Genomic DNA, 115,343 nt, shown 5'->3' with positions numbered 1-115,343 from the left:
CTTGCTGGACTTCCGCACACTAAGCAGACCGCATGGAGCTTTGTGACACTTTCAGCCAATGCCATGATTTCAGGCACCTTACCGAAAGGCTCTCCTCTGAAATCCTGATCAAGCCCTGCTACGATCACTCGTTTCCCGCTGTTGGCAAGGTGTTGGATAACTTCGACAATCCCATTATCAAAAAATTGCACTTCATCTATTGATACGACTTCTGTGTCATACGAAACAAGATTCGAAATATCCTCGGATTTCTTCACGGGTACTGCAATGACAGAGGTACCGTTATGGGAAACGACCTCGTCTTTGCTATAACGGTCATCAAGCAAAGGCTTGAAGACTTGTACTTTCTGCTTACCGAACTTGGCACGTCGAACGCGTCGAATCAACTCCTCTGATTTTCCCGAAAACATGCTGCCGCAGATCAGCTCGACCCAACCATCCTTTTTCATTACGTACATGCCCGTCTCTCCCTTCGTCACTTCAATCTTTTATAAGAAAATGACGCTTTGTGACTTTCTCTTATGTATTCTTTTCTAATGATAACAAATCATAAGCGTGATGGACGAAATAATTTTCGGCTTTATACAAGAAAAGCGCAAGAACCATGATCACCCTCAATGCCGGAATCCGTTGAAAAGATTTTCGACACCGCAGAAAAGCTGAAATAATCAAGGGATGCGGTGCTGAAGCTAGCATATTCCATCACAGCGAATCGGCTATTTTTAATGTAAAAAACAGGCAGAAGGGCGATCCCCTGCCTGTTTTAAAGACCTTATTTAAGGTTGTATTTTTTCTTAAAGCGATCAACACGTCCACCTGCGTCAGCAAACTTCTGACGTCCTGTGTAGAACGGATGACATTCAGAACAAATTTCTACGCGAATATCTTCTTTAACAGAACCTGTTTCAAATTCATTTCCACAAGCGCAAGAAACTTTCGCTTTTTTGTAACCTGGATGGATTGCTTGTTTCATCCTATTCATCTCCTTCTGCCCTGAACCCTTGGGGAACAGAGTTATTTGCACACATGAGGTAGTATATCAATTTTTCATACAGATTTCAACAATCTATTTAACCGTCATTTTCTTGCCTTGTCCGGATCTTTCCTTCTCGAACATTCGGAAAAACTCTTCGTTCGTCTTTGTCTTTTTGATGCGTCTCATGAAATGGTCAACAAAGTCATAGGAGTCGTCCATCGTTTTGCGGATCGCCCAGAGATGCTCAAGATGCTCTTTTGCGATAAGCATTTCTTCCTTACGTGTACCAGAGCGGCGGATATCGATCGCAGGGAAAATTCGACGTTCTGCAAGCTTACGGTCAAGATGAAGTTCCATGTTACCGGTCCCTTTGAATTCCTCATAAATGACATCGTCCATACGAGAACCGGTTTCAATAAGGGCAGTCGCCAAAATCGTCAAGCTTCCACCATCTTCAATGTTACGTGCTGCACCGAAGAAACGCTTCGGCTTATGGAATGCAGCCGGGTCGATACCACCAGACAGCGTTCTTCCACTTGGAGGGATGACCAGATTATACGCACGTGCCAACCGTGTAATGCTGTCCATTAAAATGACGACATCCTTCTTATGTTCGACAAGTCGCATCGCTCGCTCAAGAACGAGTTCAGCTACCTTGATATGGTTTTCTGGCACTTCATCGAAAGTGGAGCTGACAACGTCACCTTGAACTGATCGCTCAATGTCTGTCACTTCCTCTGGACGTTCGTCAATCAACAGGACGATCAGCTCGGTATCAGGGTGATTCGACGTAACGCTATGAGCAATCTCTTTTAAAAGTGTCGTTTTACCTGCTTTAGGAGGAGCAACGATCAATCCACGCTGTCCAAACCCGACTGGAGAGATCATATCCATGATCCGTGTTGATACGTTTTGCGCGGATGTTTCAAGTGTCATCTTGTCTTCTGGGTATAACGGCGTGAGCGCAGGAAAGTGTACACGTTCCTTTGCTGTATCTGGATCTTCACCATTTACTGCGGCTACATGCAGAAGCCCATAGTAACGTTCATTCTCTTTCGGAGGACGGACCTTACCTGAAACCTTATCTCCATTTCTTAAATCGAATCGACGGATTTGAGACGCTGAAATATAGATATCTTCTGAACTTGGAGAGTAATTGATCGGCCGTAAAAACCCGAAGCCTTCTGTCGGGATGATTTCCAATATCCCTTCCATGAACGAGAGATCTTCTTTTTCAGCTTGCGCTTTAAGAATCGCAAAAATCAATTCCCTTTTCGTTAACTTGCTGTAGTATGAAATTTTCAGCTCTTTGGCTTTTTCATACAAATCCTTGAGTTTCATATTTTCTAATTGTGCTAAATTTAAGGACATAGTACACCACTCTTTACGTTATTTAAAATGTATATATTAATTCAGAATAGACCATTGAAGATGTTTTTATATCGTTGTCGATATTTACGAAATGAAGGCTGAGCCTCGGTTACGCCTATACGGGAAATCAACATTAACCTTCAACAACACCAAAGATAAAAAAGTTATGTTTTGGAACGCTAGGGCTTGGAAGGAAAAGAAACGTTTTACAGAAGTGTGTTTGTAAAGAAGTAAGTTGATGAAGCAAAAATCAATAGATACATATATTCTACCCAAAAATGATGGTAATAATCAAGAAAATCACAATGCTGCTCAAATCAAACAGCATTGTGAAATGAAAATGTCATGGTTTGATTACTAAATTCGGCTTCTTTTTCAAGCTATGTTTTCCATCAATAAAACGGACTGTGCCAGACTTCGCTCTCATAACGACAGATTGCGTCGTACCAACTGTTCCTTTGAACCGGACACCCTTAAGCAATTCGCCGTCCGTTACTCCAGTGGCAGCAAAGATGGCATCATCGCCCTTTACGATATCTTCCATTCGGAGAACACGGTGGATGTCTTCAATCCCCATCTTTTTGCAACGGGCTAGTTCTTCATCCGTCTGCGGAAGCAGCTTTCCTTGAAGCTCCCCTCCCAGGCATTTTAGGGCAACCGCTGCAATGACACCTTCTGGCGCGCCACCGCTGCCGAGCAGGATATCAACCCCTGTATCGTCAAAAGCAGTATTGATCGCTGCTGCAACATCCCCATCCTGGATGAGCTTGATCCGGGCACCGGAATCACGGACTTCTTGAATCAGCTTCTGATGGCGTTTACGATTCAGAATGACTGCGACAATATCCTCTATGTCTTTATTTTTTGCACGGGCAACCGCCTTAAGATTATCTGTCACGGAAGCATCGATATCGACCATACCGACTGCTTCTGGACCGACAGCGATTTTGTCCATATACATATCCGGGGCATGCAGCAGGTTCCCGTGGTCGGCAATCGCAAGAACCGCAAGTGCATTCCAGGTTCCGTTCGCTACAATATTCGTTCCTTCCAGGGGGTCAACTGCAACATCGACACGTGGGCCGGAACCAATACCCAGCTTTTCACCGATATAAAGCATAGGTGCTTCGTCCATTTCTCCTTCTCCAATGACAACTGTACCTTTCATTGGAATCGTATCGAACACATTACGCATTGCCGAAGTGGCAGCATCATCAGCTTCTTCCTTCCGGCCTCTCCCCATCCAACGGGCAGATGCTAGAGCAGCTGCTTCTGTCACACGGACAAGTTCCATGGATAAACTTCTCTCCATACCTTTCTCCCCCTATAAAAAAGCTATTTGAAAGTGACTGTTATACATTGTTACGACATTCCCTTTCCGTGGGTTGTAGAAAAGCGGAAGCGGCCCGCCTAGTCACGTAGGTCACTGGAAAACTGACGAGGAGGCTCGAACCAAACAAAGTTCGGTTCTGCGTGGGCTCACACATAAGATATAAATCAATGTGTCGACCGCCGCAGGAAGTTTGAAGTGATCCAAGTGACTGGTCGCTGAGCTGGACATCACTTCTCTGCATCCAAACTATGGGGTCTCGCCTGGCTCGCTTTTCCCGCAGGAGTGTCGTGAAATTTAAAACCAATTTACATATCGGAAAAACCAAGTAACGACCACTGCCTAAAACGTCATGCCCTGAACAATGGCAGTACTAGCACGTCTGTGCGTCGTACATCTGACGATTATCATTCGTTGAGACTTAAGAGTGGTTGACCTCATCCAACTCTTCAATATCAAAATTCTCTCGCCATACTTTTGCCCCTAAACCTTTCAGCTTCACAACAAGGTTTTCATAACCTCGATCAACATGTTCAAGGTTAGAGATTTCTGTGATACCTTTTGCCATTAGTCCTGCAACAATGAGCGATGCCCCTGCCCGCAGATCGGATGCTTTGACTTTTGCCCCTTCTAGCAGGGTTGGACCGTTGATGATCGCTGACCGGCCTTCGACTTTTACATGAGCGCCCATCCGTCTCAGCTCATCAATATGTTTAAAACGAGAGCTATATATCGTATCAGTTACAATACTTGTTCCTTCCGTACTCGTTAATAAAGCAGTGAACGGCTGCTGTAGATCAGTAGCAAACCCCGGGTAGACAAGCGTCTTGATATCTACACTGTTCAGACCGCGGCCTCGCCGGACAAAAACGGAGTCATCTGATAGTTCGATATGGACACCCATTTCGCGTAGCTTCGCAATCAATGACTCAAGGTGAAGTGGAATGACATTGTCAATCGTGACTCCATTCCCCATTGCAGCTGCCATGATAATATAAGTACCTGCTTCGATCCTGTCGGGAATGATCGAATGACGACAGCCATGCAATGATTCAACACCATCGATCCTGATTACATCTGTACCGGCACCTTTGATTTTTGCACCCATACTTGAAAGAAGTGTCGCCACATCGATGATTTCCGGTTCTTTTGCGGCATTCTCGATGATGGTTCTGCCTTTCGCCCGGACCGCTGCCAGCATGATGTTGATCGTCGCTCCTACACTTACGACGTCAAGGTAGATACGAGCACCGACTAATTCATCCGCACGCAAATAAATCGCACCCTGTTCGTTTGTCACTTTCGCGCCGAGTGCTTGAAATCCTTTAATATGCTGATCAATTGGCCGAGGACCTAAGTTGCAACCGCCCGGAAGTCCGATGACCGCTTTTTTGAAACGTCCAAGCATGGCACCCATCAAATAATAGGATGCTCTCAGCTTTTTCACTTTCCCATTCGGAAGTGGCATGGATATCATATTTTCTGGATGTACGGTCAGGGTATTGTTCTCCAGGTGCACTTCCCCACCGATGTCTTCTAGTAAGTCACGTAAGATGCCTACGTCCGAGATGCCTGGGAGATGGTCGATCGTTACAGTCGAATCAGCTAAAATGGCCGCAGGAATCAACGCGACTGCGCTATTCTTCGCACCGCTGATCTGAACTGTACCTTCTAAGGGATGGCCTCCCTCGATCATTAATTTCTCCATTGCTTTCTCCCTTCTTCGCCTTCTGCAAAATAAAAAAGTCAAAACTGTTACCTTTAGTGTCAGCAAAAAATCTATTTTTATCCAAAATTTACCTCTACGGATTAATGTTTGAATTTTGAAAAATCAGTCTTTATTCTGACCAGCGTTCCAATCTGCTAAAAACTTCTCTATGCCTTGATCCGTCAATGGATGGTTCATCAATTGGGACAATACCTTCGGAGGGAGTGTGGATATGTGAGCTCCTCTAAGTGCAGCTTCCGTAACATGAATCGGGTTACGGATGGAAGCTGCGATGATTTCAGCCTTGATCTTATGCACATTGAAAATTTCGGCGATTTCCGAAATCAACGACAATCCGTCCTGTCCAATATCGTCCAATCTACCTAAAAACGGAGATACATACGTAGCACCTGCACGAGCAGCAAGCAGTGCCTGATTCGCTGAGAAAATCAGTGTCACGTTTGTTTTGATTCCCAGTTCAGTAAACGTTTTAACCGCTTTCAAGCCTTCTTTCGTCATAGGGACTTTAACAGTGATGTTAGGAGCGATTGCTGCTAGCTCTTTCCCTTCTTCAACCATTTTATCGTAAGTCAGACCGATCACTTCAGCACTGACAGATTCTGAGACAACGACAGAGGTGATTTCCCTCAAACGATCGTGAAAATCAACACCTTCTTTAGCGACCAGAGATGGGTTCGTCGTCACCCCACCTAATATCCCAAGCTCATAGGCTTCGCGTATTTCGTCAATATTCGCTGTATCAATAAAGAATTTCATAGGATGTATCACTCCTTATATTTATAAAACTTTCGTCAAACCTTTTTAAAATTAGTGGGTTTTTATTTCTAGTGAGGGAATGTCCAAACATGTTTTAAGAGGTTGACTCATGATGCCAGACCTCCACCAAACCGGCCGGTGATGATTCAGCTTCCTCCATTTTAACATCAAATTAGGTATAGATGTTATTTTTGAAGGATTCAAATCATTTCCTAGTCCGCGAGTTGGAGGCCCTGGCATTTGGTTATGTGAGCCAACCCCTTAGTCATCTGCCTATCTTCAATTCATTTATGCTTTGTTTGAAGAACCGAATTCACGCATTTTGCCTTTGACTGTCTCTTTGATTGCATCGCGTGCTGGTCCTAAATATTTACGAGGATCATATAATTCTGGCTTTTCTGCTAATACTTCCCGTACTGCTTTTGAAGCTGAGAGCTGGCTTTCGGTATTCACGTTGATTTTTGCGTGTCCGAAAGAAATTGCCTTCTTGACGTCAGCTGTCGGAATTCCTGTTCCACCGTGAAGGACAAGTGGTACACCTGTCAGTTCGCTGATTTCCTTCATACGGTCGAATCCAAGGTTCGGCTCCCCTTTATAAGGACCATGGACAGATCCTAATGCTGGAGCAAAACAATCCACCCCAGTTTCACGGATGAGCTGGTCACATTCGGCTGGAATCGCGTATGCTGCTTCTGCATCATCAACGATCAAGTCATCTTCTTGTCCCCCGATACGCCCTAGTTCGGCTTCAACAGAAACGCCTACCGCATGAGCAACTTCCACCACTTTTTTCGTAAGGGCAATGTTATCTTCAAGTGGATGATGAGATCCATCGATCATGACAGAGGTGAATCCTGCATGGATCGCTTCAACACACTTCTCGAAGCTCGAACCGTGGTCCAAATGAATCGCTACAGGAACGGTTACATTGTATTCTTCCATTAGGGATTCAACCAGGTTGACGACCGTCTTGAATCCACCCATGTAACGGGCAGCACCTTCTGAAACCCCACAAATCAGAGGAGACTTTTCCTCTTCTGCAGCCTGTAGAATCGCTTGCGTAAACTCCAGGTTGTTCAGGTTGTATTGTCCTACTGCATATCCTTCCGCTTTCGCTTTTTCAAGCATTTCCTTCATTGAAACTAAAGGCATAAACGATTTCCTCCTTGTGGGTATTGGTCACCCATATATTCAATATAAGTATTGGTACAAAAAACAGACAGCTCCGCTTTTTGAATATCCCTGAAGAGAGCCGGATTCGCTCCGGATAATTTTCAGCTTGATCAAAACAACTATAGCATATCAATTTTAGGCAAAATCCGCAATTGATAATACAAAACAGGGTTGCCCGAAGGTCCATCTCCTACCTGCAGAACAATAAACATTTCCCGTAGAGGCGTAATGTATAGAATGCTGTGCTGGAGGTTCTGATCCTATTTAAGGACAACCCTTATCATTTGAAATGTGAGAACGTCTATGAGCGTATTGGTAAATGTTTCTTTACAACGTCGCGAATTTCATCGATATCAAAAGGTTTAGCAAAATGAGTAATAGCACCTAAATCCATAGCTTCATGAATCATATCAAGCTCCCCGTAAGCTGTCATAATAATAACGCCTACACTTTGGTCCACTTTCTTGACACGACGTAAGATTTCCAATCCATCCATACCAGGGATCTTCATATCAAGGATCAACAGATCAGGTCTTTCATTTTCTACAATCGAAAGTGCTTGAACGCCATTTGCTGCTTGATAAGTTTGATATCCTTCTTTTTTGAAAATTTCATTTAATAGGATCCGGATTCCGTACTGGTCATCCACAATAAGTATTTTGCCTTTCATACCTAATCACACCCTAGTTTCCATGTTGTTGTTATTGCCCCTCATTCATATCTATTAAACATATTTCGATTAATATTTTCAAATTCCTCCTCCGTCGCCAAAATACCCCAAAATCAATATCAAGATTTTATTATTCGTCCTAAAGTTCGATATACTGAAATCAGACTAATTTCCTGAGGTGAATAAAATGTTGAAAATTTTCACGACACAGCTGTTCGGCGTGTTCAAGAAGATTCAAGACCATGAAGATGAAAAGATCGAGGATTGTTCCCGGCTGCTTGCACAAACGATCACAGGGAATGGAACTATTCATATAATAGGATTTGGTGAACTAGAGGGGATTGCTTCTGTGATTGTAAATGGTCATGAAAGCCTTCCTGCATGCACACCTTACGCCGGAAAGGAGATGGAAGCAGGCGACTGTATCCTTGTTTTTGCTGGTAAAACAAACGACGAACAATTTGAAAAGCTGGTTCATCACACAGTAACCGAAAACGTACCAATCGTCAGTGTGGCTGGAGTGGAAAAAGAGGCAGCACTACTCTTGAATGAAAATTTTCATATCGACACTAAATTATTGAACGGTCTGGTCCCTGGAGATGATGGTGGACGTTACGGCTTCCCCGTTTTCATTACGGCTTTATATGTCTATTATGCTCTGTACTTCAATACAAAGGAAATGCTTGAAGAATACGAGATATAATTTTAATAAGATTAAATTTTTTGATTTTTTTTAATATGTTGGAAGGATTTATGTAAAAAGATGGAGAATTATATGTTAAAGCATGACAAAAGTCACGCTTAACAGCCTTCTCCTACCTACAGCCTAATTTTGCTCCCTTCCCTTTTCATAGTCCCCACCCCTAATCCCCAACTATGAAAAAGACAAAATTGACCCGTTTTGATACTTCACCCCTAAGGCTGTAGATCGGGCCACATACATAATCGTGGATAGCAAGGACCAATCAGGTTGCGTTCATTTCGGAAACCAGCGACGAAATGATCGTGGCCTGTTTTGGTTTTCTGAGAAACCTAGGTAAACCTGAATTAACACGCTGGGACAGAGGGCATACACTCCGAAACCTTCAGATTGTCGCGCTAAACAAGGACCTTTAGAAAAGCGGAATCGCCCTGACCAGCCACGAAGGTCACTGGAAATCCGACGAGGAGGCTCGGACCAAACAAAGTATCGGTTAGCTACATCGCTGAAAAGTTATACTTCTTAACGTACAAAAAAAACTGACCAAAGTGGTTTAACTAAGGTCAGCTCTTGACTCTTACTTTTATTTTTTCAAATTCGTTGCTGCATTGATGAATTCTTTGAATAATGGCTGTGGATTTGTCGGTCTTGAAATGAATTCCGGGTGGAACTGTGAAGCTACGAACCACGGGTGATCCTTCAGCTCAATGATTTCGACAAGGCGTCCATCCGGGCTTGTCCCTGAAAATAAGAACCCTGACTTCTCCATCTCCTCGCGGTACTCATTGTTAAATTCGAAACGATGTCGGTGTCGCTCATAAACGACCTCTTGATCATAAGCCGCATATGCATTTGTGCCTTTTCTAAGCTTACACGGGTAAAGGCCAAGGCGTAATGTACCTCCAAGATCCTCCACATCTTTCTGCTCTGGAAGCAGATCAATGACCGGATGTGTCGATGCCGGATTGATTTCAGCTGAATGAGCATCTTCATATCCTAATACGTTTCGCGCAAATTCTACAGAAGCAAGTTGCATCCCAAGACAGATCCCTAACATAGGAACCTTGTTTTCACGCGCATAGCGGATTGCTGAAATTTTACCTTCGATTCCCCGGTCTCCAAACCCTCCAGGAACAAGGATCCCATCAACATCCTCTAATACATCATTGACATTTTCATCTGTCACTTGTTCAGAATTGACCCATTTGATGTCAATGTCTGTGTCAAACTTATACCCTGCATGCCGGAGGGATTCAACTACTGATATATATGCATCTGGTAAAGCGACATATTTGCCGACGATTGCGATCCTTGTCTTGTTTTTCAAGTTCGTCACACGATTGACAAGCTCTTTCCAGTCGGTCATGTCTGCTTCTTTACAGTTCAGCTTCAAATGTTCACATGTGATCTGGTCTAGTTTTTGCGCTTGAAGGGCGAGTGGCACTTCATATAATGTATCTGCATCCATTGCCTCAATGACTGACGCAGGGTTGATATCACAGAACAACGCAATCTTATCCTTCATCTCCTGCGGAAGCGGCATCTCGTTCCGTACGACGATGACGTTAGGCTGGATTCCGAGACTGCGTAATTCTTTTACGCTATGTTGAGTCGGTTTCGTCTTCATTTCTCCGGCTGCTTTTATATAAGGAACCAGTGTACAGTGGATATACATCACATTTTCCACACCGATGTCGCTCTTAATTTGGCGGATTGCCTCTAGATAAGGAAGACTCTCGATGTCACCGACCGTACCGCCGATTTCTGTAATGACCACATCAGCGTTCGTTTCACGTCCAGCACGGAATACACGCTCTTTGATTTCGTTCGTGATGTGGGGAATGACTTGGACCGTTCCACCTAAGTAATCTCCGCGACGTTCCTTTTTCAAGACAGTCGAGTATATTTTTCCTGTTGTAACGTTGCTGTACTTGTTCAAATTGATATCGATGAAACGTTCATAGTGTCCTAAATCCAAGTCCGTTTCGGCGCCATCATCTGTAACAAATACTTCTCCATGTTGATATGGACTCATTGTTCCAGGGTCGACGTTGATATATGGATCGAACTTTTGAATGGTTACTTTCACTCCGCGGTTCTTCAGAAGACGTCCGAGCGATGCTGCGGTGATTCCTTTTCCTAAAGACGAGACTACTCCACCAGTTACAAAGATATATTTTTTTGTCACGTTGGTTCCCCCTTTTGAGATCAGTATGTTGATATGTCTTTTCCACTTGCTGTTGAAACGGTATTGATTACAAGGAGTGCTTTATCTGACAACTCTGTTAGATAGTATTCTCACCCAAGTAAAACTTAAAAGCTTATGTTGTGGAGTCAGTGATTTCAACGAAAGGCAATATTCTTCCCATTGTTGATCTGTGACCGCGGGCTAAGGAAAAAGCAGAAACGACCCACAGAGTGGTAAAAATAAAAAAAACAAAAGCGACACCTGCCCTGTAATGGGGGGCGCTTTTGTTTCGTAGTTATAAATTATTCAATTTCGTCATTATTTAAGACTATAAGTAAAGCCCAAAAATGATTCTATCTACTTTCTACCGAATTGTCAAGATGAATTATTTTTCTTCCTTGTCTTCCTTATCTGCGAAGCCTTCATCTTCGTCATCTTCGTCATCATCAGAAAGTTCTTCATCATCGAAATCGACGAATTCATCCTCTTCATCATCCGCACTTTCTTCATCATCAAAGTCGTCGTCAAGATCACTGAATTCTTCATCTAAATCCTCTTCGAACCCTTCGAAATCTTCCTCGTCATCGTCCAATTTTGCTTTCGCTTTTTTACGCTTCTTCGGTTTGATTGTTGTAGCCAGCTCTTCGTCACTGCTTTCAACCGGGTACCATACCTTCAGCCCCCATTGGTTATCACCAACACAAACGAAACGACCATCAATATTGATGTCCGTGTAGAATTGAGCAACTCGTTGTTTTTTCTCTTCAGTGCTCAAATCTCGCATTTTTGAAACCTGCTCCACCAATTCTGTGAAAGGAGTCGGTTTCTTGTTATCTTTTAAAATATGATAGGCGATTTCAAGCAGCGAAATTTCTTTCAGTTCTTCCTTAGAATACGTATCCAGCATCTACAGGCACGTCCTTTCTTTCGTTAATCAGTCGGTTAGACTAATCTATAAACAAGGCTAGCTTTCGGGTTGGCTGCCGATTGCCAAAATCTGCTCACCAATATCAAACAGCTGACCTAAGTCACAACTAACGTAATCATACCATCCATTATAAACAAATTATCTAAAGATATGCTATAGCTCTGCACATTTTTTTCAAATTAATCTTATGTTGATTTTTACGAGCTTCTTCCTTTCCGCGGGCGGAAGCGATCTGCTTAGTCACGTAGGTCACTGCGAGGTCTCGCCTGGTTCGCTGTTCCTGCAGGTGTGCTTCAAATTTCAGTTGAAAATCAACAAAACAGGTTTGCCATGATTTTCGTGCAGGCCAAATTTCATACTTCTTTCAACATAAAGGTAACTTGGCTCAGTTAGGCCTTGGCGAAGGCTGAGCCTTTAGTTCGTAGACTTTTCTGCTACTCCGGTTAGCTGCATCGCCGAAAAATAATACTTTCTTAACGTATCAAAAAAAACCACCTCGAAAAAGATTCATTCGAGATGGTTCCTTACTGAATACTTTTTCGTAAGTCACTTACATATTTCGTCGGTATTTTCCACCAACTTCGTAAAGTGCCCTTGTAATCTGCCCAAGACTTGCATAACGCACAGTTGTCATAAGCTCTGCAAACAGGTTGCCGCCTGATAGTGCAGACTGCTTCAAACGTTGCAACGCCTCAGTCGTCTTATCCTCATGCTTCTCCTGGAAGGCGCGTAAGTTAGCGATTTGTTGCTCTTTCTCTTCTTTCGTCGCCCGTGCCAATTGAATATTGAATTCTTCTTCTGAAGGAGGATTCGGGTTCAAGTAAGTGTTCACCCCGATGATCGGCAATGAACCGTCGTGCTTCTTCATCTCATAATACATGGATTCTTCCTGGATCTTACCACGCTGGTACTGTGTCTCCATTGCACCGAGTACGCCTCCACGTGAATTGATTCGCTCGAATTCCTGGAGAACCGCTTCTTCGACAAGGTCTGTCAACTCTTCAATGATGAATGAACCTTGGAGGGAGTTTTCATTTTTCGCAAGACCGAGTTCCTTCGTGATGATCATTTGGATCGCCATCGCTCTTCGGACAGATTCCTCTGTGGGCGTCGTTATTGCTTCATCATAAGAATTGGTATGGAGCGAATTACAGTTATCATAAATCGCCATCAAAGCCTGCAATGTAGTACGGATATCGTTGAAGTCGATTTCCTGTGCATGCAAGGAACGACCCGAAGTCTGGATATGATACTTCAGCTTCTGGCTGCGCTCATTCCCTTTATATTTGTTTTTCATGACCGTAGCCCAAATCCTTCTCGCGACACGGCCGATTACTGTGTATTCCGGATCAAGGCCGTTACTGAAGAAGAAGGACAGGTTCGGAGCGAACGTATCGATATCCATCCCCCTGCTCAAATAGTATTCCACATAAGTGAATCCATTTGCGAGTGTAAGAGCAAGCTGGGTGATCGGATTCGCTCCTGCTTCAGCGATATGGTAGCCGGAGATCGAAACGGAATAATAGTTACGGACTTTGTTGTAGATGAAATACTCCTGGATGTCCCCCATCAGACGGAGAGCAAATTCCGTCGAGAAAATACAGGTATTCTGTCCCTGGTCTTCCTTCAGAATGTCCGCCTGAACCGTTCCCCGTACGACCGACAACGTCTTCACTTTGATTTCTTCCGCTTCTCCCCCTGTCGGCTTCCTTCCGTTTTCTTGTTCAAAACGAGCAAGCTGCTGATCGATGGCCGTATTCATGTACATCGCGAGGATGATCGGTGCCGGTCCATTGATTGTCATCGAAACGGATGTCGAAGGTGCAGTAAGGTCAAAGCCCGCATAAAGCTTTTTCATGTCCTCAAGCGTACAAATACTGACGCCGCTTTCCCCGACTTTCCCATAGATGTCCGGCCGGTAATCTGGATCCTCACCGTACAAAGTGACTGAGTCGAATGCGGTACTTAGACGCTTCGCTTCCTCATCCTTGGAAAGATAGTGGAATCTGCGGTTCGTCCGTTCTGGTGTCCCTTCCCCGGCAAATTGGCGCTTCGGATCTTCCCCTTTCCGCTTGAAAGGAAATACGCCGGCTGTGAAAGGGTAACGTCCTGGCACGTTTTCCAGCAATGACCAGCGTACGATTTCGCCCCAGTCTTTATACTTCGGAAGCGCGACCTTAGGGATATCAAGACCAGAAAGGCTTCGTGTCTTCAGCTCGGTCACGATTTCCTTATCACGGATCTTCGTAACGAATTCGTCCTTGCTGTAATGTTCCTTTAATGTATCCCACCCATCCAAAATTTCCTTGGCTTCATGATGGAGTTTCTTTTCGTAGTCTTTTTTTACGTCTGTCAACGTACGGATCGTCACTTCACCGTCTGCATTCGTTTCCTCTACTGCTTCGAGCGCCCCTTCGATCTGAAACATTTTTCGAGCCGCTTCAGACTGCTCTTTCACATACTCATGATAGCCACGGACGGTTTGCACGATCTCATTGAGATAACCGACACGGTCCGGCGGGATGATCATGTTCTGTTTTTCGACCTTCCCTTTTGTATCAAAAGAAGTCTCCCATCCGAGGTTGAACTTCTCATTCAATACGTTCACAAGAGCGATGAACAGGATGTTCGTCCCGAGGTCATTGAATTGGCTTGCGATCGTACCGAAAACAGGCATATCGTCAAGATTTTTATTGAACAGCATCCGACTGCGCTGGTACTGTTTTTTCACATCGCGCAATGCGTCGTCAGAACCTTTACGATCGAATTTATTGATCGCAATCAAGTCCGCATAGTCGATCATATCGATTTTTTCAAGCTGCGAAGGCGCACCAAATTCACTCGTCATCACATACATCGAGACGTCAGAGATTTCCACGATTTCAGCATTCCCCTGTCCGATTCCGCTCGTCTCGACAATGATCAGGTCATATCCGGCAGCTTTTACTACCGAAAGCGCATCAGTGATTGCTTCGGATAATTCCGTTTTCGAACCGCGTGTTGCGAGACTGCGCATATAGACGCGTGGTGAATGGATTGCGTTCATTCGGATCCGGTCTCCGAGAAGAGCGCCGCCAGTTTTTTGTTTCGTCGGGTCCACAGAGAGGATCGCGACCGTTTTATCATCGAATTCATTCAAGTAGCGGCGGACGAGCTCATCCGTCAGTGAACTTTTACCTGCGCCACCTGTTCCTGTGATTCCGAGGACCGGAACTTTGTGTGCCATTTCCTTCATTTGGGTGATCGCTTTTTCTGCCGTAGCAGCCATTTCTTTTTGTGTTTTACCGAAGTTTTCAGCAACTGTGATCAACCGCGCCACCGCTCTTGGATCCCTGGTCGGGAGGTGTTCCATTTCATCGGTCAGGTCAGTGAATGTTGGGAAATCACATTCCCTCACCATCTGGTTGATCATGCCTTGCAAACCGAGTGAGCGTCCATCTTCAGGTGAGAAGATTCTGGCGACGCCGTAATCATGAAGTTCTTTGATTTCCTTCGGGATGATGACCCCTCCACCTCCTCCGTAAACGCGGATATGAGAAGCCCCCTTTTCTTTCAAAAGATCGATCATGTATTTGAAATATTCGACGTGCCCGCCTTGATAAGAGGACATGGCTATGCCTTGGACATCTTCTTGGATGGCAGCTTGCACGACTTCATCAACAGAACGGTTATGTCCTAAATGAATGACTTCAGCTCCGCTGGCCTGGATGATACGTCGCATGATATTGATCGAAGCATCATGGCCATCGAAAAGACTTGCGGCTGTAACAAAACGAACATGGTTCTTCGGTTTGTATACTTCTGTTTCCAATTGGGCTTGCTCCTTTCTATGGTTGTTTTTTCATTAATCAGCCTTTAATGGGACGTGTTTAGATTTATCAACGAATTTTTACGATTTATCGACGAGTCTTGATGGTTTATCAACGAAAACACAAAGTTTTTCGACGAAACGACAACGTTTGCCATTTATCTAACCTCTCAACCCGTCTTCTCTAAACGCTACTCGTCTTACGGTTCATCTCGATCCCATTCAATAAAAGTTCAATCTGGAATTGTGTATACGTTTCCAAACTGTGGCTCTTTTGGAGGGCCCAGCGCCTGAACGTCCACATCTGTCCCTGTATCAGTATGTTATGGGCGAGCAGGTTCACTTCTTCTTCAGATAAAAACAAGTTTCCAGCATCCACCGAGCGCTGGATCAGCCTTTCAAAAATCGCTGTCATCTCAAGTTCTTTTCTCAAAACGTACGGAAGCGCCTCATCGGATAAGGACTTCGCTTCCTGGTACATGACGAGCACCTCATCCTGCATTTCATCCATTACTTTAAAATACGCAACAATCGCTTCCTTGAGCCTGTTTATCCCAGGTTGATCCATGACGATCTCACTTTGCAACCGCGAGCGGACTTCGTCATAAATTGAATCACAGACAAGATATAGGACATCTTCTTTTGACCGGATATACTCGTAAAGGGTTCCGATGCTGAATCCTGCCGCTTTTGCGATTTCCCTTGTTGTCGTCCGGTGGAATCCTTTGTCTTTAAAAAGGCCTACGGCAGCTTTAACCATTTCCTCACGACGTTTTTGTATGAGTTTCTCATCCTTGACTAGTGAAGGTACTTTCTTTTTCCCCAACGTTATCCCTCTCTCATATTATTTCTGCTAAATTTACACATGGCGGGTCATCTAGCGTTCTTTTTATTAAAAATCAAGCTCCGACAATATGTTGGAAGCAACAGTGTAAGGATCGATTTCCCTACGTTCGATTTGTCCTCTCCAATCTCCATCCTGTTGCCGTCGTTCGATCATCTTCATCAATTCATAGTGCACGACCTCAATTACCTCATCTTGTAAAATTCGGGTCTTTTTCCGATCGCCCTCCCCGGTATCTTTAAGGTACTGCAGGTGTTTACGGGCAAAGCCCCAAACATCTTCAATCCCCTTTTTCTGTGTGGAGATCGTCTGTGCGATAGGCGGACGGTAGTCAGCATCATGCTTGACAAGGTCGAGCATCCCTTCGATTTCGGTCATCAATTTCGAAACCCCCGGCAGATCAGCTTTATTGATGATGAAGAGGTCCGCAATCTCCATGATCCCAGCCTTGAACACCTGCACGACGTCTCCGCTGCCAGGGTTCAGGACGACCGCTGTCGTATCAGCCACTTTCATAATATCGAGCTCTGATTGGCCGACACCGACCGTCTCTACGAGAATGACGTCAAAGCCATACGCATCCATCATCCGTACAGTCTCTTTCGTTGTCCGGGCCAGACCCCCTAAACTGCCACGTGTCCCCATGCTGCGGATAAATACACCGGGGTCGGTAAAATGTTCAGCCATCCGTACCCGGTCACCGAGCAATGCTCCTCCACTGAAAGGACTTGTCGGATCGACAGCGACAATCCCGACAGTCAATCCATTCGAGCGCAGGTATTGGATGAAACGATTGACGAGCGAGCTTTTCCCTGCACCTGGAGAACCGGTGATCCCGATGATGTGTGCGCCTTTACCCTCGGCATGCAGGTCTTTTAAAATACTGAGTTTATCCGGATGATCGTTTTCAAGGAAGCTGATCCCCCTCGCGAGCGCCCTCACGTCTTTTTCAATTATCTTTTTTGCGAGGTCATGCATGGTTGGTCCTCCTTGTCCATCACTGCTATCAATCTGGTAAAAGCATTCTCGAAATGACAAGACGTTGGATTTCGTTCGTTCCTTCATAGATTTGAGTGATTTTCGCATCGCGCATGTAACGCTCGACAGGGTAGTCCTTCGTATAGCCATATCCGCCATACACCTGAACTGCTTCTGTCGTCACTTCCATCGCAGTATCTCCTGCAAACAGCTTCGACATGGCCGATTCTTTACCGTATGGAAGTCCTTCGCTTTCTCTCCAGGCCGCTTGATAGGTTAAAAGTCTTGCAGCTTCAACCTTCGTCGCCATGTCTGCTAGTTTAAAACCGATCCCTTGCTGTAATCCGATCGGCTTCCCGAACTGCTGGCGTTCCTTTGCATAGCTTGTAGCAGCATCCAATGCACCCTGAGCGATCCCGACCGCTTGGGCTGCAATTCCATTACGGCCGCCGTCCAATGTCTGCATCGCGATTTTGAACCCTTCTCCTTCTTCACCTAGGCGGTTTTCGACGGGTACACGGCAGTCTTCGAAAATGATTTCCAGCGTCGGGGACGAACGGATACCGAGTTTCTTTTCCTTTTTCCCGAATGAAAATCCATCCGTTCCTTTTTCAACAATGAAGGCAGAAATCCCTTTATGCTTTTTCTCAGCATCCGTGACTGCGAAAACGACATAGATTTCAGCGTCTCCACCGTTTGTGATGAAAATCTTCGAACCGTTCAAGACGTACTCATCTCCATCAAGGCGAGCTGTCGTTTTCATTTTAGCCGCATCAGACCCGGAGCCTGGTTCAGTCAATCCATATGCGCCAAGCTTCTTTCCTTCAGCCATCGGTCGGAGGAATTTCTGCTTTTGCTCTTCAGTACCGAATTTGTATACCGGCCAGCCAGCAAGTGATGTATGTGCGGACAATGTTACCCCTGTAGACGCACAGACGCGTGATAGTTCTTCTACCGCGATGACGTAGCTCAGATAATCCGAACCGATTCCGCCATACTCTTCCGGCCATGGGATTCCCGTAAGGCCGAGCTCAGCCATCTGATCAAAATGTGAACGGTCGAAGCGCTCTTCCTCATCGCGTTCTGCAGCTGTCGGTTCCACTTCATTCTTCGCAAAATCGCGGACCATTTTCCTAAGCATTTCATGTTCTTCTGAAAGTTGAAATTGCATGATTCCCTCTCCCTTTTCCAATTGACTTTCTGGATCAATCTGTTTACTTTCTTAAGTTATTTGTTCACTTCCCAGGAGAATCTGTTCACTTCCCGGGAGAATCTGTTCACTTCCCGGGAGAATCTGTTCACTTCCCGGGAGAATCTGTTCACTTCCCAGATAATCTGTTCACTTCTCGGAATATTCTGTTCACTTCCCGGAATATTCTGTTCACTTCCCGGAATTATTCTGTTCACTGTATTTCAGTAACGATTTACTGCCTAAACACGTCACGGTGCCTGCGGTTACCCGGCGCAAAATTGCTACGAAGACGAGCAAGCCCGAAATCTTGTGACAATGGCAGTAGTAGCGTCGGTAATTCGCAGTAAATGATTCGCTCACCTAGTTGTTCATCAGATGTTTGCTGATCACCAACCGTTGTATCTCACTCGTGCCTTCATAGATTTCGCATACTTTCGCATCCCGGAACAGCCGCTCGACAGGGTATTCTTTCGTATATCCGTACCCACCGTGGACCTGGACTGCTTCGATTGCTGCTTTCGTCGCAATAGTCGATGCGAAGAGCTTGGCCATGGAAGCATCCTTTCCACAAGACTTCCCGAGCGATTTCAGGTTCGCAGCTTTAAAGGTCAAAAGCTTCGCCCCTTCGACCTGAGTTGCCATATCAGCAAGCTTGAATCCGACGCCTTGCTGCATGCCGATCGGCTTTCCGAATTGCTGGCGTTCTTTTGCGTAAGCTGTAGAGTATTCAAGTGCAGCTTCTGCAATTCCCAATGCTTGCGCGGCAATCCCGATACGTCCCACATCCAGATTGGCCATCGCGATTTTAAAGCCCATGCCTTCCTCCCCAAGCCGGTTTTCCGCAGGTACGCGGCAATCTTCAAAAATGAGCTGACTTGTGTTCGAGCCGTTCAGCCCCATTTTCTTCTCTTTTTTTCCGACTTCCAAACCAGATGTATCTTTTTCAACGATGAATGCAGTGATACCGCGGCTACCTTCTCCGGGGTCAGTGGAAGCGAAAACGATATAGACATCCGCTTCACCTGCGTTTGTAATGAAGACCTTCGATCCATTCAAAATATAGTGGTCGCCGTCCCTGACTGCACGCGTCTTCAATCCTCCCGCATCGGACCCAGCGCTCGGTTCCGTCAATCCGAATGCACCGAGATACTCTCCGCCCGCCAGCTTCGGCACATACTTTTTCTTTTGTTCCTCGGTTCCAAAATAGTAGATCGGATTCGTCGCGACAGAAGTGTGCACCGATAAAATGACCCCGACTGTAGCACTCACTCTTGAGAGCTCATTGATTGCGATGATATAGGATGTGAAATCCATACCTGCTCCGCCGTATTCTTCAGGAATCGGTATGCCCATCAAGCCAAGTCCACCCATTTTATCAATGACCGTTCTTGGAAATTCATCCTTCTCATCCATCTCTTCTACGATCGGGCGGATTTCTGCTTCAGCAAAATCACGTACCATCTTCCGCATCATTTCTTGTTCTTCCGTAAAACGAAGATTCATCGTCCTCCTCCTCTCTGGTCTTGACGGCTAATTATACTCAAAAAATCCTTTTCCGGTTTTCTTTCCTAGCCAGCCTGCTTTCACATATTTACGCAGCAATGGACATGGGCGATATTTATCGTCTCCGAATCCTTCATGAAGCGTTTCCATAATATAAAGACACGTATCCAAACCGATGAAGTCAGCAAGGGTTAACGGTCCCATCGGGTGGTTCATGCCAAGCTTCATCACTTCATCAACCGCTTCCGGCTCAGCAACCCCTTCAAACACGGTGTAGATCGCTTCGTTGATCATCGGCATCAGTACGCGGTTCGATACGAATCCAGGGAAGTCTTTTACTTCGACGGGTACTTTGTCGAGTGCTTTTGTCGTTTGTTCAATCGCTTCATATGTTTCATCCGTCGTCGCAAGACCACGGATGATTTCGACAAGCTTCATGACAGGTACTGGATTCATGAAATGCATGCCGATCACTTTTCCTGCGCGGTTGGTTGCTGCTGCGATTTCTGTAATAGGTAAAGATGATGTATTGGTCGCTAAAATTGCATGATTAGGAGTGATTTCATCTAGATGTGAAAAGAGTTTGCTTTTGATATCGATATTTTCCACGACCGCTTCAACGACAAGGTCGACATCTGAAGCATTGTTCAAATCAGTGGAGGGTGTCAATCGGGTTAAAACTGCATCCGCTTCTTCCCTTGTCATCCGCTCTTTTTCGACTTGGCGGTTCATATTCTTCGTTATATAACCCATTCCTTTTTCAACGATTTCTGCTTTAAGATCATGTAAAATGACGTTGAATTCCGCTTGAGCGAAAACCTGGGCGATTCCTGACCCCATCTGGCCTGCTCCGACTACCATTACATTTTTGATTTTCATACGGATCCTCCTCGTTTTATTACTTTTCTACTTCAACCATCACCGCATCACCTTGACCGCCACCGCTACAGATTGCTGCGATACCGATTCCGCCGCCTCGGCGTTTCAATTCGTGGATCAATGTGATGATGATTCTTGCACCGCTTGCTCCGATCGGATGTCCAAGTGCCACTGCGCCGCCATTGACATTCATTTTTTCCTCATCAAGATCTGCAATCTGTGAGCTGACCAGGGCAACTGCGGCAAACGCTTCGTTTACTTCGAACAGGTCGATGTCACTTAGTGATTTACCTGTCTTCTTTAAAAGTTCATTGATGACCACACCTGGCGTTTGCGGGAAATTTTCCGGTTCCAACGCAATTGCCGTGTGACCGAGTATTGTCGCCATCACCTGTTTTCCTTCTTTTTTCGTACGTTCTTCAGACATAAGGACGAGTGCTCCTGCGCCATCATTGACGCCAGGCGCGTTCCCGGCCGTGATCGATCCTTGCGGGTCAAAAACCGGCTTCAGTTTTGAGAGTGCTTCTACTGTCGTATCCTTTCGTGGAGCCTCGTCATGTTCGATCACAATCGGATCACCTTTACGCTGCTTCACTTCTACTGACACGATTTCTTCTGATAATTTTCCTTCTTCAATTGCTGCAGCAGCGCGTTTATGGCTGCGGTATGCCCACTCATCCTGTTTTTCTCTCGTAAGGCTAAATTCATTAGCAGTCGAGTTCCCGTAATTTCCCATATGGACACCTTTAAACGAACAAGTCAGGCCATCCGATACCATCGAATCGACGACCTTTGCGTCACCCATCCGCAAGCCCCAGCGAGCTTTCGGCATCATATATGGAGCATTGCTCATCGATTCCATGCCACCTGCTACGATCACCTCTTCATCACCTGCACGAATGATCTGGTCGGCCAAGGTTACACTTCGCATGCCGGAAGCACATACTTTGTTGATCGTCTCAGTTTGGACTTCCCATGGAATGCCGGCGAAATTGGCCGCTTGTCGGGAAGGGATTTGTCCCTGGCCTGCCTGTAAGACGGATCCCATAATGACTTCATCAACATCTTCTGGTTGGATGCCGGCGCGGACAAGCGCTTCCTTGATCGCTACCCCTCCAAGCTGTGAAGCAGTCAAAGAACTGAGCGCACCTCCGAATTTCCCAAACGGCGTCCGTACTCCACTTACGATTACTGTCTTCCCCATTTTTAACTCCTCCTCTGTGAATTTGAATGGAACTGCTTGATCCTAATCACGAAACAAATTAGAATTATTGCAACGACAATCGAAAAAATCACGACAATCATCTTCGAGCGAACGCTCAATCGGAGCACTGGCATAGAAAGAGATCAGGAGATGTTAGGAGCCCTTTTACATCTCTGATCTGCTTTTATTACTGTCATTGTGCTATACGCTGCGTTTCATCTCCAAGAACAGATTTTTCCAAAATTTCTACGACATCGAGTGTCTGGACGTTATCTTCCACTTCCTTCGCTTTCGTTCCATCACTCAACATTGTCAGGCAGTAAGGACAGCCGCTTCCGATCATGGTCGGATCCACTTCAAGTGCTTGCTCTGTACGAGCGACATTGACTCGGTGGCCAGCGTCCTCTTCCATCCACATCAATCCGCCGCCAGCACCACAACACATGCCGTTTTGACGGTTACGGTTCATTTCGACCACCCTCACACCTGGAATCGCTTTTAAAATGTCACGCGGTGGTTCATAAACTTCATTGTAACGGCCAAGATAGCAAGAATCGTGATACGTGATCGTTTCTTTCACCTCATGTGTCGGGTTCAAGCGTCCTTCCCTGATCCATTCTGCTAAAAGTTCTGTATGGTGATAGACCTCGACACCATCTAATCCGAAATCAGGATATTCATTCTTAAAGGTGTTATAAGCGTGTGGGTCGATCGTGATGATCTTCTTCACATCATGTTTATTGAACAGCTCGATATTTTTCGTCGCGATCTCCTGGAACAAGAACTCGTTGCCGATCCGCCGTGGTGTGTCACCTGAGTTTTTCTCCTTATTACCGAGGATCGCAAACTTGATGCCAGCAGAGTTCATCATGCGAGCGAGTGACAATGCGATCTTTTGGCTACGGTTGTCATATGAGCCCATTGAGCTGACCCAGAAGAGGTACTCGAACTCTTCGCCTGATTTTTCCATTTCTTTTACAGTCGGGATATGGACATCATCATGGCCGTCTCTCCAGTCTTCACGTTCTTTGCGGCTTAGTCCCCAAGGGTTTCCTTGACGTTCGATGTTCTGGATCGCACGCTGGCCATCCGCGTCCATCTTCCCTTCGGTCAATACGAGGTAACGTCTCATGTCGATGATCTTATCGACGTGTTCGTTCATGACTGGACATTGGTCTTCACAGTTACGACATGTCGTACAAGCCCAAATCTCCTCTTCGGTAATGACATCCCCGATCAGATCGATGGTATATTCGAATCCACGGCTGCCTTCCTCTACTGCTGCAGCTGTTTCTTGGCTTCCTTTCCCTTGTGCGGCAATCGCCAGCTGGTTTCCTGTCGTATTGTTGAACGCGAAAGCAGGAACCCAAGGGGTACGTGAAGTGATTGCTGCCCCTTTTTCTGTCAAATGATCCCGTATTTTGATGATCAGATCCATGGGCGAGAGCATTTTTCCTGTACCAGTCGCCGGACAAACATTCGTACAACGTCCGCATTCAACACACGCATACAAGTCGACGAGCTGCTTCTGATTGAATTCCTCTACTTTACCGACACCGAACGTCTCTTGTGATTCATCCTCAAAATCAATGGCCGCCAACCTTCCGACTTTATGTGTACGTCCAAGGAATACATTGATCGGTCCTGCGATCAAGTGGGCATGCTTCGATTGCGGTACGTAGACAAGGAATGTCAACAGGATCAACAAGTGGACCCACCATGCGACATAGAACAAGGCGATCGATCCCGTTTCTCCAACCCATCCAAACAGAAAGGCGATGGCACTTGCAACAGGTGCTGTCCAACTCAGTTCGAGGTCATGCCAGATGATTTCCATGCCATTCCCGAACAGGACGGAAAGCATCAAACCACCGATGAACAAAAGGACTAGTCCAGCTTTAAAGCCTCGTTTCAACCGGACAAGCTTTTCAATATAACGGCGGTAGAATGCCCATATCACGGCAACAAGGATCATCAACGTGACGATTTCTTGGAACAGTGTGAACACTGGGTAAGCAGGACCGAACGGCAAGTGGGATTCTGGTTTCAATCCTTTCCAGATCATGTCGATGGCACCGAACTGCACCATGATGAATCCATAGAACATCATGACATGGATGATGCCGCTCTTCTTATCCTTCAATAATTTCTTTTGGCCGAATACATTCACTAAAATAGATTGAAGCCGCTCTTTCATCGTATGATCAAATTCGGCTTTCTTCCCCAGCTTGATGTACTCATACCGAGTTTTCACGACATAAGCGAACAAGAACACTCCGTAAGCGGTTACAAAAAGAAATGCGAGCCAATTGATGATCAATAATGTATTCATTATTTCTCAGCCCCCTTCAGTTTCTCGTGTGGTAAAAATGCAAATAAGTTTTATCTGGACATCAATTCAGAATGAAACTAATTTTCTGACATCATTATAGCATAAAATTGAATGAATGAGCATTCAGTCAACAATTTTTCCGAAAAAAATCACCGAAAATGAAGAACCTATTCTATTTCACAAAATCCACTCCCTTTCCGCGGCAATCTGCAAGTCCCCTCGCCCACTTGCACAGGATGTCAACACAAAAATGAAATCATTCTTTAGGGGCTTTCCTTATGCTGGCTTCAGGACGTGGTGGTTGTTCGTTGAAGATCCTTAAATCGCTGCAGGATCTCTCCTAGTCTGCTTTTCCCGCGGAAGTGTTGCGGATTTCCCTTCACCAATTCCTATAAAATAGCTTAAGTAAGACTTCGCGTTTTTTTATAGGGAAGCTATCATTTGGGAATAGTAAGCGTACAAATCGTTTGCTACTCGAGGTGTGCTGAACATGTTCATGACTATCGTTATCATCATCTTTTTGATTGTCCTTTGGGCTTCTATCGACTTTTATTTCGGGTGGAAAAAACATTCCAAAGAAGCGAATCAGCTCTACCTCCCTCCTGAACGCGGAAATGCCGAATTCATTTCTGAAGGAATCCCTTTCTTTTCGACCTTGTTTTCTGATTTGAAGGATGCGAAATCATTCATTTACGTACAGTTTTATATCATACGCAACGATCCGTTAGGTCAGGAATTGTTCCAGATATTAAAAAAGAAAGCATCCGAAGGGATTGAAGTATACCTGGCATTCGATGCAATCGGGAGTTTTCAGCTTCCTAAAAAGTCAATCGATAATCTGAAAGCTAGCGGGGTCCGGGTTTTACAGACTGAACCTCCTCGTCCTCCTTACCTATTTTACACGTTCAACCGACGGAACCACCGCAAAATCACAGTTGTCGATGGAAAGGTAGCCTATATCGGGGGATTCAATGTCGGAGAAGAATATATCGGAAAAGACCCGAAATTTGGCCATTGGCGCGACTACCATTTAAGGTTGACAGGGAAAGTAGTCGAACAATTCATCAAATTGGTCAAATGGGATTGGAAGCAATCTACACAGGAAGAACTGAAATTAAAACCGCTTCCGTCTGAGAATCGTGGGGACGATAAATTTGCCCTGTTTGCCACAAATGGTGAACATATGGAGCAGTTCTTTATAAAAAGGATTGAGGAAGCAAAGAAATCCATTTTTATCGGTTCACCTTATTTCATACCTGGCAAAAGACTCGTAAAAGCTTTGAAAAAAGCAAGTCAGAATGGTATCCGGGTAACGATCCTGATTCCGATGAGGTCTGATCATATCCTTGTCAAAGAGGCTGCGATCCCTTATGTTCTTCCCCTCCTTGCAGCAGGGGTCGAAGTATATCGTTACTATCCAGGGTTCTATCATTCCAAAGTATTCATGATTGATCGTGAGTTTTGTGATATCGGCACGGCGAATTTTGACAAACGGAGCTTTTATTTGAATAACGAGGTGAATTGTCTATTCACTTCCACATCTCTCATACAAGAGATTGAAAAAGTCTTGGAGTTCGATCTTCAACAATCAGAGCGGCTGACGCTGCCTGACCTGCGGAACCGATCGATTTTAGAAAGAGGCAAAGGTCTTGTTGCGCTTTCGATTTCCCGCTTCCTTTAACGATTCAGGAGTGATTTTATACCTCGAACTCCGCTAAAAACAATAACCTTTAATAAACAAAGAAGAAAGTAAAAAGGATGAGGAGAAATGTGGCTTGCATTAACCGTAGGGGCAATTGCTGGTTCCTCTGTTTTCCTTGGTGCTTTGATCGGTACCAAATTCAAGCTTCATGAAAAGAATATTGCCATGATCATGGCTTTCGGCGCCGGAACCCTGCTTGGCGCAGCCACATTTGAACTTCTGAGAGAGTCAGTTGAAAGAGGTGGCATCTTCACAACAACGATCGGGTTTTTATTCGGGAGCATCGTGTTCACCAGTTTCAACCTCTATTTATACAAAAAGGGTGGACACAAGCGGAAAAGTTCGGACCGTAACCCACCGGATCATTCTGGATTGGCGATTTTCTTTGGCACTTTGCTTGACGCAATTCCAGAATCGATCATCATCGGGATCAATATTTTACAAGAAGGTAAGATCAGCTGGTTATTTTTGATTGCCGTCTTCATCAGCAACTTTCCGGAAGGACTTTCAAGTACCATCGGATTAAAAAAGAACGGTTACTCACACACGTTGATTCTCAGTATGTGGGCAACCGTATTTGTCTTGACAGGATTAAGTGCTCTTGCCGGCTATTCATTACTTGAGGATGCACAGCCCGAAACCATTTCGATCATCAATGCTTTTGCTGCAGGAGGAATTACTGCGATGATTGTTGATACGATGGTCCCCGAAGCATTCAAGAAAGGAGGACCGCTCGTCGGATTCATCGTATCCCTCGGCCTGCTCCTATCACTCGTCCTGATTCTACTACAATGATTCAAGCGGAAACTTTCGTATTATGGTGTACATATTTTGGAACAGAGTTCTTCACCACGACTGTATTCGCGATGACATCGTGAAGGGTTTTCCGGTCAGGTCGTATCAACATCATTCCGACACTGACAAGAAAGAGAACACCGAATGAAATCAGGTACATGAACGGGACGATCCCATAACGGAGGAACATGCATAAAATACCAGGGTCTGTCCCTTTACGCATTTCAATACGAATCCCAGCCATCCATTTTCCTATGGTATATCCTCCTGTCAACACCGGGATGACCAGCCAGTAAAATGCTTCAACCGCAAGCGTAATCCAGTCTCCCCTCCAATTTCCGAATACAAGGTAACTGACCACACTTAAAGGAGCCGTCACAACCGCAAGATCTACAATCATTGCAAGGGCACGCTGCCAAATGGCGGCGTAAACTTGAACACTGGGACGCCGATGCTTTTTCACTTCGTCCATCCGTTTCTCCTCCTCGACCTAAAGCTTGTAAGACTACTGTATGCGACAGACTGAACAGATATAGATCATAATTGTATTTTCGTACCGATGAATTCATCGACTAATCGATTAAATACATTCCACTTATGGAACGGCACTTCATGGAAGGAATTTGAAACGATTACGATAGATGGCTGTTGTAAACGGTGCTTATATACTTTTTCAAAGATTTTGATGTGCAGGACCCGATCCCCGTAAATGACGAGTGTCGGAACTATGATTTGTGGTAATCGGTCCAAACAGGAATAGGTGTAAGAGGCTTGATAGAAGTCATACCAATTTTTATGATTTGTCTTTCTAACAGTTTTCAACAGGATCGCTTGTTCTTCCTTCTTTTTCCCATGACTTATAACTATGATTTTCGCAAGGAGATCGGGAGCATATTGCAAAATGGCCATACCCGCTAGAAACTCTGCTCCCAGGAGGGGAGACACGTGCGGAAATCCACCACATAAAATAAGACCAAGACACCGCTCAGGATAAGTGATCGCAAAATGCTGGGCAATCGATCCTCCTGCTGAATATCCACAAATGACCGCCTTTTCTACTTGTAATACATCAAGCAATTGGCGCAATTCTTCTGTCAGACTTTCGATCGTGACTTGATCAGAGGTTGGATCACTGAATCCATGGCCACACATATCATAGGTGATGATCCGATAGGTTAAGCTTAAATGAAGTTGATGCATGAAGACACATTTCCCAAGCCCTGGTGGATGAAGGAACACGATTGGGATTCCTTCCCCTCTGTCCTCTACGCTTAACTTTCTGCCAAAAACAGATTGAACAGACATGTCAGATGCCCCTTTCCTATCTTAATAAGAGAGGCATCACCGTGATGACGAATTTATAGCCCAGATAGATTCCGACTATCCCTAGAATCCCTGCAAATGCCGGGGGAGCGGGGATCGGAAGCTTGAATGCGGCAAAGACCAGCCCGACGACGAAACCGCATAAAAGAGATAATATGGCAATTTTCATAAAAGTAACCTCCAGTCGTTCATGCCGATCATATGACTTTAACGAAAGATAATGCTCTCTGCTATTTAGTATGACAGAGAGCATTGTGAAATATGTCATTTACATTTTTTCTGGTGCTGATACACCAATCAATTCTGTACCATTGTTCAGTGTTTGCTGAACAGCTTTCATCAACGCATATCTTGCTTTACTTTGTTCAGAGTTGTCGTCATCAAGGACCCGTTCGGCATTATAAAAGCTATGAAGGGCTGAAGCGAGCTCAAACAAGTAGTTCGTCATCCGAGGAGTTGACAATGTCTGTGCTGCCTCGGCAACAGCTTCTGGAAACTCTCCAAGCTTCTTCAACAAGTCATATTCTTTTTCCGACCGGATCGTCGAGAAATCGACTTGATCCTCGAATGTATATCCTTTTTCTTTCCCCTGGCGAAGCATGCTGCATACACGGGCATGTGCATATTGGATGTAATAGACAGGGTTTTCGTTCGAACGGGATACGGCAAGATCCATATCAAAATCAAGATGGGAATCTGAGCTGCGCATTGCAAAGAAATATCGCATTGCATCAACACCGACTTCATCCATCAATTCGAGTAGAGTGACTGCTTTCCCTGTCCGTTTACTCATCTTCACCTTTTCACCGTTTTGGAAAAGACTGACGAGCTGAATGATCTGCACTTCAAGCTGTTCGCGATCATAGCCGAGCGCCTCCACAGCAGCCTTCATCCGCGGAATGTACCCATGATGGTCCGCACCCCAAATATTGATGACTGTTTCAAACCCACGCTTGAATTTATCAAAGTGATAAGCCATGTCCGGTGTCAAATAAGTATACGTTCCGTCGTTCTTGATCAAGACACGGTCCTTGTCATCCCCATAGTCCGTCGTCCGGAACCAGGTCGCCCCATCCTTTTCATATATGACGCCTTTTTCCTTCAATAAAGCAAGTGTTTCATCGATCTTCCCTGATGTATAAAGGGAGGTTTCAGAATACCATTCATCAAAACGGACTCGGAACTCCGCCAGGTCCTCCTTGATCTTCTCAAGCTGTTTCTTCAGGCCATATTCTCTGAAGTAGCGGATGCGTTCCTCCTGGTTCAGGTGGACAAATTTGTCACCTTCCTTTTCAGCGACCTCTTCTGCAATACGGATGATGTCTTTTCCGAAATATCCATCTTCAGGTATGGATGCCTCGTGACCCAATACCTCCAGGTAGCGTGCTTCAAGGGAGAGGGCTAGATTGTGAATCTGATTTCCAGCATCGTTGATATAATATTCCCGTGATACGTCATAGCCGGCTTTATCCAATATATTGCATAACGTATCCCCTACTGCTGCTCCACGTGCATGGCCAAGATGGAGACTGCCTGTCGGATTGGCCGAAACAAACTCGATCTGCACCTTTTTGTTTTGTCCCGTATCCGTCTGTCCATATTGGTCACCTGCTTTGATGATGGCAGGGATCAGATCGGTCAAATAATGGTTGTCAAAGTAAAAGTTGATGAATCCCGGTCCTGCAATTTCAATCTTTTCAATCGACGCCTTCGATTGGTCGAAGTTCGCGACCATTTCTTCAGCAATCTGGCGCGGCGCCTTTTTTGCAATACGTGCGAGCTGCATGGCCATGTTCGTGGCAAAGTCACCATGGTCCTTATTTTTCGGAATCTCAAGGACGACTTCCGGCAGCTGCTCCTCTGTAGCCAAACCTGCTTTTACAACTGAATCGGCAATTTCCTTTTTCAATTGTTCCTTTACCTGTTCTACAATCGTCATTTTTCTTCCCCTCTCAGCTTTATAAGCATATGATGATAGCCGGCTTCTTCACCCTGGAAAAGCACCTGATAATCCATTGACAAATAACCCGTTTGTACTGTTTCATTCCAATCGAAATCGATCTTATCCGTTTTCGTTGAGATGGGGATCGGACCATAAGGGCTTTCATAGGTCCCTTCCTTCTCGGTCCCAGGGCTGAATCGTTGCCGCATCGAAACGGCTCCCTTGCGGATGATCGTGATTTCATCGGTCAAAATTTTTATCGTCGTATCCACTTTCTCCGTTTCATTGATCACTTCTTCATAGCGAAGGTAGACAGCGTCATTCTTCCTGTATAACGTTCCATTCGATGACAATTTCGTATTCTCGGCTTCACCGGAACCAATGATTTTCGTATGTAAATCCACTTCGACAGGAATGGTAAGATTCACACTGCTCACACCCTTCTCTTCGTTAACTTACCCATTATAATAAAAAAACGCCACCTCTTTCAAGGTTCAGCGCCGAGACGATACTCCGGAAACATTTTCTATATTTCAAGGCAGCGGCAGTAGTACATCCACCGTTGTTCCATCATGTTCACTGCTCGAAAACTGAATCGTCCCCTTATGATCTTTGATGATTTTAAAACTGACCATCAATCCTAAGCCCGTGCCTTTTTCTTTTGTCGTGTAAAAAGGTTCGCCCAGCCTTGACATCTTATCTTTCGGAATGCCTGGTCCCTGGTCTTTGATCTTGATGAGGAGCTTGCCATCCTTCCTTTTCCTTGAAGAAATCATGATTTTCCCTCCATCCGGCATGACTTCGATTGCATTTTTAATCAGATTGATGAAGACTTGCTTCAATTGATTTTCTTCACAGTCGATCAGTTCTGAATCTGCTTCCAAATCCGTGATGAACTGGATATTATGCAGGTTCGCTTGTCCCTCCAGAAGCTTCAACACATGCCGGATGAGGTTTCCGGCTTTCTTCTTCTCAAAACAAATGCTTTGCGGTTTTGCCAGTAAAAGCAATTCGCTGATGATCTGTTCGATGCGATCCAGCTCAGAAAGTACGATTTGATAATACAGCTCCTTATCTTCGAGGCCGTCCTCCATCATCTGTATGAATCCCTTGATCGAGGTCAATGGATTCCGGATTTCATGTGCGATTGCTGCCGCAAGTTCGCCGACGACAGTCAGTTTCTCTGACCTTCTAAGCATTTCCTGCGATTTTTTCTCGTCGGTGATGTCCCGTAGAATCCCATACATGCCTATGATTTCATCATCGACGATCATCGGGAAACCGACGACCCTGACAGTGATAGTTTCGCCATCTTTCCGTGTCATATGCTTTTCGAATTTGACCGTTTTGCCGGTGAAAATCTTCTCGTAATTTGCTACGACTTCCTCTTTCTCATCCGCCAGCAGGAAATCGGTGTATTGCCTTCCAATCTGCTCTTCCTCCGGGAAACCAGTAATGGTGACGATTGCCGGATTGATGCTCGTCAATTCCCCTTTAAGGTTGAGCGAATAGATGCCGTCAGGATTGTGTTGGAATAGGGATCGGTATCTTCGCTCACTATGCAGCAAGGACTTTTTCGTATAATTTTTCTCGGTGACATCCCTGAACACTGCAAGTACGTATGTATTTCCGTTCTCTTTGATCGGAATCGATTTTCCTTCCATTTCTAAAATGGCCCCGTCCGGACGAATGAGTTTTATAGGGAACAATCTAGTGAACCGGTGTCCTTTCATGACTTTTTCAACTCGTTTTCCTGAGTCTTCGCGATAGTCCGGGTGAATGAAATCTACCGTCGATTTCCCGATGATATCGGATTTGTCTTTGATTCCGAGCATCTCAACTGCCACATCGTTCACATACAGGATTTTTTCCGAGTCATGTAAACAAACTGGGTCAGGGGAATGCTCGACAAGCTGTCTGTATCGATATTCAGATTCAAGCAACGCTTGCTGGGCTTTTTGCAAAGCTGAATGATTCTTTGATATCGATACGTCACCTGAATCCTTCATCTCATCCTCATTTTCTATGTAACGGACAAGCAGGTCGGTGCGTCCATCCCTTTTTGGAAAACAGGAAAGTTCAACAATTTCCGCTTGTCTGTCGACACTGGCTAGTACGGTCCTGTACCAGGCTCCTTCTTGATTTTTATCAGTTTTGACTTCCGGAAAGAAGCGGATCAGTTTTTTTCCGATCAATTGCTCGGTTTCTACGCCAATCCAGTCTTTGATCATTTGGTTGGCATATATGATCGAACCATCCTTATTTATTTGTAAAAAGCCATCTGACAATTGATCAATGAAAGCTTGGTTGATTTCCACCAAAGCAGAAGTTGTTCTTTGCACGGTACCTGCTCCTTTATATGGTTGTGCGTACTTGCCATTTGCCCATTTTGACATGAGCGAATTGATCGCCACCTAACTAATTAGACCTTTTTTAAGAATTTCCTTCTCCGAACCTCTATTGTCATAAAACAATAATATTTGTCGAATGATGGATACCCCTGGATCGCACTTCTCCCAGGAGGGTCACGAGCTTCACTAACACTAAATCCAACCAGGTGATATTTTTTCCACTTGAAAAAAACCCTTTCAGAAAGATCGTGTTTCTTTCTAAAAGGGTCTCGACTTATTTCACCCAGCCGAGCAGCATTTCCCGGATGAATTTACTTGCGGCGATCGGGGTTTGTTCAGAATGATCATAAATCGGAGCGACTTCGACAAGGTCTGCGCCGATGACCTTCACATCCGAATTCGCAATCAGCACGATCGCTTCCAAAAGTTCTTTTGAAGTGATGCCTCCCGCTTCCGCTGTTCCTGTCCCTGGGGCGTGTGCAGGATCAAGGACATCAATATCGATCGTCACATATACATTCCGCCCTGAAAGCTTGGGGAGGACTTCTTTCATTGGCTCGACGACATCGAACTTCGCCATGTACATACCTGACTCTTTTGCAAATTGAAATTCCTCTTTCATACCTGAGCGGATGCCGAATGAATAGACGTTTTCCGGTCCGATCAACTCACACGCTTTACGGATCGGTGTTGAGTGGGATAAAGGTTCCCCTTCATATTCTTTCCGGAGATCCGCATGGGCATCGATATGGATGACAGCAAAATCCTCGAACTTTTTATGAAAAGCTTTGAAAATCGGCCATGAAACGAGATGCTCCCCTCCGATCCCGAGTGGAAATTTTCCTGCATCCAAAATTTTCCTGACATACTCCTCGATCATATCGATGCTTCGCTGCGGGTTTCCGAACGGAAGCGGGATATCCCCTGCATCGTAAAATCGAACTTGCTCAAGTTCCCGGTCCATATATGGGCTGTACTCTTCTAACCCGAGTGATACTTCACGAATTTTAGCTGGCCCGAAACGTGACCCCGGGCGGAAGCTGACCGTCCAGTCCATTGGCATACCGTAAATGACCGCTTCACTATCTTCAAAACGAGGGTGGCTTTTTATGAATACATTTCCTGAATAAGCTTCTTCAAATCGCATGATACTCTCCTACTCGACAAGATCCCGGACGAATTTAGGCAAAGCGAAAGCTGCTGTATGCAGTTCTTTCGTATAGTACTTCGTATCGATGTCGTGGAAACGGTCTTCTTCCACTTTCAGCGGGTCATAATTCTTCGATCCGATCGTAAACGTCCACAATCCGCTTGGGTACGTTGGAATGTTTGCTGTGTATAGGCGTGTCACAGGGAAGATCTCGCTTACATCCCTATGCACTTGGGAGATGAGGTCTGCTTTGAACCATGGGTTGTCCGTCTGGGCAACAAATACGCCGTCTTCTTTCAATGCCTTTGATATCCCTTCATAAAAACCCTTTTCAAACAACTTTGCAGCTGGACCGACCGGCTCAGTTGAATCGACCATGATCACATCATATTCGTTTTCACTTTTCGCGATGTGCATGAATCCATCATCCACCTGCACGTCGACACGCGGGTCTTCCAGATCTCCGGCAATCTCAGGCAAGTATTTTTTTGAATACTCGATGACTTTCCCATCAATCTCGACAAGGACCGCTTTTTCAACTGAAGGGTGCTTCAATACTTCTCGAATGACACCACCGTCTCCTCCACCGACGACAAGGACATGCTTTGGATTCGGATGTGTGAAAAGCGGGACGTGAGCGACCATTTCGTGATAGACGAATTCATCCTTTTGTGTCGTCATGACCATGCCATCCAAGACGAGCATGTTGCCGAACTCTTCCGTTTTAATCATATCCAGCCGTTGAAAATCTGTTTGCTCGGTATGTAAGGTCTGTTTGATCTTTGCAGTGATGCCGAACCTTTCCGTTTGTTTTTCCGTGTACCATAATTCCATTTCATTCACCTCATTGATTATTATCCTGAAATCCTATTTGGCATTCTATCATAAGTATTCAACGTGTATCGAATTTACTCTGGCCCACAATTGATACTCTATCACCTATTTGTCCGTTTCCCTCAGTCATTGATTTGAAACTTACAATGGATAATCTGCAAGAAAAGTATACTCGATTACCCCATTTTTGCAAGAGAATTTTATATCCAATTGCAAACAAGAATCGGAACGGCGTCGACCTCGAATGTAAAAGCGGCCAAGTCAACGTTTAGAATCGGTGGAACCCTCCCATACTAGTAAAAATGGAAGTTACTAAGAAGCTGAAACGGCTTATGTAAGGGGGGACGCCTCATGGAAGTCATAACCGCTGATCGTTTGTTGAGGACATGGAAAGTAGTATGGCTCTATCTCAGGACTTTATTGATATTTTCATTGCCTTTATTTTTGATAGGGCTTATTTTTGTCGTTGTCATCCATGTAATGGGCCCTCCTCCGCTAAAGGTTCCCCAGACGACGGTCTTTTATGGGTCCGATGAATCGATCATTGGAGAGCACGAGCCACTTGGTCAAAATCGGTTTTGGGTAAAACTTGAGGATATATCGCCTTATATGACGAAAGCTACCGTAGCTGTAGAGGACCGCAAATTTTATCGCCATCACGGGTTTGACCTAAAACGGATCGGTGCCGCCCTTTTAGCTGATATCCGGGCGGGTTCGAAAGTCCAGGGCGCTAGTACGATCACTCAGCAATACTCCCGGAACTTATTTCTCGCACCTGATAAAACGTGGGAGCGGAAGCTGAAGGAAGCGGTATATGCAGCACGGATCGAAGCGAATTACACGAAAGACGAAATCATCCAGGGTTATTTGAACACGATTTATTATGGACATGGAAATTATGGGATCGAAGCTGCCTCCCAGTTTTATTTCGGGAAGCCTGCCAAAAAATTGAACCTTGCCGAGGCGAGCATGTTAGCGGGAATTCCGAAAGGACCATCCTATTACAGTCCGATCGCCAATATGGATAATGCAAAAAAACGGCAAAAGATCGTATTAAATGCAATGGTCGCAACTGGAGCAGCAAGTGCGAAAGAAGCCGCCGAAGCATACAAAGCACCTCTTGAAATCGTCGGGAAAACGAACCTGCCTGTAGAAAAAGCAGCTTACTTCCAGGATGAAGTCGAATACCTTTTAAAAAATAAACTTGGACTGGATGCGGAAGAGGTGAAGCTTGGCGGTTACCATGTCTACACAACGTTGGATCCAGAACTCCAAGAAAAAGCAGAGCACTGGGTTGAAAAGTCGATTCCGAAGACCTCAAGCATCCAAGTGGGTATGGCTGCACTCGATCCTAGAACAGGAGACGTAAAAGCGATGGTCGGCGGCCGGGATTATCAAAAGAGTGCCTATAACCGTGCTACCCAGGCAAGACGTGCACCCGGATCGACCTTCAAACCATTCTTATACGCTGCCGCATTGAAAAACGGATTCACGCCTTCCACTCTCTTGAAGAGTGAGCCGACAACCTTTTTCAAGGGGGAAGAGAACGAGTATATACCTGAAAATTTCGGCAATCATTATGCGAACGACGAGATCACCTTAGCGCAGGCAATCGCAGTTTCTGATAACGTATACGCCGTGAAGACCAATATCTTCATCGGGCCTGAACAGCTTGTCAAAACTGCAAGGGATTTCGGAATAAAAAGTGATCTTTCTGCCATCCCTTCACTCGCTCTTGGAACAAAGCCTGTCGGGGTTCTGGAAATGACATCAGCCTATAGTGTATTTGCCAACAATGGTGTGAAAAGTGAACCAAGATTCATCACGAAGGTCGTCGATTATAAAGGAGACGTCATATATGAACAAGATGTCGAGAAAAAGCGCGTGATCGATCAAGAATATGCTTACGTCATGACCGATCTGATGAAAGGTGTATTTGATGAACGGTTGAATGACTATACGAGAGTTACTGGCGCTTCCATCAGCAGTTTGATCGATCGGCCGACAGCTGGAAAGACCGGTTCGACCAATAACGATAACTGGATCATCGGTTACACGCCACAGCTCGTGACTGGAGTCTGGACCGGTTACGACAAAGGGAAATCCCTTCATCCTTTCAATGATGTGCTTTATTCCAAAAATATTTGGGGGCACTTCATGAAGGATGCGATGTCAGGTCGTCCTGTCGCTCAATTCACTCAACCTGAAGGTGTCATTGGCGTAAATGTGAATCCAGATACGGGCTTGCTGGCAAGTGACAGCTGTTCAAAAAAGAGGCTTTCTTATTACATCGAGGGCACGCAACCGACGAAGTACTGTAAAGGTGATGCCGCTGATAAGGAAAAAGCACCTATTTCACCTAACCAGACCGGAGAAAAAGGCTTCTTCAAACAGATTTGGAAATGGATAAAAGGGTAAAAAGCGGATACGTCCGCTTTTTTTTTTCTAATGTGTTTGGCATAGGGCCGCGGAGAGTTAATTGCACGGTTTTACGACATAATTGCTCGAAAATAAAAATTATTGCACGGTTTCGCAGAACCATTGCACGAAAACAATATGGATTGCACCAACGCTAAAAGTATTGCACTGAATTATCAAGGATTGCTTCAACGTCGGAAGAATTGCACCAGCGATGAAGAAAAGCGCAAGTGCCCTGGTTAACCACGAAGGTCACCGGAAGTCCAACGAGAAGACTCGAACCAAACAAAGTTCGGTTCTGCATGGTTAAATACTTCGAACTAAATCAATGTGTCGATTGCCGCAGGAGGACTGAAATGAAAAAGGGACTGGCCTAAATGAGCCAATCCCTTTTTCTGTCCTAGTAAATATGTGTGTAAAGATAATGTTTATTTTACTTCATTTCAGGTTCCGCGCACAGGTCTTTCACATTTTGTTCAAAAACTGTTCAAAGAAAATCCGCCGTTCATCATTCCTGAGCAAAGAATTAGGAACAAGGAGTTCGAGGCACGATGGTTTTGAGGACCGGATTGTATGGAATTAATACATAAGGACCGGAAAAACCAAGTAACGCTGAAATACGCTGTTCATCATTCTTTGATCCCCTAAAGAGCGTTCTTCACTTCATTACTCGCCCGCTCCCAAAACTCTTCATTATATTCGATCAAGAACTTTTTCAACAATGCTTTTGATTTCTCATCCATATTGTCCACGACGACTTTTTTCTTAAGTGCCTTATCCATATTGTTAACATGTTCCGGCATACTCTTATAACCACGTCTCGCTTCTGTATCGACCTGGAGTTCACAGGCTCCTAGACCAGCATAATACGGACCGGAACTTGAAGCATCGACCATTACCCAGACAAGCCAATACAATTTAGAATTCGGGGCATCATCACGGTTGGCTGTGAATTTGATCCGCTTTTCCACTGAGCTTCTTGCGTGTAGAGCACCCAAATCGATGAACACTTCTTCATCAGCAGGATCCACAAAAACTGGGGTCAGGTTATTGAGATTGATTGTCCCTACTCCATAACCGCCATGGCCATCAGTGGAATCTCCACTTAAAATCGTAAACCCTTGCTTTTTCTTCGGCTTATCATCGCCTTTATCATTGTTGCTGTTATCGTTGTTAAAGAGATCCTTCACGTCCAAAACCTCCTACTATCGCCTGTAAATCCGGATTTGATATTCTTCAAAACATTCGAACATCCCAGAGTTAATGTATGAGTTAATCTTATCATACTATTCAATTCTTATGAAAGATTACATCGTTCCCTTGCATTCATCAATAAAAACGAATATTATAATGAATGGTCTTTACAAATGTTCGCATTTTGGAGGTGTTTTTTATGTTTGAAAACTTTTTTAAGCTGAAAGAAAACCAAACAAATGTCAAAACCGAATTGATTGCTGGTTTGACGACATTTTTGACAATGGTCTATATCGTGGTAGTGAATCCAGGTATTTTAAGTGAGGCTGGTGCACCATTCGATGCTGTTTTCATGGCGACGATCATTGCAACAGTCATAGGTACACTTTGGATGGGGTTGTTTGCCAATTATCCGATCGCCATCGCTCCCGGAATGGGATTGAACGCTTATTTCGCTTATTCCGTCGTCGGTGGAATGGGAATTTCATATGAAGTCGCATTCGGTGCTGTTTTTGTATCCGGTATTTTATTCGTCATCCTATCATTGACTCCTTTCCGTAAAAAGCTGATTGAAGCGATTCCCGCTAATTTGAAGCATGGCATCACTGCTGGAATTGGATTATTCATCGCCTTCATTGGATTGCGATTGACTGGGCTTGTCGTATCCCATCCACAAAACCTTGTCGGATTAGGGGACCTTCACTCGCCTCAAGTCCTATTAACCTTGACAGGATTAGCGGTGACATTGGTTTTGATGGCATTGAATGTAAGGGGCGCGTTGTTTCTGGGAATGGCCATCACCGGGATGATTGCGTATTTTACTGGTCAACTTAAATTTGAAAATGGTGTGGTTGGATTGCCATCAATACCAGATGCGTTCATTTTCGGCAGTCCGATTACCGCATTCACAGACATGTTTACGTACGGTCTTTATGCAGCAGTCTTCTCATTCCTGCTCGTTACAATTTTCGATACGACTGGTACGATGGTCGGTGTCGCAGAACAGGCCGGGCTAATGAAAGGGAACAAGATGCCGCGTGCTCGTCAGGCACTGCTTGCGGATTCTGTCGCAACTTCTGTCGGAGCAATTTTCGGAACAAGCCCGACCAGCGCATATATCGAATCCTCTTCAGGGGTTGCAGCAGGCGGTCGTACAGGGATGACGAATATGGTCGTCGCCTTCATGTTCATAGTGGCGATGTTCTTTGCACCACTTGTCGGTGCAATTTCAGGACTCTCCGCCATTACTGCACCAACCTTGATCATTGTCGGAAGCTTCATGCTTTCAAGTCTTTCCAAGATCGATTGGAACACGTTTGATGAGGCTTTCCCAGCATTTCTGATCATTTTGACAATGCCGCTTACTTCAAGTATCGCCACAGGGATCGCCCTTGGGTTCATCTCTTATCCGCTGTTGAAAATCGTACGTGGAAAATGGCGGGAAGTCCACCCACTGGTCATTCTGTTCGCTGTCCTATTCTTTATCCAATTGGCTTATGTACCACATTGATATCGTGTGAAAGGGGTCGCTTTTGTGCGATTCCTTTCTTTTTTCCTATTTAGCCGGACCTTGTTCTGATGGTTTTCCCCCTTTGTGCCTACCATCAATACCCTCTTAACAAACCTCGATACTTTTTACCCTTTTTCCTTTATAAAAGTTTATCTGCCATTCATATCCATTTAAAAGACTCCCTTTAAGATATGTATTGTTATCAAATTAATTGAATTGATTGGGGATGAGAAAGTGTTCACTTTTGCCGGGAAAAAATCTATTATGGTATTATTCGCATTTTCAGTTATTGCCGTTCTGATGATACTCCCTCTCGCTCGTGCAGAGGCAGCCATTCATGATCAAGTTGAAAATGTAGCTCACCGCGGTGCCGCTGGATATGCACCTGAAAATACGATGGCTGCTTTTCGAAAAGCATTCGAGATGAAAGCTGATTATGTGGAATTGGATGTACAGATGAGCAAGGATGGCGAACTTGTGGTTATTCATGATACAACAGTCGATCGTACAACCGATGGGACAGGAAAAGTAGCTGATCTTACATACGCGGAGCTCCGTTCCCTTGATGCAGGGAGCTGGTTTGCATCCGAATTCGAAGGTGAGCCGATCCCAAAATTTGAAGATGTGTTGGACGGCATGCGCGGAAAAACAAAGCTTTTGATCGAGCTGAAAGCCCCATCTCTTTATCCTGGAATTGAGAAAAAAGTGGTTGAGGCATTAAGAGAACGGGGTATGGATAAGCCGAAAAACAATTCGGTCATTGTCCAATCCTTTGATTTCAATTCGATGAAAACATTCCATAACCTTTTACCTGATGTTCCAGTCGGTGTCCTTACTTCCAACTACCTGGACCTTACTGATGAATCCCTGAATGAATTCAAGACCTATGCAAATTACGTGAACCCGTACAAAAACCAAGTCGATCGCGCACTTGTCGACCGCATCCATGCTCTCAATATGGGCATCATGCCATGGACAGTCCGAGCAAAAGAGGATGTCCAGCCACTGCTTGATGCAGGCGTGGACGGAATCATCACTGATTACCCAGACTATGTGCCGAGAAATTACGGGAAGCAATAATAAAGGTCACGTTGTAATGTTAAATGGACCTGGAAAAAGGTTCTTCAAATCAATCCATAGCTATTTATCTCTAGAACTTAGGACCAAAACACAGCAAATTTAAAATTATATCAAAAACAAAAAAGAGGGAGCTGACCCACGTTTCGGGTTCGCTCCCTTCTTCTCATTCCGATGGCAAATAATCTTCCAATTTTAATTTCCGTTTCTGTGCAGCTGGGGGACAGCTTAAGTTGTAATTGAAGATTTTTTTGTTGATTTTTTCAACTGACTTACGGATGTTGTATTCACTTGAATAATGCGAAAGTTCTTCTTTCAGCCGTTCGATCTCTTTATCCATCTGGATCCAAGGTGGAAGGATATTATTATCTTTCATCACCTTATTCAATAAACGATCAGGATTGTACGTATGATCCCCATCCAGCTTAAGAGGTTTCCCCTTGCCTTTCAGGTTGTCGAATGCACCTTCTTGTTCAGCCCGTTTGATAATGTCTCCTATGAGGTCAGAATACTGGATTTCAACCACTTCCGGCTTCTTCTTGCCTTCATTGTCCTTATTCACGTCCATCCCTCCCTGCAAATAATCACTAAAACTCTTTATATTAGTACTACGGAATGGACAGTGAAAATCCTCATGCTATTTTTGGCAATTCCGTGAATTTACAGCTCATCGAAGCCATTGTCATCGGAAACTTTCGTATATTGTCTGGATTTTTGTTCGAAAAAGTCACTTTTCCCTTCATTCACTGATTCATATGCTTTGATCCAAGGCATCGGATTTTTGCGATGCTCCGGGTATGGCCGGTCAGCTCCAAGCTGATTCACCCTCTTGTTTGCAATGAATTTAATATATGCATCCAGCTCGGAGGAAGTGATCCCAGGGAAGCGGTCCCCTAGGATGTAATTCCCCCACTTGATTTCAAGGTCGGCTGCTTTTTTGAACGTTTCACTGACAAATTGTTGCGCTTCTTTCTTATCCAGAGAAAATTCTTCAATGACTGCATGATAGATTTTCGTGAAAAGGTGGACATGCAGCTGTTCATCACGGTTGATGTAATTGATCATCGTCGAGGTTGAAACCATCTTTTGATTCCTTGCCAGATTGTAGAAGAAACTGAACCCTGAGTAAAAGTTCAATCCTTCCAAAACGACGTCATAGACGATCGACTCCAAAAACGTCTCAGGCGTCGGGTTTTTCACAAATGATTCGTATCCCTCTATGATGAATTCATTCCGCTCCTGTAATACTGCATCGTGCTTCCAGTACTCGAAAATCTCATCCTGCTTCCCTTTATCCACAAGACTCGAAAGGACGTAAGAATATGACTGGTTATGAACAACTTCCTGAAAGGCGAGCACAGTCATCAGTGCTGTCAAGCTCGAATCTGTCAGATAACCGGCAACCCGGTTCGCATAATCGGTCTGAATGCTATCCAGGAAAGCAAGCAGTCCGATGATTTTGTTGAACGCTTCTTTTTCCTTAGCTGATAACTCCGCATATTGCCTCCGGTCACCAGACATGTTGATTTCGAACGGTGTCCAAAAGTTCGAGAGCATCTGTTTATATAACGGATATGCCCATGTGTGGCGGACATCATCCCAGTTCAAGACGTTCGAGCTTTGCCCATTGAGAATACCTGTAGAGGCGTTCGGGGCTTCAGGGACATACAATTCCCTCACATGAAGTGTTGTATCAGCTTTCACAAGAATCACATCCTTCTATATCTTCGTGAGAGGTGGAACGGACATAATAGGTCGTCTTCAAACCAGCGTTCCAGGCGCTCAAGTGCAAGTCGAGAAGTTCCTTCGCTTTCACTGTGTTCCGTACGTATAGGTTGAAGGAAATCGATTGATCGACATGGCGCTGCCTTGCTGCATTTTGGCGGATGCTCCATTTTTGGTCGATATCATATGCACTCTTATAAAACCATGTTGTTTCAGGTGACAAGTCAGGGGCGGTCACTGGTATTTTTGAGTTTTTCTTCTCTTCGGCATATTGCTTTTTGAAAATCGGATCGATGCTCGCTGTAGAGCCGGCAATAATACTCGTTGACGCATTCGGTGCAACCGCAAGCAGCCAACCGTTCCGGATCCCTTCATTTTGGACATTGTCCGCTAATTCACGCCACTCCGGACTTTCGTAGCCTCTTTTTTCAAAATAAGCCCCTGTACTCCATTCGCTGCCTTCAAATGTTGGATAAGTCCCTTTTTCTTTTGCCAGGGCATTACTTGCTTGAATCGTCAGGAAGTTAATTTTTTCATAAAGCTGATCTGCAAAGGTGACCGCTTCCTCCGACTCCCAGCGGATCCCTTTCTGAGCGAGCAGATGATGCCACCCGAACGTTCCCAGTCCGATCGCCCGGTACTTTTCATTCGTCAGGAACGCTTGTTTCACTTCAATTTTATCTTTATTAAGTTCAATAACGTTATCGAGCATCCGTACTTGAGTCGGAATGACACGCTCCAACACATCGTCTTTCATCACTTTTGCAAGAGAGAGGCTTGATAAATTACAAACGACAAAATCACCAGGAGTTTTTGTGATAATAATTTTCCCGTCCTTGGTCGTTTCCTCTTCAACCGTCGTAGCTGACTGATTTTGTGTGATTTCCGTACATAGGTTGGTACAATAGATGATTCCTTCGTGACGGTTGTTATTCAACCGATTGACTGTATCCTTATAAAACATGAACGGGCCGCCGGTCTCAAGCTGACTGATCATGATCCGTTTCATGATTTCGATCGCAGGCACGGTCTCGCGGGAAAGGAAGGGATGATCGACGCATTGTTCGTATTTCTCCCGGAAGCTTCCGCTACCCTTCTCTTCATCGTAAAAATCATCAAGCTCAAATCCCATCAGCTTTTTCACCTCATGCGGGTCGAACAGATACCACTCTTCACGGTTTTCGACTTTTTCCATGAATAGATCAGGGATGACGACTCCTGTGAACAGATCATGTGTCCTCTGCCGCTCGTCCCCATTGTTCAGCTTCGCATCGAGGAAGGCGAAAATGTCTTTTCCGAATACCGGGTAATAGACCGCAACAGCACCATTGCGCTGTCCGAGTTGATCGACATTTACTGCGGTCGTGTTGAGCTGTTTCATCCAGGCGATTACACCTGAAGATGTATTTTTGTACCCTTTGATGTCCGAGCCTTTACTGCGGATCTTTCCGAGATAGACACCGATTCCTCCCCCTGCTTTACTGAGCATCGCGATATCCGTGTTCGAATCATAGATTCCCCGCAAGCTGTCATCTACTGTATCGATGAAGCATGAGCTTAGCTGGCCATGCGCTTTCCCTGCATTGGCAAGGGTCGGGGTAGCCACCGTCATATAGAGGTTTGAAAGGACCCAATAGGCCTCTTTTACAAGTTGGAGACGTTGTTCCTTCGGTTCAGGAATCATCAACGTCATTGAAATGACCATCCATCTCTCTTGAGGCAGCTCGTATAATTGGCGATCATGATCCCGCGCTAGATAACGGTCCGCCAGCATCCGGATGCCTGCATATGTGAACAGTTCATCCCGTTCCGGCACCAATTCTGCTTCAAGCTCGTCCACCTCTTCTTTCGTGTAATGTGTAAGCAGCTCTTTGTCAAAGAGACCTTTTTTGTTAAGTAATTGGAGAAGCCCATGGAAGTTTCGATAACCAGGTACCTGGTCACGATTTCGAGCGGTTTCACGGTAAAGAGAATAAAGATGGATTTGGGCACAGACATACGTCCAATCCGGCTCTTCCTGTGTAATTCTTGCCAACCCTTCCAATAGCATCAAATTGATGTACGCTTCCTCATTGGCATGGTCCGATTGAGTCGTTGCTTTCTCGATTAAGTCTGATACATCCAGATGAGGGAATTTCTTTTCCAGTTTTTCAGTAAGTTTAATGAGTTTTATCGGAAAATGCTTTTTATTCAGTACGGTAGTCATTTTTTAGTCCTCCATTTCTGATTTAGAGAGTTAACCTATACAGGTCACCGGGAAGACCAACGTCGTGGCATTCGCCGCCGCAGGAGGTCTGAAGTGATCCAAGTGGTTGGGCGGTGGAGCTAGACATCAAGAAAAGCGCAAACGCCCTGGTCAGCCACGAAGGTCACTGGAAGTCCGACGAGGAGGCTGTCGCCGCCGCAGGAGGTCTGAAGTGATCTAAGTGGTTGGGCGGTGGAGCTAGACAGTTCTTCACCGCAACCAAAATTTTTATACTTTCTTATCCATTAAAAAAACCACCCGTATTTCGAGTGGTTGAAACGAAGACGGTTTGAAATCGGACCAGACCTATATAAAAGACCCGGACCGAATTGAAAAGAACGTCCACGCTTCAACCCTCAATCCCCGAAGAATTGAAACACCAAACTCAGGCAGGTCTACTGACTTTTGCTTCTCCCTACTAGGAACCCTTCCCATATAAGCACCTATTGCTAGACTCTCTTATACAGTGGATCATTCCGTTCGTCCACAATTACAGTTGCGGGGACAGTCCTGGCTTCTCACCAAATTCCCTATTAAGTCTTCTTAAAAGACACCTATCGTTCAATAAAATCAATATATTGTATTATTAACCTTACAATCTCACTAAATATAGTGTTTGTCAATATGTTTTTAGAATAGTTACATAGGTGAAGTATTAATCCTAGAAATTTTTCTGTTAATCCTAGAAAAATGACTGTTAATCCTAGAAATTTTGATCATATTCCTAGAAAATAGTACAAAAGACCCCTGCATTAAAGGCACCCAGCGAAGAACGAAATCCTTCACAAAAGTGCCTAAGTCGTTTGAAAGCTGATTTTTCTTTACAATACTACTGTTGGCTTTTGAGATCCTCGATATATCGGAATGCTTCTTCTATCTCTTCTTCAGTGTATTTCTGTTTTTGCTTGACGACTTGAATCTTTTCTACTATCTCCTCATTAGAAAGATGATCGAAGTAAAGGATGGTCGAAATAAGCTCCAGCATGCGTGAAGGCTTTTCATTCATAGACGTTACACAGTCCTTGAGTGGTTCCAGGTCCAGATCATAATGATTCAAGAATTGCTCTCCCTCACCTGTCAGTGTGTAACGGTACTGATAATAACCTGATACCTTTTCTTTCGTCTCTTCGATAAATCCTAGGTTACAAAGTTCTTCGACACGAAGCGTCAGTTCCTCAGAATAGGGTCCGTAAAAATGAAATTGATATTTTTCTCCGAAAGGAAAGTTCAACTTTTTTGCAATATAAACCATTTTCTGAAGCTTCTTTCTTCCTACGACCTCCCTGGCATAATCGAACAATGCCACCAACCGAGCATGATGCTCAAGCATTAGGATCCCCTCCTATAATTCTAATATTTCACTGATTTTTCTTTTTAAGTCCTGATCTTCTATTCTCTCTACCAGGTCCGATGGATAATACAACTTATGATCGGTCCGTTTTTTACCGGAAATCGCTTCGACAACCGTAGATTCCCTGGACAACTCCCGATATTCTCCGCTCTTCATCAACAAGTGGATCGGAAGGCGTTCTTCCTCCTCACCCGGGCGATAAAAATCATAAGGCAAGTCTGACGATGAATCGACGATCAAATAGTAATCCGGATCGATCTTCGCTCTGACAAAATAAGTGTACAGTCTATGCCAATGCTCCATATGGACGTTTGGATTAAATTCCATGTACTTGAAAAGGCGGCGATTCAAAAACCGCTCACAAAGATCACTTAGTATGTCATCCTCCTCTTCCTGCCATGCCTGGAAATAAAACTGGATGATCCCTTCGTCAAGCTTGATATAATCATCCAGATCGACATCATCGTTGAATAATGAAACGAAATGGATCGGCTCCAATTTAAAGGTATAGCCTTCTTCATGGAGAGCTTTCGCTCGATGGAGAATCTTTGATAGAATGACCTCTGCACTGCGAGTTACTGGATGAAAATATACTTGCCAATACATTTGATATCGGCTCATTATGTAGTCCTCTACAGCATGCATTCCGCTATGTTTGATGACGACTTGATCTTCCTTCGGGCGCATGACTCTCAAAATCCTCTCAATATCGAACTGGCCGTAACTTACTCCTGTGAAATAAGCATCACGGAGCAAGTAATCCATCCGGTCTGCATCAATCTGACTTGAGATCATACTGACGATAAGCTTGTTTTCATAGGTTTTCGCAATAACTTCCGAAACTTTACGCGGAAAGTCACTATCTGCCTTTTTTAAGATGCTGTTCACTTCAGTATCACCAAGAATAATCGATTGCGTGAAATCCTCGTGGTCCAGATTGAATACTTTTTCAAAGGAATGTGAATAGGGTCCATGTCCGATGTCGTGTAAAAGTGCAGCTGCTAAACAAAGGATGCGCTCTTCATTGTTCCAATGCGGCCTGCCCTGAAAGATTTTAATGATCCGTCGGACAATTTCATACACCCCTAATGAATGGCTGAAACGGCTGTGTTCTGCCCCATGGAAGGTTAAAAATGTCGTTCCGAGCTGCCGGATCCTTCTCAATCTCTGGAATTCCTTCGTTCCAATCAAATCCCAAATAATGCTGTCACGCACATGGATATATCTGTGTACAGGATCTTTAAATACTTTTTCTTCGTTTAATTGTTGCAGCATATAGCTCATCGCCTGACTTGATACCCCTTTCTTCTTACACCTGGAGAAGCTGCGTCTATATTAGTGAATTGAACTTCATGTTCATGTTTTTTTCGACCATTGTTTTAATTATATATTCTTCAAAATGAAATGAAAACCTCTCCGAAAATGTGAAAAGCCGGGTTCCATTACATGACCTGACATACAGTCACAGAAAAATTTTTTTCGGATTACGCGGCTTTAAAAATGATTGCATTGGTCATCATTCAATTGTACTGCTCTGCAGGAGGTCTGAAGTGATCCAAGTGGTTGGGCAGTGGAGCTAGACATTTCTCCACCGCAACCAAAATTTTCATCCTTTCCTAAATGAATGCTTTCTTATCCTTAAATAAAAAAAACTGACTTGAGATAGTCTTCAAGTCAGTTCTTCATCTGGATATCACGTTTCTCACGGCTGGTATAGCCTGGCCCGCTTCTCCCACAGGAGTGTGCCTATATATCTAGATCAGGTGTCTTTTGCGGTGCACCGCCATGCTTTTCTTCAGACTTTGCAACGATCACGGCACAAGATGCGTCACCTGTAATGTTAACAGCAGTACGGGTCATATCCAATAGGCGGTCTACACCAAGGACAAGACCAATCGCTTCGACCGGAAGGCCAACCTGTTTCAAGACCATCGCTAGCATGATCAAACCTACTCCAGGAACACCTGCTGTACCGATACTTGCAAGCACCGCTGTAAGCACAACAGTGATAAGCTGCGTTATTGAAAGATCAACCGCGTAAACTTGGGCGATAAATACCGTTGCGACCCCCTGCATGATCGCTGTACCGTCCATATTGATCGTCGCACCGAGTGGCTGCACGAAGCTGCTGACCTGTTTCGGCACATTCAAGTTTTCCTGTGCTGTCTTCATTGATACAGGAAGTGTACCGCTACTGCTCGATGTACTGAAGGCAACAGACATCGCTGGCGCGAAACTCTTGAAAAATTTGACCGGATTCATCTTTCCGAGTGTCGAAACGGCTGTTCCATAGGTGATGAGTGCATGCAAGAGCAATGCAAGTAACACCGTTCCGAAATAAAGGCCCATCGCTTGCAGCGCATCTAAACCGAAGCTCCCGACAGCAGATGCGATCAATGCAAACGCACCATATGGAGCCAGGATCATAACGATGTTGACAAGGTACATCAATATTTCATTACCTTCTTCAAGTAACTTTCGTACACCTTTTGTTTTTTCACCTAACATTGCAACCGCAAAACCGACAAAGATGGAGAAGGCGATGATCTGGAGCATATCACCTTTCGCCATGGCATCAATTGGGTTTGTCGGAATGATGTTCAATAATGTATCAACCACTGGTGGTGCTTCTTCGGCTTTGAAATTAGCCTGGCCTTCTGTGTCAAAACCTCCGCCTGTACCTGGCTGGATCAAATACGCCAATCCAAGTCCGATGACAAGTGCGATTGTTGTAGTGATAAGGAAGTACCCAATCGTTTTCCCTCCGATACGACCGAGCTTTTTCGGATCTCCAATTCCTGCTGCACCGAGTGCAATCGAGAAAAAGACAATTGGTACGACAAGCATTTTAATTAGATTCAAGAAAATTGTTCCGACAGGGCCGAAAACATATTTATCGAGTACAGTAAATAAATCGGCTGCAAATAAATTAAGCACGATTCCGACGACAATACCTAAGATCAGACCGATTATGATTTGGACGCTTAACTTCATATTTTATCCTCCTATCTAATGAAATACGCTATTGGCTATTTTCTAATGCTTGATGAATGTTGTCAAATGGTAATATAAAACATTTCGCATGTTTATGCAAAGCTCTTCTAATCATGACCATTGATATGTAAGCGTTTGTAATATTATTCCTTGCTGGAAAAATCGTAATATTCCTTTATCCCTCCTCCATGTAGTTAATGAATAAAATCACCAGGCCCCATTCATTTCAACCCATTCCCTATTCGAGCAGTTGTTAACCGAAGAAAGTCCGACAAAAAAGTATTCGCAGGTGAACGAATTTTACAGGACATGCTATAATAAAACGGTTGAGGTTATTTAAAGGAGCTTTAAGAATGAAAGAAATATTGAAACGTATATTGGCACAGCCTGAATGGCGTATCATAGACCAAACCACATTGGGCGAATCCTTCCACGCACTTCAATCATTCGCCATGGACGATACATTATGCAGCACAATCGGCAGTGAGGACGCCCCTCCTACGGTCCGCACATGGGTACATCCAAAAACAATCGTATTAGGGATTCAGGACAGCCGGTTGCCGAACCTTAACGAAGGCGTCAAATACCTTGAAGAACAAGGATATGAAGTCATTGTCCGAAATTCAGGGGGATTAGCCGTCGTGTTGGATGAAGGGATCTTGAACCTTTCACTCATCCTCTCTGAAAAAGAACAGAGAATCGACATCGACTTAGGATACGAGGCAATGGTACACCTTACCAAGGCGTTGTTGAAGCCTTATGGACTAACGTTTGAGAGAAAAGAAATCCCCACGTCTTACTGTCCAGGAAAGTATGATTTAAGTATTGGCGGGAAAAAGTTTGCTGGAATATCGCAACGCCGATTACGCGGCGGCATTGCAGTCCAAATCTATTTGTGTGTAAATGGATCCGGCTCAGAGCGTGCAAAGGTTGTCCGGCAATTTTACGAACGGGCAAAGGGCGGCGCTGAGACGAAATTCACCTACCCATCAATCGATCCGAAAGTAATGGCTTCTTTATCTGAGCTTGCAGATACTCCAATTGACGTAACTGATCTCATGGAAGTTTTATTGCTTTTTCTGAAGAATCAAGGCTCGGATCTGCTCTCCTCCTACTTATCCATTTCGGAGATCAATCAATATGATTTTTATTTGAAACGTGTGGTTGAAAGAAACAGGAAAGCATTGGTTCGATGACAAAAAGATTTTAGAGGACATTGTACATCACTGAAAAGTTATACTTTCTTACCATATAAAAAAATCGAGTGGAAAATCCACTCGATTTTTTATTTATGCCGTGCTTGCATGGCTGTGATCAAGGATAATTTATATACATCCTCACTGTTACAGCCTCTAGATAGATCGTTTACTGGCCTGTTCAACCCTTGAAGAACTGGACCGATCGCTTCATAACCGCCTAGGCGCTGTACCATTTTATAGCCGATATTTCCTGATTCCAATCCTGGGAAGACGAACACATTCGATCTTCCTTCAAGCGGTGAATCAGGGGCTTTCTTAGCTGCCACCTCTGGCACGAATGCGGCATCAAATTGCAGTTCACCGTCTACAGGGAAATCCGTGCCGACTTCATCCAATAGTGTGACTGCATCGATCACTTTCTGTGTTTCATCTGATTTTGCAGATCCTTTTGTTGAAAAGCTAAGCATCGCAACTCTTGGATTGAGTCCGAAAACCCGCGCAGTATCTGCACTTGTCGCTGCGATTTCGGCTAAATCGGTTGCTGTAGGATTGATGTTGATGGCACAATCGGCAAAAATGTAGCGCTCATCTTCCTTCACCATCAAGAAAGCGCCTGAAGTACGTTTGATGCCTTCTTTCGTCTTGATGATCTGAAGCGCCGGACGTACTGTATCCGCAGTAGAATGGGCTGCACCGCTGACGAGCCCTGCGGCTTTATCCATGTAGACGAGCATGGTTCCGAAATAATTGACATCTTGTAAAATTTCCCTCGCTTCAGGCTCATTGACTTTCCCTTTCCGTCGTTCCACAAACTGTTTCACCATTTCATCGAAACCTTCATAGTTTTCAGGAGAGAGGATATCGACAAGGTCAAGATCAAGTCCTTTCCTTTCAAGGATCGCTCTGATAAGAGCCTGGTCACCGATCAAAATTGGTCTCAGAATCTTCTCTTCAGCCAACCGGACAGCTGCATCAATGATCCTGGAATCCTCGCCTTCTGGAAAAACGATGGAAGGATAAGTCGCCCTCAGCTTCTGCTCCATCACCGTAAACATGTTGCTCATATTAACTCCTCCTTTTTCCACTGTATCACATTCGTTCATTTAAATTTTTTTGCATTACATTAAATGACTCTATCTTTTTCATTTCCTACAATACTCCTTTTTATCCCCTGACGAAACCAAAAACCTTTATGTAATCGCTTACCAAAAGTAGTTTTGCATTTCATAATTCTCATAACCTTTTATCATTCATTGAAACTTTATTCCTCGATATCCGTAAAAAGAAAAGATTTGAAATATGCGATCTGAAAAGGGGTATGGACATGTCTATGGTAAATCGTATGCTCGCAAGTGTTGGAATCGGCGCTGCAGTGGTGGATACGAAGCTTACAGAGAGTTGGTTCAAGGCTGGAGGAACGATTGAAGGTGTCATTGACATCACAGGAGGGAGGGTCGACCAGCATATTGATGATATTTTCATCTATCTGATGACAGAGTATTATCGGAAAGTGGAGGATCGAAAAGTGAAGGAAACACATGTCCTTGGAAAATACAAAGTGGCTGAAAGCTTTACGGTTGCCGCCAGTGAAAGAAAGGAAATTCCTTTTACATTCCCTCTACCCTCCGATACACCTTTATCGATGGGGAAAACGCCGATATGGCTGAAGACGGCTTTAGACATCAAGCAAGCTATTGACCCTACAGACAATGATTTCATTAAAGTTGTCCCAAGTGATATAGTCGATCGTATTTTTAAGGCGATTGAAGAGCTCGGTTTCCGTCTTCGAAAGTCTGAATGTATTCATGTAAAAAGGCATATGCAAAGGAACCATCCGTTTGTACAGGAATTCGAATTTGTTCCCTATTCAGGACCATTCCGGGGAGAGCTCGACGAAATCGAACTCGTCCTTTATCCAGAAAAGGACCATGCACAACTTTTGATCGAGGTGGATAAACGCGGTAAAGGTTTATTTGGTTTCTTGGAAGAAGCACTTGATATGGATGAACGGAAATCGATGCTGGACATATCTCGAAAAGAAACGGAAGATGTTGGAAAGTTGAAACGAATTGTCGAAAACCATATTCGCAGTTTCATATAATCATTCAAAGGGAGGTTTGACTTTTTTGTTAAAGTTGAACCCCTCTTTTTTGGTTTGAAAGGATTTGTGATATGATGGAAACGGAAAAAAACCTGATAGTAATGTGATAAAGGAGTGTCTTCAATGAATGAAGCGGCTAAAACCTTGGATGGCTGGTATTGCTTACATGATTTTCGCACGATGAACTGGGCAGCATGGAAGTCCATCTCAAGTGACGAACGAGAGCATGCCATCCAAGAACTACTTACATTTCTTGAAAAGTGGGAAGTGACAGAAGCACAACAAAAAGGAAGTCACGCATTTTACTCCATCGTTGGACAAAAAGCAGACTTCATGATGATGCTTCTCCGTCCGACGATGCAAGAGCTTAACGAAATTGAAACAGCATTCAACAAAACGACATTTGCAGAATATACGGTTCCTGTTTATTCGTATGTTTCAGTTGTAGAATTGAGTAACTATATGGCTTCAAAAGATGTGGACCCTGAAACAGATCCAATGATTCAAGGACGTTTGAAACCAACTCTTCCGAAGTGGGAGCATGTGTGCTTCTATCCGATGGACAAGCGTCGTGAAGGCAATGACAACTGGTATATGCTTTCCATGGATGAGCGTCGAGAGATGATGCGGAGCCACGGCATGATCGGTCGTGGTTATGCAGGAAAAGTGAAGCAAATCATTACCGGTTCTGTCGGTTTCGACGATTGGGAGTGGGGTGTTACCTTATTCGCCAACGATGTCCTTCAGTTTAAAAAGCTTGTTTATGAAATGCGTTTTGATGAAGTAAGTGCACGTTTCGGTGAATTCGGTTCATTTTACGTAGGAAATATCCTTCCAAAAGAAAAAGTCAGCTCATTCTTAGCTGTATAACAGAACTATATAGAGGACAGTCCTTGATAGGGCTGTCTTTTTATTCCTTTATTGAGGCTGGTCCTCTGAAATTTTCTCTTTGTCCATCAACATTTTCCAGCTTACCTGTCATACCTATAGTAAGTGAAAGCCTACTTCATGGGGGTGACATATGGCAGTAGTAAGGGCCGTTCAAAAAGATATCGAGATGCTTGCCAGATTGATGAGAGCTGAAGCAGAAGGTGAAGGGAAGCTAGGGATGCTCATGGTCGGGAATGTCGGCGTCAACCGTGTAAGAGTCCGCTGTCTGGACTTTAAAGACATCAATACCATCCCAAGAATGGTTTTCCAATCTCCGGGTGGATTCGAAGCAACTCAGAAAGGATATTTTTATCAGGGAGCCAGGCAAAGCGAAATCAAATTGGCGAAAAAAGTGATTGCCGGACAAAGATTCAATCCAGCTGAATTTTCCTTATGGTTCTTCAAGCCACCAGGAGCCTGTCCAGCCCAGTGGTTCAACCAGGCGAATGCAGGCCGTTTCAAATCCCATTGTTTCTACCAACCTAGTGAGGCAGACTGTTCTGAGGTCTATTCAACGTTTTAATAGTCATAACTTATCCGAGCGTCGAGTATACCTGTTTAATAGGGAGTAACATTGAAGATGGGGAGGTTTGTTATGAACTATCCAAATTATCGTCAAAACCAAAACAACATGCCGGGGATGCAGGGGATGCCGGGAACTCAGGGAATGCCTGGAACTCAGGGAATGCAGGGCATGCCTGGCAGTTTCCCTTCCGGATTTCCTGGTGCAGCACAAATGAACGGCCAACTCCCGGTTGAACAGTCGTATATCGAAAATATACTTCGATTGAACCGGGGAAAGGTTGGAACGTTTTATATGACATTCGAGGGCAACCCGAAATGGCCCGCTAAGATTTTCAAAGGTGTTATAGAAGCAGCCGGGAGAGATCACATCATTATCAGTGATCCAGAGACAGGGAAACGCTATCTATTGTTGATGGTTTATTTAGATTATGTAACCTTTGATGAAGAAATCGAGTATACTTACCCGTTCAACAATCAAACAGCAGGACAAATGGCTACTTACTCTCCAAGGTAGGTTTTTGAAAGGGGCGGACTACGCATCGAAGGGTGCTGGGAAGCCCTTTTTTCATGTATTCGACAACTTGAAAAGTGGCCTGGAAGAATACGAGCCACCTTAGACACCTAAACTTTCAATATAGCAATGATGATCAGGACCCAGCTGATGATGAAAGCTAGTCCACCAAATGGTGTTATGATCCCTAACTTCGAAATATCGGTAACACTCAATACATAAAGACTACCGGAGAATAAGATGATTCCTAAGAACATGATCCAGCCTGCAGCCCCAATCAATGAGGAATTCGGGAACTTATCAGCTAAAAATGCAACGACGAAAAGCCCCAGTGCGTGAAAGATATGATACTGAACCCCTGTTTTATACACATCCATCATCTTGGCAGATAACTTCGATTCAAGGCCATGAGCTCCGAAAGCTCCCAGGACAACCGAAAGCCCTGCATTCAATGCACCTAAAAGAATAAATAATTTAAACATGATCCTACTCCTTTGGTATCATAGATTATCGATATATTGCTTCTTCAAGTGTAATGAAAATCGATTCACTTGCCAACAGAGGTCTAAAAATTGTCATTATTTATTCTTTTAAGAATAGCCTGTCCATGTTCTGATTTTCCCAATACTTCTTTTAAACTTAGCAAATGATCCGTATCATAAACCCGGACCGCTTCGATGATCCGAAGTTTTACCTCTTGCTCAATATCTTCCTGATACTGTTTTTCCATTGAAAAGATCGTCTGTTTGATTTTCGGCTCAAGACACCCCAATATATATTGTATGGATGATTCGTCATTGCTTTTCTTTGCCTTTTGAACGCTTCCGTATAAATCCATGTTTTTCATTCCTCTCTTCCAAATACTCTCCGATTCTATGAATGGAGCTCTCCAGATTGGCGAGCCTTTTTTCGAATTGAAACAGAAGATAAAGGGCTACGACTGTGGGAAAGCCGATATTTGAAATCAGATTGAACCAGCCTACGACATTCGTACCTTCAAGCATATTTTTCACCCTCCATCCATTTTTTCAGATGATCAAGTGCACGTCTATGTGTCTTCGATATGGATTGTGGACTTACATTCAACGAATCTGCAATCTCCCTTAACTTCCAATCTTTCTGGTAATGAAGATGGATGACCTTCCTTTGGTGAACCGTCAGCTTCATGATGGCCTGGTCCAATATTGGGCATTCGAATTCAGTCTGGATAAACTTTTTTGATGGTTCATCCTCTGTCATATACTTCTCGTTATACCGATCAGATAGGGCACGAGACTGGATTTTCCGAACCTTGCGTATATAATTAATCGATTGATAATAAATAAATTTGGACATGTAATGGATGAATCGGCATTCAAAACAAAATTGTTGGAAGCGATGATTTAATTCCCTATATTGATCCGCCGATGGTGACATGATGAATTGCAGCATCTCACTCCGATTATCTTGGTGACTTATAAATGCTGATAAGAGATTTCCTTGTCTTTCTAACTGGTGTAATATACGCTGCGCATCTCTCATTCTGCATCCCTCCCTTTATAAGTAAAGCAAAATAAATTCGTAAAAAAACAAACAAAATACGAACGTTTGTTCTTATTTCTAGTATAAAAAAGAGAACACCCTTTGACCATGAGGCTTTTCGGGTATTCTATGTTCGTGCCTATCGTCCCATTTATTTCTTTACTGGAATATGAAAACGACCAGACAGGATTCACTGAATCGAGTCCGATATCTTTTTCCGTGATCCCTTCCATACCACCAGAAAATGCCGATAGTGAAGACGTTTAAATGTATACATCCTGAGACCCTCACAATCTATTTTTCGTGATTTAAGTACCTCAGGACGCTTAACCACAGGATAAGAAAAGGACGTGTGCTGGAAAATGAAAACCTCTCCAATCCTACCTTCTTCATCTTTCCTCTTACTTTACACTTCCTTTTATCCATTGGATAATGATAGTAAAGCATCCTGCATATACATGTGATTCCTATAAGGAGGTCCTGTTCGTTGAAACGAAAATGGTGGAAAGAAGCAGTCGTCTATCAAGTTTACTGGAGGAGTTTTTATGATACAGACGGGGACGGATACGGAGATATAAACGGTGTCATACAGAAGTTGGACTACATCAAAAAGCTTGGTGTGGATGTCATCTGGTTGAATCCTGTCTATGAGTCTCCTGATAAAGACAATGGATACGATATTTCTGATTATCGAGCGATCATGGATAAGGCTGGGACAATTGAAGATTGGGAGAGGCTTTTAGAAGAGGCCCATAAACGGGATATGAAACTGATCATGGACCTTGTCGTCAACCATACATCTGATCAACACAATTGGTTCCAGGAGTCACGGTCATCTATAGATAATCCTAAAAGAGACTGGTATATCTGGAGAGACCCCAAACCGGATGGAGGACCGCCGAATAATTGGCGTTCGTATTTTACACCGTCCACATGGGAATATGATGACAAAACAGGACAGTATTACTTCCATTCGTTTGCTGTCGAGCAGCCTGACCTCAATTGGCGGAACCCAAAAGTGAGGGAATCAATTTTCGATATGATGAAGTTTTGGCTTGATAAAGGGATTAATGGGTTCCGGATGGATGTCATCAACCTCCTGGCGAAAATAGAAGGCTTTCCTGATGCTGAAAAGCCGGAAAAAATCAATTATCTGGGAAATAATCCGGGGATCCATCAATATCTACAGGAAATGAATGAGAAAGTACTTCGCCATTACGATATTATGACAGTCGGGGAAATCCCTTTTGTCACCCCTGAAGATGGATTGAAATACGTTGGAGAAGACAGAGGTGAGCTTGATACTCTCTTTCATTTCCAGGTAGCAGACGATATGCCGGAATGGAATATGCTCCAATTCAAGGACATACAAAGGGAATGGTTTGAAGGCATGTTCGGTAAAGGGTGGAACTCTCAATTCCTCAATAATCATGACCACACGAGACAAGTGACAAGATACGGAAACGACGGAACGTATCGTGAAGAATCTGCCAAACTGCTCGCAACAATGGTGCATACACTCCCAGGGACACCCTATATTTTTCAAGGTGAAGAAATCGGCATGACAGGTGTGGATTTCGATTCAATTGACGATTATCAAGATATCGCCATGAAAAACAAATATGAAGAAGAAGTGGGTAAAGAACGGGATCCACAAGAGGTGTTTAAAGAACTGAAACCTTTAAGCCGTGATAACTCCCGGACACCCGTTCAATGGGACGCTTCTGAAAATGCAGGTTTCACAGACGGAGAAGCTTGGATAGCGGTAAATCCGAATTATGAAGAAATCAATGTAGAAAAGGCATTAGACGATCCCCATTCGATTTTTTACTACTATCAAAAGTTGATTGCTCTCCGAAAAGAGAATGACGTAATGGTCTATGGTGATTATGCTGATCTGTCCGAAGAGGACGAACGGCTTTATATGTATACAAGGAACTTGGAGGATCATACTTGGCTGATTGTCCTGAACCATTCGGATGAAAATTACGAACTGACTTTACCTGAAGAAAGCATCAATGCTGAATTAAAGATTTCAAACTACCAAGACGTACCGGGAACGGTATCGAACCGGTACATGACATTACGTCCTCATGAGGCAAGAATCTACTCATACATCAAATAATACAACTTCAATAAGGGAGCGACTCGCAAACCATGCTCATTCTTCCGCACTTCAATATAATCAGCAATGACAATGCTGATCACAGGTTTTTTTGCGGTAATGGTAGCATGGAGGAGTACTCCCTTTTTCCTTATGAGGGATGTTCCAAAGGCTACAAATGAGTGTCCTTTGAAACATTTTAGTCTTTTAAAAATACGCTTGTATACTTCATTGTTGATTTTGCAAAACCCTCTCCCTTTCAGAGGGCAACCAGAAAACCCTTCTCCCTCGCTATCTGTGGGGGCATCGCCTGGCTCGCTTTCCCCAAGGACTGTCGCGAATTTTGCTTAAATCCATTTTTTCACAAAAAGCACATTAAATTTAACCAGGATTAAAAATCAAATATTGAATCCCCGTTCACATCTTCATCTTCTTTTGAACGCTTAGCGGACACGTCCCGGACAGGCGCTGGACTCGTTTTTTTAACTTCTACCGTACTAGGCGCTGACGGCTTATGGTCGGTCGCCTCCATCAACAAGTCACAATAAGCTTTTATTGCGCTCAGTTCATTGCGAACCTGGCGCGAAGATGAGTTTTCATCAACCTCTCCTTTTATAGATTCAAGGCGATCAATCATTTTCTGTACGACTAAACTGGATTGTATACTCAAGAGAATCCCTCTTTCTTCACATCATTCTTTCCTCATTATAAAGGGCTTCTCCTGTACGTACAACTTTCGGTAGAATCGTTCTATTTTATGAGGTATCCCAAACCACATGCCTCTTCAGTCGGTAAAAGACATACACACTTCGATTCAGGATGTTCGCTTCAAACTCTCTGACTCCGACGAACGGAACACGATCGGGAAGATATCCATTTTGCTTATCGTTCAAGTCTTGGTGTTTAATCCGGACAATACTCATTATGGAAAGCCATACCACCAAAATATACGTAACGAATTCGCTCATAATGAAACCTAAGCCCCTTTCTCTTTCATCATTTGTTCCGAAGCTGCCATACACCTCCTCATGCCCGGAACTTATCATCTTATTCGGTTATGTGTCCAAGTATACCTAATGAGTTGACTCAATGTTTGTCACAATCTGAATGCCAGAGCAAAGAAATTATCTACAAAAAACTTTGGTATTTGCTATGGCAAGCCAAAGTCTTCTATCAATCTTACCTTCTTCTATTAAAATTCAATCGGATTAGCACAAGTTAGGACGTAATATCGGTTATGAAACTTTTTCCTTGCTGATAATTACGATAAAAAAACAAAAAGAATGGAATTGACAAGGGCTTTTCAACTGCTTTTGCCATTATCATCTCCACCCTTTTAGACTTTCTGGATGAACTTTTGCCTGATTCGTTCAACCCTTTTTCGATTTGCACCGAAGTCTGGAACCCCTTTCCTGGACGCTGAACGTACGTCAATGATTTTCGTCTGTTCATCAATTAAAAACTCAAGCTCAGCGGTTAACTTCAACCAATTCGATTTACATTCAGCACGGATATAATTCTTTTCCATTTCCGTAATATCTGTGTTTTTCATACTGTTTAACACCTTGAGCAATGTCTCGTAAGCATGTTCGCTGGAACCGTTATATGAAATCGGTGCAATGTTATGTTTTTGATTATCACTTACAGAGGACACACAATTTACAGAGGATGTACAATTTTCTAAGCTGTTTTTATTTGGCAATTCTAGCTCCTCCTTCAGGTTGTATTCATCTTACCCTTTTCCCATTTCCTTTACACTTAACCTTCTAAGCTGTGAATTTAATCTTCGCAACAATTGTTATTTCGACGTAAAAAACATTTAATAGGTTTTTCGGGTGAGATACGTTTATTCCCCCTTTAAATGTGATATTACAGTAATACATTAACAAAAGGAGGTTTTTTAAAATGGCAAAACCTATCGTACGAGAGTATGTTAATGATGAAGAATTGAAAAACGATGTGAAAGAGTTGCAAAACCGAGGACTTGATAAAGACGATGTGTATGTGATCTCCCATGATGAAGATCGGACGAACAGAGTAGCTAGAAATGCAGACGCCAACACGGTCGGTGTCAAAGAAATGGGCCTCGACACAGCAGTCGGAAACATCTTTAATAAAAAAGGTGACGAATTAAGAGCTAAATTTAAAGAAATGGGCTTATCCCAACAAGAGGCTGATCAATATGAGGAAAGATTGGATGAAGGACGAATCCTTATGTTGGTTACTGATCACGATAAAGTGCAAGACTGGGTATGAACATTTCATAAAAGGGACTGCACCAATGGGTGGCAGTTCCTTTTTCATTTAATAGACAGCAAACACAATCGTCAGTTCTTCTGACCCAAATTTCAATGGTATAGATAATTGTTTCTCAGCATCTGTTATGGATACTTCGCTTACAATCCGTGGCGTTGTGATATCAACTGTAATATCCTCATTTGATAACTGGGTCGCAATATTGCCTGCTAAGATATTGCCTAACTCTCTAACAAAGGATTCAAGCATTTCACCTTCAAAGGGCATGCCGTACATCTTATTCCCGCATTCTCCAAAAAACGCCCTGGACGCCAGGAAAAGAAGAGATCCATTGATTTCTTTTTCAAGACCTATGATGACACCGACTTGTTCCTCTTCCTTCAGGTGAAGATCGACTTCGCTTTGGGGCTTCCCCATTTGGAATTCTATCGGTATGACTGTTTTTATGACATTGATTGTCCCATTCAATAAATTTGTAATATGTTCTGCTGCAGCAATTGCCATTGACTGAACCTCCACAAGCGGATGATTTCCTTTTATATCGGCTTTATTCCTCAAAGTTAAAGAAATACTATTGAATCTCCAAAGGCAGCTCATAAACTCGGCCTTTTGTAAAGCCTGAATGCTTCATTTGCATGGATTTTAATAGTCTTGTAGAGGTCGATCTGGAGGAAATGTGTAAGAAGTTTCTCAACTTTTGATTCGTTATGAAACGATCGATGAGGAGGGCATAATCTTGCAGAGTTTCCAGATGAGCATCTTTCGAAGAAAAATGACAAGAAGGGCATTCCCATTTTGCAGATAGCCTTTTCATTCCCACAGTTGAACATTGATAACAAAATACTCCTCTAAGCAGTTCACTTTGATTGATGGAAGGAGTTTAAGTATATCCGGATCAGCGGGCGTGTGTTTTTTTAATAATCGAGAGGACCGTTTCTTAAGTTCTTTTGTCGGAAGGTGTTCAAATTTATATCTCTGGGTAAGCTGTTGAACTTTTTGCGGGATGTTCCCATTATGGATGAGTTCTGGGATGTATTGTGTCGTTTTGATGATTGTGGAGGGATTACTGATTACAACGAGGTGTTCAAGGGGCATCCGGGGAAATTTATTTTGAAGCAGCCATTTCTCAAGCTGAATCTTTTGATTGAATACCTGTAAAAATGGATCAGGGAGACCTTCTACCTTGTCCTCAATTGTCCTTATCAGCTGGTCCTTTTTATTATTGAAATAGAGAGTGCCTGCAATGTTCTTCACTTCTATGATGAGAAAAAAAGATGGTGATATAACCAGCGTGTCTATTTGAAAGCAACCTCTTCCGTTTTTCAGCCTTAAATCATGAAAAATACCAAATTGTTTTTCAGATAAGAGACCCAGGTAGTAATCAATAGATTTTTCACCACGGTATCCCGCCATCGATTTAGCAAGTTCCTATTCAATCTGGATTCTTTTTTGATGGTTAGCTGGCAACCGTCTTAGTAATGCCTGTAATTTCTTGATTTTGATGGGCATTTTGCGTTCTTTTAGGATCATCGGATCATCTCCTCTATTCTTTTACAAGGGTATTCTCCAGGAAGAGCCTAGATCCCTTCTCTGTTTAGGTTCCGTTTCTCAGATCTACGATAATTGCGCGATTTCACGAGAGAATTTCACGATTTCAAAAATAATTGCGCGATTCCATGAAATAATCGCATCGAAATAAAAATAATTGCGCGATACCAAAATTTGATTGCACACTTATTACATTTATTGGATCAGAGCAGTCGTCATTTGCATCAACTGAGTGTTATTGCATCGGTACAAACGGAAAAAACTACTGAGGGTTTCAGTAGTTTTCGCCTGATGATCCTTCAAGGTCATCGGTCTTGCCGTTGCCGGGTTGTTTATTCAGTTCTTTATCAATGATTTCCGAAAGACGGTCAGCCGGGTATAGACCTTGTAGTTTCCTCTCTCCGATCATGTAGGTCGGAACCGCTTTGATACCTTGTTCTGTTGAGTTCCGTAACGCTGCTTGATGACGCTCCTTATACTTTCTCGATTCAAGCGCTGCACGATATTCCGTCCCATTCAAGCCAATTTCTTCAGCAAGATCGACAAGAACATCAAGTTGACCGATATCTCTTCCCTCTTCAAAAAAGGCTTGAGAAATTCGGTGGTTATAATCGTTAGCTTTACCATGTTCTTTCGCATATTGAAATCCCTCAAAAGCCAGGTATGTTCTCGGCTGGACCGGGGGCAGGTTCATTTCGACCCCTAGTTTTTGGGAAATCGGCTTGACAGACTCGTGCCATGCATGCTGTATATAATCAGAGTTTGGATCAAGGGTAGGAACTGGTTCAGGCCTCAGTTCGAACGGCATCCATTCAACTTCAACATCTTTTCCTTCTATTGCCTCTCCTAGCGGAACCTCCGCTAAATAACAGAATGGTCACACGTAATCTGAGTAGATTTTAATTTTTAATGTCACAAAATGATCCTCCTTACATGTTGGTCAACAGAGTAAAAGCGCTGAGCAAAAAGATAAAAAGGGCTAACCCATCCCGTATCCCTTCTATCGCAGCGGTTTCAACGCTTTGGAGACTTTTGATACACGTTCTCCGAGTCTTCCAGCCATAACAAGATCAACTTCCTTCGGCTGTTCTCCGCCTTGTGGCCCAGCAATCGTAGACGCCGAATATGGTGATCCCCCATTTGACTCTGCAGTCAACTGTTCAGGATTCTCACCGTATGGAAGACCAACATAGATCAAACCAAAGTGCATGAATGGCACGAAGGACGTAAGGGCTGTGGCTTCTTGCCCCCCGTGGACAGACCCTGTGCTTGTAAATACAGCCGTCGCTTTACCTTCAAGCTCCCCGTTCAGCCATAATGAGCCTGCAGAATCGAGATATTGTTTCATTTGGGCTGGCATTGAACCATAACGGGTTGGAATCCCCCAGATGATTCCATCAGCCCAACGTAAATCATCATGTGTTGCTTCTTGAATATCAGACTGCATTTCTTGCGCTTTTACATAATACTCCTGGGAAGACATCGCCGCTTTCACTTCTTCAAATTCCTTTACACGAACAAGTTTCACTTCCGTATCTTCAACGCGTCCTGCTCCTTCTGCAACCGCCTGTGCCATTTGATAAATATGTCCATATGCACTGTAATAAGGAATCAATATGTTTGTTGCCATTTTCTAAATCACTCCTCTAAAATGTAATCTGTTTTATAAGTTCCCATACCTGAATTTTTTAAATCCCTTTTCTCTTAAAAATATCCTAGTTTCATATATTTCGAATTCGAGATATATGGTCTGAAAGAAACTTGGCTTTTGCCAAGTTTTAGGATAAATTACTTCCTCGCCGCAGCGTACTTCCCGAGCTTCTTAAGCATCTGTATCGCTTCAGTCTTTTCCGATTCGGTAATACCATTTAAAGCCTGCTGCAACACTTCTGCATGTGATGGGAAAATGTCCTCCATCAACGTTTTCCCTTTTTCTGTTAAAAAAGCGTAAGTGATGCGACGATCCCTTTCACACGCCTTTCTTTCCAAAAAACCTTTTTCCTCTAATCTATCGACAACATACGTAATACTTCCACTTGCCAATAAAATCTTCCCGCCTATTTTTTGTAAAGGATGTGGCCCTTTATGGTAAAGAAGTTCAAGTACCCCAAATTCTGTCAAGTTCAGGCCAAACCTCTGGGTATCTTTTTTCGCCACCTCCATAATGGATTGATAGGCACGGGAAAGCACTACGAATAATTCTAATGATGAGTCCTTCATGCTAGTAGATCTCCTTTGGAAATTATCTCGAATTCGAGATAATTATATCTTTAAAGGTTTTGCTGTGTCAAAACATATAAAATGTGAAATTCAACCCTTTCCATAGGCTTGCGAAAAGCTCTAAAAGCTACGAAGGCCAATGGAAGTCCAACGAGGAGGCTTGAAAAGTTCGGTTCTGCATGGGCAAACACTTCGATCTAAATCAATATGTCGACCGCCGCAGGAGGACTGAGGTGATCCGAGTGGTTGGGCGGTGGAGCTAAACATCACTTGCTTTGCATTTTTTCTGGCTTCCGAAAGCCTCTCCCTGGCTTGGGGTCTCGCCTGGCTCGCTTTCCTGCAGGAGTGTCGCAATTTTTGCTCAAATAACCCTTCTGATCCACAATAAAGAGAGAGCTTCAAAAAAGCCCTCTCCCTTTCATTCTTATGCACCTGCTGAGTGAGGTCTTTGTTCGGATTCATTACGCTTGATGAAAAACTGTAATGCGAAAAGTCCGATAAATACAGCAAGACCAAATAAATCAGTCGAACCTTCTGGGTAAATCAACATGATTCCTGCAGCAAGGCAAATGATACGTTCTAACCAATGCGTTTTTCTCATCCAATATCCGATCATTGCCGCTCCGATCGCAATCATACCTGTAACAGAGGTAAAGACGATCCAGAGGGTTTGATCCCATGTCGTATTAATCATCATCAGTTCAGGAGAATACACGAAAATATACGGGATGATGAAGGCGGCTATCGCCAGCTTGGCTGAATTCACCCCGGTCTTGAGCGGTTCTCCTCCCGAAACCCCTGCGGCCGCAAATGCTGCAAGAGCTACAGGCGGTGTTATATCAGCAATGATCCCAAAGTAAAATACGAACATGTGCGCAGACAAATCAGGTATGTCCAATGCTAATAAAGCTGGTGCAGCAATCGTCGCTGTAATAACATAGTTCGCTGTCGTTGGTGACCCCATTCCTAATATGATGGAAGCTACCATCGTAAAGAACAGCGTAAAGAAAAGGATTCCATTTGATAAGTCAATCAAGCCCCCAGCCATTTTAAGCCCGAGACCTGTCAACGTTACGACACCGACAATGATCCCAGCACAAGCAGTAGCTGTTGCAACACCGATTGCTGTCCGGGCACCATTCATCAACGCTTCCGCAAAATCCTTTGGTCCCATCCTTGTATCCTTGCTGATCGCTCCCACAACGATACAAGATACGATCGACCAGAGGGCTGCACGTGTAACACTCATTCCTGACATCAGCAGAATGACAACCACGAAAATAGGTGCCAGCAAATAAATCTTTTTTAATACCTCTTTCCGATCTGGCATTTCCTCTTTACTGAGCCCTTTTAAGCCAATTTTCTTTGCTTGGAAATGAGTCATGATCCAAATTCCTGTAAAATAGAGCAACGCTGGAATCGCAGCAGCCTTTGCAATTTCCCAGTAGGTAATGCCGCCGATGAATTCAACCATCAGGAATGCTGCAGCCCCCATGATCGGGGGCATCAATTGGCCTCCTGTAGATGCAGCTGCTTCCACAGCACCGGCAAACTCCTTACGATAGCCGAGTTTTTTCATCATCGGGATCGTGAAAGAACCTGAAGTAACAACGTTTGCGACAGAACTTCCAGAAATTGTCCCTTGTAGAGCACTTGAGAAAATGGCTACCTTCGCTGGTCCGCCAGTACGCCTTCCGGTCAAGGCGACCGCCAGATCATTGAAGTATTGGCCGACCCCCGTCTTCACTAAAAATGCACCAAATAATAAGAACAGGAAGATAAAGGTGGACGATACTTTCAATGGGGTTCCGAGAATCCCTTCTGTCGTAAAGAACATCGTACGGATGATCCGTTCGATTCCAATCCCGCGATGCTGCAGGAACCCTGGCATGATCGGCCCTAAATAGGCATAAAGCAAAAACACTGTTGCAATGATTGTAATCGGTATCCCTACTACCCTTCGTGTTGCTTCAAGTACAAGAACAATCGCAAGTACACCGATTAGAAGATCCATTGTTTCAAGACGCCCGACCCGTTGTACAAGGTCACTGATGTTGAATGGCCAGTAAAGTCCGACCACAACACTTAACGATGCCAACAATCCATCAATCCACGTAATCTGGAACTTCCTTTTTGTATCTTTCGCCCTTCTCTTTTTTGATGCTGGAAAAAGTAAAAAGGCTAAAGACAAAGCAAATCCAAGATGGATGGAACGATGTACCTGTGGTGAAAATCGATCCAACGTTGACGTATATAATTGATACAAAGAAAAACCCAGCAGCAGGATCGTGACAATCCAGCCCAAAATTCCCGTTAATCTACGAAATCCCGCTTCAGGATCATATTTCGCCATCATTTGTTCCATTTCTTCATCCGTTATCTGCTGATTTTGTTTCAAACCTTTCTCATCCAAAAATCTCATCTCCTTTCAGCCGCTGCCATAGATTGATAGGTTGTACATCCAACCGGGCCCAGCTTCCTGGTGCCACTGCTTCATCCAAAGGGAATTCTTTCTGATCAATGATCAATGTATGATTTGCGATTACTTGTCCAACTCGAATGTCGATGTATGGAAAGACCCGGTTCATATTCGTAATGTAATAGGTTCCGTCCTTTTCAATGAATTTTTCATCACCGGTTGCATTGGACGGCATGCCGATGGCGAAGTTTTTATAGGCTAACGCCGTTTGGACGATTTCGTCATTATCGCTAATTTCATAAGTTTCCTTTACAGGTGTCCTATGAACGGAATGGATATAGTGAATATGAAACTCGGTTTCCTTATCCACATTCACATATGCAATGATATTTCCGCTATTTTCGAATGTGATCGCTAATACTTTTCCAAAGGGGATGAACACTATTAAAATAAGCCCGATCAAAATAATCAGGCTGGCCAAGACCTTCGTATTTTTTTTCATACACACACATCCATACGAGCCGGTTATATTAGGAAGGCTGACTCATAAGCAACTGACTTCCTCCGTTAGACAGGGAAAGTCTGTCACTTCAGTTTTGAGCCAGCCTCATTCACTCATTAAATTTATTTCAAGCCTTTTTCTTTAAAATATTTCTCCGCACCTGGGTGAAGATCGATTCCCACACCATCAAGTGCTTTCTCTGGGTTGATCAATTCGCCTTTTGCATGCTTGACATTGTCAACGTTATCAAAGAACGCTTTTGTCAAATTGTAGACAGCGTCTTCGCTCAAGTCCGCACGGGCTACAAGCATTGCCAACACTGCAACTGTTTCAACGTCTTCTTCAAGACCGTATGTTCCGGCTGGAATCGTGTCCTCAGCATAGTACGGGTACTTACCGCTAAGCTCTTTTGCTTTGTCAGCTGCTACTGGTACGATTCGGACAGGTTTTTGGGCGGATAACGCTTCAACTGCCCCAGTCGGTGCACCAGATGTAATGAATGCAGCATCGATATCGCCATCCTGCATAAGTTCAGTTGATTCATCAAACGCAAGGTTTTCTACTTCGATATCATCTAATGTAAGTCCATGGATCTCCAAAATCTGTTTCGCATTTTCAGCAGTCCCACTTCCGACATCACCGATTGATACCTTTTTACCCTTTAAATCTTCTACAGACTGAATATCACTGTCTTTCAATACAACAATCTGAATCGTTTCAGGATACAAGGTACCAATAGCTTGTACATTATCAGTTGCGGCATCCTTGAACATCAATTTTCCTTCCACTGCATAACTTGCAATATCAGTCTGGGTGAATGCTAGATCTGCCTCCCCATCTTGAAGGGTCTGCATATTTTCGACAGAAGCTCCTGAGGCTTGAGCAGAAACGGTTTTCTCTGTGTTATTAGACATGATCGTTGCTATTTCCCCACCAAGTGGGTAATAAGTTCCACCCGTACCACCTGTCAGCATGCTGATTTCTTCTGGATCAGCGTCTGCTCCGCCGCCAAGTGAACCACATCCTGTCAATACCATTGCTACGACTAGCAGACTGACAAATGCAAGTGAGAGTTTTTTAGACTTCATATGTAACATCCCCCTTTTCGAATATAATCATACTTATTTTACCATAGTAAATAGTACAAGAGTAGGAAAAAATTTAATTTTTATCAATCATATGAATATTTTGATAGTTGGATTTCCCATTGTACTAATGAGGGACGTTGGTGAAGGCTGATTTTCGGAAAAACGAAGGTCCAGGGCATCGAGCTATTCGGTGGAACAACAACCTGGGGCACATAAAATCGGAATGAGGCTACCTTTCCTCTCTTGTTTTCATAATAGTCGAGGAATATCCCTTCTGCTCGGAAGGTTTCTTCTTTGCCGTTTTGGATGAGCACCATCGCTAGTAGTGAGCCTTGGTGGTTCATTGCCGCACGGATCGGGGTCCATGTCAGTTTACCTTTCTGGAGGGGAGACGCTTTATGTAATTGCTCGATTGCCTTACGATCCTGTTTTGCGATCGCTTTTTCCCAAGATGGTTCGAATATCAATCTGTCCGCCATGTAAGTATTTTATCCTTCCCGTTTTCATAAAAATCCATTGTTGACATTCGTAAAATTCACTCCCTTTCCGCGGGCAAAAGAAAAGCGGAAGCGACCCACCTAGTCACGAAGGTCACTGGAAGACTGACGAGGAGGCTCGAACCAAACAAAGACTTGGTTCTGCGTAGACTCACACTCAGGATGTAACCCACTGTGTCGACCGCCACGGGAGGCCCCAAGTGGTTGGTTCTCTGCACCCTCACTGCGGGGTCTCGCCTGGCTCGCTTCTCCCGCAGGAGTGTCGAATTTCGCTTTAGAAAATGTCCCGCAAGAATCAACATTACTCTTTAACAAAGCAATAGTTAGAACAGAAAGGGGAAAGCAATCCCCTTTTTCTTATACTGATCTTATCCTACTTCCATTTCAAGCTCTTCAATCCGTTTTTCAAGATATTTCGTATCTTTTTGGGCATGGAAGGTTTCAGCTTTCTCGACAATGGCGGCTGTATTATATTCAGGAATCCCTGCATATTGCTCATAGACCCCTTTCGGAATAAGGACATTGCCTTCAGGCCAGTGTACCTGGATGTTCCCAGGCTTAATCTCTACAAAACGTGCTTTCCCATGGAACAAGCCAAACTTGTTATAGACGACGATCGCTTCCCCTTGCCTGATACCATATTTCTTGCCGTCCTCCTCATTCATCAAAACATCATATCGCTCTGCCTGGTTGAACGGATCGTGGTCTGAATAGATCATCGAATTGAATTGTTTACCGCGTCGTGTCGTCACATAAAAGAGGCCCTCTGCTTTACGCACCTCCGGAATATCCGTTACGATCAGATTTCCTTTTCCATCTGGAGTCGGGCATACGCCATCCTCACAAAGCCATGCCCCTCCCCACTGGAATACATCCCCTTTTTCCTTCAAATGCTGGATGCCATCATAATTCGGAGCAGCATTTGCAATTTCCTCTCGAATCGACTGTGCATCTTTAACATCAATAAGGTTTGCCTGTTCAGGCTTCACACGTTTCGCCAAATCGATGTAAATTTCCCATTCCGAACGTGCTTCTGCAATTCTTGGCCCTTTGATTTCGGGTGAAAAATACACCATCCGTTCCGTTGAAGTGGAAGTACCCCCGCCAGGCTGTTCATAACGTGTCATCGCTGGCAGTACGACTACAGCTTCCTTCGCATCGACAAAAGTGGACGTATTGAAGATGATGTCTTGATGAACTCTGATGTCCACACTTTCAAGACACCTTTTCACAAATGGAGGGTCAGGCATCGTTTCGAGGAAATTACCGCCTGACATATAGTAAAGCTTCAATTGACGCTCATGTTCCTCTGGGAGCAGCGCATTTTCAAGGGAAACCCCGACGATATCACCCTGCCATCTAGGAATCTCAAATCCCCATACTTTTTCAACGCGTTCAACGTTCTTATCATCAAATCCGCCACCTGGAAGGACGAAAGGATCTGCACCCATCTCACCCGAACCTTGGACACCAGAGTGGCCACGAATTGGCATGACGCCACAGTGTTCCCTTCCTATAAATCCTTGTAAAAGCGCAAGGTTCGCTACCTGGGAGACATTGTCGGTGCCAAATCGATGCTGTGTCAAGCCCATTGACCAGACGAACACGGCAGATTTTGATTTTGCGAGTAATACCGCAAGCTCTTCCACCCTTTCCTTCGATAATCCAGATGATTTTTCAAGCGTTTCCCATTCATAGGACTGGACCTTCTCTTTCAATGCGGCTAACCCTTTGACATGATCTTGGATGAATTCATGATTGATTGCCGATCCTGGGGCCTTCTCCTCCATTTCGAACCAGTGTTTCATGATCCCATGCATGAAGGCGATGTCACCTCCGATGTTCACTTGATACACATCATCGGCAATCTTCGTCCCGAATAAAGCTGATTCAGCAATTGAAGGGATCCAATATTTTTCCATTGACGGTTCGTAATATGGGTTGATGATGATGATTTTCGTGCCTTTACGTTTTGCAGCATACATGTACTTGGTTGATACAGGCTGATTGTTTGCTGCAACCGACCCCCAGAACACAAGGACATCTGTGCCGATCCAATCTTTATAATTACAGCTGGAAGCGCCGATCCCAAGCGACCTGCTCAATGCAGTTTTTGAAGGTGAGTGACAGATGCGGGATGCATTGTCGATGTTGTTCGTGCCTAAAAACCGTGCAACCTTTGCTGCAGTGTAATACGATTCATTTGTAATTCCGCGCGATGTCAAATAAAACCCGTATTGCTTAGGGTCCAGCCTTTTCATTTTCCCAGCAATGAGATCAAGTGCTTCATCCCAAGTAAGCCGACTGAATGTCCTTTCCCCAGGTTTACGGATCAGTGGATATGGAATCCTTCCCAGCTTTCTTAATTCTGTACTGCTCTTTCTACGGAGTTCATCAATATCGGCATGAATGACTTCAGGCTTCATTTCAGGCATTGTGTTCAAGCGAAGAACATTCAATCGGGTCGTGCATAGATGCGGCCCTTGTAATGTCTGGTCTTGCAAACCAGCAACTCCAAGGGCACAGCCGTCACATACACCCTGAGTCAAAATCCGTGTTGCATATGGCAGATTGTCTTTATTTTCCCATGCTACTTTTACTGTATCTCGAATATGATGCGGCTTTATTTTGCCTAATCCAAAGGGAACCTTGCTCACCCACAAGGACGGATCAGGATTTTTATTCAGTTTCATCGGGCCAGAATGTTTCGTCTTCCCCATCTCAATTCACCTTCCCTGATCAGCCAAAGGTGACTGATTTTTATAATCTAATAGTATTATGAAAGCGGATTCAGTTCAACATCCTCCCTATCCGCCAATTTATATGCTTGTTTATCTTAACAGAATCCCGGAGAAAATTGTCAGTATGGATAGAATTGTTAAAGGAGTTTTGTTTCTTGTTGTTGAAATAATGTTCTTAGCAAAGATAGAAGGAGCCTGGTGAATGAGAGAAAGTTATAAACTGCGAAATGAGGATTGGCTGGAACATGCAACGATCCTTGATATCCAGAAAACGATGAATAATGGGGAGTTGTCTTCACTACAGCTTGTCAGCCGTTATTTAGAAAATATTACTAAAAACAACCATTCCGGAGCCCGCTTGAACGCCATAATCGAAGTGAATCCGGAGGCATTGCAGATTGCAGAGTCACTTGACGCAGAACGAAAGCTTAGAGGGATGAGAGGGCCGCTTCACGGTATCCCGATTGTTTTGAAAGATAATATCGAGACTGCAGACTTGATGCATACGAGTGCGGGTTCTCTCGCATTAAAAAACAATTATGCCAAGGAAGATGCCACGACCACTCGGAAATTGCGGAAAGCGGGTGCAGTCATTCTAGGAAAAGCAAACATGACAGAGTGGGCGAATTTCATGAGCATGTCGATGAAAAACGGCTACAGTTCCAGAGGCGGCCAAGTCCTGAACCCTTATGGTGCCCATTTTGATGTTGGAGGTTCCAGTTCAGGCTCTGCTGTTGCTGTTGCTGCACACTTCTCTACACTTTCAATCGGAACGGAAACATCCGGATCGATTCTAAGCCCCGCCAGTCAGAATAATGTAGTAGGAATCAAACCGACGGTCGGCCTCATCAGCCGTGCAGGGATCATCCCGCTTTCCCACAGTCAAGATACGGCAGGGCCGATTGCTCGATCTGTAACCGATGCAGCAATTTTACTGGGGGCTTTGACAGGGCAGGATGAAAAGGACTTTACCACACAAAGGAGCATAGAAAGAAGTTACCGGGATTACACATCCAACCTGAATGCAAATGCGCTTTACGGTGCGAGGATCGGTGTAGCGCGCTCTTTGTATATTGATATTTTACCCGAAGACAAACGACTGGTGATGGAAAAAGCGATCGAGGATATCAAGGAAGCCGGTGCAACCATAGTTGAACTTGAATCGATCTCACCGATGGAGTCAGATTCTACATGGGACTACAATGTCTTGTTGTATGAATTCAAATCTGATCTGAATGCATACCTGGGTAAACTGCCATCCACTTCTCCAGTGCATTCATTGGCGGATGTGATCCGGTTCAATGAAGATCATCCAGAGCAGACATTGAAATATGGACAAGACATCCTGATTGAATCAGATAAGACATCCGGAACGATGACTGAACCTGCCTACCTTGAGAGCCGCTTACGTGACCTTCAGCTGTCCAGAACAAGAGGGATCGATGTCATCATGGCTGAGCATCAGTTGGATGCACTGCTCTTTCCTAATTCAAACGGTGCCGGAGTAGCAGCAAAAGCAGGCTACCCATCCATCGCAGTTCCGGGCGGGTTTACAGGAGAGGGGCAGCCAGTAGGAATAGTATTCTCGGGCCTTGCCTATAGCGAATCTTCCTTGGTCGGCTTGGCCTACGCTTATGAGCAAGCGACGAAACACCGTAAGCTTCCAGTATTGAATTGAGACTTCAGAATGAAGTCTCTTTTAAATGGTTTTGAAGATCACTACCTCTAACCTAATACCTCGATCGAATCGTCGATATTGATCGTCCCAGGCTTTTTAACAGATGCATAAATGCCGAAAATCTGTTTATTTTCCTTGACCACCGTTTTCAACACATTGGAATCCACTTCTTGTGTCTTGGAATCAAAATTGATATAAGCACAACGTTCACAACCTTTTTCTATATGCAGGATGACATCATTGATTTTGAGGTTCTTACCGATCCAGGCCTCTTCTAAAAAAGGTTCAGCATCCCCCAGGGCCATGACGATGTTCGGCCTGAATCTGAGCATATCCATTTCTTCACGGCCACTTAAGCGTGTGAGTTCTTTTAACGAGGCTTTGCTAGTCAGCAATAATGGAGAATCCCAGTAAGCTGGTCCTGTTCCAGCGGGGTCAGTATGAACAAGATTGATGTCCGTACCAGCCTTACTCTCAAGATCCATATAGATCTCTTTATCCCCCTGTTTATAACGCTTCCCTTCTTTTATAAAAACAAGAGAACCTTTCTCCTCTAATTTCACATCATAATCCAATAGAAAGGGTGATTCAGGGATAGTTAGATGCTTCCCTGGCCTTTTACTTCTTTCCCATGCAAAAAACCGATCTCCTTCAACACCATAATCATGGACTGAAGCAGCTGATAAATACTCACCTTGCATGGATTTGACCGGATATCGGATCACTTCTGTAACTTTGCCTACATTCATATTCCATTACCTCCGATTTTTTTCCTTTTGATAAATATTCGGAACAACCTGGCCATTCCCTTCCTACCGATGGCTGTTTTCGTATATATAGTTGCCTTTCTTGAATAAAGGTTGAAGTACGATTTGCTTCAAGTATGGCTTGAATTCTGTTTGTGGAAGTACATCCAAACATAATGGAAAATCGTATACACATTTCTACTGTCTTTTATTGTAGGCTTTAAATTTTTAACGTATTAGGAAAAGTCTCATCATACATCAATTGAAATGTTGAGAAGTTCAAAAGAAAAAACCTCAGTTTCGTGAGGTCAATTGCTTAAAGAGATATCTAAATATTTATCATATCTTTGCTTTTCCACATTTCGTTCATAAATTCTAATGAAATTCACTTCAAATTTGGGATAAGGTGTCAATTCTTTTTCTGCTAATTCTTCCATATCTATTAGTTCCTGTTTTGATAGTCCAGCAGAAATGTTTCCCCCGTAATGTTCTTTCCCTAACGTTAAGTGAGGTACAAAGGCATCAAGCTCAAAATATTGCTTTATTAGGTCCTCTGATGGTGAAATTACTTGCACTATTTTTTTATGGAAATCGTGTAAATTGTTTGAGTTAACGCTTAAATATAAAATGTTATCTCCAAAATACGTTGGTTTATCTAATGACACATAAAAAGGTTGGAAATTTTGACATACTTTTTGTACTTTGTCGATCCACTTTTTATCTGGGGTCAATCCCCCTTGTGCCTTCAAAGTTATATGTGGTTCTACACCTAAATTGTTTACCCACCTTCTTTGAAAATGCTTAATTCGTTTTAAATATTCCTCTGGCGGGACAATCCCAATGAAATACTCTACTTTCATTCTTCTCAACTCCTACTATATTCAGTTTTTATAACAACAGATAGTATTTTGTGAAAAACAACAATCTTTTAGAAAACAGCCTTATCGAAAAAGGACCAACCTTTAAAAAGTTGATCCGGATCATCATGATTGTAATCTTTGTTGAAACTTATGGACTCGTGGTGCAATCAACTGTACAAGTGGACCAATCGTAAACGTGACGATCAGGGTCCCGAGTCCTATAGGGCCGCTAAAAAGAAAGGCAATCACAAGTGCAGACAGCTCACCGATCGTTTTGGCCATACCCATACTTACACCCAGTCGCTCCTGTATCGCTAGCATAAGCTTATCGATCGGGATAAGCGGGAAGTTTGCTTGCAGATAAACCGCAATCCCAAATGCTAATATCAACATTCCAACGACGAAAAGTATAATTTGGTGCAGCAAACCACTTACTGTGAATTGGTCCAACACCAGAAGAAGCCAGCTGTCAATAAAAAGGCCTGCCAGAAAAATCGTAATCACCGCAAGCAAATCCGGGCGAGAGCGCAAAAGAAATGCGTTCAAAATAATCAGGATGATTCCGACAATGAAAACCCAGCTGCCGACCGTCAAACCGACTGTTTCCGCTAACCCGACATTGAGCGCATCCCAGGCTCCTGTTCCTAATCCTGCTTTTATTGTAAAACTGACACCAAGTGATATCAAAATTAGTCCTGTTAAAAAACTGATCAAACGTATGATGATCGATTTCATGCTGTCTCCCCCAACCAAAAATTCATCTATCCATCATACCACGTTTATTTTGAAGAAGGAATCAGATTATTGCATTGCGCATTCTGACCATTGAAAAATTGAAGGTAGATTTAGGGACTTTCTCCCTTAGCATTCTGGCTCAAATTTTTTGACCCTCCATTGTCTGGAGGTGTGCGGAACAGTTCAATAGCTCGGTTTCCCACTTCTTATCTACAAATTTGAAAATGGAGACTGACGTATTCCCGAAACGACATCTCTCATAATCTTCCAGAAGATACGTGAACATATCGTTGAGGAAAGCCCCGTGACTAACGACGATGACCCGTCCATCCGTATGTTTATTTGTGATTTCATTCATGAACGATTTGATCCTCACTAGGATGTTTTCTTCCTTTTCAAAATGAAGATCAAGATCCCGCCAGTGTTCTCCCCATCTTTCAACACGTTCTTCTTCAATCGTTCCTTCTATATCACCGAAATAGATTTCACGAAGTCGTTCATCTGTTTGAACAGGCAGGTTTAGGACATTCCCTATTGCTTCAGCTGTTACTTTAGCACGGATTAGATCACTCGAGTAAACCGTATCCCATTCTTCGCCCGTAAACCTCCGTCCTAATGCTTTCGCTTGAAGCAACCCTTCTTCATTAAGAGGAATATCTGATTGCCCTTGAGCTCTTGCTTCTAGATTCCAATCTGTAACTCCGTGTCTGATGAATGCAATTTTCGTCATACTGACCCCTCCCTGTATAAATAGCAGACTCGTTATATTCGCTAACAAACGAGAGAAACCTTCCTGCTTTCTGAAAAAACTTTGTATACGTAATCGTTGACTGTCGCAGAATTCACACCATTTCCGTGGGTAATAGCAGGAGTTCGCAATTTATGCTTGGATCTTCAACATAAAATTTAATAAAGCCTAAAAAGAAAAACCTCGTATGATATGCGGTCCTTTCTCAAAAATCTAAGTTCAACTAAACCAAAGCCTTCTTGCCGTGTTTCCTTTACCCTGTTTTGACCTGGTTTTTACCATTCCGTTTTGCTGAGTAAAGCAGCTTATCTGCTTTTTCAAAGAATGCTTCCTTGCCTATTCCTGCTTCGTATTCATTGACCCCTATACTTACAGTCACTCGGGACCCTTCCAAAACCCTGAAAGAAATGCGTTCGATTTTGCTACGGATCCCTTCCACCAACTCAATCGTCTTTTCTATCGGTTTGCCGACGAAAAGAACGATGAATTCCTCTCCGCCATAACGTGCAGCGAAATCATCACTTGTAATTTCCTCATTGATCAATTCTGCGATTTGTTTCAATACCTCGTCACCTGCACGATGACCGTATGTATCATTGACTTGTTTAAAATTATCGAGGTCGAATATAGCCATTTGGATGGAAAAACGATACTGGGAGTGATGCGTTAAAAGTTCATCCAAAAACTGATGGAACGAAATCTGATTATACATACCCGTTAAAGAGTCCGTTTTTGAAAGCTTTTCCATCAGCGTATTTTTCACCAGCAGGTCTTGTTGGTCTTCAACGGATTGACGGTAATGCTCTGTCAGCTCCAAGCCTCTTTCAGTTATCCCTATTACAGCAAGTGCAGCAATCATAACATCGTTAACAATGTGAAATGGTCGATGATCCCGATGCTGCTTCTCAACATAGGGTCGATGATGAAAAGAATTGAATAACTGATAATGGTCAGACCGGTCGTATATAAGATGATCCATTTCTTGAAATAAGCGCCTGAAGCTAGGATTGGTAGAAAAAGGGCAGCTTTCACAATAAGTAAATCTGGTCGGCTGTAAATAAAATTAAGCGCGAGCAAAAGGCCTGCTGTAATGACGATAAAATCCTTCAATGAATGGTCCAAGCGAACTGCCACTTCGGCTCCTGCAACAATCAAAGCTCCGATGATGCTTGGTACAACAACATAATAGATAAGATACTCCTCTAATGGGATATTAGTGAAGTTATAGTTGATGAGCTTTATGATAATTGCCAATACGATGATCAACCAGTACACATTCAGAATTCTGCGATTCAATTTTCGGGTTTCAAGTTCCATCCGGCTCATGGGCCACCCCGCGGTTTAGTGATTCTGTTATTCTGTTTTGTTGATATCTATGCTGGCAATCGGTAAACGAGCTAGCATTCAACATAAGAATTTAGCAAGTCCTAGTAATAAGGCGATATCAGGATATAGACCAATACTCCTGTCAGGCTGACATAAAGCCAAAGAGGCATTGTCCACCTTGCAATTTTACGGTGCTTTTCAACCTGCATGGTCAAACCACGTACTAAAGACAATAGCGCTAATGGAACAATGGCTGCTGCCAAAATGATATGAGTGATCAAAATGAAATAGTAGATGTATTTTAATGGTCCTTCTCCACCGTAAGACGTTGATTCAGCAAGATAGTGATAAGAAACGTAAGAAATGAGAAACAACGTTGTCGATGTGAATGCCGCAAATATGAAACGACGATGCAATTTGATATTTTTATGCAGGATGAACCAAAGTGCTGCAAGTAAAAAAACAAACGTAAAACTGTTGAAAACAGCGTTCAATAAAGGCAATACGGTGATATCGAAGCCTGTTTCCCCCTCATATTCTGGTAAAAAGAACAGGACAACGACTAAAGCATTTATCAAAATCGATAGGAATACGACAATTCCTGTGTAGCTTTTTTTATTGGAAGTCTGGTTATGATCCATGGGTTCTCTCCTATTCAGCAATGATTCTCCTTCAAGGATAAAAGATGTGTTACCTGTAGGCAACTTTTTGTCCATGAATCCACATAACGTTCAAATATAGTCCGATGAAAATTAACCGAATTAATCCCTTTGGTTTTTGTGGTTTATTCTTTCCAAATCCTCCAATACATCTTCTAATGCTAATAATTCATAAATAACCGTAATTCGCTTGGAAATATATCGTCTAGCCCTGGAAGTTTCGGTACCATCACGACGGTCCCTCTCAGAGATGAATAATGATTCAAGCTGTTCAATCAGCTTTTCATGCTGTTCATCCACTTTATGACGGGGATCTTGTAAGACAGCGGCAATTGAAGTAGCGGAGTTGATAATCGTTCTTGACTGTTCTGGAGGTAGATTCGTCTTCTCTATATTAAGATATAACAAATTCCCGAAATGATAAAGAATCTTTTGGAAATATTCCAATTTTTTAACAACAACCCCAAATTGCTGGATGTCCTTCAAGTTGTGTCTCCTATATTTCCATTCCTCACGTTGATACTGGGCAAGCGCAAATGTGCGTTCTAAATCTTTACTCAAACGTTGATATTCAATTCGCAACCCTTTTGGATTTTTTCCTTCGACAAACTTTTTCAAAAGCTCCCCGGATCCTGAATATAACTGGTCAACTTTCTTGATGATCATGTCATTAAAATGAGGTGGAAGGATCATGAAGTTGATGACAGTAGAGACGACCAACCCGATAAGAGTCGTGCTTAATCTCACGAAGAAAGAGTTCAAAAACTGATCCTCGGTTTCTGCAATCATAGCTACAGCAGTTAAAGTCGCAACCAACATTCCTGCATCAAGCCTCAGCTTATGGCAGACTGCAAGTGTAAATGTTGCTGCCAGCGCATAAGCAAGTGAGGATTGGCCGAGAAAAGATTCGAACAGCATGGCAAAGCCAGCACCTATCATAGCTGCCGGAAAACGGATTATTCCTTTTTTAATCGAATCGGAAGCAGTCGGCTCAATGGTCACGATTGCTGTAATGACAGCAAAAAGAGCTGGCAGATTGAAAATATTGCAAATCAATGCCGTGACAAATGCAGCAAGGCCTGTCTTGATCACCCGCCCGCCAATCCATTTATTTAAAGCGATTTTTTTCACTGTCCATCATCCTGAAAAAATTAGATTTCTTCTTATTGTATCAAGTGAAATTCCGTATTTCTACTGCACATCCATCCCCCTTATTGTTCATAACCTTTTTCGTATATAAAAATCGATCATGATTTAGCCTGTCGGTGTTTTTAAATCATGAAAATCCTTTAAAAATTTTCGGATTAGGCGTTCCAAAGACTGCTAATATATGACAAAATATAGATAGTAGTCTACTAAAAGTGAGGGAAGATGGATGTTTTGTTCAAATTGTGGCAACAAACTGCAAATGAATGATCAATATTGTGAAACTTGTGGAGCAAAACGCCTGTCAACCGTAGAGTCTACTAAAAGTAACATGAAACGATGGCATTGGCTGATGCCGATGATCGCTTTCCTTCTTGCGGCAATCTGCCTATCAGGTTACTTATTTACAGAACATAAAAAGACTAATTCAGCGATGGAAGCTTTCAAAAAGGGGGAAACTGCAGCTCTAGAAGGCGAATATAAAGAAGCTCGCAAATTTTTCAAGGAAGCCCTTGTCCTACGTTCAAAATTTCCTGCTGCTAAAGAAAACGTGAAACTTGTCAATTCAGCGATTGAAATAAAGGAACGCTTACATATTGCCGCTAAACATCAAAATGATCAAGAATTCAACAAGTCTTATGAACAACTCGAAAAAGCAGAAGGCATCCTGTCAACATACTCGGGGAAAGTAGCCGATTCGATTGGAACGGACATCAGGAATACCCGGATGAATGTCAAAGTAACAGAGATCAGTCACGAAATGAAAGGTAAATCCAAGCTTGAAGAGCTTGAACCGATCCTGGTAAAAGCAGAAAAAATTGATTTAAAAGAAGCAAAGGAAATAGCAGAGGAAATCCGGGATCGGATCGCGGAAATAGCTTTTGCACAAGCGAACGACTTACTGACCGACCACCAGTTCACCGCAGCACTCACCTCTGTAAAAAAAGGACTATACCACAAACCAAAAAATGAAAAGCTGATCAACTTGAAATCTACTATCCAGAATGAACAAGCCGCTTTCGAAAAAGCTCAAGAGAAACGGTATGAACAAGCTCTTATTGCAGCTTCAAAGGAAAAAGAGCATAATTTGAATGATGCCCTCGAGGTTATTTCCATTAAGGCCAAGTTCAATGATTTGGGTGACTTGATCGTCAAAGGGTCTGTAAAAAGTAAAGCTACTGTTCCTATAACATCTGTAAGTATTTCATATTCCTTAATAGATGGAAATAAGCGGGTATATGATGAAAATGAGGTGTATATCTCCCCAGATGTTCTCTATCCTGATGAAATAGGAACTTTTGAATATACCCATTATTTAATAGATAAAGAGTTTAATGTGGAATATAACGAAGCAAATTGGTACCTACAATAATGGAAAGGGAGGATTAGAGTGAAACGCCGTGCTATTCTCTCCATCATCATAACCTCCCTGATCGTAATTGCAGGCATTTTTGGAGGTTATTCCTTACATAATCATTTTAGCAGTCTGAAAGTATCCGCTACTTCTTCGATCGGAGAAGTAAATGCAGAAACAGAAACGATAGAGAGCCCGAAAGAGAAAGATCTGAAAACCATCATCCATGAAAGTGAAAAAAGTGTCGTCCAGTTAGAAGTCGCCCAGGATGGTGGTGAAAGTCTCGGTTCTGGCTTCATCTATAATGAAAATGGGGATGTGGTCACAAACGCACATGTTGTAAAAGGAGGCAAGAGCATCTTGGTCCGTACGGCAAATGCCCAGCAATATGAGGGGCAGCTGATCGGTATTGGTGAATCCACAGATATCGCTGTTATCCGCGTCCCTGAACTAGCTGGGGAACAGCCCCTTAAAATCGCTGAAGCCCATGAGGCTGAAATCGGGGATGAAGTGGTGGCATTAGGAAGTCCCCTTGGGTTACAGAACACGGTGACAACCGGGATCATAAGTGGTTTGAATCGAGAATTCACTATTGATGACTATACCTATTCAGGCGTTTATCAAATTTCCGCGCCAATCGCTAAAGGGAACAGCGGCGGTCCTTTGATCGATAAACAGACTGGACAGGTACTTGCGATCAACTCCGCCGGGACTGAAGAGGGCTCGATCGGATTCAGCATCCCTCTTTCTGATGTTTATAAAAAAATTGTTTCCTGGTCTAAAAACCCTGATGAACATCCAATGGAACCGGGAGATAACCTTGGCCACACATCTGATTTGACATTGGATGCTAGGGAGAGTGAATATCTGGTCGGCTATTTTTTCGGGAATTTAACTATTGGAGATTATGTAACAGCCTATTCCTTGCTCGGGAGTAAATGGCAGACGAGTACTCCTTATAAAAAGTTCCGGGAAGGCTATCTCCATACTATAGACATTACCATCAATAAAATCAGCAGCGAACCTGCTGAGGAAGAAGATAAAATCATTGTAACGGTCATTATTGAAGCACTCGAACGTAATAAAAATAAAAATACAGAGACTGTACTGTATAAATGCTCTTACGAAGTTGGATTTGAAAATAACCAGCCCAAGCTATTAAGTGGAAAAGCAGAAGAAATAGAATAGGAGAGCTCATAAAGGAATGATGCAGACAACCATAGTTGATGTGCATCATTTTTCTTTTGTGGCCTGGTAATTGCCTTTTTCCCCTACTGCGCCATTTTTACTTTTCCTTAAGTATTGCTATACTCTTAACCATAACCAAGGGGATTTAAAGGAGAAGGAAAATGAGTACGTTATTGATCGATATGGATTCGGTGATCTGTGATTTGATGAGCGAATGGCACCGCCGATATAACAAGGATTACGGCGATAACCTTAGTGCAGAGGATCTTGAATGTTGGCAAAGCGAAAATTATGTCAAACAGGAATGCGGCACCAAGATCTATGATTATTTGGATGAACCAGGGTTATTCATCCGACTGAAGCCATTGCCACATGCGATAGACGTCCTGGAACGGCTTTCAGAGAAACATGATATTTTGATTGTGACAAGCAGCAGAACCTATGCATATACCGAAAAGGAGAAATGGATCGAGAAGAATCTCCCATTCATAGGGGCGAAAAACCTGATTTTTACCCATCGAAAGGACATGGTCTGTGGAGATGTACTATTTGACGATGCACCACATAACCTTATCGCTTTCGAAGAGTCAGGTCGAAAGGCAGTGGCAATGGATTATCGATACAATCGGAATGTAGATGTTGATCGAGTACAAGATTGGCTGGAATTTGAGCAATGGGTTAAAAACTATGAAATGGGTGAACAATCGTGATGACAACGGATATTCTCATTATCGGCGGGGGGCCTGCAGGGTTATCTGCGGCAATCTGGTGTCAGCGTCTAGGCCTGGACTATCTCCTAGTTGAGGAACAAGCGGAATTAGGCGGTCAATTGAAAGACGTCCATAACCGTATCATAGACTACCCTGGAAACATCTACGAAAATGGAAGGGCACTAAAAGAACACTTAGCTGCTCATATTGGAGAATTGAACGTTCAATTCCATTTACAAATGAGGATCGAACACCTGGATCATGCTAATAAGACCGCTGTTCTTGTTCAGAATGAACATGAAAAGAAAATCGATTATAACTATTTGATTTTGGCAACAGGAACATCGGTAAGACGGCTTGACATACCTGGGGAACAAGAGATGATCGATCGGGGGGAAATTTATTCTGCCACAAAAGACCGGCATCGTTTCGAAGGAAAAAAGGTCGTGGTAGTCGGTGGAGGTGATCGGGCATTCGAAGGTGCTCTACTACTAGCTGAATGTGGCGCAAACGTCTATTTGATCCATCGCTCCAAAGAGTTCCGGGCACGCGAGGAATTCAGGAAGCCTGTCATTGACCATTCAAAAATAACCATACTGTATGACACTGTCGTCCGAAATATCAAACATGATGAAAATGGCATCATAGGAGTCGATTTACGAAATCGTTTGACCAACGGAACCACCCATTTGTCTGTAGAGGGTGTGTTCATCCGGATCGGTGTGCAGCCAAACATCCGCTATGTAAAAGAATTCGTCACCCTGGATGAAGGGAAATATGTACAAGTAGATTCATGCCAACGAACGAGTGATCCCTATATCTATGCAATCGGTGATGTTTGTACTCACCCTTTATTTTCGAGCATTTCCAATGCAACAGCTCAAGGGATGATTGCTTCAAAGCATCTTTCTCTGAAATTGTGTTGAAGGATGAATCAATAAGAAAAGCGCAAACGCCCTGATCAGCCACAAAGGTCACTGGAAGTCCGACGAGGAGGCTCGAACCAAACAAAGTTCGGTTCTGCGTGGGCAAACACTTCGAACTGAATCAGTGTGTCGACCGCCGCAGGAGAACTGAAGTGAACCAAGTGGCTGGGCGTTGGAGCTAGCCATTTCTTCATCCTTTCTTATCCTTAAAAAAAGAATTTTAGTGTTGGTACAAGTTCAAAAATAAGGGAGTGACTTCAGGTTCTATAGAGTCACTCTTTTATTTTATTACCGGGAACCAGAATCAATCCGTCTCTGCCCTGGTAAGCTTCTTTCTTTAAGCTCGTCTTATGGTATCCGCCTTCCACCCAATTATCAATTTGGTCATCGTACCAATCGCTTAAGACGTGTCCTGATTGTCCAGGTCCTACGACGTTATATGATTCAGTCGGTTCTGCCATATCGACAACAGTCCGCCAAGCTGCACCGTGGTTCACTTTTCCGGTTTTGTGACTCCAGCCGGCTGCCATCACAGTCACGCGGCTCCCTCCTACTTCCGCTTGCTTAGGGTTGAACAGGAGATTGAGCGGCTTGACAGAACCAAGCGGGTGTTCCAGCAACAGAGAATGATATTTTCCCCAGCGCCAATCATTGACATCATTACCTTGCAAGGCGGATGATTTTTTTACAGCACGGCGGAAAGCTTCAGTAGCCACTTCATTCAATCCACCCGCTTCATTAATCCATATACTCTGCTCACCACGGCTGGTTTTACGGATCAGCTCGTCAACGACCTGCGCTTTTCCCTCAAAAAGATTCATCATTTTGGAATTGATTTGGTCTTTAAATAAAACATTGCTGATCTCTGCCATCCATAAATGGAATAAGAGAGGTGCACCTTGATCTTTATGATCTTCGTAGTTCCATTTCGCAAGTAAGGTGAAGGCATCATTTTCTATTTCATTGAATTTTGTTCTAGCTAACCTCTTAATTAGCAAGGGAATCATCTCTTCCGCTTGAAGGTTGTACTGATCCATCTGAAGATCTTTCATATCATCTGCTGAAAATTCCTGGGCTTTAGAGAGACTCTGATCGATTCGTTTATGACGATAAGGCTGTGCCCATGTATGCGTAATATGATAAGGATAATCGTCATTGATGATCCTATTATTTGCGGTCGCAATAAAGCCTTTATCCGGGTTGACAACAGTGGGCAACTCGTCCCATGGTATGTATCCTTCCCATTCATATTCACCTGTCCAACCCGGTACCGGTACCATGCTGTCCCCTTTTTTTCTGATCGGTATTAGACCATTTGCCCTGTATGCAATATCCCCATCAACCGAGGCAAAGACAAAATTTTGGGCAGGTGTATGGAAATATGACAGTGCTTCTTTAAATTCAAGCCAATTTTCCGCACGGTTCATCCTGATTACGGCTTCCAGTTCGGTGGACGGTTCCAGTGCAGTCCATTTCAATGCTAATGCTGTGCCTTCTTGTTCGTAATGCGCAAATTCGGAAATAATCGGTCCATGCCTTGTGACCACAACTTCATGGTTGATATCTGCCTCATCTTTCACTTTGATCGTTTCAATGATGACTTCTGCTTTCTCCCATTCTCCTTTATATAAAAATGAGGATGGATCCGTTGGATTTCGCCTTTCAATATATAGGTCCTGGACATCCGGACCGACATTCGTAACACCCCATGCGATTTTTTCATTATGACCGACGATGATACCCGGAATCCCAGCAAATATGACACCACTCACGTTCATGTCCCTGGCCTTCAAGTGGGTCTCATACCAAATGGATGGTATACCAAGTCCCAAATGAGGGTCGTTGGCAAGAAGCGGTAAGCCGGATTCCGTTTTTTTGCCCGAAACCACCCAGTTATTACTCCCATTAAAAGGGGGCGGCACTACAGCCTCCGTTAAACTTTTCTCAATGTCGACCGGATGCTGTTTGATTGCTGATAAGACTTCCCTTCCATTTTCCGGATAGTCAGGAAATAGCTCCAATGCTTTTTCCTCAGGGAATTTCTGCAATAAATATTGTCGGAATGCTTGCCCATTCCAATGGCCGCCCAGGTCAAAAGCCATATATTTGGCAATAGCTAACGAATCGATCGCGTCCCATTTTTCCGGTTTGTAACCTAGCAAAATGAATTCAGGGGGAAGTGTATTATTCTTTGTCGCTTCAGTAATAAAAGCATTCACCCCGGCAGCATACCAATCCAGTACATTTCTCGCTTCTGAAGAGTATGCATCTAACGAAGCCTCAGCTGCTCTTCTCAACCCGAGCGTCCGGAAAAAGCGATCGCGACCAACCGTCGCTTCACCAACTACCTCACTTAACCGTCCTGATGCGACCCGTCTGCTTAAATCCATTTGAAATAAGCGGTCCTGGGCAGTTACATAACCTTGTGCAAAATACAGGTCCTCCAGATTAGCAGCTTCTAAATGTGGAACCCCAGCTTTGTCTCGATAAACAAGTACAGGTGCATTTATCCCGGAAATGACCTTTTCACCTTGAATATCCGGCAGGCTCCTCTGGAGAATATAGATAGCAACAGAAGAGGCGATGAGTAATGGGATCAGGATCACGGATAACCCGATGATCACCCTTTTCAATTTTCTCCCTCGGTTTATTTCATACTCTCTTTCTAAACCCTTCTCCATCTTTCTCCCCCTAAACTCCGTGTAACAAAATTAGTCGCCTTTCACCCCAGGCCGTACAGCTTTTGCTCTTTCAAGCTGATCTGTCAGATCTAAATGGGGAAGCCTGTCCTGTAAGAGTTGGCCCGTTTCTGCAATCAACCCTTCCAATTCCTCTACACTTCTGGCTGGGTCAGTATATGTAAGCAAACGATGAATCCTTTCAGTAAGGTGATCAGGTCTAGCTCCCATCCTTTCACATGTCTCTCTCAACCATTTCAGTCCCGGGTGGTGGATATACATGTCATTTACTGCGCTCAAGGTTATGATCAGCTTCTGAGAGACTTCGACAAGCAGTGAATGAAGAAAAAGAGAATCTCTCCTATGGATGAGTGCTTCACGGTTTTGCCATCTCCCATCGAAATTAAAAAAATGCAAAATGAGATTATCTTTAAGAATTTTCGGATAAGGAAAAAGAGATTCAGCATGGTTTCCGAACTGTCTTTCTCCCTTAAGAGGTAACCCATCAGCAAACGCCCCGATCAGACATTGCTTATCAAGGGAAATGTCTCCTTTCGTCATCGATTGGATGTACGCCTCGATTGTAGAAGTGAGAAAACTGCTGATTTCGAATTTCGTACCATCCGCCAGGTAGGTCTCAGACCATTCCCCCTCTTCATAAGGGTGAAAATCAAGGATTGTACCATTTACAGCTTTAATCGGGTCCATGCGGTCCTCATCGTCAGGAGGCTCATCCCATATCAAGAAAAGTTCAATGTCAGAGAAACGGTCATCCCAGCCCCTTGAGACAGAGCCGCCAACAAAAATCACGTCGAGTTTCGGATTTGACTTATATATCATTGACATCTTTTTAGCTTGTTCAAGTAAATTCATATAGGTCCTCCCCAATCATGGTAATCAATTCCAATTATATCAAATTACTTGGAGTATAAGGGCTCTATTTTTAGGATGATCCTTTTTACATAATTGCTGATTCTCGCGAAATTCACTCCCTTTCTGCGGGCGAAAGAAAAGTGGAAACTCCCCGCCTAGTCACGTAGGTCATTGGAAAACTGACGAGGAGGCTCGAACGAAACAAAGACTTGGTTCTGCGTGGGCTCACACATGGGATGTAACTCAATGTGCTATCCGCCGCAGGAAGTTTGAAGTGGCCCAAGTGACTGGTCGCTGAACTAGACGTCACTTCTCTGAATCAGCCTAATTCCTAAGTCTCCCCACTTGAACAGGATGTGCTGGATTCGACGTTCACCACAGGACGTGGTGGTATTTAGTCGAAGATCCTTAAATTGCAAATCGATGTGGGGGCTTGCCTAGCTCGCAATTTTCACAATAAGCATTTTCTATTAAAATCAACGGAATAAAAAAGGACATCACTCAAAAATTCGGATAATAGGCTGGCACCCCCATTTCCGGACAAAATAGAAAGAACAATATGTACATCCTATTCAATATTTTACCTTTACACCTATTTTTGATAGATTTACTTTATAGCCTACATATAAGGAGTGCAATTGAAGCCATGTTGGATTGGTATAATACAATGGTGGACTATGCTACCGATATATCGCTTTGGATTGATGTCGGGATTGCAATAGCCATCTTCATCGGTTTTGTCATTTTCAGAAAAGTGTTCACTAAATATATATTCAATTTAATTTCAAGATTGACTGATAAATCGTCAACTCAAGTTCTTCATAAAATATTACTGGCTTTTGAAAAACCTTTGAATGCCTTCTTCATCTTTCTGGGTCTTTATCTTGCCTATCGGTCCTTAGAGTTCCGTATTGAGGATATCCACTTGCCTTTACGATTATTCCGTTCATCTGTAATCATTCTGGTGACCTGGGGATTGATTAACCTATCTACGTCTTCTTCAATTCTTTTCAGAAGTATACATCGACGATTGGATTTGCAAATGGACCAAATACTGATACCATTCCTCTCCAGAGTGCTGAAGGTCGTCATCGGGGCGATTGCAGTCAGTGTGTTAGCCCAAGAATGGGGATACAATGTCAATGGTTTCGTGGCTGGTTTAGGAATCGGCGGATTGGCCTTTGCATTTGCAGCAAAAGAGGCATTAAGTAATCTTTTTGGCGGTGTCGTCATTATCATGGAGCGTCCTTTTTCAATCGGTGACTGGATACAAACCCCTTCTGTTGAGGGTATCGTAGAAGATATCGGTTTCCGGAGTACGCAGGTCAGGACTTTTTCGGATGCCCATGTAACGGTACCGAATGCGAACATCGCAAATGAGCCGATCACCAACTGGACTCGTATGAGAAAACGAAGAATCAGCTTCAATCTTGGTGTGGAATATACAACTCCAAAAGAAAAGCTTGAAAATGTGGTTGAACAGATCAGAACGATGCTTAAAGAACATAAAGAAGTACACCCAGAATTGATTATCGTCAATTTTGATAATTACAACACCAGTAGTCTCGATATCATGATCTATTTCTTTACGAAAACGACTGCCTGGATCAATTACCTGGATGTAAAGCAAGACATCAACCTGCGAATCATGGAAATCCTTGATCGAGAGGGTGTCTCTATCGCCTTTCCTAGCAGAAGCATTTATATGGAAAATCCAGACCATTCGATGCATCCTGTACAGGATCATAACAACCGTACAAACCCTGGAAAAAACATCGATAACAGGGATGAAAAGACTCGAGGCTACGGAAACGAAGATGGGGAATGAATGACGATCAGCATTGCAGGATACGTCCTGACCAACCTCGAAGGTCACTGGAAGCCCGACGAGGAGGCTAGAACCAAACAAAGTTCGGTTCTACATGGGCAAACGCTTCGACCTAAATCAATGTACCGCCGCCCCAGGAGAACTGGAGTGAACCAAGTGGTTGGGCGTTGGAGCTAGACATTCCTTCATCGAAAACAAAATTTTTATTCTTTCTTGCCTTTCAATTAAAAGAGGCTGACCCTTATATATAAAGATTTCCGTTATGACACACGTTTTGATATTGTAAATGGCAATAATTAATAGTGAAAAGGGGCTGCCAGAAAGATCAGTTTTCACTAACTTTCTGGCAGCCCCCCTGATAGTTGAATATTACTTTTTGGCATTATATTATTGATCCTGACTACTACAGTTTCAGGTGCAAAACGAATGAAGACATTTTGAGAACTTGATTATTGAATCTAGAGTCCCAGTCCTATTCATTTATTTGTAAAGTTCTTTTAACTAGGCTCTTTTTCTGTTGAAAATTTCTATTTACAAGATAGATACCAATAATAATGAACAAGCCACCAACTATGATTGAAGGGTATAACGTCTCCCCTAATAGTAACCAGCCAGATAATACACCGAAGAAAGGTGCCAAAAATAAAAAGGCACTCGTTTTTCCTGGATCACCCTTTTGTAAAAGATAATACCAGACGGCAAATTGAACAATAGAAGACATAATACTTAACCATAATAAAATAAACAATAAATTACCGTTCAAAATGAAAACTGGTTTTTCAAGAATAAAGCTGCCAAGTAAAAGTAGTAATCCACCAAAAAGCATTTGATAAGAGGATAGAACCCAAGTATCGAAAAAGGATCCCCACTTTTTAACTAATAATGTTGAAATTGCCCAAAAAACAGCAGAAAGTATTCCAAATATAATTCCAATCTTAAATTCAATTTGCGCCCCCATTGTAATGCTAACACCTACTAATCCTAAAAGAACACCAATCCATTGATAAAATTTATAGCGTGTTTGTAAAAAGATGGTACCGAATACAACAACAAGTAACGGGTTAGTGAATGTAAGAATTGAGGATTCACTAGCTGTAATGGTTCTTAAACTCAAGAAAATACAACCCATAACACCGGCTGTTTGGAAAGTACCAATAATAAGCATCTTTACCCAATTTCCTTTAGATGCTGGGTGCTGTCTTTTTAAAGCGATAACGATTACTGCCATTATGAATCCGGCAAGTGTGAAGCGTAATGCTGCTAATAACAACGGGGATGAATAAGACAAACCTATTTTACCTACAGAAAAAGAAGAACCCATTAAAAATGTTGTTAAGAGTATTAATAGTGTAAATTTGAAAGTATTCATATTATATCTCCCTACATATTATAATTACCAATCTGTGCCTATTATACCTTCTGAATACTTCAGCTATGATCGAAATATGGAATGCGAATGGAGATAAATTAAAAATGGTAAAAGCTAAGTTGTTCGAATTGGCTTTTCTGCTTTTGGAACCTTGAAATGCTGCAATGCTAACTAATTTAATGAATGGGCGATTCCATACTGCTACTACCGCTATAATTGGTGTAGAGATCGTTTGAATTATGTGTACGTGCAGCCACGGATAAAAGCACGTGTACGGTTTCGGAACTGGACAAAGAACGGAATGCTCCGATCCCCGGAGTTTGTTAATTTTATAACGTAATAAGCCAACTAGCGGACTTTAAACATACAGTTGGCTATAATTGTAGTATTCACCGTTAATTTTGGTTTGAAAACGGCAGAAAAATACAATACTTTGTTAGTTAATCAAAATATGTAGCGAAAGGGTAACAAATATGGAGATATTTGGTGTTAGAGCATTTGCAAACAAGTTGAAGGAAGAATTTCAGCAACAATGGTTCAGGAATGGAAAGAAATTGATCGTACAACGTTACGAACAAAGAAGGTAGATACATAATGCCGACATCCGGTAAAATATTGATCATTGAGGACGAAGTGCATATCGCCAGATTCGTACAACTGGAGCTTCAACATGAGGGATATGAAGTAGAAAAAGAACGCGATGGCAGGTTAGGGCTCGATAAAGCCTTAATGGAGGACTTTGACCTCATTTTGCTTGACATCAACCTACCGACTTTGAGCGGTATGGAAGTGCTACGGCGGTTACGCCAGTCTTCACAGATTCCCGTTATCATGTTAACAGCCAAAGATGAAGTGACCCACAAGGTGATGGGACTGGATTTTGGCGCTAACGACTACGTAACGAAGCCGTTTGCTATTGAAGAACTGTTGGCTCGAATACGAAGCGCCTTGAAAAGAAATCGGGTAAGCCAGAATCAGATTACAGTCGGCGGTTTGCTGGTGAACCTAGACCAACATCAGGTTCAATATAACAAAGAAATTATTGAGTTGACGAAAAAAGAATTTGACTTGCTGGTTTACCTTGCTGAAAATGCCGGCATCGTCCAACCGCGGGAGAAGATACTTGAAAGCGTATGGGGATACGATTATTTTGGCGATACGAATATAGTCGAAGTTTATATCCGATATGTAAGAACCAAGATTGACGAAAAGTTTGGCGTTAAATTAATCCAAACGATTAGAGGGGTAGGATATATATTAAAAAATGAATAAGCCGAAACGAATAAAAGTCCTGAAAAAATCGATCTATTCGATCATAACTGAACGCATAAAATTCTCAATCTATTACAAAATCAGCGCCTTCTATGCCCTTATACTTGCCGTGCTGCTCTTTATCGTATGGATTGTCACCGCAGCCGTGTTTGCGTCGGTCGGATTATTCGATGACAATAATGGTTTTTTCGCCATATTCGTTGGCATTCTTATGTTTACGTTTATTGCAGTAATCGTGATCTCGTTTATCATCGGATCGTTCACAATCCGTAAAATGCTCCATCCTATCCATCGCATAATCGCAACCGTCAATGCTATCTCTGCAGGGGCTCTACATACCCGCCTGGACACCAAGGACACCTACAATGAGCTCAAGGAACTTGCCGAAACGTTCAACGCCATGCTGGACCGTATTGAGACAGCCTACGAGAAACAGAACCAATTTGTCGCTGACGCATCACATGAACTGCGCACACCAATTTCGGTGATACAAGGCTATGCTGCTCTCTTGCAACGCTGGGGTAAAGACGATAAAACCGTGCTTGAAGAGTCGATAGATGCAATTAAAAACGAAACGGACGGCATGAAGGTCCTTGCAGAGAAGCTTTTATTGCTTGCCAGAATTGACGGTCACGAGGAAATAATCGAATGTTCCGCTTTTTCTTTGGACGACCTTTTAGAAGAAGTGGTCCGAGAAACCAGACTCATGAATTCCTGTCATTCGATTTCCAGCGACCAGAATGATAACATCATCCTTCTTGGTGATAGAGGGTTTATAAAGCAAGTTTTGCGCATCTTCATCGATAATAGTATTAAATTCACCCCTCGCGGCGGATCGATTTCCATAAAGAGCTGTTTGGTTGGAGAGCGGGCTATCCTCGTCGTGGAGGATACCGGAATTGGTATCCCCCTGGAGGATCTGCCCCGAATTTTCAACCGTTTTTACAAATGCGATAAATCCAGGACAAGAGACTCCTCGGGCCTCGGTCTCGGACTTTATATCGCAAAACAAATTATCGAAAAACATGGTGGGTGGGTCCGAATTGAAAGTGTACTGCATCAAGGGACAAAGATAACGATCGATTTGCCGCTTTGCGGTCAGGGACGTACTTCACATCAGTAGAAAAGAGAGAACAGTTGCCATTGCAACGCCCACGGAATATAGAAGATACCACCCAGCAGCATCAAACATAACCGGCGCTGAGTCATTAATTGCTTGTGTTTTCTATACCAGCTAACAGCTATGAAAATGGTACATCCCACAGTTGCAAAAGCGAGCAGTTGAAGTAGTATCCAGAATAAAGGCTGCCCCGCTATGACTGGTCCGACGTCTCTACCGCCACCCGAAATAATATGGAATTCATAAGACCAGAACCCGATGACGGACACCAAGCCGCCGACAGCCGTAGTACGAGCCGTCCATTTGAAAGGAGGAGGCGTGCTTACTGTCCTTTTAAAGAAACGGGAAAGTCCTCCGACTAAGTATCCGATAAAAGCGGTAAGGAGGATGAGAGCCAGACATAGTTGTACTTGATACCGTTCATACCAGTGCAGTTGCATGATTTCGGGTAAGCTGTGTCTCAACTGTACCGGAGTTTGACCCTTGATTTGCGCTATTGGCGAATGGCCGTCAAATACTTGTTCAAGCCACGAATTGACTGATTCGATATAACCGGGGTACAGTTCATTGTTTTGTACAAATCCGTCGTCCGTGGTCGTGTAGCCGGAATGCCCCGCACCCTCGAGAAATTGAATCGTATATTGTCGATTGCCGCCGATTTCTAGGTTTTCCTTGAATATTTGCGCGCTCTCGGCCGGAGGGACCTGCCGGTCATTACTTCCCCAGATGGCAAGAATCGGTTGTTTAAGTTTCTGCAAAGGAGGAATCGGGTCATATAGCATAGCTTTCGATTCCGAGAGCGCCTGGAGCAGGGAATACATTAGCACTTTAGACGCTTTCCGAACGGAAGTGTAGATAGCTTCGGACTTGATTCCATGATGTTGCATTCGGTTCTCAATATTCCACTCTTGTTGTTGCAAAGGCGTCATACCGGGCGCACCTACTGTGATCACGAATTTGATATCGTCCGTTAATGTGGCGGCTAATGGCGCTACCCAACCTCCTTCACTGACCCCCCATACGCCGATCCGGTCGGCATCTGTGTCTGATCTGGATTTCAGTACGTTTACCCCTGATATAACATCCTCTGCCAACAAGGAAAAGGAGCGGTTCATCTGACTGTATCCTTTGGTTCTTTTATTATAAGTAAGCACAATCAGACCCGATTTAACGAACGCTTCGGCCTCCAAACGGCGTACTTTTTGAGAGCCGGACCCGTGAACAAGGATAATCCCGGGATGAGGACCGGGATTATCCGGGATAAATACTTTCCCGCTCAGTTCCTCCTTGAATTCCCCATCGCCACTTTCAAACGTAATATCTTCCTCGGTAAAACCGGCTGTAATTGCGTATGCTTTGGACGGGGAAAAATCAAAACCAAGAATCATAATTGTTAATAGAACAAGTAACTTTGACTTCCAATGCGACAAGCTCCAATACGGCATGTAATTCATCCTCTCGTGCTAGATTGCTTAAAAGCATAGCACAGGCAGATTAGAGACCGGTTGGGTGAAGCTTAGAATTCGATTAGAATTGGGTGAGAAGGAGAAAGCCACCTGGTAAAGACGGTTACATAAAAATGCAATTCAGGGTGATATCTCATCAATGGTGTGCCGCCTAATCATTTGTACCCTGGCATGGAAAGAAAATTTCGTATACGAAGTATGCTGTTCAAGGCGGGGAGATCGACTTTTTTGCGATTTCTGGTTTCTTATCTCGTCATTTTGCTGATCCCGGTACTGATCGGGATGTACGCCTATGATAAAACGGTCAGCGTGATGGATGAGGATGCGGAGAAGGCCAATTTCGGTTTTGAACCAGAGCAAACACACACTGGACATGCGGCTGGGGGGATGGAGCAGATGGCCACGGAGCTGGCAGTGAATCCGAAGGTGCTACAGAAGGACAATGTGAATTTACAACGTTAAGAAACTCTAAGAAAAAAGCCTGATTTCTCAACAACATTAAAATTGAGGAATTAGGCTTTTTTTTCGTTGCTCAATTAAAGCGCTCTTTCGGAAGATCATTTAACAGTATTAAGATCCTTCTGGCCATATCCATGATCAATTACCACCAATTACATTTCAGAATCTTTCTTCACCTATGCTTCCTGTAAGTTAGTATGGAAAGTTATCTTCTATTACAAATCCGCTATTAAAAAACGTTTTTCTCATCGCAAAATTATCATATCTGGTATGACCTTCGATTCTAATAATATGAGGGTAATTATTGAATACATAAGTACTTAACCAATTAAGGACATGCTTTGCTATTCCTTTGCCTCTAACCTTTTCTTTCAATCGCAAATCGAATAAACATACAGGATCTTCTAAATCAAAAATTCTTATTAAACCAATTTTTGTATGATTATCCATGATCCAAAATGTTTGGTTCTCGTTTTTGTTATAATTTCCGTTGGCTAAATTTTTTCTTATAGACTCCTCAGTGGGATTCTCCTGTCCATGAAACTCCATGTTTCAGATGTTAAAAATTCTACTAATTCATCAACCATATTATTTTCAAACTCTGAATATGTGTACATCGTTCTCCCCCATAAAAAGCTACTTTCAATTAATTCAATCCACATATATGAAATTCTTTCACCGATATTATAACGTTTTCTTACTAAACTAACCTGCCCTTAGTTTGAGTAAAATCTTCACAATTTTAATGATATATTCAAACTCGAATACTCTAATTGACTAAAAAGTTCCTCAACAATATGGCCCTTTAACGGAATTACCCAAATTCATATATGCATCCTTATTTTACCAAGGAAAAATGCAAAAATGACATTAAAAACGTTGTCATAATTGGTACTCATTTTGGCAAGATCTTTTTATCGTACAATACCTGTTGTCCGATGAAATTATCATGTCATTTGGTCAATAAATGTTTGGTAAACCTTGACATTATAACAAAATGCCCTGTGTCAATTGACAGGACATTTCTAATTTCATTTATGAGATATGTGCCCCAAAAACCGAACCCTTTACCCTTATATGGCAGCCTCTTTTATCTATGTTCTTTATCCATTTGTAGAATATTGGCTTACATCTTCCACTTTCCCATCCATTCGGTGAATGATCAACTGACTTGGACGGGATTGATCAGCAAGGTCCTGAGCCTCTTGATAAGCGTCTTCTTTCCTTTCAAATGTCTTTTCGGGCTTATCGCGCCCTTCGATTTTTATTTCCCACCGCTTTTTGTCATTCGATACAATGTGGTAAATCGTTTCCTCCATCACTTATTCCTCCTTCAACGTTGTACAGGATACATACCCGCCTACAAAATATTTACACATTAATCTGCTTTTTCCGGAAAAAGTATACATACGGAGGTGATGATCATGAAGAAGAAGAAAAAGGACCCTACTACGATCGGACTGCCATCGTCCCAGCCTGAGGGGCAAGGAACAGGGTATGAAAAAGGCCCATCTGTTGATTCGGCAAGAAAGAAAACAAAGAGATAACCTGGTAAAGGGCTATTCCAAAAAAATCATGCAAGAAGCCGCAAATTTTTTCATCAAAGCCACTGTTTTCCCAAAAATGTTGTCAGGATACAGTGTGAGAGTCAGGCACTTTTGGGACATTCCCTATATAAAAAGGAGACGATTTGATGTCGCCTCCTTTCCCTGTTTCATTGTGTGAAGTTGTCATAGTACTGATCGATAATCTTTTCAATTTCATTTTCATCAGGTTTGTCACCGATAAAATCAAATGGCAGTTCTTGTTTGAACTTCCCATTCTCATACACATGTACCGCCCCATTTTGATGAGAAACACTATATTCGATCTCAAACGTATAGTCTCCGCGTTGGATGGCTCCCATTCCTCAACCTCCTCTTTGGCCTTTAGTATGGCCAGAGTCAGTTCATTTCATTTATGTCAGGAATCTTCCAATCGATTTCCTCGATTCCATTTTCGCGAAGAAAATGGTTTATCCTCGAAAACGGACGACTACCGAAAAATCCTCGATTTGCTGAAAATGGACTAGGATGTGGTGACTTGATGATCAGGTGATGATCATTTGTGATGAATTCTTCCTTTTGCTGGGCGTGTTTTCCCCATAATACGAAAACTAAAGGTTTTTCACGTTCATTCAAAGTACGGATAACAGAGTTCGTAAAATTCTCCCAGCCAAGTCCTTTATGTGAGTTCGGCTGCTTGTGCCGGACGGTAAGGACTGTATTCAGCATTAAGACACCTTGTTTAGCCCAATGGATAAGGGAGCCATGATTCGGTGGTTCACAGCCGAGGTCATCTTCCAGCTCTTTGAAGATGTTTTGCAATGATGGTGGTTTTCGGACACCTGGCTGTACGGAGAAACTCAATCCATGAGCTTGACCTGGACCATGATAGGGATCCTGCCCTAACAAAACAACCCTTGCTCCCTCATATGAGGTAAAATGAAGCGCATTGAAAATATCATTCATTTGCGGGTAAACTTTCTGCTCTCCGTATTCCTGCTTCAATTGCTCGCGGAGCTCAAGATAATAGTCCTTTTGAAATTCTTCCTCCAGAACATCAGACCAATCATTTTTTAAAATTCCCATTCGATTAATCACCCGTTTTTTTAAGATTGCTAGATTTACAGGATAGTATACCACAGGACAATCTTTCATTCCGATCAGAATATAAACCGGTTTCGCTATTATCTGACATATTCATTTTTATTTCCCGAAGAATAATAGGCAAAAATTTACGTTTTTATCATATTGATCCGAATCCTCTGTCATATACGCTATAATTAAGACAGTCGCTTTTGAAGAATCAGGAGGATAACCATGGAAATTAAAAATTGCCCATTGAAAATATCAATTGTCAGCCGTTCCTGCCCTGGAATGAAACTGGTTTCGGAAGAGGATTTACAAAAACTGCAGAAAGATTCATAAACATACAAGAAAATGACCCTACAACTTCCAAGCTGGTGAACTTGTAGGCGGTATGCAATTCCATGACTTCGAAATGATGTTTTAAAGTTCCTGTAGGCGGGATCGGAATGGTAGCTGCTGATCTTTTACATAAAAAAACTCGGGCTTTGCCAAGCCTTGGCGAAGGCTGAACCTTTGCTGCACTTATACTTTGTTCATAAACTTTTCTGCTATGTCGGTTAACTACATCGTTGAAAAGTTATACTTTCTTATTCTATAAAAAAGAAGGTGTTGCAAAGTCGCTCCTGGAATATTTCCATAATCATGATCATGAGTAAGGAACCTATTTCACTGCACTCTATCCTTTCCGGCCGGACTTTTACAAGCAAATGGGTTATGATCATGGAGCCAAAACATCCGAGATTTATTTGTACCTGCTAACAGCCGTACGATTCAACTGCTGGTCCGAAATGGAAGCCTTGTGGTTGCGAGAATGCAAAAGCTGATGCTGGACATCTCTGATTTTTCATCTGTGTTGATGGGAGTTGTACCGAATAAAACGCTATACACCTTTGGAAGAGCGGCCATTTCTGATACAGCATATATTCATACTGTCACTGATCTATTCCATGCACATAGAAAACCATCTGCTTGAACCGTTTTTAGGAGGGAATTTCAATGAATGAAAAGTCTCACGAACGAAAGCTCACAAACCTTGCAGAAGTCACACTGACCATTGGTCTCAACCTTCAAAAAAATCAAACGCTCAACATCAATGCTGACTTGGACGCAGCCCCTTTCGTGCGGAAAGTTACAGAGATTGCTTATAAAAAAGGGGCTCGCAATGTATATGTCAATTGGATGGATCAAGAAATATCGAAGCTGAAAATCATGTATGCACCTGAAAAAAGCCTGTCTGAATTCCCGGATTGGAGCAAACACCGGTCAGAAGAGTTAATCCAACAGAAGACTGCATTCCTCTCGATACGAAGTACTCTTCCGGAAGCCTTTTCAGGACTTGACCCAGAGCGTGTGGGAACGTACATGAAAGCTTTCGCTCTGGAATCGCAGCCCATCTCCTTGGCAAGAAAAACGGGAATAATCGCGTTTTGCATCGTTTGTGTCCCGAATGGAAAATGGGCACAGAAAGTCTATCCACGCGTAACACCTGAAGAAGCATTGGACAAGTTATGGGAATCGATTTTCAAGGTGACAAGGGTGGATTGTGATGAACCTGTCGAGGAATGGAAATCCCATATTGGATCTTTACTCTCAAAGGTGGCTGAACTGAATGGGAAACGGTTCAAACAGCTCCATATCGAGGCTCCTGGCACAGATCTGATCCTCGATCTGCCAGATCAGCATTTATGGATTGGCGGAGGTGCCTTAACACAAGAGGGTCTCTTCTTCACACCAAACTTGCCGACGGAAGAAGTGTTCACTGCCCCGAAGCGGAATGGGGTCAATGGAACGGTAAAAAGTACGATGCCGTTGATTTATGGCGGTACTGCCATTGAAGATATCGAGCTGACATTCAAAGCCGGAAAGATAACAGAAGTGAATGCTTCAAAAGGCCTTGAAACATTGAAACATCTCATCGATAGTGATGACGGCTCCCCTTTTCTCGGTGAAGTCGCTCTCGTACCGGAGGACTCACCGATCGCAAAAAGAAATACGATATTCTACAATACGTTGTTTGATGAAAACGCCTCATGCCACCTGGCAATCGGTTCAGCTTATCCTCTCTGTGTAGAAGGTGGGACGAATATGACCTGTGAGGAATTGAACGAGGCTGGTTTAAATACGAGTATTACACATGTCGATTTCATGATCGGCTCACCAGATATGAACATTGACGGAATTCATCCGGACGGCCGACGTGAACCGCTTTTTCAAAACGGCTGCTGGATCAAGAAGAATTAATGTTTTTATGCTCAGGGGGGTAAACTATGATTACCAGAAAAATCCGCAAAGGGAAACGCGTCTATTTAGGACGCTTTACAGAAGAGGATCTAGACAAGGTATCGGAATGGTACCATGATGATGAATACATGCGTTGTATGGACGCCTCACCAAGTTATCCGTTGTTGAATCGGGATTTCAAAGACTGGGTGGAACAGAAACCTCGCGATCAAAAATCGTTCCTATTCGCAATCCGCATGAATGAAGATGACAGGGTCGTCGGCTGGGTCGATCTGGACAGCATTCTTTGGCCTCACCGCAATGCGTGGCTTGCGATCGGGATCGGTGAGAAAGAGCTTTGGGCCCAGGGACTTGGATATGAAACGATGGAGCTCATATTGAATTTCGCCTTTTATGAATTGAATCTGCATCGTATCCAATTGACTGTTTTCAGTTACAACAAGCGCGCCATCAAGTTGTACGAACGCCTGGGGTTTAAGTTTGAAGGTGCCCAGCGTGAATTTCTCCAGCGTGATGGAAAAAGGTTCGACATGTGTATGTATGGGATATTGAGCTGCGAATGGGCCGATAAGAACAAACTTCAATGAATATTTTAATTTGGAACGCCTCCTGCAGGCGCTTCTTCTTCGTTTCTTGACGTTAAGTTGTTATAATCGAAAAAAGTAGTCCGATTGGTAAATGTATAGTAAAGGGTAGTGAATCGTAGGAGGGTTTTGCTTTGGATCCAATTGATATTTCAAAGGTACAGCCAATTATTGATCGTTTTGTCGGCAAAGACGTATACATTCACCTTGAAACGACAAACGGAGCATACGCATCCCACTTTAATGAGAAAGTATTTTCAGCTGGGGCTTATATCCGGAACGGAAAAATCAACTATACACGCGGAAAAATCACTGGTGATGGTCCTTATCGCGCCGGTTTGAAAATTGAACTTGGTTGGATTTATGCTGAAGGACTTACCCATTGGGAGCTTGATGCAAAAAACCGCTTACTGATGGCGGGACATGATACGGATGGGAAACTCGCTGTAGCACTTCAGATCAGCGAAACACCGTTTGAATAGAAAGGAGTCGGACTTATGGAAAAACAAGTACTTGTGGTCTTCCCTCATCCGGACGATGAAGCATTTGGAGTCTCAGGGTCGATTGCATTACATATAGAGAATGGAATCCCTGTCACGTATATGTGTTTGACACTAGGTGAAATGGGTAGAAATATGGGAAACCCTCCCTTCGCAAACCGTGAATCTTTACCCGAAGTTCGGAAAATGGAACTCCAGGAAGCTTGTAAAGCACTCGGGATTGAGGATTTACGTATGATGGGGCTACGGGATAAGACCATCGAATTTGAGGATCCAGAATGGCTTGCAAATGAAATCACGAAAGCGATCGACGAACTCGATCCCTCACTCATCATCACCTTTTATCCAGGTTACAGTGTGCATCCTGACCATGAAGCATGTGGAGAGGCGGTCATTCAAGCTGTCAAACGGATACCGGCATCTAAAAGACCGAAAGTTGAATGCGTGGCATTTTCCAATGACTGTGTCGAAAAGCTGGGAGAACCGGATGTCATCCTAGATGTAAGCAGCGTTCAGGATAAAAAAATTGCAACGATCGAAGCACATAAAAGTCAAACAGCAGGACTGATGGCCGGTATGAAGAAACGTCTTCAAGCAAATGAAGAGGAATTAATGAACCGGATTAAATATGAACAATTCTGGACATATAAATTCGATTGACAATCATGAAGAGGGGCTGACCCTGAGTGTCTGTGTCTCTCCATACTTAACAACATTTTGAGAAATGATGTCTTGGAGGTGTCTGACCCTTTTCTTTTGAGTCAGTCCCCTCATTTTTTGATTAATTCAATGTCCTCGGGCATTCTTTTATATCAGCAGGCTCATAATCCATGTGTTTAATCGTGCCTAACACCTCAAACATAACTTAATTGCGCGGTTTTCAAACAGAATTGCATCGTTTTAAAATTTATTGCACGATTTCTTCAATGGATTGCATCAATTCAAAAATTATTGCACAGGACGTTGACTAATTGCATTATTGATCGGTTAATTGTACACAGAACAGCCAAATTGCACCGTTCTGTCCAAACAGGCGATTCTTCAGCCCTCCTCCTTTTCATTCACTCTCTTCTTTTTTACGGATGATGTTTTTGACCTCTCCGCGTTTAGCCTTGTGTACCAAAATAAACAGCGTATCTCTTGGTTGCAGGGTCGTATTACCCGTCGGAGTGATCAATGATTCTCCACGGATGACAGCGGTGATCAACGTATTTTCTGGAAGAGGCAAGTCTTTTATCTCATGATTCAATATCAATGCCCCTTCCTCAATTTCAATCTCCATCATTTCGTTCTTCGTTTTACCGATCGAAACCAACTCTAAACTATGGGCAATCTCAGCCTTCGCGCCTTTCGAAAACTTGAAGTATTTTGATAGCGGTGATATGGTCGCCCCTTGGATCAAGGCTGATGTGAACACGACAAAGAAAACAACATTGAATATCAGTCCGCTGTTCTCAATATCGACAACCAATGGATATGTCGCCAATACAATCGGAACGGCCCCTTTCAATCCAGCCCAGGAAATGAATAGTTTTTCTTTCAGATTAAATTTTGTAAACACAAGGCTGATGAATACACCGACTGGTCTTGCTACAATCATGAGGATGGACGATAACAATATCCCCTGCCAAAATACCTTAAGCAATTGATCCGGGAAGACAAGCATTCCCAAAAGGATAAACATGAGAATCTGCATCATCCATGCAAATCCCTCATTGAACCGGACAATGGAATGACGATAGGTTATATCATGATTTCCCAAGAAGACAGCCATCGTATACACAGCAAGGAAACCGCTTGCTTCAAATAAGGTGGTGATACCGAAAGCAAATACCGCTATTGCAATCGAAAGGACAGGATAAAGGCCAGAAGAATCCAAGTTGATGTTGTTGATCAGCCATACGGCCATTTTTCCAAGTATGAAGCCAAACAGAAGACCGATACCCATCTGCCAGAAAAAGTTGAACATTAATAGGAAAGGATTAGTCTCCGGATCCTGGATCAGCTCTAAGAAAGCAACGGTTAGAAAGATCGCCATCGGATCATTGGTACCGGATTCCGCCTCCAACGTAGAGGTCAATTTTCTTTTGATATCCTTATTCCCAAGAGCGGCAAAAACAGCAGCTGCATCTGTCGAGCCTACAATCGCCCCGAATAGAAACCCTTCAAACCAGGTTACACCCAATATGTATTTAGCTGCGATACCTGTGACGGAGGTTGTGACTAAAACACCGATCGTCGCTAATGACAGGGATGGCTTATAAACCTTTTTGATGTGATGCCACTCTGTTTGAAGACCACCCTCAAATAGGATGACGATCAACGCAAACGTACCGATCAATTGTGTCAGTATGGCGTTATCATAGTAGATATATTGGCTGAGAACCATTCCGACCACAATGAAAAACACCAAGGATGGCAACCCGAGCCTGGATGAGAACTTCGCGGTTATCACCCCAATGATTAATAATATCGAAACAACGAGAATTGTATTTTCAACACTGAATTCCATTTCCGTCCTCCCTGCCTATATCGCAATTATATAAAAGGACGTTCAGTAAAAACAAACTTTCAAACTAAGAAAAGCGTAAACGCCCTGCTGGAAGTCCGACGAGGAGGCTCGAACCAAACAAAGTTCGGTTCTGAGTGGGTAAACTCTTCGAACTAAATCAATGTGTCGCCGCCGCAGAAGGACTGAAATAAGAAAAGTGGTTGGGCGTTGGAGCTAGAAATTCCTTTATCGAAACAAAAATATCTTCGAAAAAAGCTTAATGCTGACATTCAGTCAACATTAAGCCTTCTTTTCTGGGACGTGCTGTATTGAAAACAACTTTTGTAATTGGTCGGTATTCGTCGTCAAATCAGCTAACGTATATTGATCCAACACGTTGAAATAGGCCTGCATCGCTTCATTCAATATCCCTTTCAGTTTACATACGGGACTGATTATACAAGCGTTATTTGAGGAATCAAAACATTCGACCAAATAAAAGTCTTCCTCTGTCTTCCGGATCAATTCACCGATATTGATATCCTCAGGGTTCTTAGCAAGCTTGAATCCGCCATTTCTACCTCGTACCGTTTGGATGACACCCAGCTTTCCAAGTTCATGGATCACTTTCATAAGATGGTTCTTTGAAATTTTATAGATTTCCGCAATCTCTTTAATATTGACTAATTGGCCGTCTTCTTGAGCTGTCAGGTATATTAGCACCCTCAATGAATAATCCGTGTACCGGGTTAACCGCATTGTAAGCTCTCCCCTTTCGTAAAGGAGTCTTTATTCTTTCATCCTACCATTTCGGTGTATAAAGTAAAAGAATCACACTTATGATGTGTCTTTTCGATGAACACAAATGTGTCATTATTTTGAATGATGTATTTAGTATGTATCTTTAAGAGGCTCCATTTTTTTATAATAAAGATGTTAATGTAATATATCTTTAAAAATTAGGAGCTGGTTCAGATGCTAGATCGGAAGACCATTCAAACAATCCAATCGACTGTTCCTGTACTAAAAGAACACGGGACAACGATCACATCCCGTTTCTATGAACTTCTTTTCACAAACCATCCGGAATTATTAAACCAATTCAATCATTCCAATCAGCATAAAGGACGCCAACAAGGTGCCTTGGCAAACGCGGTGTATGCAGCAGCTGTGCATATTGATCGACTTGAAGCCATCCTTCCTGCCGTTAAGCAGATTGCCCATAAACACCGTAGTCTAGGTGTAAAGCCTGAACAATATCCTGTAGTCGGTGAGAATCTTTTGAAGGCGATTAAAGATGTGTTGGGGGATGCAGCCACTGATGAGATCCTGGAGGCGTGGGCAAAAGCCTACCAAGTCATCGCCGATGTATTCATCCAAGTCGAGCTTGACATGTATAAGGAAGTGGCAGGGCAACCTGGAGGCTGGGAAGACTATCGGGAATTCGAGTTGGTGAAAAAGGAGGTCGAAAGCAAGGTCATCACTTCCTTTTATCTAAAGCCAGTTGATGGAAAAGGGCTGGCAGGCTTCAGTCCTGGTCAATATGTAAGTGTAAAAGTAGAGATTCCGAATGATCCACATACGCATATTCGCCAATACAGCTTGTCAGATACACCTGAAAAAAATCATTACCGTCTTTCCATCAAACGTGAAGGCCGTGTTTCCATGCACCTTCATGACAATGTGAAGGAAGGAGACCGTATCCTCTTGAGTGCGCCGGCTGGAGACTTTACAATCGATGTTGAATCGAAACGTCCACTTGTTCTGATCGGTGCGGGTGTTGGCCTTACTCCTCTAGTAAGTATGCTGGAAACAACGGTGATCCAAACTCCTGAACGCAACGTCCATTACATCCAGGCTTCGATTAACGGAGACTATCGGGCGATGGGGGACCGGATCATGGAATTATCCGAAGTCCATGAGCAATTGAAAGCCTATTTTTGTTTTGAAAAACCGACTGAGAAGGATCGTCGAAATCGCTGTTTTGATAAAGAAGGGTATATTGACTTCCCTTGGTTAAAATCAATCATACCCGGCGACGCAGATTATTACGTTTGCGGACCTGAAGGCTTCATGAGAATGGTCATCCATAGCTTGAAACAGTTGAATGTACCTGAAGAACAGATCCATTATGAATTCTTCGGACCTGCAATCGATCTTGACGCAGAAAACCATCCCTGTTCAGAGCTGAAAACTTAGAAAATCACGCAGAATTTACTATAGAGCATATAAAGAAAACTTGGGTCAGCCAAGCCCTGGTGAAGGCTGAGCCTTAGCTGCACTTATTCTTCGTTCGTAAACTTTTCTGCTACGTCATTTAGTTACATCGCTGAAAAGTTATACTTTCTTAACGTATTATGAAAAAGGAGGCTGACTCGGTCAACCTCCTTCTTGTATTCAATCGAATAATTGTTTGTATTCGCCGTATCCTTCTTCCTCAAGGTTTTCTTTAGGGATGAATCGTAGTGCGGCTGAATTGATACAATACCTTAGCACGTTTTCGCCAGGTCCATCGTTAAAGACATGGCCTAAATGGGAATCACCGAACTTGCTTCTCACTTCTGTCCGGACCATATAATGGCTGAGATCTTTCTTTTCCTTGATCCTTGTGGAATGAAGGGGTTTTGTAAAACTAGGCCATCCGCAACCCGCATCATACTGATCCTTCGAACTGAATAAAGGTTCTCCGGAAACGATGTCAACATAGATTCCATCCCGTTCATTGTTCCAAAATTCATTTTGGAAGGGTGGCTCTGTACCATTCTCCTGTGTTACGTTGTACTGCATGTCATTCAACGCTTGACGAAGTGCTTTCTCGTCCTTTTCCATCACCCAGTTTTCCTCTATGAAACCTTTGCGGCCTGAACCTTTATAATAGCGATTATAGTGGTCCGGGTTCTTCTCATAATACTTCTGGTGATAGCTTTCTGCAGGATAGAATGTCTTTGCAGGTAAGATGTCCGTCACAATCGGCTTAGAAAACCGACCGCTTTCCTCCAAAATCTTCTTGGATGCTTCAGCCATCTCTTTTTGCTCCTCATTATGGTAATAGATAGCCGTTTTATAGGACTCCCCGCGATCATGGAATTGTCCGCCGGGATCTGTCGGATCGATTTGCTGCCAATAAAGGGTAAGGAGTTTTTCATACGGAAAAATTTCTGGATCAAAGGTGATTTGGACAGCTTCTCGATGCCCTGTCGTATTCGTGACCACTTCCTGATACGTTGGATTCTCCGTATCCCCGCCTGTATAACCCGATACGACTTTTTCGATGCCTGGCATTTCATCAAACGGTTTGACCATACACCAGAAACAACCGCCTGCAAATGTCGCAAGTTGTAAATTTTTATCAGTCATGTTAACACCCCCAGCTATATAGGCTGTACCTTCTGAATTATTTTCCTAAAAAAATTCTTATGTCTAATCATAGTGATTTGCATAAGATTAGCAAGTAAAACGTTTTATAAAACTAAGGTAACTCCATTCGTCTATTTTCATGTAAAATCATGAAAAGAATTTCGGAATGGTTAAAATGAATATGCACTTGCTAATTCATGAATATTTATTCATCATTTCTCCTTGTTTTTTGAGTTGTTAGGATCAATGTAAAGTTGTTGAGATAATTTCGTAAATCATAAGAAAAACCTGAGTATGTGGAGAAAAAAGGCATCTCTCCACATACTCAGGACGGCTTTTGCGCAACAAGGGTGAATAGTTTAGGTATTCCGATATCGTGGACTTTTTGGTTCGGCTCTTCCTCGAGTACTTTGACTACCAGTCCTGTATCGGCCACGGCGGTTATGAGTTCCCCCAATGTCCATTTCCTTTGTAACACTTCTGTTTTTTCTTCACTGTCTGATGAATACTTAGAGAAGGCAACCTGTCTATTTTCAATGGTCGGATCAAAATAATTTCCGCTCACCTTATGCTTTTTCCCTTTCGATGTGATCAATTTAGTCGAAATCGGGTGAAACTCATGCAGTACCAGTTGCCCTCCCGGCTTCAATAAACGCTGGATCACCTGAAAGAGCGGTCCCAGGTTGACGAAATAATGGAGGACACCCAGCTCCATCAGGATAATATCATACGATCCATCGCCCTTGAAAGAAAGAACATCTGATACCTCATACTGGATGTTTACTCCAGCTGCCCCGGCAACTTCTGCTGCGAAAGCGGCATTCTCTTGAGAAAAATCAACCACCGTCACATCGGCACCTAATAAAGACAAAGCAATTCCTTTGATCCCATTCGATCCCATCAAGTGTGCAATCCTTTTCCCTTCAACAGGCTCCATATATCGATAAAAAGATCCCAATCGTCCCTTAGGATGGTGTTTGATTTTCGCGGCAACTTCTTCTGGTGCACCGTACCGATTGATTAATGCTTGATAATTGTTTTGATTCCAGGCTGTTTGATTCTGCTCAGTCATCTGCATTTGTAAATCATGAAGATGTTGGTCGATCACCTCTTTATAACCAGAGTCTCTCCTGTTTGCATAAAAAGACTGACACCAGAAATATAAGCCTTCCCTTTGCAGTTGAATTCGAAAAGGGTCAGTTCGTATTGCTTTGTTATACATACATTGCACCTGAACCGAGGTACCCTCCATTTTAAAATGGAAGCTTCCTTTGTCTTTCGTCGTTTTAATAGGGGTTGGGCTATATGCCATGAAAAGGTCATGAACCGATTTAATCAGGTCCCACTGCACTTCTACCGTTACTTCATTCGGCTCCATTCCGACCCCTTGTAAGTAAAGGGAAGTGTCCTCTATAAATTGATAAGGTATCGCGTGTTGATCGAATACAGCTGTGATATTGTTTATCGTCAACCAAAAATGTGATGATTGCATTCTTTTTCCTCCGTCACCTATGTATCTCATTCTAAGATGACAGAATCGTAACCAAAATTCAATACAACAGGCACTCCCCTGAGAGGTGATTGTTTCAAAAAATCAGTCGGTCAATTGTGGTTCTTTAGTGAAAAAGGTGACTGGCTGTTAGCTTACTTTGTCGCCATTTTCTAATATTGCGTTGATTTGATTAAAAATCGGGACTTTTGCCCCTCTAAGAGGAAGGAGTAGACGGATGTGAATTTATGAGAGAAAAAAGGAAAAAAGAAAAAAGCTGATCGATTACAACATCAGCTTCAATACACGAAAAACAGGATGAACTGTCCGTATGGAGGTACTTTTACTAAAAAACTGTGAATGGATAAAAAAACCACTCACAGTCTATTATATATGGAATTTGAATTATTCAGGTATTGAATTTTTCGCATTGATAAATCCATGTCCATAAATGTTCGGGTCAAGATCATTCTTTTTTTCTGCACCATCAATCAGCATCTGCTTGATTTTGTCTGGTTCAGCGGCTGGATTGTGTTGAAGCATCAACGCAACGACACCCGCACAGATCGGTGTAGCCATCGATGTACCTGACATGACGAAATAGTCACCGTCTACTCTACTGGATTTTTGTAGTTTATCGATATAAGAATTCGGGGACCGCAGGGAAACAATATTGACACCTGGGGCCAGGATGTCGGGTTTTTGCACCCCATATACTGTAGGTCCTCTGCTTGAAAAACTGGCGACATCATCGTCTGAATTGTCTACTGTATCATTATCTTCATATGCACCAACTGTAATGACACGGTCACTTACTCCGGGACTTGCTATCGTTTGTGCATCCGGACCGCTGTTTCCAGCTGCTACACATACGACTAAGCCATTTTCCCAGGCTTTTTCGACGCTTTGGACCATCGGATCTTTATCTTCTTGTTCATATTTTTGAGCGGTTGCTCCAAGAGACATACTGATCACATCAATTTTCTTATCCGGATTGTTCATATTATACTGGAGGCACCAATCGATACCACTCATGATTGATTCAAGGGTTCCGGAACCCATTTTATCTAATACTTTCACCCCAATAAGATCGGCCTCATAAGCAGGTCCTTTATATTTCCCATTGGAAGCTGCTCCGTTTCCTGCTGCATCACCGGCACAGTGGGTACCGTGGCCATTATCATCATAGGGCTGTTCCTTCTGATTGACTAAATCCACAAAGTCTATGATTCTTCCATCAATATCCTGGTGTGGATGGATCCCCGTATCAATTACGGCGATGGTGACACCTTTCCCCGATAAAGTCGTATTGTTACGAACGATATCTTCCGCACCGATTGCCGGGGTGGCAACATCGAGCAATGCTTGTACCTTTCTATTCAAATAAATTCTTTTGATCTGGGGACATTTGCTAAGGATATCTTCTAACATGGCTGGAGTGGCATCGATACTGCAACATGAAACGAAAGAGAATGTTTTTCTTATACAGCATCGTGTATGGCTTTCAACAAATTGATGCAGTTCTTGACAATCATTTTCGAATGTATCCTGTGAAAACTCGATGATCACTGAAACCTTCTTCATTTTCTTGATGAAACGTTCAACAGTATTATGCATAAAACAAGGAATCCACGTGAAAGGCCTATACATGTAAAGCATTTGTTCGCGAAGGGGTTGGTCGATTTTATTAGCATAGGTCCGTATAGCCTGGACCATAGAATAACCAAACATCTTTTCACCTCTATCATTTTGTCTCATTTTTACTAGATTATGTGAATCTATTAAAAACGTTACGGTGTCCACCCATTTGATAGAGAAAAAAGCATATATCCTGGTTAGAAAAGCGCAAACGCCCTTGTCAGCCACGAAGGTCACTGGAAGTTCGACGAGGAGGCTGTTGCCGCCGCAGGAGGACTGAAGTGATCCAAGTGGTTGGGCGTTGGAGCTAGACAATAAGAAAAGCGCAAACGCCCCGGTCAGCCACGAAGGTCACTGGACGTCCGACGACCAAGTTCTATAAAGAATCAACATGAACAACGCCTTAAAAAGGACAGATGCTTTCTTACGCATCTGCCCTATCTATCAAGGATCATGTCGTTTGTCCGATCATCGACAATCGTTTGATTTCTTGTTCGATTTCATCTTTGAGGTTTTCGACGATTCCATAATCCATTGCTTTAATATAGTAGCTCTCCAATTCGTCGTGATATTCCTTTACTTCAGCCAGACATTGGATGGCACTTTTCATATTCGAAGTATACCGTTGAGTTATATCCAATAATTCTGTTGCATATTTTTCATCGGTTCCTGGTGTGATCGTCCTTTTATACATATCTACGATTTCATCATTTTCCCGATCTGGAAAATACTCATGAGGCGCTGTACTATCAAAGATTGCAATCCCCAGCTCACGGATGATGACCATATCAAGACTGTTCGGATCGAATCCGCAATGATAGATTTCTACGTCAAAACCTTTATCCTCTGCTGTAGCAGCGACTTTTTTCAGCAATGTCGACTTCCCTGAACCTGGTCTTCCTTTTATAAAATAGCGTTTGTAGATATCTTCCGTCAGATTCGGGATAAAATCTACTGCTCCTTTTGGTGTTGCAGCTCCCAGGAAGCGGTGAACAACCTTTGCACCTTTGTTCAATGATTTTCCTGCAAACAATTCTCCGATCAATTCAGTTGTCAGTTGGTCGGCTTTTGTAAAGTCCATAGTTTCGATATAGATCTTTTCCCATTCATCATGGACCACTAATGCTTTAGCAAAATAGGAATAAGCTTCATCATAAGTATTAGCAATGTTATCGTTGAGTTTCTTGATTTCTTTACGGTTAGCTTCCAATACGGTCGAATCCCAGGCTGTCCCCAGGTTCACATATTCCTCAATCGCCCCTGGATATTTTGGTTCGATTACATGTGGAGCCGTTCTATCAACTATCCCTACCTTTAGACAAGGTATGATCACCCCATCGATCGAATCATTATCGGATGAACAATGGAGAAACTCAATATCATAGCCTTTATCGTTCCATTCATACCCGATTGCTTTCATAAGCGAGGATTTTCCAGTACCGGGTCCCCCTTTCAAGATGAATAACCGGTCCAGACCATCAAGACAAGATTCGTATAAACTGTAAAAACCTCTAGCCGTATTGCCGCTTGCGAAGTAATTGGTGATTTTACCTGACAAATAGAGCACTCCCTTCCAATTTATCATTGGGTAACCCCTTTTATAGTATGCAGATGGCCTTTTTAGGTGATAGCCTATAAATGTCTGTTTAGAAAACGGCTCCCCGGGAACTTATAATGGGAATTGATTGTACGGAGGGGTTAAAAATGGAAATCCAACTGAAAAGAATTTATGAATCAAAATCTGAAAAAGACGGACAAAGAATACTTATAGATCGAGTTTGGCCAAGAGGAATATCGAAAGAAAAAGCAGATTTGGATGTATGGCTGAAAGAGATTGCTCCCAGCACCGATTTACGCAAATGGTTTGGGCATGTTCCCGAGCGATTTGAAAAGTTCAAGGAACAATACAAAAAAGAATTGGATCATGATGAAGAAAAGCAAGAAGCAGTGGAAAAGCTGAGATCTTACCTGAATCAAGGCAAAGTGACCCTTCTGTACTCAGCAAAAAACGAAAAACACAATCATGCTATCGTGTTGAAGGAATACCTCTCGTGAAAATCCATTTATGAGTACCTCAAATTTGTTTCTCCTATTTTGAGGGTGTAAGCACCTGAGTCAATCGTTCAAATAGATAAACAACAACCCAATTAGGTTCCATTTTCGTTGCGAATGTCATTTTTGCACACGTCGCTGCCTTTATGATATTTACAGGTCACGCATTCAACAGTGCAAAGAAAATTTGATATGAAAAAAAGAGCAAAGGGCTGACCCAGGAAGGGCAGCCCTTCATCTATATTTCGCCCTGGTCAACCACGAAGGTCACTGGAAGTCAGACGAGGAGGCTCGAACCAAACAAAGTTCGGTTCTGCGTGGGTAAACACTTCGGCCTAAATCAATGTGTCCACCGCCGCAGGAGGACTGGAGTGATCCAAGTGGTTGGGCGGTAGAGCTGGACATCACTTCATCGAAACAAAAATTTTATTACTTCCTTATCCTTAAAAAACCCACGGAGAAAATGAAAACTCTCCATGGGTTTTGCCGGTTTACGCAAAAGGTTATTAACAGTCCCATCATGTCTTAAGATTTCGTGATTGTTGGATTTGAATTCTCTACATATTTTTCCCTGATTTTTTCTGTTCCTTTATTGGGAGGGCCTAAACTGACGACTATATCGCCTACCTCACCTTTGATTGCATTTTCCTCGGTAAAAAATACAATTTTACCTGATGGTTTGAGGATACAAAGCAATTCTGCATCATCAGCACGTTCATTTACATATTGTTCAAATGTGTATTGGTTGGTGATTCTCGTCTTTCTGAAAACATAACCGCTTTCCACCTTTTTGTTAAGTACTTCCCAGGTTGCCCCATCGTGAAAAATGATGGTGCCTCCTACCGTTGGATTAAGCCCCCTAAGGTCATCCCCTGTAGTATTATGGAGACTTAATTGATAGACATCTGTTCTGCCGAAAGTAGGAACAAACGTGTTACATACCAGGGCATTATAAGAATCGATATCCGTTGAAGCAACCATATATTCATATGGAGTCAAGTCGATCTGATAATCCGTTTGTTCAGACAAAATTTCCCCACGGTAGATTGGGACACCCAAGTTTCGAGCAATGATCAGACGTTCGTATGAAGAATCCGTAATCAAAACCGGGATATCCAGCTCCTTCAGTACTTCCCCAAATTTTGCACTGAAACTGCTACCACCTACTAAAAGAACACCTGGCTGGTCATCGATTGCAAGTCCAAGCTTACTGGCCAGCCATCGGATTGAGAACCCATGGGCACAAACCGTTGCAAATACAAGTCCCAATGTCAAAGGGATCAATAACCGTGCATCTTCAAAACCTTGTTGCCTTAATGCCCCCGCAAAATATCCTGAAACCGTAAGTGCAACGATTCCACGTGGGGCGATCCATCCTACCAACGTCTTTTCTTTCAACGATAAATCTGTTCCTATGGTTGATAAAAAGATAGACAACGGCCGAACCGCAAACATCATCAGAATGACAAAGGAGAGAATATTCCAACTGAAAATCTCCAGTAACGTTTCGATTGGTAAAGAAGCCGTTATCATGATGAACACTGCTGAAATGAGCATGACAGACATCGTTTCCTTGAAATGCCTCATGTCATCTATTGAGGTAATATTCATATTTGCCATCGTGATTCCCATCGCCGTTACTGCAAGAAGGCCTGTTTCATGCATGATTTCATCAGAAATTGAAAAGCAAGCAAGGACGAACGCAAATACAAAAGGCGACTTTAGGAACTCGGGAACATGACCTTTTTCAATCATCCAGCCAGAAACCCTTCCAAAGAGCCATCCGAGAAACCCTGCCACCGCAGAAGCAACAAAAAAGAGCAATAAAGTTTGGGCGGTGACCGCTTCTTCAGTAAGGAATTGAATGATTTCAAATGCAAATACAGCAAGCAGAGCACCTAAAGGATCAACGATAATACCTTCCCATTTCAATATCGCTGCAGGTCGTGATTTAAGTTTTGCCTGTCTTAGAAGCGGAAGTATGACAGTAGGTCCTGTTACAGTAAAAAGACCGCCGATAACAAAGGCGACCGCCAAGGAAAGACCAGCAAAATAATGGGCCGCTAAGGAACCTAAGATCCAAGCAATGAAAGCCCCGAAACTGATAATCCGTAAAATCGGCCTGCCTACACCTCTTATTTCCCTGTAATCTAAGCTAAGGCTTCCTTCGAAAAGGATGATAGCAACAGCTGCTGATATGATGGGATTATAGATCTGGCCGAAATCTTCTTGTGGATTGATGATCCCGAGGAATGGACCAGCAAGAAGGCCAGCAAATGTCATGATTACGATCGCAGGAAAACCAAAACGCCAAGCTAACCATTGGGAGCCGATACCTAATACGATGATCAGCATGATTGTAAATAATAAAGACTCAATCATTATGTTCTCCTTTGCCCCTGAATTATTTTAATAAAGTAGGAATCAGTTCTTCAATCTATATTAGTATGCAAAACCTTTGTGAATTTATTGATATTTTATTCATTATACAGGTTTTAAACCTCACGTCATGTATTTTAGTTTAACAATAATCAACGTCCTGATAAAATAAAGAAAACTTGGCAAAAGCCAAGCCTTGGCGAAGGCCCCTTAGTTGCACTTATACTTCATTCGTAAACTTTTCTGCTACGACGGTTAGCTACATCGCTGAAAAGTTATACTTTCTTAACGTAAAAGAAAAGCGTAAACACCCTGGTTAACCACGCAGGTTACTGGAAGTCCGACGAGGAGGCTCGAACCAAACAAAGTTCTGTTCTGCGTGGGCAAACACTTCGACCTAATATCAATCTGTCGACCGCCGCAGGACTACTGAAGTGATCCATGTGGTTGGGCGGTGGAGCTAGACATCCCTTCACCGCAAAAAAATATCCATATTTTCTTTTCCTGTATAAAAAAGAGACCCTCAATGCGATTAGCAATGAGGGCCTTTAGATTACGTTTTTCTCAATTGTCTCACTCGTTTGATCGTTCTTGCTTTCAGTTTAAGTCCATTCCCTAAAGAACCAAATAAAGTGCCTCTATGAGGATCGATCAACTCTTTATCGTTGTAATAGAGCCTCGGTGTTTTAAAGAGTGCCAATAGCGCTTGTCCAAAGGGCATCTCATGATAGCGATCAGGCCACATTTTTTTAATATGTTCCTTGACCATCGGATAGTACTTCGGATTCATTCCCGGGAAAAGATGATGTTCGGTATGGTAGGAAAAGTTGAAGTGTAACACATCCACCCATTTGGGGGTTACGACTGTCAAACTGTTCGCTAATGGATCATTCACTGGTACAAGCGGATTTAAACGGTGATTTGTCGAAATATAAGCCATTACGATAAAGTTAGCAATCAACAATGGTAATAAAAACGCGAAAAACCATTTTTCAAATCCGATCCATACCAGCAATCCAATCCAGGTTGCCCACGGTAAAATGGCTTCAAGCCAAACACTCGGCTGTTTCTTTGGATTGAATTCTTTAATATAGACAGTAAACATCTTCATAGAATGTAGGGTGAATGTAACAGCCAAGGATGCAAAACTGGCGATTGCTCTTATTGAAAAAGGAATCCGGTACATCCACTGCATGACTCTGCTCTTCGTAAACTTATTCATACTCGGCCATGCATCAGGGTCTTTTTCTTCATGCTGGGTATGGACATGATGGGTAATGTTATGCCATTTTCTCCAAAGCTTAGGGCCGGTAGTCAATGGCCAGAAGGCTATCGCTCCTAGAAAATCCCGTAGCCATGGTTTACGGACAACTGTACCGTGTAAGATTTCATGCCCTAAAAAGCCCATACCGGCGAAGCTTGCCCCAAGGATGAAACTTATTGGTATACTTATCCAAATGTTTAAATCAAAGAAAATGATTGTGATAAAACAAGCTATTGAAATCAG

Annotated in this window: 104 protein-coding genes, 2 pseudogenes and 1 riboswitch (2 of these 107 cut by a window edge); of the genes and pseudogenes, 31 read left to right on the top strand and 75 right to left on the bottom strand. The window is 43.2% G+C overall.

Going from position 1 to position 115,343, the window contains the following annotated elements; translation table 11 throughout:
- From L1611_RS14395 to L1611_RS14360, 8 genes are all read right to left on the bottom strand, one after another.
- A protein-coding gene (locus L1611_RS14395; protein ID WP_236314269.1) for a thymidine kinase crosses the window boundary here: on the bottom strand, positions 1-458 show its 5' portion. It extends 166 nt beyond the left edge of the window; the window shows 458 of its 624 coding nt (coding positions 1-458); it begins with the start codon at positions 456-458; the stop codon falls past the left edge of the window.
- A 314-nt stretch (positions 459-772) separates the two neighbouring features.
- Positions 773-973: a 50S ribosomal protein L31 gene (gene rpmE, locus L1611_RS14390; RefSeq protein WP_225064860.1), complete on the bottom strand. Its 201-nt coding sequence runs from the start codon at positions 971-973 to the stop codon at positions 773-775.
- A gap of 93 nt (positions 974-1,066) precedes the next feature.
- On the bottom strand, positions 1,067-2,347 hold the full coding sequence (gene rho / locus L1611_RS14385; protein ID WP_236314267.1) for a transcription termination factor Rho: 1,281 nt from the start codon (positions 2,345-2,347) through the stop codon (positions 1,067-1,069).
- 343 nt (positions 2,348-2,690) lie between these two features.
- Positions 2,691-3,659: a class II fructose-bisphosphatase gene (gene glpX, locus L1611_RS14380; RefSeq protein WP_236314265.1), complete on the bottom strand. Its 969-nt coding sequence runs from the start codon at positions 3,657-3,659 to the stop codon at positions 2,691-2,693.
- A gap of 439 nt (positions 3,660-4,098) precedes the next feature.
- Positions 4,099-5,385: a UDP-N-acetylglucosamine 1-carboxyvinyltransferase gene (gene murA, locus L1611_RS14375; RefSeq protein WP_236314264.1), complete on the bottom strand. Its 1,287-nt coding sequence runs from the start codon at positions 5,383-5,385 to the stop codon at positions 4,099-4,101.
- A 123-nt stretch (positions 5,386-5,508) separates the two neighbouring features.
- Positions 5,509-6,162, bottom strand: a complete 654-nt coding sequence (gene fsa, locus L1611_RS14370) for a fructose-6-phosphate aldolase (protein ID WP_236314262.1) — start codon at positions 6,160-6,162, stop codon at positions 5,509-5,511.
- 288 nt (positions 6,163-6,450) lie between these two features.
- Positions 6,451-7,314: a class II fructose-1,6-bisphosphate aldolase gene (fba, locus tag L1611_RS14365; protein ID WP_236314261.1), complete on the bottom strand. Its 864-nt coding sequence runs from the start codon at positions 7,312-7,314 to the stop codon at positions 6,451-6,453.
- A gap of 322 nt (positions 7,315-7,636) precedes the next feature.
- Positions 7,637-8,005: a response regulator gene (locus L1611_RS14360; protein WP_236314259.1), complete on the bottom strand. Its 369-nt coding sequence runs from the start codon at positions 8,003-8,005 to the stop codon at positions 7,637-7,639.
- A 187-nt stretch (positions 8,006-8,192) separates the two neighbouring features.
- On the opposite strand from L1611_RS14360, the gene L1611_RS14355 reads away from it, so the two are divergent.
- Complete coding sequence (locus tag L1611_RS14355) at positions 8,193-8,708, top strand: DUF2529 family protein (RefSeq protein WP_236314256.1); 516 nt, start codon at positions 8,193-8,195, stop codon at positions 8,706-8,708.
- A gap of 580 nt (positions 8,709-9,288) precedes the next feature.
- Here L1611_RS14355 and pyrG read toward each other — a convergent pair.
- From pyrG to L1611_RS14305, 10 genes are all read right to left on the bottom strand, one after another.
- A complete protein-coding gene (gene pyrG / locus L1611_RS14350) occupies positions 9,289-10,893 on the bottom strand; it encodes a CTP synthase (protein WP_236314254.1) in 1,605 nt (534 codons plus the stop codon).
- A 385-nt stretch (positions 10,894-11,278) separates the two neighbouring features.
- Positions 11,279-11,800, bottom strand: a complete 522-nt coding sequence (rpoE, locus tag L1611_RS14345) for a DNA-directed RNA polymerase subunit delta (protein ID WP_236314253.1) — start codon at positions 11,798-11,800, stop codon at positions 11,279-11,281.
- A 571-nt stretch (positions 11,801-12,371) separates the two neighbouring features.
- Positions 12,372-15,632 carry a fused isobutyryl-CoA mutase/GTPase IcmF gene (gene icmF, locus L1611_RS14340; protein WP_236314252.1) on the bottom strand — a complete coding sequence of 1,087 codons (3,261 nt, stop codon included), beginning with the start codon at positions 15,630-15,632 and terminating at the stop codon, positions 12,372-12,374.
- Between the two features lie 181 nt (positions 15,633-15,813).
- On the bottom strand, positions 15,814-16,455 hold the full coding sequence (locus L1611_RS14335) for a TetR/AcrR family transcriptional regulator (protein ID WP_236314251.1): 642 nt from the start codon (positions 16,453-16,455) through the stop codon (positions 15,814-15,816).
- Between the two features lie 66 nt (positions 16,456-16,521).
- Complete coding sequence (gene meaB / locus L1611_RS14330; protein ID WP_236314250.1) at positions 16,522-17,451, bottom strand: methylmalonyl Co-A mutase-associated GTPase MeaB; 930 nt, start codon at positions 17,449-17,451, stop codon at positions 16,522-16,524.
- Positions 17,452-17,479: 28 nt separating this feature from the next.
- Positions 17,480-18,622 (bottom strand): acyl-CoA dehydrogenase, encoded by a 1,143-nt coding sequence (locus L1611_RS14325; RefSeq protein ID WP_236314249.1) that lies wholly within the window; start codon positions 18,620-18,622, stop codon positions 17,480-17,482.
- A 381-nt stretch (positions 18,623-19,003) separates the two neighbouring features.
- The gene (locus tag L1611_RS14320; protein WP_236314248.1) at positions 19,004-20,146 is read right to left on the bottom strand and encodes an acyl-CoA dehydrogenase; all 1,143 of its coding nucleotides are present in this window, start codon (positions 20,144-20,146) and stop codon (positions 19,004-19,006) included.
- A 27-nt stretch (positions 20,147-20,173) separates the two neighbouring features.
- Complete coding sequence (locus tag L1611_RS14315) at positions 20,174-21,025, bottom strand: 3-hydroxybutyryl-CoA dehydrogenase (protein WP_236314246.1); 852 nt, start codon at positions 21,023-21,025, stop codon at positions 20,174-20,176.
- Positions 21,026-21,044: 19 nt separating this feature from the next.
- A complete protein-coding gene (locus L1611_RS14310; RefSeq protein ID WP_236314243.1) occupies positions 21,045-22,229 on the bottom strand; it encodes an acetyl-CoA C-acetyltransferase in 1,185 nt (394 codons plus the stop codon).
- Between the two features lie 193 nt (positions 22,230-22,422).
- The gene (locus L1611_RS14305) at positions 22,423-24,561 is read right to left on the bottom strand and encodes a (Fe-S)-binding protein (RefSeq protein ID WP_236314242.1); all 2,139 of its coding nucleotides are present in this window, start codon (positions 24,559-24,561) and stop codon (positions 22,423-22,425) included.
- A 490-nt stretch (positions 24,562-25,051) separates the two neighbouring features.
- Between L1611_RS14305 and cls the strand changes: the two genes are divergently transcribed.
- A complete protein-coding gene (gene cls, locus L1611_RS14300) occupies positions 25,052-26,242 on the top strand; it encodes a cardiolipin synthase (protein WP_236314241.1) in 1,191 nt (396 codons plus the stop codon).
- Between the two features lie 87 nt (positions 26,243-26,329).
- Positions 26,330-27,058 (top strand): ZIP family metal transporter, encoded by a 729-nt coding sequence (locus tag L1611_RS14295; protein ID WP_236314240.1) that lies wholly within the window; start codon positions 26,330-26,332, stop codon positions 27,056-27,058.
- Between the two features lies 1 nt (position 27,059).
- Here L1611_RS14295 and L1611_RS14290 read toward each other — a convergent pair whose 3' ends face one another.
- The 8 genes from L1611_RS14290 to speE form a co-directional block, all read right to left on the bottom strand.
- A complete protein-coding gene (locus L1611_RS14290) occupies positions 27,060-27,530 on the bottom strand; it encodes an RDD family protein (RefSeq protein WP_236314238.1) in 471 nt (156 codons plus the stop codon).
- 65 nt (positions 27,531-27,595) lie between these two features.
- Positions 27,596-28,363 (bottom strand): alpha/beta fold hydrolase, encoded by a 768-nt coding sequence (locus tag L1611_RS14285; RefSeq protein ID WP_236314237.1) that lies wholly within the window; start codon positions 28,361-28,363, stop codon positions 27,596-27,598.
- A gap of 16 nt (positions 28,364-28,379) precedes the next feature.
- The gene (locus L1611_RS14280; protein WP_225064882.1) at positions 28,380-28,550 is read right to left on the bottom strand and encodes a XapX domain-containing protein; all 171 of its coding nucleotides are present in this window, start codon (positions 28,548-28,550) and stop codon (positions 28,380-28,382) included.
- Between the two features lie 99 nt (positions 28,551-28,649).
- Positions 28,650-30,320, bottom strand: coding sequence for an arginine--tRNA ligase (gene argS / locus L1611_RS14275; protein ID WP_236314236.1), 1,671 nt, complete (start codon positions 30,318-30,320; stop codon positions 28,650-28,652).
- Positions 30,317-30,751, bottom strand: coding sequence for a YwiB family protein (locus L1611_RS14270; protein ID WP_236314235.1), 435 nt, complete (start codon positions 30,749-30,751; stop codon positions 30,317-30,319). The genes argS and L1611_RS14270 overlap by 4 nt, the downstream gene beginning before the upstream one ends.
- A gap of 105 nt (positions 30,752-30,856) precedes the next feature.
- On the bottom strand, positions 30,857-32,665 hold the full coding sequence (locus tag L1611_RS14265) for a PAS domain S-box protein (protein ID WP_236314234.1): 1,809 nt from the start codon (positions 32,663-32,665) through the stop codon (positions 30,857-30,859).
- 283 nt (positions 32,666-32,948) lie between these two features.
- Positions 32,949-33,821, bottom strand: coding sequence for an agmatinase (speB, locus tag L1611_RS14260; protein ID WP_236314233.1), 873 nt, complete (start codon positions 33,819-33,821; stop codon positions 32,949-32,951).
- Between the two features lie 9 nt (positions 33,822-33,830).
- A complete protein-coding gene (speE, locus tag L1611_RS14255; protein WP_236314232.1) occupies positions 33,831-34,658 on the bottom strand; it encodes a polyamine aminopropyltransferase in 828 nt (275 codons plus the stop codon).
- Positions 34,659-35,009: 351 nt separating this feature from the next.
- On the opposite strand from speE, the gene L1611_RS14250 reads away from it, so the two are divergent.
- The gene (locus L1611_RS14250) at positions 35,010-37,076 is read left to right on the top strand and encodes a transglycosylase domain-containing protein (protein ID WP_236314231.1); all 2,067 of its coding nucleotides are present in this window, start codon (positions 35,010-35,012) and stop codon (positions 37,074-37,076) included.
- A gap of 644 nt (positions 37,077-37,720) precedes the next feature.
- On the opposite strand, the gene L1611_RS14245 is transcribed toward L1611_RS14250, so the two are convergent.
- The gene (locus L1611_RS14245; RefSeq protein ID WP_236314230.1) at positions 37,721-38,266 is read right to left on the bottom strand and encodes a YwhD family protein; all 546 of its coding nucleotides are present in this window, start codon (positions 38,264-38,266) and stop codon (positions 37,721-37,723) included.
- Between the two features lie 203 nt (positions 38,267-38,469).
- Between L1611_RS14245 and L1611_RS14240 the strand changes: the two genes are divergently transcribed.
- Together L1611_RS14240 and L1611_RS14235 are read left to right on the top strand one after the other, a co-directional pair.
- Positions 38,470-39,780 (top strand): NCS2 family permease, encoded by a 1,311-nt coding sequence (locus L1611_RS14240; RefSeq protein ID WP_236314228.1) that lies wholly within the window; start codon positions 38,470-38,472, stop codon positions 39,778-39,780.
- A gap of 264 nt (positions 39,781-40,044) precedes the next feature.
- Entirely contained in the window at positions 40,045-40,860 is an 816-nt protein-coding gene (locus L1611_RS14235) for a glycerophosphodiester phosphodiesterase (RefSeq protein WP_407681737.1), read from the top strand.
- A 163-nt stretch (positions 40,861-41,023) separates the two neighbouring features.
- Here L1611_RS14235 and L1611_RS14230 read toward each other — a convergent pair whose 3' ends face one another.
- The 6 genes from L1611_RS14230 to L1611_RS14205 form a co-directional block, all read right to left on the bottom strand.
- Positions 41,024-41,419, bottom strand: coding sequence for a DnaJ family domain-containing protein (locus tag L1611_RS14230; RefSeq protein WP_236314227.1), 396 nt, complete (start codon positions 41,417-41,419; stop codon positions 41,024-41,026).
- A gap of 98 nt (positions 41,420-41,517) precedes the next feature.
- Positions 41,518-42,561: a ribonucleotide-diphosphate reductase subunit beta gene (locus L1611_RS14225; RefSeq protein ID WP_236314225.1), complete on the bottom strand. Its 1,044-nt coding sequence runs from the start codon at positions 42,559-42,561 to the stop codon at positions 41,518-41,520.
- Complete coding sequence (locus L1611_RS14220) at positions 42,551-44,788, bottom strand: ribonucleoside-diphosphate reductase subunit alpha (RefSeq protein ID WP_236314224.1); 2,238 nt, start codon at positions 44,786-44,788, stop codon at positions 42,551-42,553. The genes L1611_RS14225 and L1611_RS14220 overlap by 11 nt, the downstream gene beginning before the upstream one ends.
- Before the next feature lie 410 nt (positions 44,789-45,198).
- A riboswitch (cobalamin riboswitch) is annotated at positions 45,199-45,401 on the bottom strand.
- Between the two features lie 255 nt (positions 45,402-45,656).
- A complete protein-coding gene (locus L1611_RS14215; protein WP_236314223.1) occupies positions 45,657-46,157 on the bottom strand; it encodes a YwgA family protein in 501 nt (166 codons plus the stop codon).
- A gap of 12 nt (positions 46,158-46,169) precedes the next feature.
- Positions 46,170-47,462 carry an HD domain-containing protein gene (locus L1611_RS14210; RefSeq protein ID WP_236314222.1) on the bottom strand — a complete coding sequence of 431 codons (1,293 nt, stop codon included), beginning with the start codon at positions 47,460-47,462 and terminating at the stop codon, positions 46,170-46,172.
- Between the two features lie 462 nt (positions 47,463-47,924).
- Positions 47,925-49,172: a dicarboxylate/amino acid:cation symporter gene (locus tag L1611_RS14205; protein WP_236314221.1), complete on the bottom strand. Its 1,248-nt coding sequence runs from the start codon at positions 49,170-49,172 to the stop codon at positions 47,925-47,927.
- Positions 49,173-49,525: 353 nt separating this feature from the next.
- Between L1611_RS14205 and lipL the strand changes: the two genes are divergently transcribed.
- A complete protein-coding gene (gene lipL / locus L1611_RS14200; protein WP_236314220.1) occupies positions 49,526-50,368 on the top strand; it encodes an octanoyl-[GcvH]:protein N-octanoyltransferase in 843 nt (280 codons plus the stop codon).
- Positions 50,369-50,457: 89 nt separating this feature from the next.
- Here the strand turns inward: lipL and pta are convergent, their stop codons facing one another.
- The gene (gene pta, locus L1611_RS14195) at positions 50,458-51,435 is read right to left on the bottom strand and encodes a phosphate acetyltransferase (protein ID WP_236314219.1); all 978 of its coding nucleotides are present in this window, start codon (positions 51,433-51,435) and stop codon (positions 50,458-50,460) included.
- A gap of 260 nt (positions 51,436-51,695) precedes the next feature.
- Between pta and L1611_RS14190 the strand changes: the two genes are divergently transcribed.
- The 4 genes from L1611_RS14190 to gerQ all read left to right on the top strand — a co-directional run bounded on the left by L1611_RS14190 (position 51,696) and on the right by gerQ (position 54,441).
- The gene (locus L1611_RS14190) at positions 51,696-52,472 is read left to right on the top strand and encodes a sporulation protein (RefSeq protein ID WP_236314217.1); all 777 of its coding nucleotides are present in this window, start codon (positions 51,696-51,698) and stop codon (positions 52,470-52,472) included.
- A gap of 123 nt (positions 52,473-52,595) precedes the next feature.
- Complete coding sequence (gene hemQ / locus L1611_RS14185) at positions 52,596-53,342, top strand: hydrogen peroxide-dependent heme synthase (RefSeq protein ID WP_236314216.1); 747 nt, start codon at positions 52,596-52,598, stop codon at positions 53,340-53,342.
- A 151-nt stretch (positions 53,343-53,493) separates the two neighbouring features.
- Positions 53,494-53,925: a cell wall hydrolase gene (locus L1611_RS14180; protein WP_236314215.1), complete on the top strand. Its 432-nt coding sequence runs from the start codon at positions 53,494-53,496 to the stop codon at positions 53,923-53,925.
- 72 nt (positions 53,926-53,997) lie between these two features.
- Positions 53,998-54,441, top strand: coding sequence for a spore coat protein GerQ (gene gerQ, locus L1611_RS14175; RefSeq protein WP_407681736.1), 444 nt, complete (start codon positions 53,998-54,000; stop codon positions 54,439-54,441).
- A gap of 107 nt (positions 54,442-54,548) precedes the next feature.
- Here the strand turns inward: gerQ and L1611_RS14170 are convergent, their stop codons facing one another.
- The 4 genes from L1611_RS14170 to L1611_RS14155 all read right to left on the bottom strand — a co-directional run bounded on the left by L1611_RS14170 (position 54,549) and on the right by L1611_RS14155 (position 55,959).
- Positions 54,549-54,920, bottom strand: coding sequence for a DUF423 domain-containing protein (locus L1611_RS14170; RefSeq protein WP_236314214.1), 372 nt, complete (start codon positions 54,918-54,920; stop codon positions 54,549-54,551).
- An 83-nt stretch (positions 54,921-55,003) separates the two neighbouring features.
- Entirely contained in the window at positions 55,004-55,276 is a 273-nt protein-coding gene (locus tag L1611_RS14165; protein WP_236314213.1) for a helix-turn-helix domain-containing protein, read from the bottom strand.
- Entirely contained in the window at positions 55,233-55,442 is a 210-nt protein-coding gene (locus L1611_RS14160) for a YvrJ family protein (protein ID WP_236314212.1), read from the bottom strand. The genes L1611_RS14165 and L1611_RS14160 overlap by 44 nt, the downstream gene beginning before the upstream one ends.
- Positions 55,435-55,959, bottom strand: coding sequence for a sigma-70 family RNA polymerase sigma factor (locus L1611_RS14155; protein WP_236314211.1), 525 nt, complete (start codon positions 55,957-55,959; stop codon positions 55,435-55,437). The genes L1611_RS14160 and L1611_RS14155 overlap by 8 nt, the downstream gene beginning before the upstream one ends.
- 487 nt (positions 55,960-56,446) lie before the next feature.
- Here L1611_RS14155 and L1611_RS14150 point away from each other — a divergent pair, with 487 nt between their 5' ends.
- A complete protein-coding gene (locus tag L1611_RS14150) occupies positions 56,447-58,084 on the top strand; it encodes a glycoside hydrolase family 13 protein (protein ID WP_236314210.1) in 1,638 nt (545 codons plus the stop codon).
- Positions 58,085-58,454: 370 nt separating this feature from the next.
- Here L1611_RS14150 and L1611_RS14145 read toward each other — a convergent pair whose 3' ends face one another.
- The 3 genes from L1611_RS14145 to L1611_RS14135 all read right to left on the bottom strand — a co-directional run bounded on the left by L1611_RS14145 (position 58,455) and on the right by L1611_RS14135 (position 59,765).
- Entirely contained in the window at positions 58,455-58,733 is a 279-nt protein-coding gene (locus L1611_RS14145; protein WP_236314209.1) for a DUF5327 family protein, read from the bottom strand.
- An 85-nt stretch (positions 58,734-58,818) separates the two neighbouring features.
- Positions 58,819-59,031 (bottom strand): hypothetical protein, encoded by a 213-nt coding sequence (locus tag L1611_RS14140; RefSeq protein ID WP_236314208.1) that lies wholly within the window; start codon positions 59,029-59,031, stop codon positions 58,819-58,821.
- Positions 59,032-59,399: 368 nt separating this feature from the next.
- Entirely contained in the window at positions 59,400-59,765 is a 366-nt protein-coding gene (locus L1611_RS14135; RefSeq protein WP_236314207.1) for a DUF1499 domain-containing protein, read from the bottom strand.
- Between the two features lie 203 nt (positions 59,766-59,968).
- Between L1611_RS14135 and L1611_RS14130 the strand changes: the two genes are divergently transcribed.
- A complete protein-coding gene (locus L1611_RS14130; protein ID WP_236314206.1) occupies positions 59,969-60,319 on the top strand; it encodes a YflT domain-containing protein in 351 nt (116 codons plus the stop codon).
- 48 nt (positions 60,320-60,367) lie between these two features.
- Here the strand turns inward: L1611_RS14130 and L1611_RS14125 are convergent, their stop codons facing one another.
- The 10 genes and pseudogenes from L1611_RS14125 to L1611_RS14080 all read right to left on the bottom strand — a co-directional run bounded on the left by L1611_RS14125 (position 60,368) and on the right by L1611_RS14080 (position 71,313).
- Complete coding sequence (locus L1611_RS14125; RefSeq protein ID WP_236314205.1) at positions 60,368-60,823, bottom strand: chemotaxis protein CheX; 456 nt, start codon at positions 60,821-60,823, stop codon at positions 60,368-60,370.
- A gap of 306 nt (positions 60,824-61,129) precedes the next feature.
- Entirely contained in the window at positions 61,130-61,732 is a 603-nt protein-coding gene (locus L1611_RS14120) for a nuclease-related domain-containing protein (RefSeq protein WP_236314204.1), read from the bottom strand.
- A gap of 409 nt (positions 61,733-62,141) precedes the next feature.
- Positions 62,142-62,732 (bottom strand): annotated as a pseudogene (locus L1611_RS14115) (DsbA family oxidoreductase); the annotation flags it as partial.
- 135 nt (positions 62,733-62,867) lie between these two features.
- Complete coding sequence (gene wrbA, locus L1611_RS14110; protein WP_236314200.1) at positions 62,868-63,497, bottom strand: NAD(P)H:quinone oxidoreductase; 630 nt, start codon at positions 63,495-63,497, stop codon at positions 62,868-62,870.
- 158 nt (positions 63,498-63,655) lie between these two features.
- The gene (locus tag L1611_RS14105) at positions 63,656-64,087 is read right to left on the bottom strand and encodes a MarR family winged helix-turn-helix transcriptional regulator (protein WP_236314198.1); all 432 of its coding nucleotides are present in this window, start codon (positions 64,085-64,087) and stop codon (positions 63,656-63,658) included.
- Positions 64,088-64,511: 424 nt separating this feature from the next.
- Positions 64,512-66,452, bottom strand: coding sequence for a TRAP transporter permease (locus tag L1611_RS14100; RefSeq protein WP_236314379.1), 1,941 nt, complete (start codon positions 66,450-66,452; stop codon positions 64,512-64,514).
- Positions 66,453-66,492: 40 nt separating this feature from the next.
- Complete coding sequence (locus L1611_RS14095; protein WP_236314196.1) at positions 66,493-67,008, bottom strand: DUF1850 domain-containing protein; 516 nt, start codon at positions 67,006-67,008, stop codon at positions 66,493-66,495.
- Between the two features lie 122 nt (positions 67,009-67,130).
- Positions 67,131-68,096 carry a TAXI family TRAP transporter solute-binding subunit gene (locus tag L1611_RS14090; protein WP_236314195.1) on the bottom strand — a complete coding sequence of 322 codons (966 nt, stop codon included), beginning with the start codon at positions 68,094-68,096 and terminating at the stop codon, positions 67,131-67,133.
- 83 nt (positions 68,097-68,179) lie between these two features.
- Positions 68,180-68,575: an SLAP domain-containing protein gene (locus tag L1611_RS14085; RefSeq protein WP_236314194.1), complete on the bottom strand. Its 396-nt coding sequence runs from the start codon at positions 68,573-68,575 to the stop codon at positions 68,180-68,182.
- Between the two features lie 386 nt (positions 68,576-68,961).
- Positions 68,962-71,313 carry an FdhF/YdeP family oxidoreductase gene (locus L1611_RS14080; protein ID WP_236314193.1) on the bottom strand — a complete coding sequence of 784 codons (2,352 nt, stop codon included), beginning with the start codon at positions 71,311-71,313 and terminating at the stop codon, positions 68,962-68,964.
- A gap of 223 nt (positions 71,314-71,536) precedes the next feature.
- On the opposite strand from L1611_RS14080, the gene L1611_RS14075 reads away from it, so the two are divergent.
- Complete coding sequence (locus L1611_RS14075) at positions 71,537-73,012, top strand: amidase family protein (protein ID WP_236314192.1); 1,476 nt, start codon at positions 71,537-71,539, stop codon at positions 73,010-73,012.
- Positions 73,013-73,059: 47 nt separating this feature from the next.
- Here the strand turns inward: L1611_RS14075 and L1611_RS14070 are convergent, their stop codons facing one another.
- The 8 genes from L1611_RS14070 to L1611_RS14035 form a co-directional block, all read right to left on the bottom strand.
- On the bottom strand, positions 73,060-73,761 hold the full coding sequence (locus L1611_RS14070) for an MOSC domain-containing protein (RefSeq protein WP_236314191.1): 702 nt from the start codon (positions 73,759-73,761) through the stop codon (positions 73,060-73,062).
- Positions 73,762-74,066: 305 nt separating this feature from the next.
- Positions 74,067-74,618: a 2'-5' RNA ligase family protein gene (locus L1611_RS14065; RefSeq protein WP_236314190.1), complete on the bottom strand. Its 552-nt coding sequence runs from the start codon at positions 74,616-74,618 to the stop codon at positions 74,067-74,069.
- Positions 74,619-74,741: 123 nt separating this feature from the next.
- Positions 74,742-75,353: a YczE/YyaS/YitT family protein gene (locus L1611_RS14060; protein WP_236314189.1), complete on the bottom strand. Its 612-nt coding sequence runs from the start codon at positions 75,351-75,353 to the stop codon at positions 74,742-74,744.
- Between the two features lie 139 nt (positions 75,354-75,492).
- Positions 75,493-76,083 carry a histidine phosphatase family protein gene (locus L1611_RS14055; protein ID WP_236314188.1) on the bottom strand — a complete coding sequence of 197 codons (591 nt, stop codon included), beginning with the start codon at positions 76,081-76,083 and terminating at the stop codon, positions 75,493-75,495.
- Positions 76,084-76,354: 271 nt separating this feature from the next.
- Positions 76,355-76,960, bottom strand: coding sequence for a GGDEF domain-containing protein (locus tag L1611_RS14050; protein ID WP_236314187.1), 606 nt, complete (start codon positions 76,958-76,960; stop codon positions 76,355-76,357).
- Positions 76,957-77,418: a hypothetical protein gene (locus tag L1611_RS14045; protein WP_236314185.1), complete on the bottom strand. Its 462-nt coding sequence runs from the start codon at positions 77,416-77,418 to the stop codon at positions 76,957-76,959. The genes L1611_RS14050 and L1611_RS14045 overlap by 4 nt, the downstream gene beginning before the upstream one ends.
- A gap of 110 nt (positions 77,419-77,528) precedes the next feature.
- A complete protein-coding gene (locus L1611_RS14040; RefSeq protein WP_236314184.1) occupies positions 77,529-78,068 on the bottom strand; it encodes a DUF420 domain-containing protein in 540 nt (179 codons plus the stop codon).
- Positions 78,069-78,188: 120 nt separating this feature from the next.
- A complete protein-coding gene (locus L1611_RS14035) occupies positions 78,189-79,217 on the bottom strand; it encodes an FUSC family protein (protein WP_236314182.1) in 1,029 nt (342 codons plus the stop codon).
- A gap of 244 nt (positions 79,218-79,461) precedes the next feature.
- Between L1611_RS14035 and L1611_RS14030 the strand changes: the two genes are divergently transcribed.
- From L1611_RS14030 to L1611_RS14015, 4 genes are all read left to right on the top strand, one after another.
- Complete coding sequence (locus L1611_RS14030) at positions 79,462-80,604, top strand: zinc ribbon domain-containing protein (protein ID WP_236314181.1); 1,143 nt, start codon at positions 79,462-79,464, stop codon at positions 80,602-80,604.
- Between the two features lie 18 nt (positions 80,605-80,622).
- Positions 80,623-81,774 carry a S1C family serine protease gene (locus tag L1611_RS14025; RefSeq protein WP_236314180.1) on the top strand — a complete coding sequence of 384 codons (1,152 nt, stop codon included), beginning with the start codon at positions 80,623-80,625 and terminating at the stop codon, positions 81,772-81,774.
- 161 nt (positions 81,775-81,935) lie between these two features.
- A complete protein-coding gene (locus tag L1611_RS14020; protein WP_236314179.1) occupies positions 81,936-82,484 on the top strand; it encodes a 5' nucleotidase, NT5C type in 549 nt (182 codons plus the stop codon).
- On the top strand, positions 82,484-83,410 hold the full coding sequence (locus L1611_RS14015; protein ID WP_236314178.1) for an NAD(P)/FAD-dependent oxidoreductase: 927 nt from the start codon (positions 82,484-82,486) through the stop codon (positions 83,408-83,410). Before L1611_RS14020 ends, L1611_RS14015 begins: the two co-directional genes overlap by 1 nt.
- 272 nt (positions 83,411-83,682) lie before the next feature.
- On the opposite strand, the gene L1611_RS14010 is transcribed toward L1611_RS14015, so the two are convergent.
- Together L1611_RS14010 and L1611_RS14005 are read right to left on the bottom strand one after the other, a co-directional pair.
- Positions 83,683-86,091: a penicillin acylase family protein gene (locus L1611_RS14010; protein WP_236314177.1), complete on the bottom strand. Its 2,409-nt coding sequence runs from the start codon at positions 86,089-86,091 to the stop codon at positions 83,683-83,685.
- Positions 86,092-86,121: 30 nt separating this feature from the next.
- Positions 86,122-86,961 carry a cytoplasmic protein gene (locus L1611_RS14005; protein WP_236314176.1) on the bottom strand — a complete coding sequence of 280 codons (840 nt, stop codon included), beginning with the start codon at positions 86,959-86,961 and terminating at the stop codon, positions 86,122-86,124.
- Between the two features lie 646 nt (positions 86,962-87,607).
- On the opposite strand from L1611_RS14005, the gene L1611_RS14000 reads away from it, so the two are divergent.
- Positions 87,608-88,789: a mechanosensitive ion channel family protein gene (locus tag L1611_RS14000; protein ID WP_236314175.1), complete on the top strand. Its 1,182-nt coding sequence runs from the start codon at positions 87,608-87,610 to the stop codon at positions 88,787-88,789.
- Between the two features lie 472 nt (positions 88,790-89,261).
- On the opposite strand, the gene L1611_RS13995 is transcribed toward L1611_RS14000, so the two are convergent.
- Positions 89,262-90,158 carry a DMT family transporter gene (locus tag L1611_RS13995; protein WP_236314173.1) on the bottom strand — a complete coding sequence of 299 codons (897 nt, stop codon included), beginning with the start codon at positions 90,156-90,158 and terminating at the stop codon, positions 89,262-89,264.
- Between the two features lie 235 nt (positions 90,159-90,393).
- On the opposite strand from L1611_RS13995, the pseudogene L1611_RS20965 reads away from it, so the two are divergent.
- From L1611_RS20965 to L1611_RS13980, 3 genes and pseudogenes are all read left to right on the top strand, one after another.
- Positions 90,394-90,498, top strand: a pseudogene (locus L1611_RS20965) (ATP-dependent DNA ligase); the annotation flags it as partial.
- Positions 90,499-90,752: 254 nt separating this feature from the next.
- Positions 90,753-91,430 (top strand): response regulator transcription factor, encoded by a 678-nt coding sequence (locus tag L1611_RS13985; protein WP_236314172.1) that lies wholly within the window; start codon positions 90,753-90,755, stop codon positions 91,428-91,430.
- The gene (locus tag L1611_RS13980; protein ID WP_236314171.1) at positions 91,423-92,553 is read left to right on the top strand and encodes a sensor histidine kinase; all 1,131 of its coding nucleotides are present in this window, start codon (positions 91,423-91,425) and stop codon (positions 92,551-92,553) included. The genes L1611_RS13985 and L1611_RS13980 overlap by 8 nt, the downstream gene beginning before the upstream one ends.
- Here L1611_RS13980 and L1611_RS13975 read toward each other — a convergent pair.
- Positions 92,547-93,995: an alpha/beta hydrolase family protein gene (locus tag L1611_RS13975; RefSeq protein WP_236314170.1), complete on the bottom strand. Its 1,449-nt coding sequence runs from the start codon at positions 93,993-93,995 to the stop codon at positions 92,547-92,549. The genes L1611_RS13980 and L1611_RS13975 overlap by 7 nt on opposite strands.
- A gap of 249 nt (positions 93,996-94,244) precedes the next feature.
- Here L1611_RS13975 and L1611_RS13970 point away from each other — a divergent pair, with 249 nt between their 5' ends.
- Positions 94,245-94,478 (top strand): hypothetical protein, encoded by a 234-nt coding sequence (locus L1611_RS13970; protein WP_236314169.1) that lies wholly within the window; start codon positions 94,245-94,247, stop codon positions 94,476-94,478.
- Between the two features lie 189 nt (positions 94,479-94,667).
- Here the strand turns inward: L1611_RS13970 and L1611_RS20960 are convergent, their stop codons facing one another.
- Together L1611_RS20960 and L1611_RS13965 are read right to left on the bottom strand one after the other, a co-directional pair.
- Entirely contained in the window at positions 94,668-95,024 is a 357-nt protein-coding gene (locus L1611_RS20960; RefSeq protein WP_407681735.1) for a GNAT family N-acetyltransferase, read from the bottom strand.
- Positions 95,025-95,578: 554 nt separating this feature from the next.
- Positions 95,579-95,794 carry a DUF2188 domain-containing protein gene (locus L1611_RS13965; RefSeq protein WP_236314168.1) on the bottom strand — a complete coding sequence of 72 codons (216 nt, stop codon included), beginning with the start codon at positions 95,792-95,794 and terminating at the stop codon, positions 95,579-95,581.
- 105 nt (positions 95,795-95,899) lie between these two features.
- Between L1611_RS13965 and L1611_RS13960 the strand changes: the two genes are divergently transcribed.
- The gene (locus L1611_RS13960) at positions 95,900-96,022 is read left to right on the top strand and encodes a YuzL family protein (RefSeq protein ID WP_236314167.1); all 123 of its coding nucleotides are present in this window, start codon (positions 95,900-95,902) and stop codon (positions 96,020-96,022) included.
- 167 nt (positions 96,023-96,189) lie between these two features.
- Here L1611_RS13960 and L1611_RS13955 read toward each other — a convergent pair whose 3' ends face one another.
- Positions 96,190-96,381, bottom strand: a complete 192-nt coding sequence (locus L1611_RS13955; RefSeq protein ID WP_236314166.1) for a DUF5370 family protein — start codon at positions 96,379-96,381, stop codon at positions 96,190-96,192.
- Between the two features lie 37 nt (positions 96,382-96,418).
- Entirely contained in the window at positions 96,419-97,105 is a 687-nt protein-coding gene (locus L1611_RS13950) for a uracil-DNA glycosylase (RefSeq protein WP_236314164.1), read from the bottom strand.
- 733 nt (positions 97,106-97,838) lie between these two features.
- On the opposite strand from L1611_RS13950, the gene L1611_RS13945 reads away from it, so the two are divergent.
- From L1611_RS13945 to bshB2, 5 genes are all read left to right on the top strand, one after another.
- Positions 97,839-98,078: a sterol carrier protein domain-containing protein gene (locus L1611_RS13945; protein ID WP_322972561.1), complete on the top strand. Its 240-nt coding sequence runs from the start codon at positions 97,839-97,841 to the stop codon at positions 98,076-98,078.
- A 23-nt stretch (positions 98,079-98,101) separates the two neighbouring features.
- Positions 98,102-99,346, top strand: coding sequence for an aminopeptidase (locus L1611_RS13940; RefSeq protein WP_236314163.1), 1,245 nt, complete (start codon positions 98,102-98,104; stop codon positions 99,344-99,346).
- Positions 99,347-99,372: 26 nt separating this feature from the next.
- Entirely contained in the window at positions 99,373-99,933 is a 561-nt protein-coding gene (locus L1611_RS13935) for a GNAT family N-acetyltransferase (protein WP_236314162.1), read from the top strand.
- Between the two features lie 131 nt (positions 99,934-100,064).
- A complete protein-coding gene (locus L1611_RS13930; protein ID WP_236314161.1) occupies positions 100,065-100,412 on the top strand; it encodes a YojF family protein in 348 nt (115 codons plus the stop codon).
- A gap of 15 nt (positions 100,413-100,427) precedes the next feature.
- Positions 100,428-101,090, top strand: coding sequence for a bacillithiol biosynthesis deacetylase BshB2 (gene bshB2, locus L1611_RS13925; protein ID WP_236314160.1), 663 nt, complete (start codon positions 100,428-100,430; stop codon positions 101,088-101,090).
- A 397-nt stretch (positions 101,091-101,487) separates the two neighbouring features.
- On the opposite strand, the gene L1611_RS13920 is transcribed toward bshB2, so the two are convergent.
- Both L1611_RS13920 and L1611_RS13915 read right to left on the bottom strand, forming a co-directional pair.
- On the bottom strand, positions 101,488-102,942 hold the full coding sequence (locus L1611_RS13920) for a potassium/proton antiporter (protein WP_236314159.1): 1,455 nt from the start codon (positions 102,940-102,942) through the stop codon (positions 101,488-101,490).
- Positions 102,943-103,221: 279 nt separating this feature from the next.
- On the bottom strand, positions 103,222-103,680 hold the full coding sequence (locus L1611_RS13915; RefSeq protein WP_236314158.1) for an RrF2 family transcriptional regulator: 459 nt from the start codon (positions 103,678-103,680) through the stop codon (positions 103,222-103,224).
- Positions 103,681-103,896: 216 nt separating this feature from the next.
- Here L1611_RS13915 and hmpA point away from each other — a divergent pair, with 216 nt between their 5' ends.
- Positions 103,897-105,120 (top strand): NO-inducible flavohemoprotein, encoded by a 1,224-nt coding sequence (gene hmpA / locus L1611_RS13910; protein WP_236314157.1) that lies wholly within the window; start codon positions 103,897-103,899, stop codon positions 105,118-105,120.
- A 198-nt stretch (positions 105,121-105,318) separates the two neighbouring features.
- Here the strand turns inward: hmpA and msrA are convergent, their stop codons facing one another.
- The 4 genes from msrA to L1611_RS13890 form a co-directional block, all read right to left on the bottom strand.
- Positions 105,319-106,278 (bottom strand): peptide-methionine (S)-S-oxide reductase MsrA, encoded by a 960-nt coding sequence (gene msrA, locus L1611_RS13905; protein WP_236314155.1) that lies wholly within the window; start codon positions 106,276-106,278, stop codon positions 105,319-105,321.
- Positions 106,279-106,603: 325 nt separating this feature from the next.
- Positions 106,604-107,770, bottom strand: a complete 1,167-nt coding sequence (locus L1611_RS13900) for a class I SAM-dependent methyltransferase (RefSeq protein ID WP_236314153.1) — start codon at positions 107,768-107,770, stop codon at positions 106,604-106,606.
- A 402-nt stretch (positions 107,771-108,172) separates the two neighbouring features.
- Positions 108,173-109,498, bottom strand: coding sequence for a S8 family peptidase (locus tag L1611_RS13895; protein ID WP_236314151.1), 1,326 nt, complete (start codon positions 109,496-109,498; stop codon positions 108,173-108,175).
- A 358-nt stretch (positions 109,499-109,856) separates the two neighbouring features.
- On the bottom strand, positions 109,857-110,990 hold the full coding sequence (locus L1611_RS13890) for a PRK06851 family protein (protein ID WP_236314148.1): 1,134 nt from the start codon (positions 110,988-110,990) through the stop codon (positions 109,857-109,859).
- 119 nt (positions 110,991-111,109) lie between these two features.
- Here L1611_RS13890 and L1611_RS13885 point away from each other — a divergent pair, with 119 nt between their 5' ends.
- On the top strand, positions 111,110-111,460 hold the full coding sequence (locus tag L1611_RS13885) for a DUF488 domain-containing protein (protein WP_236314147.1): 351 nt from the start codon (positions 111,110-111,112) through the stop codon (positions 111,458-111,460).
- Between the two features lie 522 nt (positions 111,461-111,982).
- Here the strand turns inward: L1611_RS13885 and L1611_RS13880 are convergent.
- Both L1611_RS13880 and desB read right to left on the bottom strand, forming a co-directional pair.
- Positions 111,983-113,839 (bottom strand): cation:proton antiporter, encoded by a 1,857-nt coding sequence (locus L1611_RS13880; protein ID WP_236314145.1) that lies wholly within the window; start codon positions 113,837-113,839, stop codon positions 111,983-111,985.
- A 550-nt stretch (positions 113,840-114,389) separates the two neighbouring features.
- Positions 114,390-115,343 carry the 3' portion of a Delta(10) desaturase DesB gene (gene desB, locus L1611_RS13875; protein ID WP_322972556.1) on the bottom strand. It continues 111 nt past the right edge of the window, so the window shows 954 of its 1,065 coding nt (coding positions 112-1,065); the start codon falls outside the window, past its right edge — the gene reads right to left on this strand; its stop codon occupies positions 114,390-114,392.

Source organism: Pseudalkalibacillus salsuginis, from assembly GCF_021646685.1.
Classification (GTDB): Bacteria; Bacillota; Bacilli; order Bacillales; family Fictibacillaceae; genus Pseudalkalibacillus; species Pseudalkalibacillus salsuginis.
Note: the sequence above shows the minus strand (reverse complement) of the source record. Positions and strands in the feature narration are given on the sequence as shown.

Bases quoted from the DNA above. Each gene is read 5' to 3' on its own strand.
- L1611_RS14170 (WP_236314214.1), bottom strand. From the start codon at position 54,920: ATGTTTAAATTATTTATTCTTTTAGGTGCATTGAATGCAGGGCTTTCG.
- L1611_RS14155 (WP_236314211.1), bottom strand. From the start codon at position 55,959: ATGAGAGATGCGCAGCGTATATTACACCAGTTAGAAAGACAAGGAAAT.
- L1611_RS14075 (WP_236314192.1), top strand. From the start codon at position 71,537: ATGAGAGAAAGTTATAAACTGCGAAATGAGGATTGGCTGGAACATGCA.
- L1611_RS14165 (WP_236314213.1), bottom strand. From the start codon at position 55,276: ATGGATTTATACGGAAGCGTTCAAAAGGCAAAGAAAAGCAATGACGAA.
- L1611_RS13980 (WP_236314171.1), top strand. From the start codon at position 91,423: ATGAATAAGCCGAAACGAATAAAAGTCCTGAAAAAATCGATCTATTCG.
- meaB (WP_236314250.1), bottom strand. From the start codon at position 17,451: ATGCATGACCTCGCAAAAAAGATAATTGAAAAAGACGTGAGGGCGCTC.
- L1611_RS14100 (WP_236314379.1), bottom strand. From the start codon at position 66,452: ATGGAACAAATGATGGCGAAATATGATCCTGAAGCGGGATTTCGTAGA.
- L1611_RS14140 (WP_236314208.1), bottom strand. From the start codon at position 59,031: ATGAGCGAATTCGTTACGTATATTTTGGTGGTATGGCTTTCCATAATG.
- L1611_RS13935 (WP_236314162.1), top strand. From the start codon at position 99,373: ATGATTACCAGAAAAATCCGCAAAGGGAAACGCGTCTATTTAGGACGC.
- L1611_RS14045 (WP_236314185.1), bottom strand. From the start codon at position 77,418: ATGGAACTTGAAACCCGAAAATTGAATCGCAGAATTCTGAATGTGTAC.
- L1611_RS14235 (WP_407681737.1), top strand. From the start codon at position 40,045: ATGGTATTATTCGCATTTTCAGTTATTGCCGTTCTGATGATACTCCCT.
- L1611_RS14320 (WP_236314248.1), bottom strand. From the start codon at position 20,146: ATGAATCTTCGTTTTACGGAAGAACAAGAAATGATGCGGAAGATGGTA.
- L1611_RS14095 (WP_236314196.1), bottom strand. From the start codon at position 67,008: ATGAAAAAAAATACGAAGGTCTTGGCCAGCCTGATTATTTTGATCGGG.
- L1611_RS14055 (WP_236314188.1), bottom strand. From the start codon at position 76,083: ATGACGAAAATTGCATTCATCAGACACGGAGTTACAGATTGGAATCTA.
- L1611_RS14280 (WP_225064882.1), bottom strand. From the start codon at position 28,550: ATGAAAATTGCCATATTATCTCTTTTATGCGGTTTCGTCGTCGGGCTG.
- fba (WP_236314261.1), bottom strand. From the start codon at position 7,314: ATGCCTTTAGTTTCAATGAAGGAAATGCTTGAAAAAGCGAAAGCGGAA.
- L1611_RS13960 (WP_236314167.1), top strand. From the start codon at position 95,900: ATGAAGAAGAAGAAAAAGGACCCTACTACGATCGGACTGCCATCGTCC.
- L1611_RS13975 (WP_236314170.1), bottom strand. From the start codon at position 93,995: ATGCCGTATTGGAGCTTGTCGCATTGGAAGTCAAAGTTACTTGTTCTA.
- L1611_RS14020 (WP_236314179.1), top strand. From the start codon at position 81,936: ATGAGTACGTTATTGATCGATATGGATTCGGTGATCTGTGATTTGATG.
- L1611_RS13955 (WP_236314166.1), bottom strand. From the start codon at position 96,381: ATGGGAGCCATCCAACGCGGAGACTATACGTTTGAGATCGAATATAGT.
- murA (WP_236314264.1), bottom strand. From the start codon at position 5,385: ATGGAGAAATTAATGATCGAGGGAGGCCATCCCTTAGAAGGTACAGTT.
- L1611_RS14310 (WP_236314243.1), bottom strand. From the start codon at position 22,229: ATGGGGAAGACAGTAATCGTAAGTGGAGTACGGACGCCGTTTGGGAAA.
- L1611_RS14005 (WP_236314176.1), bottom strand. From the start codon at position 86,961: ATGAATTTACTTGAACAAGCTAAAAAGATGTCAATGATATATAAGTCA.
- L1611_RS13900 (WP_236314153.1), bottom strand. From the start codon at position 107,770: ATGCAATCATCACATTTTTGGTTGACGATAAACAATATCACAGCTGTA.
- L1611_RS13895 (WP_236314151.1), bottom strand. From the start codon at position 109,498: ATGTTTGGTTATTCTATGGTCCAGGCTATACGGACCTATGCTAATAAA.
- L1611_RS13950 (WP_236314164.1), bottom strand. From the start codon at position 97,105: ATGGGAATTTTAAAAAATGATTGGTCTGATGTTCTGGAGGAAGAATTT.
- L1611_RS14085 (WP_236314194.1), bottom strand. From the start codon at position 68,575: ATGGCGGACAGATTGATATTCGAACCATCTTGGGAAAAAGCGATCGCA.
- L1611_RS14040 (WP_236314184.1), bottom strand. From the start codon at position 78,068: ATGGATCATAACCAGACTTCCAATAAAAAAAGCTACACAGGAATTGTC.
- rho (WP_236314267.1), bottom strand. From the start codon at position 2,347: ATGTCCTTAAATTTAGCACAATTAGAAAATATGAAACTCAAGGATTTG.
- lipL (WP_236314220.1), top strand. From the start codon at position 49,526: ATGAAAGAAATATTGAAACGTATATTGGCACAGCCTGAATGGCGTATC.
- bshB2 (WP_236314160.1), top strand. From the start codon at position 100,428: ATGGAAAAACAAGTACTTGTGGTCTTCCCTCATCCGGACGATGAAGCA.
- L1611_RS14105 (WP_236314198.1), bottom strand. From the start codon at position 64,087: ATGAAGGACTCATCATTAGAATTATTCGTAGTGCTTTCCCGTGCCTAT.
- L1611_RS14070 (WP_236314191.1), bottom strand. From the start codon at position 73,761: ATGAATGTAGGCAAAGTTACAGAAGTGATCCGATATCCGGTCAAATCC.
- gerQ (WP_407681736.1), top strand. From the start codon at position 53,998: ATGAACTATCCAAATTATCGTCAAAACCAAAACAACATGCCGGGGATG.
- hmpA (WP_236314157.1), top strand. From the start codon at position 103,897: ATGCTAGATCGGAAGACCATTCAAACAATCCAATCGACTGTTCCTGTA.
- L1611_RS14295 (WP_236314240.1), top strand. From the start codon at position 26,330: ATGTGGCTTGCATTAACCGTAGGGGCAATTGCTGGTTCCTCTGTTTTC.
- L1611_RS14215 (WP_236314223.1), bottom strand. From the start codon at position 46,157: ATGCTTGAGCATCATGCTCGGTTGGTGGCATTGTTCGATTATGCCAGG.
- L1611_RS14015 (WP_236314178.1), top strand. From the start codon at position 82,484: ATGACAACGGATATTCTCATTATCGGCGGGGGGCCTGCAGGGTTATCT.
- L1611_RS14355 (WP_236314256.1), top strand. From the start codon at position 8,193: ATGTTGAAAATTTTCACGACACAGCTGTTCGGCGTGTTCAAGAAGATT.
- L1611_RS14120 (WP_236314204.1), bottom strand. From the start codon at position 61,732: ATGGCGGGATACCGTGGTGAAAAATCTATTGATTACTACCTGGGTCTC.
- hemQ (WP_236314216.1), top strand. From the start codon at position 52,596: ATGAATGAAGCGGCTAAAACCTTGGATGGCTGGTATTGCTTACATGAT.
- L1611_RS14285 (WP_236314237.1), bottom strand. From the start codon at position 28,363: ATGTCTGTTCAATCTGTTTTTGGCAGAAAGTTAAGCGTAGAGGACAGA.
- L1611_RS13885 (WP_236314147.1), top strand. From the start codon at position 111,110: ATGGAAATCCAACTGAAAAGAATTTATGAATCAAAATCTGAAAAAGAC.
- L1611_RS13985 (WP_236314172.1), top strand. From the start codon at position 90,753: ATGCCGACATCCGGTAAAATATTGATCATTGAGGACGAAGTGCATATC.
- L1611_RS13880 (WP_236314145.1), bottom strand. From the start codon at position 113,839: ATGATTGAGTCTTTATTATTTACAATCATGCTGATCATCGTATTAGGT.
- argS (WP_236314236.1), bottom strand. From the start codon at position 30,320: ATGACGATTGTAGAACAGGTAAAGGAACAATTGAAAAAGGAAATTGCC.
- L1611_RS14030 (WP_236314181.1), top strand. From the start codon at position 79,462: ATGTTTTGTTCAAATTGTGGCAACAAACTGCAAATGAATGATCAATAT.
- L1611_RS14080 (WP_236314193.1), bottom strand. From the start codon at position 71,313: ATGGGGAAGACGAAACATTCTGGCCCGATGAAACTGAATAAAAATCCT.
- L1611_RS13890 (WP_236314148.1), bottom strand. From the start codon at position 110,990: ATGATAAATTGGAAGGGAGTGCTCTATTTGTCAGGTAAAATCACCAAT.
- L1611_RS14180 (WP_236314215.1), top strand. From the start codon at position 53,494: ATGGCAGTAGTAAGGGCCGTTCAAAAAGATATCGAGATGCTTGCCAGA.
- glpX (WP_236314265.1), bottom strand. From the start codon at position 3,659: ATGGAGAGAAGTTTATCCATGGAACTTGTCCGTGTGACAGAAGCAGCT.
- L1611_RS14360 (WP_236314259.1), bottom strand. From the start codon at position 8,005: ATGAAAGGCAAAATACTTATTGTGGATGACCAGTACGGAATCCGGATC.
- L1611_RS14315 (WP_236314246.1), bottom strand. From the start codon at position 21,025: ATGAAAATCAAAAATGTAATGGTAGTCGGAGCAGGCCAGATGGGGTCA.
- L1611_RS14060 (WP_236314189.1), bottom strand. From the start codon at position 75,353: ATGAAATCGATCATCATACGTTTGATCAGTTTTTTAACAGGACTAATT.
- L1611_RS14220 (WP_236314224.1), bottom strand. From the start codon at position 44,788: ATGACTACCGTACTGAATAAAAAGCATTTTCCGATAAAACTCATTAAA.
- L1611_RS14240 (WP_236314228.1), top strand. From the start codon at position 38,470: ATGTTTGAAAACTTTTTTAAGCTGAAAGAAAACCAAACAAATGTCAAA.
- L1611_RS14125 (WP_236314205.1), bottom strand. From the start codon at position 60,823: ATGGCAATTGCTGCAGCAGAACATATTACAAATTTATTGAATGGGACA.
- L1611_RS14210 (WP_236314222.1), bottom strand. From the start codon at position 47,462: ATGAGCTATATGCTGCAACAATTAAACGAAGAAAAAGTATTTAAAGAT.
- L1611_RS14090 (WP_236314195.1), bottom strand. From the start codon at position 68,096: ATGAAGTCTAAAAAACTCTCACTTGCATTTGTCAGTCTGCTAGTCGTA.
- wrbA (WP_236314200.1), bottom strand. From the start codon at position 63,497: ATGGCAACAAACATATTGATTCCTTATTACAGTGCATATGGACATATT.
- L1611_RS13965 (WP_236314168.1), bottom strand. From the start codon at position 95,794: ATGGAGGAAACGATTTACCACATTGTATCGAATGACAAAAAGCGGTGG.
- L1611_RS14205 (WP_236314221.1), bottom strand. From the start codon at position 49,172: ATGAAGTTAAGCGTCCAAATCATAATCGGTCTGATCTTAGGTATTGTC.
- rpmE (WP_225064860.1), bottom strand. From the start codon at position 973: ATGAAACAAGCAATCCATCCAGGTTACAAAAAAGCGAAAGTTTCTTGC.
- L1611_RS13920 (WP_236314159.1), bottom strand. From the start codon at position 102,942: ATGGAATTCAGTGTTGAAAATACAATTCTCGTTGTTTCGATATTATTA.
- L1611_RS14000 (WP_236314175.1), top strand. From the start codon at position 87,608: ATGTTGGATTGGTATAATACAATGGTGGACTATGCTACCGATATATCG.
- L1611_RS14130 (WP_236314206.1), top strand. From the start codon at position 59,969: ATGGCAAAACCTATCGTACGAGAGTATGTTAATGATGAAGAATTGAAA.
- L1611_RS14325 (WP_236314249.1), bottom strand. From the start codon at position 18,622: ATGCAATTTCAACTTTCAGAAGAACATGAAATGCTTAGGAAAATGGTC.
- pta (WP_236314219.1), bottom strand. From the start codon at position 51,435: ATGAGCAACATGTTTACGGTGATGGAGCAGAAGCTGAGGGCGACTTAT.
- L1611_RS14065 (WP_236314190.1), bottom strand. From the start codon at position 74,618: ATGAAAGTAGAGTATTTCATTGGGATTGTCCCGCCAGAGGAATATTTA.
- speE (WP_236314232.1), bottom strand. From the start codon at position 34,658: ATGGAATTATGGTACACGGAAAAACAAACGGAAAGGTTCGGCATCACT.
- L1611_RS14190 (WP_236314217.1), top strand. From the start codon at position 51,696: ATGTCTATGGTAAATCGTATGCTCGCAAGTGTTGGAATCGGCGCTGCA.
- L1611_RS13995 (WP_236314173.1), bottom strand. From the start codon at position 90,158: ATGAATACTTTCAAATTTACACTATTAATACTCTTAACAACATTTTTA.
- L1611_RS14290 (WP_236314238.1), bottom strand. From the start codon at position 27,530: ATGGACGAAGTGAAAAAGCATCGGCGTCCCAGTGTTCAAGTTTACGCC.
- L1611_RS13915 (WP_236314158.1), bottom strand. From the start codon at position 103,680: ATGCGGTTAACCCGGTACACGGATTATTCATTGAGGGTGCTAATATAC.
- L1611_RS14160 (WP_236314212.1), bottom strand. From the start codon at position 55,442: ATGCTTGAAGGTACGAATGTCGTAGGCTGGTTCAATCTGATTTCAAAT.
- cls (WP_236314241.1), top strand. From the start codon at position 25,052: ATGTTCATGACTATCGTTATCATCATCTTTTTGATTGTCCTTTGGGCT.
- L1611_RS14250 (WP_236314231.1), top strand. From the start codon at position 35,010: ATGGAAGTCATAACCGCTGATCGTTTGTTGAGGACATGGAAAGTAGTA.
- rpoE (WP_236314253.1), bottom strand. From the start codon at position 11,800: ATGCTGGATACGTATTCTAAGGAAGAACTGAAAGAAATTTCGCTGCTT.
- speB (WP_236314233.1), bottom strand. From the start codon at position 33,821: ATGCGATTTGAAGAAGCTTATTCAGGAAATGTATTCATAAAAAGCCAC.
- L1611_RS14305 (WP_236314242.1), bottom strand. From the start codon at position 24,561: ATGAATACATTATTGATCATCAATTGGCTCGCATTTCTTTTTGTAACC.
- L1611_RS14050 (WP_236314187.1), bottom strand. From the start codon at position 76,960: ATGATTGCTGCACTTGCTGTAATAGGGATAACTGAAAGAGGCTTGGAG.
- L1611_RS20960 (WP_407681735.1), bottom strand. From the start codon at position 95,024: ATGGAGTTTCATGGACAGGAGAATCCCACTGAGGAGTCTATAAGAAAA.
- L1611_RS13940 (WP_236314163.1), top strand. From the start codon at position 98,102: ATGAATGAAAAGTCTCACGAACGAAAGCTCACAAACCTTGCAGAAGTC.
- fsa (WP_236314262.1), bottom strand. From the start codon at position 6,162: ATGAAATTCTTTATTGATACAGCGAATATTGACGAAATACGCGAAGCC.
- msrA (WP_236314155.1), bottom strand. From the start codon at position 106,278: ATGACTGATAAAAATTTACAACTTGCGACATTTGCAGGCGGTTGTTTC.
- L1611_RS14010 (WP_236314177.1), bottom strand. From the start codon at position 86,091: ATGGAGAAGGGTTTAGAAAGAGAGTATGAAATAAACCGAGGGAGAAAA.